The following is a 115343-nucleotide window of genomic DNA, read 5'->3' on the forward strand; positions in this document are numbered from 1 at the left end:
CTCCTCTGTGGAGTCTTCCCCCCTAGTCGCACCCAAACCCAACAAAGGATAAATGGTAGTCTTAGTCGTTTTGTGCGGCTATCATCTGGGGGCGGCGGCCCCCCCCCCCCCCCCCCACGCCCCTGGGAGGAGACGGACCGGATCAGCCGTACTGCGCACGCAGCCTCTCGTGCACCGAGGCGCCCGCCCCGGTGTGGTCCAGGCCGAGCAGCGCGGCCCCGAGCACCGGTGGCTCCGTCACCACCCGGACCACCGCCTTCGGGGCACGTACCGCGAGGAGTTCGGCGATTCTGTCGTCCAGCTGCGGGTGACGGGCCGCCAGCACCCCGCCGCCCAGCACCACCGGCGCCTCCTCGTCCAGCAGACCGAGCCTGCCCAGCGCGACCGAGGCCATCACGACGACCTCCTGCGCCAGCCGGTCCACCAGCGCGCCCGCCACCGGGTCACCGGCCGCCGAGGTCGCGAAGAGCACCGGAGCCAGCTCGTGCCGCCGTTCGAACTCGACGTGCCCCAGATGCAGCGCCTCGATCAGCGCGTACATCGAGCCGAGACCGAAGTGTCCGGGCAGCGTCCGGGCCAGCTCGGTGGGCTCACCGCGGCCGTCCTCGGCCCGCGCGGCGAACCACATCGCCTCCTCGGCCAGCCCCGCACCGCCGCCCCAGTCACCGGATATCCGGCCGATGGCCGGGAAGCGCGCGGTCCGCCCGTCCGGCACCATGCCGACACAGTTGATCCCCGCACCGCAGACCACGGCCACCCCTCGGGGCTCGTCCACCCCCGCGCGCAGGATCGCGAAGGTGTCGTTGCGCACCTCGACCGTGGCACCCCAGCCACGCGCACCCAGCGCCCGGGCCAACTGCTCCTCCTCCACCGGGAGGTCGGCGTTGGCGAGGCAGGCCGACACATGCCTGACGGCACCGGCCGGCACGCCGGACAGCTCCAGCGCCTGTCCGACGGCCGCGCCGAGAACGTCGACGGCCGCCTCGATGCCGACGGCCGGCGGCTGGAAGCCACCCCCGCGTCCCGTCGACAGAATCGTTCCGTCCGCACCGATCAGGGCCACATCGGTCTTGCTGTTCCCCGCATCGATCGCGAGGACCGCAGCGTTCACGCCCACGCCAGGTGCTCCCGGTTGTGCGCGATCAGTTTGTCCGTGAGCGCCTCGGCGTACTCGAACTGGCCGATCAGCGGGTGCGCGAGCAGTGCCTTGAACACCCGGTCGCGACCCCCGCGCAGCGCCGCCTCCAGGGCGAGGTCCTCGTACGCCGTCACGTTGGCGATCAGGCCGGCGTACAGCGGGTCCAGCTCCGGCACGGCGAGCGGCGTGGCACCCGTCCCGTCGACCCGGGCCTGCACCTCGATCACCGCGTCGTCCGGCAGGAACGGCAGCGTCCCCTTGTTGTACGTGTTGACCACCTGCACCGGGCTGCCGCCCGAGCCGAGCAGTGAGGACGCCAGGTCGACGGCCGCCTCCGAGTAGAAGGCGCCGCCGCGCTTGGCGAGCAGCGCGGGCTTCTCGTCCAGCGCCGGGTCGCCGTACATGGCGAGGAGTTCCTTCTCCATCGCGGCCACCTCGGCCGCCCGGGACGGCTTGGTGCCGAGTTCCCGTACGACCTCGTCGTGCGCGTAGAAGTAGCGCAGGTAGTACGAGGGGACGACGCCGAGCCGGTCGACGATCGCGCGCGGCATGCGCAGATCGCCCGCGATGGTGTCGCCGTGCTCGGCGAGCAGCCTCGGCAGGACGTTCTCGCCGTCCGGACCGCCGAGGCGGACACCGAGCTCCCAGGTCAGGTGGTTGAGCCCGACGTGGTCGAGATGCACCTCGGCGGGCGTGACGTCGAGGAGCCGGGCGAACTTCCGCTGGAAACCGATCGCCACGTTGCACAGGCCGACGGCCTTGTGCCCGGCCTGGAGCAGCGCCCGGGTGACGATGCCGACCGGGTTGGTGAAGTCGATGATCCAGGCGTTCGGATTGGTGCGGCGGACCCGCTCGGCGATGTCCAGGACGACCGGGACGGTGCGCAGCGCCTTGGCGAGACCGCCGGCCCCGGTGGTCTCCTGGCCGACGCAGCCGCACTCCAGCGGCCAGGTCTCGTCCTGGTTGCGGGCGGCCTGGCCGCCGACGCGCAGCTGGAGCAGGACGGCGTCGGCGTCGGCGACGCCCGCGTCGAGGTCCGAGGTGGTGACGATCCGCCCCGGGTGGTCCTGCTTGGCGAAGATCCGCCGGGCGAGGCCGCCGACGAGTTCGAGGCGGTCGGCCGCCGGATCGACGAGCACGAGTTCCTCGATCGGCAGCGTGTCCCGCAGCCGGGCGAAGCCGTCGATCAGTTCAGGTGTGTAGGTGGACCCGCCACCAACTACTGCGAGCTTCATAGGTCAGCCCTTTACTCCGGTCAGTGTGACGCCCTCGACGAAAGCCTTCTGGGCGAAGAAGAAGACGAGGATCACGGGGGCCATGACCAGTACGGTCGCGGCCATGGTCAGGTTCCAGTCGGTGTGGTGTGCGCCCTTGAAGGATTCCAGGCCGTAACTGAGCGTCCAGGCGGCCGGGTTCTCGGAGGCGTAGATCTGCGGGCCGAAGTAGTCGTTCCAGGCGTAGAAGAACTGGAAGAGGGCGACAGCGGCGATGCCCGGCCTGGCCATCGGCACGACGACCTTCATCAGCGTGCGGAACTCTCCGCATCCGTCGACCTTCGCCGCGTCGAGGTACTCGTTCGGGATGGTCAGCAGGAACTGCCGCAGCAGGAAGATGGAGAACGCGTCGCCGAAGGCCATCGGGATGATCAGCGGCCAGAGCGTGCCGGACATGTCCAGCTGCTTCGCCCAGAACAGATACATCGGGATGACGACGACCTGTGGCGGCAGCATCATCATCGAGATGACGAGCATCAGCGACAGATGCCGCCCCCGGAAGCGGAACTTGGCGAGCGCGTACGCCACGGGCAGCGACGACACGACGGTGAGTACCGTGCCGAGCCCCGCGTACAGCAAGGTGTTCTTCCACCAGGTCAGAAAGCCCGGAGTGTCGAACACCTTCTTGTAGTTGCTCCACTCGAAGGGGTGCGGCCACAGATCGCGGGTCAGCGCCTGCTGGTCGCTCATCAGCGAGGTGAGCAGCAGGAAGACGAACGGCAGCACGAAGAAGAGTGCGGCAGCGACGCCGAGCGCGTGCACGGCGATCCAGTTCAGCAGCGCCTTGCGGCGTGCCGTGCGCCGGGCCGGGGTGGCCGGGTCGGCCGCCGGGTCGGCCGCCTTCAGGGTGTCGAGAGCCTGCGCCACGTCACTCACCTGCCTGGATCAGCCCGCTGCGGCGCCGCATCAGCAGTGCGGTGAACGCCATGGCGAGTACGAAGAGAACGAGCGCGACCACGCAGGCGGAGCCGTAGTCGAAGCGCTGGAAGCCGAGGTTGTAGACGAGCTGCGGAAGCGTCAGTGTCGACTTGTCGGGATAACCCGGCTCGAACTGCTGCCCGGATCCGCCCATCACACCCGAGGCGACCTTCCCCGCCACGAGTGGCTGGGTGTAGTACTGCATCGTCTGGATGATCCCGGTGACCACGGCGAACATCACGATCGGCGAGATGTTCGGCAGGGTGACGAAGCGGAACCGCTGGAACGAGGACGCCCCGTCCAGCTCCGCCGCCTCGTACTGCTCCTTCGGTACGTCCAGCAGCGCGGCCATGAAGATCACCATCAGGTCCCCCACGCCCCACACCGCGAGCGCGGTCAGCGCCGGCTTGGACCAGGTGGCGTCGGTGAACCAGCCCGGCGTGGGCAGCCCCAGATCGCCGAGGATCGAATTGACCGGCCCCGTTCCCGGGTTGAGCAGGAAGACGAATCCGAGGGTCGCCGCGACCGGCGGGGCGAGATACGGCAGGTAGAACAGGGTGCGGAAGACCCCGGTACCCGTCTTGATCCTGGTGATCAGCAGCCCTGCGCCGAGGCCGAACACTACCCGGCAGGTCACCATGACCACGACCAGCCAGAGCGTGTTGCGCAGCGCGGGCCAGAACAGCGGATAGTCGTTGAAGACGAACGACCAGTTCTTCAGCCCGCTGAATTCAGGGGCCGCGAAACCGTCGTAGCTGGTGAAGGAGAAATAGAGCGTGGAGATCAGCGGATAGGCGAAGAAGACGCCGAACCCGATCAGCCACGGCGACATGAAGGCCGCAGTCCGCAGCGCCGACCGGCGGCGCTTGGAGCGGAGTGTGTACGTGCTCATCGCTGTTCTACTTCGCCTGTGCGATCGCCGCGTCGATTTCCTTGGCGGTCTTCTCCAGACCCGCCTTGATGTCCGTCTGCTTGCCCTTCTCGATGTCGAATCCGAGGTTCTGCAGGGACACCAGGTACGCGCCGCCGTTCACCGAGGGCGGGGTGGTGGTGCTGTTCGGGTTCGCGGCGATGTCCAGGAACGTCTTGAACCGCGGGTCGTACTTCAGCTTCGGCGACTTCAGCGCCTCCAGCGTGGACGGCACATTGTGAATGGCGTTGGCGAAGTCGACCACCGCGTCGGTGTCGGTCGTCATGAACTTCACCAGCTCCCACGCCGCGTTCTGCTTCTGCGAGGTGGCGGCGATGCCGGCGATGGTGCCGGTCAGATATCCCCTGCCGTAGGTGGCGGCCTGGTCGTCGGCGACGGGCATCGGAGCGACCCCGATCTCGAACTTCGGCTTGGTATCCTCGGCCATCCCGAGCCGCCACTCGCCGTCCAGCTGCATGGCCACCTGGCCGGTGTGGAACGGGTGCTTGGCGCCCCACTCGTCACCGAACGCCGTGCGGTAGTTCTCCAGCTTCTCGTAGCCGCCCAGGTCGTCGACCAGCTTCTTCTGGGCGGCGAGCATGGTGGCGAACGCCGGGTCCTCGGTGATGTTCGACGTGCCGTCCGCGTCGAAGTACTTCGGGTCCCAGCTGCCGAGGTAGTGCTCGGCCGTCGACTCGTAGCCGTGGTAGTTCGGCATGAAGCCGAGCTGCTCGTACGAGTCGCCCTTGGTCTTCGTCAGCTTCTTGGCGTCCCTGGCGAACTCCGACCAGGTCTTCGGCGGACCGCTGATGCCGGCGGCCTCGAACGCGTCCTTGTTGTAGTAGAGGCCGTACGCGTCACCGAGCAACGGCACGGTGCAGCGCACCCCGTCGAACTGCGTGTACTCGTTCATCGCCTTCGGGAAGGTCTTGTCCGGGTCGATCCCGTCCTTCTTCAGGAAGGGGTTCAGATCGACGAACGCCTTCGACGAGCAGAACTTGCCGACATTGTTCGTGGTGAACGACGAGACGACGTCCGGGGCGTTCGAACCGCCCGCCCGCAGTGCCTGGTTGATCTTGTCGTCGGTCATGTTTCCGACGATCTTCACATGGATATTGGGGTGCGCCTTCGTGAAGGCGTCGACCGTGGCCTTGATTCCCGCGACCTCGTTCGGGGCACTCCAGCCGTGCCAGAAATTGATGGTCGTCTCCTTGGACGCGTCATCATTGGCACCGGATTTGCTCTGACCCGTACAGGCGGAGGCGAACAGCGATAGCGCGGCGGTCGCGGCGAGCGCGGCGGCCGACTTCCGGCGGTTTCCGGACATGGCGGTGTCTCCCGATGAAGGTGGGGAAGGGGAAGGAGCAGGGCGAGAGGGAGGAATCGGTGGAAAGGGGGGTCAGTGCGACGTGTCGAAGACTTCGTCACGGGTGGTGGCGAGCGCGCTCTCCAGCGCGCCGCGCAGTACGGGGCGGTGCGTCACCTCACCGGTGATCAGCCGGGGCCGGGAGGCGGCCAGCTCGACGAGTTCCGACTCGACCCGCCCGCGCAGCTGTTCCCCGCCGGCCGCGAGCAACTCACCGGACAGCACGACGAGTTCCGGGTCCAGCACGGCGATCATGGAGGCGAGGCCGGTCGCGAGTCCGGTGGCGAACAGATCCAGCAACCGGGGGTACGGGCCGTCCTCGCCCGACTCCGCGGCCTCGGCGGCCCGGGTGACGAGCCGGGCCGCGACCTCGTGATGCGTGCCCGAGGCCCGGCTCAGCTCGTCGTCGATACCGAGCTCCCTGGCCAGCCGGGACAGTACCTGGGCGCCCGCCAGCTCCTGGAACCCGCCCGCGTTCACCTTGGTGACCTGGCGGACCAGCGGGGCTCCCGGCACCGGGAGGAAGCCGACCTCGCCGGCGCCGCCGGTGAAGCCGCGGTGCAGCCGCCCGTTGATGACGAGGGCGGCACCGAGCCCCTCCTCGTTCCACAGCAGGACGAAGTCGTCGTGCCCGCGCGCCGCGCCGCGCCGTTGTTCGGCCACCGCGACCAGGTTCACGTCGTTCTCGTACTCGACCGGCATCGGCAGGAAGGCCGCCAGCTCGTCCAGCAGCGCGGGGGAGTGCCAGCCGGGCAGGTGCGAGGCGTAGCGCAGCCGCCCGGTACCGGGGTCGAAGGCGCCCGGGGTGCCGATGACGACCCGGTGCACATCGGAGCGGGTGAGCCCGGCGTCCTTGACCGCCCCGTCCAGTGCGTCCGCCACCTGCCGCACCACGGAGTCGGCGCGCCGCCCCGGGGTGCGCAGCTCGAACTCCCCGACCGTCTCTCCGGCCACATCGGCGACGGCGGCCACGATCCGGTGGGCGCTGACGTCCAGCCCCGCGACATGGGCGGCCCGCGCGTTCACCGCGTACAGCTGGGCATTGGGCCCCGGCCGCCCCGCCACGGTCCCGGTCGCGACGACCAGGCCGGCCGCCTCCAGTCGCGCCAGCAGTTGCGACGCGGTGGGCTTGGAAAGCCCCGTCAGCTTGCCGATCCTGGTCCGGGACAGGGGCCCGTGCTCCAGCAGCAGATCGAGGGCGGCCCGGTCGTTCATGGCTCGCAGAACGCGAGGGGTACCCGGTGTGGTTCCGGCCATGAGCACTGCACCTGCCCTCTGTTAGGAAAGTTTCCTATTCGGTGAGAGGACGGTATGCGCACGTCACCGGGCCGTCAATGGGCAGCGCTCCGGTGGCTACCAAAGCGTTACCTGGGGCGCGTGCGGAATACGGGGGTCCTTGCCGATGTCTTCCCAACCAGGGTATGGGGGAACCGAATTGCGCTCACGCCGCCTCGCTCCCGGACATACGAGTGAGGGGCGCCCCGCAGACATCGCGGGGCGCCCCTCACTCGCCCGGCCGAACGCGCACGGCCCGGCCGGTCCTACTTCGAGAGGTTCGGCGGGGGGATCGGAGTCGCGGCCAGGGACTGCGGGGAGGTCGCCGAGGCGTACGCGGACGGGGCCGCCATCGCGGCCGTCGGATCGGCCGCCGAAGGCTCGTCCGCCGGGGCCGGGACGCCGCCGACCATCCGGATGCCCGCCTCGTCGAAGGCCCGCTTGATCCGCCAGCGCAACTCGCGCTCCACGCCCAGCGCCTTGCCCGGCATCGTCTTCGCGGTCAGCCGGACCGTCATCGAGTCCAGGAGCACGGAGTCCAGGCCCAGGATCTCCACCGGGCCCCACAGCCGCTCGTTCCACGGGTCCTCCTTGGCCATCGCCGCGGCGGCCTCTTCGATGACCGTACGGACCTTGCCGAGGTCCTCCGTGGGGCGCACCGTCACATCGACGCCCGCCGTCGACCAGCCCTGGCTGAGGTTGCCGATCCGCTTCACCTCGCCGTTGCGGACGTACCAGATCTCGCCGTTGTCGCCGCGCAGCTTGGTGACCCGCAGACCGACCTCGATGACCTCGCCGGCGGCGACGCCCGCGTCGATCGTGTCGCCCACGCCGTACTGGTCCTCCAGGATCATGAAGACACCGGAGAGGAAGTCGGTGACCAGATTGCGGGCACCGAAACCGAGCGCCACACCGGCCACACCGGCGGAGGCGAGCAGCGGGGCCAGATTGATCTGGAACGCGCCGAGGATCATCAGGGCGGCCGTGCCGAGGATCAGGAACGACGCGACGGAGCGGAGTACGGAACCGATCGCCTCGGAGCGCTGACGACGACGTTCCGCATTGACCAGCAGCCCGCCCAGCGCGGTGCCCTCCACCGCCTGGGCGCTGCGGTTCATCCGGTCGATGAGCTTGGTGAGGGCACGGCGGATCGCGATGCGCAACACGACCGCGACCGCGGCGATGAGCACGATGCGCAGACCTGTGCTCAGCCAGGTGGACCAGTTCTCCTCCACCCAGCCCGCGGCGTTGCCGGCCTGCTCGGCGGCCTCGTCCAACGAGGTCCCGGCCCCGGGTGACGGAGTTGCGGCCAACAGGGCGGACAGGGGCACGGTGGAACCTCCAGGTGGGCGACGGCGGACCAACCACACTAACGGGGCATCGGGAGTGCTCCGTTGCCGTGAGCAAGGGGACACACACGTCCAGGAAGGGTGAAACGGGAGCGGAGAAGAGGTATGGGGGCGGGGCCCGTACGGGTGGCGTGTGGCCGATCGCACACCGGGCCGGGGCCGCCCCGGCCAGGGCCCCGAAGCGCCTGTTCCGCCGGGCAGGGAGGGGGCCGGACCCGGCGAGCGGGAAAAAATCCTCCCGGCCCGTTACCTGCACGTGGTGGCGCTTCGACCAGGCGTGAGGAGAAACTGAGATCGGATCGTCCCGGCGCGAGCCACGCGCCGCCGGCGTACAAGGAGGCATCCACCGTGCCGCATGTCCTGGTTCTCAACGCGTCGTACGAGCCGCTCGGCGTCGTACCGCTCCGCCGCGCGCTCGTCCTCGTGCTCGAAAACAAGGCCATCTGTCTTGAGGAGTCGGGCGCCTTCATGCACAGTGCCACCCGGGCCGTTCCGGCCCCCAGCGTCGTCCGCCTGAAGCGGTTCGTACGGGTCCCCTACCGGGGGCCCGTCCCACTGACCCGCAGGGCGCTGTTCGCCCGGGACGGGGGGCGCTGCATGTACTGCGGCGCCGCCGCGACCAGTGTCGACCACGTCATTCCGCGCAGTCGCGGCGGACAGCACGCCTGGGACAACGTGGTGGCGGCCTGCCGCCGCTGCAATCACGTCAAGGCGGACCGGCACCTGCCGGAGCTCGGCTGGCGGCTGCACCAGCAGCCCGCCCCGCCGACGGGCCTCGCCTGGCGCATCATCGGGACGGGGCATCGCGACCCGCGCTGGCTGCCCTACTTGCAACCGTTCGGCGCGGACGACGCCATGGCCCGGATCGACGGCATATCAGCCTGAGGGATCCGGGCCTTCGTCGTCCCCGGGGCCGGACCACGGCCTCCGGGGACGACAACGCAGACCACGGCGTTACTCCGTCGCGGCGACGGCGTACGCCTGGACCGACCAGAGGGAGTAGCCGAACTCGGTGGCCCGGCCGTCGCCCTGGATCCTGAGGTAGCGGGTGTCCTTCGCGTCCATCCGGACCGACTCGCGTCCGCCCCGTCCGTCGCGCACGGTCGCCGCCGTGCGCCAGTTGCGGCCGTCCGCGGAGACCTGGACGCGGTAGCGGGAGGCGTACGCGTCCTGCCAGTGCAGCACCACCTGGCCGAGCCGGGCCGGCCGCGACAGTTCCGCCTGCCACCAGGCGCCGTCCTCGGCCGGTGAGGACCAGCGGGTCGCCGGATCACCGTCGGAGGCGGCCGACGCCGGGAAGTCCGGGGTCTCGTCGCCGGACGAGGAGGCGGTGGCGGTGCGCACCAGGTCGGGGCCCGCCGTGCGCGGGTACGCCCGGACGGTGAGCGTGCTGCGCTCGTCACCGAAGCTGAACGGCACCTCGTACTCACCGGCCGGGGTGTCCGCGGGGACCGTGATCTCGACGGGAACGTCGGTGCGGGAGCCACGCGGCACCCTCGTCTGCTTCGGCACGCTCACCTCGATGCCCTCGGGCGCCCGCGCGGTGAGCGCGCCGCGCACCTCGGCGGGGCGCCGGGCGGCCAGCCGCGCCTCGACCCGCTGCGGTGCGCCACCGATCTCGGCGTCCGTCTCGTCGCGTGCCAGGTCGAGCCGGGCGGCGGGCTCGTCGCCGAACCACGGCACGAGCGCGCGCACCTGCGGGGTCCGGGCCGACGCGTTCCCGGGCGTGCCGGTTCCCGTCCGGCTGCCCGGGACGAACGGCGGCCTCGGGCCCGTGACCACCGACGGCACGGACGGGCCGCCCACGGGCCAGCTGATCCGGATCGCGTCGGCCCGCAGCCCCCTGGCCGGTGTCTGGGTCCAGCCGGTCGCCGACAGGGCGCCGAGGCGGCGCCAGCCCTCGCCGGGCACATGGGCCTCCAGCGTCGCACCGGCCACCGAGCCGCCGGGCACGGTCATCGCCGTCACTGTCTCCACCGGGCGCGACCGGTTCAGCCGTACCGTATGGCTGCCCGGGGCCTCGGTCGCCGTACCGACGCCGCGGTCCGCACCCGTCCAGGCATCCGCCTCCTTGCGCACCCGGTCCAGGAACGGGCCCAGCACGCCCTCGCCGACCGTCGCACCGCTCGCCTTCGTGGCCCCGCGCACCGGCTCCAGCGCCAGCGAAGCCCGCCAGGCAGCGGCACCGTCACCGCGCGACTGGGCCTCCAGCAGATCGACGGCCAGTTCGCCCGCCCGGCCGTACCGGGACAACTGCTCCGTCCACGGCCGCACCTCGTCGTCGAGGCGGCCGTCGCCCACTGCCTTCAGGCGCTGCGGGGTCTCCCGCATCACCGTGAATGCCTCGCGCAGCGCGCGCGCCGCACCGGCCCGCGCCGTGGCGTCGGTCGTCGCACGGGACTTCCAGAACGCGGCCAGCAGCGGCCGCAGATACGCCGACTCGTCGCCGCCCAGGACGGACGTCGCGCTGTTCCCGGCCAGCGCGCGCAGCGCGTCCCCGGTGCGTGCGTCGCCGCCCGCCAGATCGTCGATCGCCGCCTGCCAGGATTCCCGCGGCCGGTAGCCCTGAGGGTTCCAGGCGAAGTCGGCGGCGGTGAACAGCGGAATGCGGGACGCGGACGACTGCTCCATCGCATTGGCCAGCAACGCCGCGGAACCCGCCGCCACCGCCGGGTCGCGCCCGGTGTACGGGCCGAGGAAGATGCGGTCCTGCGCGTAGTCGTTGACCGGGTAGTTGTCCATCGTGACCAGCGGATGCCGGAACGCGGCACGGGCACCCGCCAGTTCCTCGCCGGTGATGGTCCGCGGCACGACCCCCACACCGGTCCAGGCGATCTGGACCCGGTCGTCCAGCTCTTCGGCCAGCGCCGTGCGGTAGTCGGTCGCCCCGTCCTGGTAGAACTCCGTCGGCATCACCGACAGCGGCTCCGCCCCCGGATGACGGTCCGCGAGATGCCGCTCCACCTCGCTCGCCACCCGTGCCTGCGCGCGGGCCGCCGCCTCGGGGCCGCTGCCGAAGGCGTCGGCGTCGCCGTCGCAGTGCCACTCGCTGTAGCTGACGTCCTGGAACTGCAGCTGGAAGGCGCGCACCCCCAGTGCCCACATCGCGTCGAGCTTTCGCGTCAGCGCCTTCACGTCGGCGTCGGACGACATGCACATGGCCTGTCCGGGGGCAACGGCCCAGCCGAGCGTCACATGTTCGGCGCGGGCCCGCTCGGCCAGCGCCCGGAAGTCGGCGCGCCGGTCGGCGGGGTACGGGTCGCGCCAGCGGGCCTGCCGGTACGGGTCGTCGCCCGCCGCGTACAGATACCTGTTCTGCTTCGTACGCCCCATGAAGCCGATCTGCGCCAGCCGTTCCGCCCGGGTCCACGGCTGCCCGTAGAAGCCCTCGGTCATCCCGCGGACGGCGGTGCCGGGCCAGTCCCTGACGGTGACCCCGGCGACGCCTGCGTCCCGGATCAGCTGACGCAGCGTCTGCACACCGTGGAAGAGGCCGTCCTCGCCGACGCCCTCCACGGCGACGGTGTCCCGGCCCGCGAACCGGCCGACCGCGAGGCGGTAGCCGCCGGAGGGCAGATCCCCGCGCTCGGGAGCGCGCAGCGTGCGCAGGGCGTCCCGGGCGCCGTCGCCGTCGAGCCGGATGACGGGGCCGCGACCCGGCAAGGCCTCGTGGACGGTCCGTACGCCCGCGTCCCGCAGGACCTGCCGCAACGCGTCCACGGCGTACGGATCGGCGTGCGCGTCGGCCACGAGTGTGACCTCGCCGGCGAGCGGCACGGACGGCCCGGACGCCGTGATGGACCGGGGGCGGGGCCACACCGGGGGCACGGCGCCGTCGTCGGCGCGGTCGGGCGTGGTGACGGTGGGGGAGCCGGGCGCCGACGGGGCCGCGACGGCGGCCGGAGCGCCCGTGGAGAGCAGACCGCCGAGTACGGCGACCGCGACGGCCGTTGCCTGCTTTCCGCGCCTGAGCCGCATCGCTCTTCTCCCTCGCTTCCCTCGCACGGGCTCCGAGCCCACCACCCGCGCGCGAGGGTGTCAATGCGGGTGGCTGTTGTGTCGGAAATGCCCGATGCGGCAGGTGGGGTGAGGGACGGTCGGGAGCCGGCGGCGACGCCAAGGATGACGCCGAATGGCCGAAAAGAGCGGAGAACCGGCCGCCGGGGAACGGAATGTGACCCAGAGCACGTTGAAGTCGTTGTGGTAACGCCTACGTCTGCGGTCGAGCCCGCTGGGTAGGCGCGCTCTGACCTGTTCCGCCACGGCCAGGAGGCCGCCATGCCCGCTGCCGCGCAGCTCCTGCTCTCCGCCCTCTCCAAACAGGTGTCCGGTCCCGCCCCGCTGCCCGCCGCCTTCCCGGGCCCCGCGACCGGCCCCGGCCCGCTGACGAGCGAGCCGCCGCTCGCCGACGCGATACCCCTCACCAGCGAGCCGCCGCTCGCCGACGCCACGCCGCTGACCAGCGAACCTCCTCTCGCCGTCAACGCCCCGCTGACCAGCGAACCGGCCTCGTCCGGCAACGCGTGGGGCATGGAGTCCCCAGGAGTCTGAATGGGCCTGTCCCGGCTCGCCGCACTGCACGGCGTCGCCACTTCCTACTCCCCGTCCGCCGATGTCACGGTGGCCGTTGCCGACGACACGGTCGTCGCCGTGCTCGCCGCACTCGGGGTGGACGCCGCCACGCCCGAAGCCGTACGGGAATCACTCGCCGCCGCCGAGTCCTCGGCCGCGGCCCGGCTGCTCCCGCCGACGCTGGTGGTGTGGACCGGGGAGCCGCTGCCCCGGGCCCTGACCGCCCTGCCGCCCGGCACCACGCTTCACATCGGACTGGAGGACGCCGGATCGCCCCCGCTCCCGCGGATGAGTGTCCGGCCCGACCGGCCGGAACCGGCCGTTTCGGGACGGGCTGCCGTCGACGCGGGTGCGGGCAGGGGCACGGGCGGGAACACGGCCGCGGACGCGGGCGCCGGGCCGGGCGCGGATTCCGGCACCGGCGCGGGCGCCGGGTCAGGTGCGGGTGTGTCACCGACCCCTGCCTGGTGGGTCGAACCGCCGCTCGGGGTGCACCGGTTGAGCGTACGCGTACCGGACGGCCGGGACGCGAGCTGCACGCTCGTCGTCGCCCCGGCCCGGGTGCCGCAGCCGCCCGCCCGCACCCACGGTTTCCTCGTCCAGCTCTACTCCCTGCTCTCCGCCCGCTCCTGGGGCATGGGAGATCTCGGGGACCTCGCGGATCTCGCCGCCTGGTCCGGGCGGACCCTCGGTACCGGATTCGTCCAGGTCAACCCGCTCCACGCCGCCGTGCTCGGCGATCCCACCGACCCGTCCCCGTACCGCCCGTCGTCGAGGCGCTTCCCCGACCCCGTCCATCTGCACGTCGAGTCCGTCCCCGAGTACGGGCACGTGCCGGACCGGGGCGCGCTCGACGATCTGCGACAGGACGCGGCGGCCCTCGGCGACTCCGTCCTGAACAAGGGCGCCCTGATCGACCGGGACGCCGTCTGGGAACTCAAGCGCCAGGCCCTCGAACTCGTGAGGGACGTGCCCCTCACACCGGGCCGCCGCGCCGCGTACTGCGACTTCCTGGCCGAGCAGGGGCAGGCTCTGGAGGACCACGCCCTGTGGTGCGCCCTCGCGGAGGTGCACGGCTCCGACTGGCACAGCTGGCCGGCCGCGCTCCGCGACCCCCGCTCACAGGCGACCGCCCGCGCCCGCCGCGAGCTGATGGACCGGGTCGACTTCCACTGCCGGCTCGCCTGGCTGACCGACAGCCAGCTGGCCGCCGCCCAGCGCGCCGCCCTGGACGCCGGAATGGCCGTCGGCATCGTCCACGACCTCGCCGTCGGAGTGCACCCCGGCGGCGCCGACGCCTGGGCCCAGCAGGACGCCCTCGCCCACGGCATGTCCGTCGGCGCACCCCCGGACGCCTTCAACGCCCACGGTCAGGACTGGGGCCTGCCGCCCTGGCGCCCCGACGCCCTCGCCGCGTCCGGCTACGCCCCGTTCCGCGGGCTGCTGCGCGGACTCCTCGCCCACGCGGGCGCCCTGCGCATCGACCACGTCATGGGCCTGTTCCGGCTCTGGTGGGTGCCCGAGGGGCGTCCGCCCACCGAGGGCACCTACGTCGGTCACGACACCGAGGCGATGCTCGCCGTCCTCGTCCTGGAGGCGCACCGGGCCGGCGCGGTCGTCATGGGGGAGGACCTCGGCACCGTCGCACCGGGGGTGCGCGAGGTGCTGGCGCGGCGCGGCGTGCTCGGCACCTCCGTGCTCTGGTTCGAACGGGACTGGGCGGGCTCCGGGCGTCCCCTGCCCCCCGAGAAGTGGCGCGAGGGCTGCCTGGCCACCGTCACCACGCACGATCTGCCGTCCACCGCCGCCCGGCTGACCGGCGACCACGTGAGACTGCGCCACCGCCTCGGCCTGCTCACCGGCGGCCTCGCGGAGGAAGTGACGGCCGACGCGACCGACACCGCCGAGTGGCTGGGGTTTCTCGCCCGGCTCGGTCTGCTTCCGGAGGGGGAGGGCGACGAGGAGGGTGCCGTCCGCGCCGTGCACCGCTTCCTGCTGCGCACCCCCGCCCGCATGGTCGGGGTCTGGCTGCCCGACGCGCTCGGCGACCGCCGCCCCCAGAATCTCCCCGGAACCTGGAACCAGTACCCCAACTGGCGTCTGCCCGTGGCCGACGCGGAAGGCCACCCGGTCGCCCTGGAGGAGCTGGCCGTCGCACCCCGTCTCCACCGGCTGATGGAGGCCCTCGCGCCCCGCGAGGCACCCCCGGAGTCCCGACCGGAACCCCGCCCATGACCTCGTACAGCACCCCGGGCGCGCGCCCGTTCCCGGCGTTCGCTACGTTTGCACCGTGGACAAGAAGAACGCTATGCGCGCCGGCGCCGTCGCGGCCGGAACGACGCTGATGATGCTGCTCATGTCGTCCCCCGCGCTCGCGCTCACCCGCGACGCCGGTGACGACCCCGGTCCGGGCCTGAGCGCGATGGAGACCATCGGTCTGTACGTCGTGGCCCCGATCGCCCTGTTCGTGGTCATCGCGGGCCTGGTCATGATCTTCGACAAGTCCAAGAAGCAGGCCTGAGGGCAGTCCCTCAGGGAGAAGCCGGAGATCCCGGAGATCCCGGCCGGGCTCGCGCCACGCTGTTCGGCACGCCCCGGCACCGGGGCTCGTCCCGTGTGCGCCGCAGGTACCCCGTACCGTGCGGCGCGCAGGCGTGTCCGGGCCCGGGTGCCCGTCCCGGGGCCCGGGTAGGTTGCGGCCATGATCGAGTGGGACGTCAAGAAGCTCCGTATCCTCCGCACCCTGCGTGACCGGGGCACGGTCACCGCGACCGCGCAGGCCCTGCTGATGACCCCGTCCGCGGTCTCGCAGCAGCTGTCCAACCTGTCGGGACAGCTCGGCGTACCGCTGCTGGAGGCGCAGGGCCGGCGGGTCCGTCTCACCGACGCCGCGCATCTCGTGCTGCGCCACGCCGAAGCCGTCTTCGCCCAGCTGGAGCGCGCCGACGCCGAACTGACCGGCTACCTGCGCGGCGAGGCCGGAGAGGTGCGGATCGGGGCGTTCTCCACGGCGGTACCCGCCCTCGTCGTGCCCGCGATCCAGCGGCTGCGCGCCGAGGAACGCCCGGGACCGGACGTACGGGTGCGGGAGGCGGAGGCCGCGCAGGCGTACGAACTCCTGGTCGCCGGTGAGGTGGATCTCGCGCTGTCCCTCGCCGCGCACGCCCCGACGGCCCGCGATCCCCGGTTCGCCGTGCTGCCCCTGCTGGCGGATCCGCTGGACGTGGCGCTGCCCGCGGATCACCACCTCGCCGGGGCCCCCGCCCTCCGGCTGGCGGACCTGTCCGGCGACCCCTGGATCTACGGCGGCTCCGGGCCCTGGTCGCAGATCACGACGGCGGCCTGCGAGGCCGCCGGATTCGTACCCGAGCAGGCGCACAGCGCCTCCGGCTGGACGGCGATCCTGGCCATGGTCGAGGCGGGCATGGGGGTCGCCCTGATCCCGCGCATGGCCTCGGCGGAACGGCACAGCCGGGGCGGCGTGGTGATGCGCGCCCTCGAAGCCGATCAGCCGCGACGCCATGTGGTGGCGGCCGTACGGCAGGGGGCCGAGCAGGGGCCGGCGGTGGCCCGAGTCCTGGCGGCGCTCACCGAAACAGCCAAATCGTTCGGCTCAGCTGAATAAATGATGCAAAAACTTTCGATGGACCTAATGGGTTGTTCGCCGCGACAGTGGACCCATGACCTTCGACGAGAACGAGAACGAGAACGAGAACGAGAACGAGAACGAGAACGAGAACCAGCAGGAGAACCCCCACGCCAACGACGCGGCCCCGTACGGCGGTGGTGACCCGTACGCCGACTACCGCGCAACCGACCTCCCCTTCACCGAACTCGTCGACCTCGCCGACCGCCGGCTCGGCGCGGGCGTGATCGCCGCCAACGACGAGTTCTTCGCCGAGCGCGAGAACCTCCTCGTCCGGGAGCGCGCGGTCTTCGACCCCGAGCACTTCGGTCACAAGGGCAAGATCATGGACGGCTGGGAGACCCGTCGCCGACGCGGGGCGGACGCGGCCCACCCGTTCCCGGCCCCCGAGGAGCACGACTGGGCCCTGATCCGCCTCGGCGCCCCCGGCATCATCCGCGGCATCGTCGTCGACACCGCCCACTTCCGCGGCAACTACCCGCAGCGCGTCTCGATCCAGGCCACGGCCGTCGAAGGTTCGCCGAGCCCCGCCGAACTCCTCGCGGACGACGTGAAATGGGAGGAGATCGTCCCGCCGACCCCGGTACGCGGCCACGCCGCGAACGGCTTCGAGATCACCGGCGGGCGCCGCTACACCCACGTCCGCCTCTGCCAGCACCCCGACGGCGGCATCGCCCGCCTCCGCGTCCACGGCGAGGTCCTCCCCGACCCGTCCTGGCTCGCCGCCCTCGGCACGTTCGACCTGATCTCGGTCCTGAACGGCGGCAGTTACGAGGATGCCTCCGACCGCTTCTACTCCTCGCCGACCCAGATCATCCTGCCCGGCACCTCCCGCAAGATGGACGACGGCTGGGAGAACCGCCGCCGCCGGGTCCGCGACACGAACGACTGGGTCCGTTTCCGCCTCCCCGCCCAGGGCGCGGTCCGCGCGGTCGAGATCGACACGGCCTACCTCAAGGGCAACGCGGCCGGCTGGATCGCCCTCCAGGGCCGCAACGGCGAGACCGGCGAGTGGTTCGAGATCATCCCCCGCACCAGGCTCCAGCCCGACACCCTCCACCGCTTCCCCCTGCGCGCCCAGGCGATCGTCACCCACGTCCGCCTCGACGCCTTCCCGGACGGCGGGGTCGCCCGGATGCGCCTGCACGGAAGCCTGACGGAGACGGGCGCCGCCGAGCTGACCCGGCGCCACGAGGAGTCGGGCGCGTAACGGCCTGGTGCACGACAGCGAGCGGGCTCCCGCCCCGGCGCCCGTCTCGTCCCCGCATCCCCTTCTGCCCCCGCCCGTCGGACGGTTGCGCATCGGCGCCCGCCCGACGGGCGGTTTCCATGCGTGCCCACGCGGCGACGGACGACAAAGGGGCGGGTACGGTGCCCGGCCCCGCAGGCCGCGCACCGTACCCGCCCCGGCAGTCCGGAGCCCCCGGCCCTACGAGGCCGCTGCCGCGTCCGCCGCCTGGGCCTTCAGGGCACGCTCCACGCCCGCGCGCGACTCGGACATCAGGCGGCGCAGGGCCGCGGTCGGCCCAGCCGAGGACAGCCAGGCGTCCGTGGCGTCCAGGGTGGCCTGCGAGACCTGGAGGGCCGGGTACAGGCCCACGGCGATCTGCTGCGCCATCTCGTGGCTGCGCGACTCCCAGACGCCCTTGACCGCCGCGAAGAACTTCTCCGTGTACGGGGCCAGCAGCTCGCGCTGGTCGGTCTGGACGAAGCCGGCGATGACCGCCTCCTGGAGGGAGTTCGGCAGCTTGTCGGACTCGACGACCGAGGCCCACGCCTCCGCCTTCGCCTCCTCCGTGGGACGTGCCGCTCGGGCGGTCGCCGCGTGGCGCTCGCCCGCCGCCGTCCTGTCGCGCTCGTACTCGGCGGCGATCTCGTCCTCTTCGAGCAGACCGGCCGCGGCGAGCCGCTCCACGAACGCCCAGCGCAGCTCCGTGTCGACGGCCAGGCCCTCGACCGTCTCCTTGCCGTCGAGCAACGACTGCAGCAGGTCCGTCTGCTGCGGGGTGCGGGCCGTCGCCGCGAAGGCGCGGGCCCAGGCCAGCTGGTGGTCGCTGCCCGGCTCCGCGGCGCGCAGGTGCGCGAGCGTGGCCTCGGTCCACTGCGTCAGCCCGGCCTCGCGCCACTCCGGCGCCGCGTACAGGTCCAGCGCCAGCTTCACCTGGCGGTGCAGCGACTGGACGACGCCGATGTCCGACTCCTTGCCGATGCCGGAGAGCACCAGGGAGAGGTACTCGCGGGTCGCCAGCTCGCCGTCGCGGGTCATGTCCCAGGCGGAGGCCCAGCACAGGGCGCGCGGCAGGGACTCGGTGAAGTCGCCGAGGTGCTCGGTGACGACACGCAGCGACTCCTCGTCGAGGCGGACCTTCGCGTACGAGAGGTCGTCGTCGTTGAGCAGGATCACGGCGGGGCGGCCGGTGCCGGCCGGGAACGGCACGGTCGTGCGCGCGCCGTCGACGTCCAGCTCGATCCGGTTCGTACGGACCAGCTTGCCGTTCGCGTCGAGGTCGTAGCAGCCGATCGCGATGCGGTGGGGCCGCAGCGTCGGCTCGCCCTTCGCGCCGGCGGGGAGGGCCGGGGCCTCCTGGAGGACGGTGAAGGACGTGACGTGGCCGTTCTCGTCCGTCTCGACCTCCGGGCGCAGGATGTTGATGCCCGCCGTCTCCAGCCACGCCTTCGACCAGGTCTTCAGGTCGCGGCCGGAGGTCTCCTCCAGCGCGCCCAGCAGATCGGACAGCCGGGTGTTGCCGAACGCGTGCGCCTTGAAGTACGCCTGGACGCCCTTGAAGAACTCGTCCATGCCGACGTACGCCACCAGCTGCTTCAGGACCGAGGCGCCCTTGGCGTAGGTGATCCCGTCGAAGTTGACCAGCACGTCGTCCAGGTCACGGATGTCGGCCATGATCGGGTGCGTGGAGGGCAGCTGGTCCTGGCGGTAGGCCCAGGTCTTCTCGGTGTTGGCGAACGTCGTCCACGCGTTCGGCCACTTCGAGCCCTGTGCGTACGCCTGGCAGGCGACCGAGGTGTACGTGGCGAACGACTCGTTCAGCCACAGGTCGTTCCACCACTCCATGGTGACGAGGTCGCCGAACCACATGTGCGCCAGCTCGTGCAGGATGGTCTCCGCACGCCGCTCGTACGCCGCGTCCGTCACCTTCGAACGGAACACGTACTGGTCGCGGATGGTGACCGCGCCCGCGTTCTCCATCGCGCCGGCGTTGAACTCCGGGACGAACAGCTGGTCGTACTTGGCGAAGGGGTAGTCGTAGTCGAACTTCTCCTGGAACCAGTCGAAGCCCTGCCGCGTGACATCGAAGATCTCGTCCGCGTCGAGGTACTCGGCCAGCGACGGGCGGCAGTAGATGCCGAGCGGAACGGACTGGCCGTCCTTCTCGTAGCTGCTGTGCACCGAGTGGTACGGGCCGACGATCAGCGCCGTGATGTACGTCGAGATGCGCGGCGTCGGCTCGAAGGTCCAGACGTCGTCCTGCGGCTCGGGCGTCGGGGAGTTCGAGATGACCGTCCAGCCCCGCGGCGCCTTCACCGTGAACTGGAACGTCGCCTTCAGATCGGGCTGCTCGAAGCTCGCGAACACGCGGCGCGCGTCCGGCACCTCGAACTGGGTGTAGAGGTACGCCTGCTGGTCGACCGGATCGACGAAGCGGTGCAGGCCCTCACCCGTGTTGGTGTACGAGCAGTCGGCGACGACCTTCAGCTCGTTGGAGCCCGCCACCAGATGCGGGAGCGTGATGCGCGAGTCGCGGAAGACGGCCGCGACATCCAGCGCCCTGCCGTTCAGCTCGACCTCGTGCACGGCCGGGGCGACCAGGTCGATGAAGGTCTCCGCACCGGCTTCGGCGGAGTCGAAGCGCACGGTGGTGACGGACCGGTAGGTGCCGCCCTCCTGCGCTCCGGAGAGGTCGAGATCGATCTCGTACGCGTCCACGGTCAGCAGGCGCGCCCGCTCCTGTGCCTCTTCGCGGGTCAGATTGGTGCCAGGCACGCGGTCATCTCCTTGGTGTGTGACGTTTCCGGTCATCCTTCCATGCGACCTGTGCGCAGCGCGATGTCCGTTTTCCGCCGGAGCGTTCCTGCGCGGCGGGCCACGCTCGACACATGACCACATATGAGGCACGCCCGATCGACCCGGCCACGCTCAAGGAGCTCCGCGACACCGACGACGCGGGCCGTCCCTGCGCTCCGTACACCGCCACCGACAGCGGCCACCCGCTGCGCTGCTGCCTGCGCGGGAGCGAGGCGGGGGAGCGGATCGCCCTCGTCTCGTACGCGCCACTGCGCCGCTGGGCGTCCGAGACGTGGGCGAGGCCGGGGGCGTACGACGAGCAGGGTCCGGTCTTCATCCACGCCGAGGAGTGCGAGGGGCCCGCGGCCGACCGGACCGGATACCCGTTCTCCCGGGCGGGAGCGCTGCGTACCGTCCGGCGTTACAACGCGGAGGGCCACATCGTCGGCGGCCGGCTGCTGGAGATCCCGGCCGACGAGGAGCGGGGGTACGACGACGCCCTCGACGAGGCCTTCGCCGATCCGGAGGTGGCGCTGGTGCACGTCAGGGCCGTGGAGTACGGCTGCCTGCACTTCGAGGTGCGCCGCCCCTGAGAGGCTGTCGACCGGCCTCCGAGCGGCGCCGGGGCTCCGCGCCCCGGGCCCCGCTCCTCGATCGCCGGAGGGGCTGAACGGGTCAGCCGTTCAGCTCGGCCGCCACCAGCTCCGCGATCTGCACCGCGTTCAGCGCCGCCCCCTTGCGCAGGTTGTCGTTGGAGACGAAGAGCGCGAGGCCGTTCTCCACGGTCTCGTCGACCCGGATCCGGCCGACGAACGCGGCGTCCTTGCCGGCCGCCTGCAGCGGGGTGGGGATCTCGGAGATCTCGACGCCCGGGGCGTCCTTCAGCAGCTCATAGGCGCGCTCGACGCTGACCGGACGGGCGAAACGGGCGTTGATCTGGAGCGAGTGGCCGGAGAAGACCGGCACCCGGACGCACGTGCCGGACACCTTGAGCTCCGGGATCTCCAGGATCTTGCGGGACTCGTTGCGGAGCTTCTGCTCCTCGTCCGTCTCGAAGGAGCCGTCGTCGACGATCGAGCCGGCCAGCGGCAGCACGTTGAAGGCGATCGGACGCTTGTAGACGGCCGGCTCGGGGAAGTCGACGGCCTCGCCGTCATGGGTGAGCCTGTCGGCTTCGGCGACGACCTTGGACGCCTGGCCGTGCAGCTCGGCGACACCGGCCAGACCGGAGCCGGACACCGCCTGGTAGGTGGCGACGGTCAGGGCCTGCAGGCCGCCCTCGTCGTGCAGCGGGCGCAGCACGGGCATGGCGGCCATCGTGGTGCAGTTCGGGTTGGCGATGATGCCCTTGGGCCGGTTCGCGATCGCGTGCGCGTTGACCTCGGAGACGACCAGCGGGACCTCGGGGTCCTTGCGCCAGGCGGAGGAGTTGTCGATCACGACGGCGCCCTGCGCGGCGACCTTCTCGGCGAGCGCCTTCGAGGTCGCGCCACCGGCCGAGAACAGCACGATGTCCAGCCCGGTGTAATCGGCCGTCGAGGCGTCCTCGACGGTGATCTCCCGGCCCTGCCACTCGATCGTGGAGCCCGCGGAGCGCGCCGAGGCGAACAGTCGCAGTTCGTCGGCCGGGAACTTCCGCTCGGCCAGGATCCTGCGCATGACTGTGCCGACCTGACCGGTGGCGCCGACGATTCCGACCTTCACAGGGGACTCCTTCGAACGTACGAACTGGCACGGTTGCCGCTCCATGATGCGTATGTCCACGGCTTCCTTGTCCAATCCATTGTCCGCGCTGTGGACACCTCCCGCCCGGCCGGGCAGGCAGAGCAGTGGGGCGGGCGCTCCCCTGAGCACCCGCCCCACTGTCGTACGGATCACACGGTGACCGCGGTCACCGCGCAGATCACGGGCTCCGCTACGGAGCGACCTTCTCGATCACGACGCTGCCGGTGCCCGCCGCGGTCCCGTGGCTGTTCACCAGGTGGACCTCGCCGAAGAACTGCCGGCCCTCGGGGGCCGCACCGGCGACCGAGACCTCGGCACCGATCTGGGCGGAGGCGCCGTTGGCCAGGTTCACGGCCTTCGACTCGTCGACCTTGATCGTGCCGAGCGACGGCGCGTAGTACACGTCGCGGTAGTCGTACGTGGTGGTCCCGGCCGGAACGCTGTAGCCGTCGATCACGACGGTGTACGTACCGGCGGCCGGCTTCACCAGGCTGACCGACTCCTCGGAGCCGGCCGTGGTGGACTTGCCGACCTGGGTGTTGCCCCGGAAGACGTACAGGTCCAGGTCCGCGTTGGCGTCCGACGTACCGCCGATGGCGACGTCCAGCTTCTCGACGCCCTCACCGATGGTGACCTCGAACTCCTGCTCGTCGCCCGTCTTGATCGACGGCTTGGCGACCTTGGCCGAGCCAAGCGAGCCGCCCTTGAGGGTGCCCTCCAGGTCGCCCGCGTTGTTGGTGGCCTTCCAGGTCACCGGGGCGGGCGTGCCGATCTTCGCCTCGGCGATGGTCTGCACCGCCGGGTCGAAGGTCGCGCCGAGCAGCGAGACATCCAGCTTGTACGGGTTGTCCAGCAGCGGCGACGTACGCCGTGCCTCGACCTCGATCTCCCAGACGCCCGGCTGCGGGTCCTTGTAGGAGCGCACGTCGGGGCGGCAGGTGTTGGTCGGGTTCTCGTAGTTCGGGTAGCAGAAGATCGTGGAGCTGTTCTCCATCTGCACCCCGTACGGGTGGATCGAGATGAAGCGGGTCTGGCTGCCCGAGCGCAGCGCGCTCATCGAGACCTCAAGGGTCTTGGCGCCCTCCGGAACGGTCAGGAAGTATGACGTGGTGCTGTTGCGCTGCACCGAGTCGGACGCCTTGAACGCGTAGGCGGGCTTCACGAGCTCCTTGGAGACGACCACCGTGGTGAGGATCTGCTGGTCCACGCCGACGGTCTTGCTGTCGTCCACCAGCAGGATCGCGCTGTGCACGCCCGCGCTGCCCGGCTTCGCCTCGACCTTGACGGTGACCGGCTTGCCCAGCGGCAGGGAGACCGTGCCCGGACCTGCCAGCTTGAAGGTGCCGTCGTTGTTCTTCCACGACAGCTGGTGCTTGACGGCCTTGTCCGGTCCCGTGGTGCGGGTGATCGTGACGTCGTACGACTTCTTCTGGCCGGCCTTCAGACCGCCCTCGCGGTCGTACAGACCGGTGCCGAAGCCGGGGGTCTTGAGCGCGAAGTCGATCGCGGTGTCGACCGGGGCCTTCACCGTGTACTCGTGCGCCGGGGCGCCCTGCTTCTCGATCTGCTTCCAGGCGCCGACGATGTCGATCAGACCGGAGCCCTGGGCGTGCGCGGGCACACCCTTGATGTGGGTGGCGGTGCTGGTCAGCGCGGTACGCAGATCGGCCGGGGGCAGCTCGATGTGCTTCTGCTTCGCGGCCGACAGCAGCAGCGCGGTCGCACCCGCGGCCTGCGGCGAGGACATCGAGGTGCCCTGCAGCATGGAGTAGCCGGCTGGGAGCGAGTAGCCCGCCTCCTTGACCGGGCCGCCGGGCAGCCAGGTCTGGGTCGTGTTGATCGACGCACCCGGAGCGGTCAGGATCGGCGCGAAGCCGCCGTCCTCACGCGGACCGCGCGAGGAGAAGGGCAGCATGTCGTATTTCTTGGTGACGTTCGAGCCGTAGTTGGCGGCCCACGTCTCCTGGGAGATCGACGCGCCGACGGAGATGACGTGGTCGGCGAGGCCGGGGTCACCGATCGTGTTGACACCCGGGCCGTCGTTTCCGGCCGAGATGACCAGCTGGACGCCGTAGATGTCGATGAGCCGCTTGTAGAGCTCGGCGCGGGCGTTGTTGCCGTCGTTGAGCGGCGGCAGGCCACCGATCGACATGTTGACGACATCGACACCGCGGTTCACGACGAGGTCGATCATGCCCTCGGTGAGCGCGATGTTGGTGCAGCCGCCGGACCAGGTGCAGGCACGCGAGGAGACGATCTTCGCCCCCGGCGCGGCACCGTTCATCTCGCCGCCGAACAGGCCGTTCGCGGAGGTGATGCCCGCGACGTGCGTGCCGTGCTCGCTCTCGATGACGCCGATGTTCACGTAGTCGGACGTGGCGCCGGCCGCGTTGTAGACGACGTTCTTGCGCGTCTCCACGGTGAACGGGATGCGCTCGACGACGTCCGTCCGCGGGTCGTCCTTGCCGAAGTAGGAGACCTGGTGCTTCTCCTTGTACGGCTTCATGGCGGTTTCGTTGGTGAAGTCGCCGTCGTTGTCCAGGTCGACGCGCACGGTGCCGGTGACCGGGTCGTAGAGCACGGCCCAGACGTCGGTGGTGTCACCGTCGCGGTTCAGGTCGCCCGCCATGTCGCCGCCCTTGGTGGCGGCCTCGGCGAACAGCTTGATCTTGTACGAGCCCTCGGGCGCCTTGTAGGTGCGGCCCTGGTAGGTGAACGTCGGGCCGGACACGGCGTCGGTCATCCGCAGCCAGGTGCCGTCGCCGTCGCTGACCGGGTCGGTGGCGGTCACCCAGTCGACGATCTTGCGCTCGCCCGTGGTGGTCTTCTGCAGCGCCGGGTGGCCGAGGTCGACACCCGAGTCGAGGATGCCGATGGTCACCCCGCGCCCGTCGGCCTTCGGGTGCTGCTGGACGAAGTCGACCGCACCCGTCTCGAAGGACGGGTTGTACGGGTTCTTCGCCGGGGTCTTCTTGCCCGGCGCCGGGTAGGAGCCGGTGGACTTCGTCTTCGCCGTGGTCCCGGCCGCGCGGTCGGCCGCGGGCGTCGGGTCGTCCAGCTTGATCTCCTGCTTGAGATCGATGCCGTGGACGGACGACAGCTTGGAGGCCGCCTTGATGGTCGCCTCGGCGGACGCGGTGGGCACGGTGGCCCGTACGTAGCCGAGCTTGTCGTACGCGCGTCCCAGCACGGACCCCTCGACGGCGTCCAGTTGCTTGGTGACCTGCGCGGTCGCACCGGGAGCGGTGGCGACCATCATGGTGATGTTCTTCTCGCCCTCGGCCTTGGCCTTGGCCAGGAGATCGGCGTCGGCCGTGCCGAGCTTGTCGGCCGTGGTGTCTTTGGCGGCGGACTTGACGGGGGCGGGGGCGGGGTCGTCGGCGGCGAAGACCGGGGCGGCGCCGGTGGCGGCCAGCGCGGCCACCAGGCCGGCGGCAGCCGCGACTCGGGCCGCGCGTCTCGCCCCGGGTATGGAACTGGGGGACTCGGTGGTCATCAGCATCCCTGAAGTGAAAGAGAGAGTCCGGAATTCGGTACCGGATGACCGCTCACCCTTTCGTAAATGACAGGGGTTTGTGGAGAGTTGCAGGGGGCGAGATGTGGACATGGCGGGCTTCCGCCAGTGGGGCTGATGTGCCATCAGGAGCGAAACGGGAGATAAGTGGCCCCTGAGGCCCGGCTTCAGCGGGGCAGGATCATCACATACGCGGCCGGCTCGCGGGTGGCCGCCGCCATCAGCGCCGTACGCACCACGACCGCCTGCTCCTCCCGTGCGTCCCGGAGCTTCGCCGGCGAGAGGTGGACGACGGTGACGCCGAGCCGCTCCAGGTGCTCCCGCTCGGCGGCGTACGAAGACCACTGCGCGTCGTGCTCCTCCTGGCGCAGGTCGTCGTCGAGCCTGCTGTGCCGGGGCGCCCTGGTGTCGAGCACCACGGCGACCGCCTGCTCGGGCCAGTAGGCGTCCACCCCGCCGAGGTGCGGGCCGCCGGGCAGTCGCAGATCCACGTTCCACAGCGGCTCCGGCAGGCCGTGCGACCGCACCATGTCGTACAGCCGGCTCTCCGCCAGCGCCCGGCCCTCGGCGAGCAGTGAGTCGACGGCGTTCACCACCTGGGGGAGGCCCAGCAGTCCGGCCCGGCTCAGCTCGCGCACGACGGCGGCCGGCTCGCAATGCCCGCCGCGGACCGCCTCGGTGAGCAGACGGCGTACGCCCGTGACGTCGCCCAGCCCCGCCACCGCGTCCACGAGCGCCCGCTCCAGCGGCGCCACGGGCAGACCCTCCACCTGCTTGGGCAGGGGCGGCTCGGCGGCCCGTACGAGATGGACGTACCGCACCGAGCGCAGTCGCCGGGTGCGCGGCACCAGCACATCGATCCGGGTCGCCGGGGCGGGCGGTGGCGTGAGTGCGAACCCGTGCAGGGCGAGCGCGGCAAGCCCGGTGATCATGGCCTCGCCGTACCCGGACTCCGTGCCCGGCCCCGACTGCGCGGGCAGGTCCCGACGGCCCGACGCCGATGGCCGACCGGCGTACAGCAGGGCGGAACGCAGCCGTTCCTCGGCGGTGGGCGGCCCCGGGTGCAGGACATACACACCGGGCAGCGGCTGCTGCCACGGCCCACCGGCCCTGCACTGCGCGGCGGCCTTCGCCGCGGACACGCCGTGCGCCCTCAACTGTGCGGCGGACAGCACACGTTGACGGGCGTCACCGGCGACGGGGAGGTGACAGGGGGAGAGCGGGGAGTTCTGGGTCATGCTCCGGGGTATCCCGCACACGACCCCGCCGCTAACCCCTGTTACACGCCCGTCGACAATTCGGGACAACGTCGACCTAAAGTACGCACGTTCGACAACCGAAAAGCTTGTCCCGCCAAGGATGACCCGCCGTCCCGCCCGACGGAGCGCCGGTGCGGCAGGCCCGGCCGGGCGCCCCGCGAGGCCCCGCCCCGGACGGGAGTGACGTTCAAGCCCGTCCGGGGCGGGGAAGAGGCCGGGGAGTGCCCGGCCGGGGAACATCCGTCAGACCGCGCTCGCCGCGGCCGCCGCAGTGTCGCACTCCTGCGCCCGCAGGGCCCGAGCCAGATCGTCCCGGGCCTCCAGCACCAGCCTCCGCAGCGCCGGCGCCGCGTCCTCGTGCGCGGTCAGCCACGCGTCCGTCGCCGCGAGCGTCGACGGATCGTCCTGGAGCGCCGGGAACAGACCCTTGACCACGATCACGCCGATCTGGATCGACCGCTCGGCCCACACTCGCTCGATCGCGGCGAAGTACTTGTCCGTGTACGGCGCGAGCAGCTCCCGCTGCGACGACTGCGCGAAGCCCGTGATCGTCGCCTCCACCAGCGCGTTGGACAGCGCGTCCGACTCCACGACGTCCGCCCACGCCTGCGCCTTGACCGCCGCCGACGGCCGCGAGGCCAGGCATCGGACCTGGTGCCGCTTCCCGGACGCCGTGTCGTCGCGGGCCAGTTCGGCGTCGATCGCCGACTCGTCGGCCACGCCGTGCGCGGCCAGCGGCGACAGGAACGCCCAGCGCAGCTCCTGGTCGATGTCGAGGCCGTCGATCCGTGCCGAGCCGTCGAGCAGCCCGGACAGCAGCCGGAAGTCCGTGTCCGAGTCGGCCACCGACGCGAAGAACCGCGCCCACGCCAGCTGGTGCTCGCTGCCGGGCTCGGCGATCCGCAGCTCCCGCAACGCGGCCTCGGCCAGCGCCCGGCCACCCTCCTCGCGCCACCCCGGCGCCGCGTAGTGTGTGAGCGCGGTCCGGGTCCAGGTGTGCAGCATCTGCAGCACACCGATGTCGGACTCCCGGCCCGAGAAAGCCAGCACGAGGGAGACGAAGTCACGGGCCGGCATCAGCCCGTCCCGTGTCAGGTTCCACAGCGCGGACCAGCACAGTGCCCGCGCGAGAGGATCGGTCATGTCTCCCAGGTGCGCGCGCAGCGTGGCCAGGGACACCTCGTCGAAGCGGACCTTGCAGTACGTGAGGTCGTCGTCGTTGACCAGGATCAGCTCCGGCCGCTCGGCACCGGCCAGCTCCGTGACCACCGTGCGCGGCCCCGCCACGTCCACCTCGGCGCGCGCGTACCGCACCAGGTCGCCGTCGGCGGCGCGCCGGTACAGCCCGACCGCGACCCGGTGCGGCCGCAGCTCTGGATGGGAGTCGGCCGCCTCCTGGAGGACCGCCAGCTCCGTGATCCGGTCCGCCGAGTCGTACGTCGCCACCGGGGTCAGCGAGTTGACGCCCGCGGTCTGCAGCCACGACCGCGACCAGGCGGTCATGTCCCGCCCGGACGTCTCCGCCAGGACGGAGAGCAGATCGCCCAGCTGCGTATTGCCGTAGGCGTGCTTCTTGAAGTAGCGCCGGGCGCCCTCCAGGAACGCGTCCCGCCCCACGTACGCCACCAGCTGCTTCAGCACCGAGGCGCCCTTGGCGTAAGTGATGCCGTCGAAGTTGAGCTTGGCGTCCTCCAGGTCACGGATGTCGGCCGTGATCGGGTGCGTGGAGGGCAGCTGGTCGGCGCGGTACGCCCAGGACTTGCGGTTGTTGGCGAAGGTGATCCAGCCGTCCTCGAACCGGGTCGACCCGACCATGGCGAAGACGCCCATGAAGTCGGCGAACGACTCCTTCAGCCACAGGTCGTCCCACCACTGCATGGTGACGAGGTCGCCGAACCACATGTGCGCCATCTCGTGCAGGATGACGTTGGCGCGGCTCTCGTACGACGCCTGCGTCACCTTGCCGCGGAAGATGTACTCCTCGCGGAAGGTGACACAGCCCGGGTTCTCCATCGCGCCGAGGTTGTACTCGGGCACGAACGCCTGGTCGTACTTCCCGAACGGGTACGGGTAGTCGAAGTTGTCGTGGAAGAAGTCCAGGCCCTGCTTGGTGATGAGGAAGACGTCGTCCGCGTCGAAGTGCCGGGCGAGCCCCTTGCGGCACAGCGCGCCGAGCGGGATCTCCAGCTTCGTACCGTCGTCGAACGTACGGCTGTAGGAGTCGGTGACGTAGTGGTACGGACCGGCCACGATCGCCGTGATGTACGTCGAGATCGGCTTCGTCTCGGCGAACCGCCGCACCTCGCCGTCCCGCGACTCCTCGGCCCCGTTGCTCCAGACCGTCCAGGCCTCGGGCGCCGTCACCTCGAAGCGGAAGGGAGCCTTCAGGTCGGGCTGCTCGAAGTTCGCGAAGACCCGCCGCGAGTCGGCCGGCTCGTACTGCGTGTAGAGGTAGACCTCGCCGTCCTCCGGGTCGACGAACCGGTGCATGCCCTCGCCGGTCCGGCTGTACGCGCACTGCGCGTCGACCACGAGAACGTTCTCGCCCTCCGGCAGCTTTTCCAGTGCCACCCGTGTCCCGTCGAAGACGACGGCCGGGTCGAGCGGCTGCCCGTTCAGCGTCACCGCGTTCACGCTCGGCGCCACCAGATCCGCGAAGGTCGACGCCCCCGCCCGCGCCGTGCGGAACCGGATCGTGGTCACCGAGCGGAAGGTCCGCGGGCCCGAGGAGGTCCCGTCGCCGTCCCCGTCGGGCCCACCGACGGCGGAACGCAGATCGAGAGCGACCTCGTAGCCGTCGACGCTCAGCAGCTCGGCCCGCACACGGGCCTCGTCGCGGGACAGGTTCTCACCGGGCACGGCACACTCCTTCGTGTCACGTTCGAATGGTGTGATCCTCCCATGTCGCCACTCGGCCCGGGGTGCGGGAATGGCCGGTGCGCCCGGAGGCGTTCTCGCGCACAGGCGCGAATGCCCTCATGAGGAGAGATATGTCTGACAACAGCACGGCGGCTGGCAAGACCCCTGCCGATTTCTGGTTCGACCCGCTCTGCCCCTGGGCCTGGATGACCTCCCGCTGGATGCTGGAGGTGGAGAAGGTCCGTGACGTCGAGGTCCGCTGGCATGTGATGAGCCTCGCCGTACTCAACGAGGACAGGCTCGACGAGCTGCCCGAGGAGTACCGCGAACTCCTGGAGAAGGCGTGGGCCCCCGTCCGCGTCGTCATCGCCGCCCAGCAGAAGCACGGCGACGAGATCGTCGGCCCGCTCTACACCGCGCTGGGCACCCGCTTCCACAACCAGGGCGAGGGTCCCACCCGAGAGGCGATCGTGGGCGCGCTCGGGGACGTCGGCCTGCCGGCCGAGCTGGCGGACTTCGCGGACTCGGACGTGTACGACGCCGAGCTGCGCGCCTCCCACAAGGAGGGCATCGACAAGGTCGGCCAGGACGTCGGCACCCCGGTCATCGCCGTCCCGGGCTCGGACGGCGAGCAGATCGCCTTCTTCGGCCCGGTTGTCACCCCCGCCCCGAAGGGCGAGGAGGCGGCGAAGCTGTGGGACGGCACGCTGCTGGTGGCGTCGATCCCCGGCTTCTACGAGATCAAGCGGACCCGTACGCAGGGCCCGATCTTCGACTGATCGCCCACGGTGCCGCCCGGGGTCCGGCCGGGCAGGTTCTCGCCGGTCGCCGCCCGGTGCGCCTGCCAGGCCACCGCGAGCGTCGACTCGCACTCCGCCTCCTCCCCCTTCGCCGCCGCGGCCCTGATCTCCGGCAGCTCGGCCAGCGTGTCCGGTTCGGCGACGACCTGCTCGAAGACCTCCCGCAGCAGGGACCCCGGAGGAGGCGGGGTCGTTCCCCTCACGGCTTGCGCAATTCACCGAACCAGCGCACGATCGCCGACGTGGCCGCGACATTGGACCCCAGGTGACGGGACTTCTCGTAGTCGACAGCGCCGAGATCGACGACCGGGGCGTTCACGCCGTTCCTGAGCAGAGCCGCTCGGCAGCGCTCGGTGTTGGCGGTGTCGGCCTGCTCGTCCCCGGTCGCCATGTAGAGCCGGACCGGGGCACGGGGGGCCCAATCGGTGCACACGGCGTCGGTGGTGCGCAGCGCCGCTGCCAGCGGCCCCGTCGGATGCGCGAGCAATTCGCGGCCGTGCTCGGTCAGCAGCTCGTCCAGAGTGCCCGGGGTGCCCTGCATCAGCTGCTGCCCCGTGTGCGCGCCGTCGAAGAGCCCCTCGATGGTGTCGGCGTAGGGATCCGAGAAGACCTCGCCAGGGCTGTCGTAGATGTGGTGGAGACGGTTGAACGCCACCAAGGTGTACGCCGCGTACAGCACACCGGACTTGGTGTCCAGCCTGCCCTGAATCAGCGCGGGCAGCTCGACGCCACCGAAGTCGTACGCGCCACTGACCGGTGCCAGCGCGCCCAGCCTGAACCAGTGGTCCTCACCCGCCTGAAGAGCCCGGCCGAGCCCCAGCGCCGCCGAGGCGCCCTGCGAGAAGCCGGTGACCATGACCTCGCGCTCCAGCACATGTCCGGTGCGGGGCGCGAAGGCGCGGGCCGCCCGCAGCATGTCCAGGGATGCCGTGGTCTCGGAGCCGATGTCCATCCAGGGGTGCGGACCGGGTCCCTTGCCCATGCCCAGATAGTCGGGCGCGACCCCCGCGGCACCGGCCGACGCGTGCGCGATCACCGACGCGGACACGAACGCGCCGCGCCGCATGGACGGGGAATCGTCCTTGTGGACGCCAGTGCCGTGAGCGAAGGAAACCGCCCGCAACCGTCCCTCGCTGTTGAGTGGCAGCACGAACAGCCCGCTCGCCGTGGTGGGCAGCCCGTACGCGTCGACGGTCCGGTAGACCAGCCGGTACGCGACCACGCCGTGCCGGACGGTGTCGTCCTCGAACCCGGCCGCGGCCAGCTCGGCGGCCACCGCCTGCGGGGTCGCGAGCGTGTACAACTTCTCGGCGGAGACCAGCGTGCCCCGGCCGCGCTCCTCGTGCCGCGCCTGGGCAGGGGCGGCGGGCCAAGTGGCGGCGGTGGCGACGGCCGACCCGCTCAGCAGCAGGCCGCAGCAGAGGGCTGCCACTTTGAGACCGCTGCGGTATCGGGTCCCACCGCGCGGCGATGCAGTGGCGGGGACAGTCATGAGTTCCTCCAAGTGTGGCTCGGCGTAAGCCCGTTCAGCCTCACGCGTTGCGAACTTCGACGCACTGGTGCGGGCCCCCGGCTTCTCCTGGAGGCTGCCCCCGTGCACGGTGCCGCCCGAAAGGGCCGGCCCAGCAGGCGGAGGCCGAGGTACTGACCGCAGCTGTACGCGGTCATGCCGCACCGACCCCTTGCCGGGGGCCGGTGGCTCCGTCGGCGGGCGCCGCGGTCCGCCGCCCCGCCGCGACGAGGGCCAGGGACACGGCGAGGGAGGCCGCCGCCATCACCGTCATCGCCGTCCCCGGCGAGGTCCGCTGGGCGACGGCGCCCGCGAGCGCGGCCGCGACGCCCTGCATGGTGAGCACGCCGGACGAATGCAGTCCGAGGGCCTGACCGGTGATCTCGTCCGGGGTCAGGGCCATCAGTCGCTCCTGGAACAGCAGACTCGCCGCGAACCCGACCGAGGCGAGCGTGGTGAGAGCGAACGCCACCGGCAGCGCCGGGTGCGCGGCGAAGAGCAGATACGGGGCGGCCAGGAGCAGCTGCAGCGGGGTCGCCAGTCGCCCCCGCCGGTGCCGGGCGATGAACCGGCCCGCCACCGTGTCCCCGACGAGCATCCCCAGTGCGCCGCATGCGAAGAGGAGCCCCGCGTGCTCCGGGGAGTACGGGACGAACAGCGACTCGCAGCCCACGATCAGCCCGTTCGGCACCCAGAGCGCGAGGTAGACCCGGCGGCGCGGACCGGAGGACCACAGCACGGCGTTGGTCCGCCAGGTCTCGGCGACCGACGGCCGCCCGGCGGCGCGCGGCGGCCGGCGCATCAGCCCGAACCGGGCGACGGCCGCACCGGTCAGATACAGGGCGGCGGCGACCAGCAGTGTGCCGCGCGCGGACAGCGTCGTCACCAGAAGTCCGCCGAGCGCGAACCCACCGATCTGCATCAGGCCGGAGCACATGTTCAGCACCGAACGTCCGAGCAGATAGCCGTCCTTGGGCAGCACCTCGTTGAGCAGGCCGTACCGCACCCCGCCGCCCACGGCGGCGATCACCCCCTCGGCCAGGATGATCGCGAAGACCACCGGCAACGGGAGCCCGGGGACGGCGAGCACAGCGGTGGCCAGCCCGAAGACGAGCGCCATGCCGGTCATCGCGGCCCGCGGCGGCAGCCGGTCCGCCGCCGACATCAGCACGGTCGCCCCGATCACCTGGGCGAGCGAGGAGCCGAACATGGACAGCGCGGCGAGCAGCGGCGAGTCGGTCGCGGCATAGACGAGGGTGCCGAGGGCCAGCCCGCTCATCGTCGACGCGGCGACCTGTACGGCACTGGTCGCGAAGAGCGGCCTGAACTGCGGCGCTCGGAAGAGTTCCCGGTAGGTACGCATGCGGGGAGTCTCGGAGGCCGTCCCCGCACGCCGTTATTGTTTCGCGGGGAGGCGAAACGTCATGGGCCTGTGGCAGATCAGCACGGACACGCTCGCGGGGAGTCGGTTCGTCGTCTCGCCGCTCGCCGAGACCATCTCCGCCCTGAACGCGTTGGAAGGGGGACGGGCCGAGCACCCCGGCGAACGGGCCTGGCTCGACGCCCATCTGTCCGCCTACCGGGCGCGGCAGGCCGCCGACCCGGTTGCCGCCCTCCTGGTACCGGCGGCACTCGGCGGCAGCTGGAACGCGGACTTCATCACCCCCACGCCGACGGGCCAGGGCACGCCGTCCCTGGAGGAGGAGCTGGTTCCGGTCCGGGCCACCACGCCCGAGCGCGCCCGCGCCGACCTGGCCGTGTCGCTCGGCGGCCGTCCGCTCCCGGAACTCCTGGACCGCGACGACCTGGCGCAGCGCGCCGCCGACGTACTGCACTGGGTCTGGCGGCACACCGTCCTGCCCAACTGGCCGCGCCGCCGCCGGATCATCGAGGCGGATGTCGTCGCGCGCACCGGACAGCTGAGCCAGGGCGGCTGGGCCGCCGCCCTCAGTGGCCTGCGTCCGGGAATGCGGTGGCTCGGCGGGAGCCGGCTCCAGATCAATGCGCACGACTACCCGCCGAAGCAACTGGCTGGTGCGCGGCTGTTGTTCGTCCCGGTCACCCAGCGCAGCGGTTGGGTCTCCTGGGACGACGACGCCCTGCGGTACGCGGTCGTCTACCCGTGCTCGGGCACCCTGGCCGAGGCGGGCCGGGAACGGGTGCCGGACGGTCTGAGCCGCCTGCTCGGCCCCGCGCGGGCGGCGGTCCTGGTCCTCCTCGCCTCCCCGAAGAGCACCACCCAGCTGGTGGCCCTGACCGGCCAGGGGCTGGGCTCGGTGGGCCGCCACCTCAGGGTCCTCCTGGACGCGGGCCTGGCAGACCGCCGCCGGGCCGGCCGCTCGGTGCTGTACTTCCGCACGCAGGCGGGCGATGTGCTGGTGGGGGTTCAGCAAGAGGTTTAGGGGTGTGACTGCTCCACGCGGTCCATCGGCGTCAATCTGCTCCATGAGCTTGTGGCCGTGACCGGGAGGCGGAGCGGCCGTCGTTCCTCGCTCAGCGGCGGATCTTCTTGCCGTTGTGGGTGGAGAGGCACTAGCGGTGGGCTGATCCTGAATCCTCGGCCGGGCGGGGCGGTGAGCCGGCCAGCGGTGAGGCGTCTTCGTAGCGCACCTCGTAGACGCGCTCCGTGAACTTCCAGCCGTCGGCGGTGCGCTGGTAACGGTCGTGATAGATGGCGTAGTTCAGCCCTCCGCGGCCGTCGAGGCCACGCCCCACCTCTGAGATGTACGCGCGGCCGGACGCCGTGTCGCCGTCGAGCCGGATCACGCCCGGGTGCGTGTTCTGCACAAGGAATTCCACAACATCCGGCACCCGCCTGCCCCAGCCGCGGATCGCCTCCCGCCCTTCGAGTTCGACGGGAATGTTGGGCATCCGCAAGGCGCCGTCCGGTGTGAACAGCGAAGCGATGCGGTCGTAGTCGCGCATCATCACCCCGTCGGTGAACTCTCCGCGCAGCGCCTCGATCTCCACGCGGTCCGCGATGGCCTGAAAGTAGTCACTCATCGGTCTCCTCCTCGTCGCATTGGACTCGGTGCACGAACGACACCCGCTGGATGGCGCGTCCGTCCCAGCAGTACGACGGAGCGGCGCTGCGGAATGTGACACGGTTTCGCCCGGAGCGCACCGTGATGACGATCCGTCGGCACGAACGAGGGTGAGGAGGACAGAGCGCGCGACGACTGGGCGGGTGCGGGCGTTCCGCCCGGTCACGGACGGGGACTAGGCTGCGGTACGGCGTCGGCGAAGGCCGTCGAAGGGCAGTTGGCGGACGGCCGAACTCGCCCCGGAAGCAGCGGGATACGACGGAGGACCGGGATGGGGGCCATGGCAGATTCGGGCAACGGGAGCGACGAGCGGCGACGAAAGGCCGATCCGGCCGAGCTGGGGGGTGTCCTCGCGCGCTACCGGGAACGCCCGACGATGGGCAAACTCGGCCTGACCGTCATCCCGGTCGCAGCCTTTCTGATGTTCGGCGGCATACCCGACTCCATGCCGGGCACAGGCCACCTCATATTCGACGTGATCTGCCTCCTGCTGTTCGTCTTGGGCGTGTACGAGCTGACCCACTCCCTCGCCTCCTGGCTGATCCTGCACGAGGACGGGATCGTCTACCGGGGCCGGCGCAAGGTGCGGTGGGCGCACCACTGGGAAGAATTCAAGGACGTCGTCCTCTCTCACGAGGTCACCTACCTCGGCCCGTCCTCCCGGCCGATCTCGGACAAGATCGTCGCGCGGCTGTGGACGGCGACCGGCCAGGGCGCCCGTGAACTGTCCGGCAATTACTTCCTGACCGACGTCGGCGCCGGCCTCCTGCGCACCTTTCTGCGCTCCCCGGGGAACCTGACGCCGATGTTCGGAGGCATCATCGACCGTGTCGTGGAGGAGCGTGTCCGGCACGACCTGCGTGAACTGGCCACCGAGGGTGGCAAGGTCCAGTACGACTCCATCGAGATCGGCAGTACGTACCTGTACGTCAAGGGCGCAGCCGACGAGATCCCGTGGGACGAGGTCACCCGGGTGACCGTGGACGACCACCAGGTCGGCATCACCGTTCCCCACCTGCGACGCCGCATGGAGGGCCTCAAACTCAAGGCGGACGGCCGCCGGGAGAACTACCGGGTCGGCGGGGACAACACCCTGTACATCGAGACCAAGGGTCTGAGCAACTGCCGCAAGGCGATCATCTGGTCCGTCATGTCCAACATTGCGGAGTCCATCGACGCGCGACCGCGGTGACCGTGACCACGGGCAGGACCCGTACGGGGCGAGCGGACCAGGCGACGACGCGTCCGCCCGCGCGAGCGGTGTAGGCGTACCGCTCGCCGGCCCTGAGCCGTATGACGGTCTCCCACTGACCGTTGTCGAGCCAGCGGAAGGTGCGGTCGCGGTCCTCCGCATCGAACGCCGAGAGCAGGGTCCGTACGGAGACCCGCATCCAGATCAGTGCCTGCGGGGGAGTGGCGGCGTGCTCGGCCCGTACGAGCAGCCCGTCGACGGTGAACTCGCACCGCCAGGCGGTCCGGAGGGGCCGCCTCATGTCAACCCCGCTTGACCGATGGTCAGATGGACCCAGACGGTCTTGCCGGGGTCGCGGGGCCGTACGCCCCACTTCGCCGCGATCGCGTCCACGATGACCAGGCCTCGGCCGGACAGGTCGTCGAGCGTGGGGGTGCGGAGCTCGGGCATCCGCCACTGGTACGAGTCGGAGACCTCCAGCACGAGCGTGCCGTTGCGACGGCGTAAGCCCAGCTCGAAGTAGTCGCCGGTCCCTTTGGCGTGGTTGACCACGTTAGTGCTCAACTCGCTTGCGAGGAGAGCGGTGTCGTCGATGAGCCCGCCGAGCTTCCACTCGATCAGGACGCTCTCGACGTGGCGTCGGGCGGCGGGGACGGAGTCCCTCCGGGCCCGGAATCTCTTGATGTGCGTGCGCCCGGACATGGGTCCCCCAAGGTCGGTGAGCAGGTGGATTCGCGGTCACGGAGTGCGTCCATTCAGCAGCGCGGTGTGACGCAATCCACGCTAGAGGTAGGTTCCGACGAAAGGCAAGCGAGTCGTGAGTGCAAACTTGCATTCACTCGTGAGGGGCAAGTCGCTAGCGCCTGCGAACAGTTAGTGGGCACACTGGCTTTGAGAGTGAGGGGGGCGTATGCCCGCAGGTGGGAAGCCCACGGTGCGCAGCCGTCGGTTGGGGGCGGCGCTGAAGCGCCTGCGCTTGAACGCGTTCCTGGACCAGGAGCATGCCGCCGAGGCGGTGGCGTGCTCGACGGCCAAGATCAGCCGGATCGAGTCCGGGACGGTCAGCGCGCGAGTGGGTGATGTGCGTGTGCTGCTCGACCTGTACGAGGTCGAGGACGAGTCGGAGCGCAAGAGGCTGGAGAAGCTGGCCCGTGACAGCAACAAGCGCGGCTGGTGGCTGAACTTTCCGTTTCAGTCACCCGCACTCGACCGGTTGGGCGACTTTCTTTCGCTGGAGACGGACGCCACGTACATCCGCGCCTGGCAACCGGTCTTCATTCCCGGCCTGCTCCAGACGCCGGACTACACCCGGGCATTGACCGAGGCCAACCCTGAAGTCCTCAGCAGCGAAGCGGCCGATGAGATCGTGAAGGTGCGGCAGGAGAGACGGCGGGTGTTCGAGGAGTCAGGCGCGCGGTTTGCCGCCGTCATCTGGGAGCCGGCCATATCAGGCCCGATGCCCTCGGCGAACGTGCATCGCGATCAACTTGCCCATCTCATCCGGATGGCCAAGCAGCCGAATGTGACGCTCCAGGTGCTGCCCCACGCCGAGTGGGCAGCAGCGCGCGTCGCGCCCGCTTTCGTCGCGCTCTCCTACGCGCACGAAGCCTCGCCGGAGGCCATTGTGCAGGACACGCTGGTCAACAGCGTCATTCTGGAAGATCATGAAGACATGGCGGGTTACGTCCACGCCTTCGACACCCTCCGGTCCGCAGCTCTCACACCGGATCGGAGTCTCACCTTCATCCGGAAGACCATGAACGGCATCGTCGCGGAGAACGAGGAATCGTGAGCAGCCAGGAAGTTGTCAGCCCATTTGTGAAGTCGTCGTTCTCCGGCGGCGGGTCGGCCAACGAGTGCGTCGAGGTCGCCCACACCGCCGACGGTGGCCGTGCCGTCCGGGACAGCAAGCGCCGGGACGGCGGGCTCCAGTTCTACGCCCCCGTCGGGTGGGCCGCGTTCATCGACGGGGTGAAGGCCGGGGCCTTCACGCGCTGAGCCACTCCTCGACCTCGACCACGTCCCCGACGGTCACCACGCCCTCGCGGACCACCGCGTTCTTCGCGCCGAAGCTCACCTTGTTCTTGTACTCCGGCTCGCGCCGGTACGTCGCAAGGGTCCGGACCGGTTCCGGGCCCGCGCGGCGGCCCGTGCGCTGGTCGACGAGCGGGACATTGCACCGCATCGCCCGTACGGAATAGGCGAGTTCCACGGAACCGAGAGTCATCCGGCGTACCCGGTCCTCGAAGTGCGGTTCGTCGTTGCCGGACAGGACGATGTTGGGGCGGAAACGGTCCATCGGCACCGGTTCGGCGTCGCCCCGGGCGGTGATGCGGGCGTTGAGGTCGTCCAGGGAGGCCGTCGAGGCGACCAGCACCGCGTGGGCGTCGGCGAAGTTGACCTTGCCGGGGGTGTCGCCCCAGCCGTCCCGGTCGAAGCCGGGGGCCACCCGTACCAGGCGGGACTTGGCTCCGAGCGCCTCGGAGAACCATTCCGCGACCTCGTCCCCCTGGTCGGCTGCCGCGCCGAGCGGGCGGTCGAACATGCTGACCTCGCGGCGCGGGCCGTCCCGGTCGACCTTCAGGCGGAGCGGTTCGACGCCCTCGGCGGACAGGCCCAACGCCGCTCCGGCTTCCAGGACGTCGACCCTGATCGCGGCCATCGAGGCATGCGTGCGCTGACTGCGGAACGCTCCGTCCGCAGCGTCGACCACCATGAACGTCCGGTCGTGTTCGAGGCCGGTCCCGAGGACCTGCGCGGATTCGACCACGGTGCCGGCGCAGCCCTTGACCGGGTAGTAGGTCAGTTCGCGAACGGTGATCGTCATGATGTCCCCTCCGGGGCAGCCGCTTCGAGGTCGTCGACGCTGCCGGACATGATGGTGCGGATGTGCTGGGTGAGGTGGTCGACGGGCCAGTCCCACCAGGCGACGGCCAGGAGCCGGGCTATGGTCTCGTCGTCGTACCGGGTGCGGATCAGCTTGGCGGGATTGCCGCCGACGATGCCGTAGTCGGGTACGTCACCGGTGACGACCGAGCCGGCGCCGATGATCGCGCCGTGCCCTATCCGTACGCCCGGCATCACCATGGAGTTGTAGCCGAACCAGACGTCGTTGCCGACGACCGTGTCGCCCCGGCCCGGCAGCCCGGCGAGCAGGTCGAAGTGCTCGGTCCAGGAGCCGCCCATGGTGGGGAAGGGGAATGTGGACGGGCCGTCCATCCGGTGGTTGGCGCCGTTCATGATGAACCGCACCCCCGTTCCCAGCGCGCAGAACTTCCCGATGACGAGCTTCTCCGGACCGTAGTGGTAGAGCACGTTGCGGGTCTCGAACGCGGTCGCGTCGTCGGGGTCGTCGTAGTACGAGTAGTCCCCGACCTCGATCAGCTCGGACTTGACCAAGGGCTTCAGTTGCACGACCCGGGGCTGGCCCGGCATCGGGTGAAGGACGGTGGGGTCGGCAGGGGGAGCGCTCATGGCGCCCATCATCGCAGCAAGGGGTACGACGGCTTGATGATGGCCCTCGTCACCGACGGCCGGTAGGGCCCGGCGTGCGGGGCACCGGCCGGGGACGAGGGATGCCCCCGGCCCGCGCGAGGTGACCCATGGGCCCTCGTCCGCCGCGTCCGGGCAAGGAGCCTCCGAGGAGCCCCCTCACCCCGCCTGCCCGGTGTCCTCCTCCGGACCTGGCAGCCGCCATGTGTAGGGGAAGAGGTCCCCGCCCCATCGGGACGGATCGCCCAGCTCGTCGGCGGCCTCGGGAGCTCTCAGGAGGCAGCGGTGGCGCAGGAGTTCGCGGCGTTCGGCCGGAGTCAGCAGCTGTTCCTCTTCGCAGAGGTGCGCCGGGTCGTCGATATCCGTGCGCCCGCCCACATTGAGACGCGTGGACGTCGGTGTCCGGTAGTCCAGGCGGAGATCGGTCCCCCACTGCGAATTGCTTCCCCAGCCGCAGGACAGGTCGACGGTCGGGCGGTACCGGCGCAAGTACGTCCAGTACAGCGGGGAGCAGTCGGCGACGCCGCGCCGGGCGTGGTGCGCCCCGGCACGGACCCGGACCCCGGCCCGGCTGAAGAGCAGCTGTCCGAGCATCAGCCCGGGCCACACCACTTCCGTGATCCGGATCGGCTCGTCCGGATCGTCGCTCTGCTCCACCTCGGTGATCTCGTGCCGGAACGGATCGAAGCCGGTGCCGTCGAACGGGCTCATGCCCAGGGCGGTGAACAACTCCAGGTATTCGGCTGGGGAAACCACCGGCCATCCGTCGTACGTACTGAGGGCGGCGGCCCACGCTTGTGTGCCGACCGGGTCCGGTGCGGGCTGGAAGTGGTGGAGCAGGGCGTCGCTGACGCGGCTGAGGGCGTAGAGCTCGTGGCGGAGATACAGATCCGGCCGCTCGGGCACCCCCTCGCCGGTGCGCCAGGCACCGTCGGCGCAGGCGTGCGCGATCGCGTCGCGGTAGCTCCGTCCGGCCCTCGCCAGCCACGGTACGACCACCCGGCCGAAGGCGTCCGGTCCTTCGTGGTCGACCAGGGTCCTGAAGAGTTCACGGGCATGGGGCTCGTCCTCGTACATGCGCAGAGCGTAGGAGTCAACGGCGCACCGGTCGACGGGATTTGGCCCTCGACATCCCGGCCGGAGACGTGCGCAGCCGCCTCGCGCGGGAACCAGGCGTCGGCGGTCCCGCGCCGTCCGGTGTGGTGGAAAGCCTCCAAGAGCGGCTGAGCATTACTGTGCCTGACGAGGCGACCGTCCGTGTTCGTGGGGTCGCAGACTTGCAGGGTGTGGTGCGGGCCTCCGCGCCGCCACCTCCATTCGTGACGACCCGAAGGGCCCGAGCCCATGAGCGAACGCGTCATCGCCCCCAAGAATCGCGGCTTCCTCTTCCTCGACTCCCACCCGGCCGGCTGCGAGCGCCTGGTGAAGAACATGTGGCAGGCAGTCCCCGCGCCCTCCCGGGTGCCGGACCGGGCACCCGTGGCGCTGGTCATCGGCTCCTCCGCCGGGTACGGGCTGGCCGCGACGATCGCCGGTCTCGCCCGTGCCGGCATCCGTGGGATCGGGGTCTGCTTCGAAAAGGCCCCCGGACGCCGCACCGGTACGGCCGGTTGGTACCGCACGGCCGCGACCGCCGAGCTCGCCCGGCGGCACGGTCACGACATGGTGTTCCTCAACGGAGACGCGTTCTGCGACGAGATGAAGGACCAGGTCGCCCAGGTGCTGGAGGAGCGTTTCGGCGGCCGTCTGGACCATCTGATCTACTCGGTGGCCGCCCCGCGCCGCACCGACCCCGACACCGGGACCACCTACGCGTCCGTCCTCAAGCCCGTCGGCGAGGCGTACAGCACCAAGACGCTCGTCTTCGACGACCGGGGCGCCGGCGAGGTGCGGGAGGTCGAGACGCAGCCCGCCGACGGCGACGACATCGAGCAGACCGTCGCCGTCATGGGCGGAACGGACTGGGAACGGTGGATCGACCATCTCGCCGACCGCGGGCTGCTCGCCGATGGATTCAGCACCGCCGCCCTCTCTTACATCGGCTCCCCCCTGACCGCCGCGATCTACCGGCAGGGCACCATCGGCGCCGCCAAGTCCCACCTCGAACAGACCGCCCGCACCCTCGACGAGCGGCTCGCGAAGCTGGTCGACGGGCGCGCGGTCACCTCGGTCAACGCGGCCGCCGTCACCCAGTCCTCGACCGCGATCCCCGGCATCGCCCTTTACGTCGGGCTGCTCCGCGGCGTCCTCGGCGACGCCATGGTCCCGCCGATCGGGCAGCTCACCGACCTGTGGGACCAGCTCACCGGTGTCCGCCCGCTCGACCTCGACGACGAAGGGCGCGTGCGCCTGGACACCTGGGAACTCGATCCTGCTGTCCAGGCGGCCGTCACCGAGCGGTGGAACGCCGCCGCCACCGAGAACATCACCGAACTCGCCGACCTCGACTGGTTCCACGCCGAGGTGCAGCGCCTGTACGGGTTCGCCGTGCCCGGCATCGACTATGCCGCGCCGGTCGAGACCGACATCCCCTGGCCGGACACCACCGCCCTCTGAAGCGGTCCGGTCCGGGTTCGGCGCAGGTCCTTCGGCGGAAATCCCTTCGACGCGGTCGGCGGATCCGGTCATGATCAGGCACATGACTTTGCACGTGATCGACCCGGTTCGTATCGGTACCGAACAGCTGCCGGGAGGGCGGCGGCTGGGCTGGGCCGAGTGGGGACCGGTGGACGGCGTGCCGGTGCTGCTGTCGCCGGGGGCGGCCACCAGCAGGCATCTGGGGTTCGGTTACGACGTGGCGGCCGACCTCGGCGTGCGGCTGATCTCGCTCGACCGTCCGGGGCTGGGCGCCTCCTCGCCGCTGCCCGGCCGCACCTTCGGGGACTTCGCCGACGACATCCGCGCGTTCGCCGCCCTGCGCGGCCTGGGCCGGCCCCTGATGGTCGGCAACTCGCAGGGAGCGCCCTTCGCCCTCGCGTGCGCCGCTGCCGGGGCGGTCGGCGCGCTCGCCGTGGTCTCCGGCGCGGACGAGATCGCCGCACCGCGGTTCGCCGACGCGCTTCCGGACGACCTGCGGGGCCTGGTCGACCTGGCGGTGTCCGACCCGGAAGCCGCCGAGAAGGTCTTCGCCGGGTTCACCGCGCAGGCGATGTGGGACATGGTCATGTCCGGCAGTCCGGAGTGCGACCTCGCCGTCTATCAGCAGCCCGCGTTCGCGGCCGCCTACCGGCGCGCGCTCGACGAGGCGTTCGCGCAGGGGGCCGCCGCGGGCTATGCCCGGGACACGGTTCTGGCCATGGGCCGCTGGGACATCGAATGGTCGGACATCGCCGTACCGGTCGACCTCTGGTACGGGGAGGAGGACACCAGTCACTCGCCCGACCGGGGCGCCGGTCTGGCCGCGCGCATCCCGGGTGCGGTCCGGCACATGGTGCCGGACGCGGGCGGGGCGGTGCTCTGGACGCATGCCGAGCAGGTGCTGAGCACGCTGCTGAGGCACGCCCCCGTCTCCTGACTCCCTCCCCCGCCGCGCAACACGACAGAAGGACCCCCGCCTGTCACGTCCAGGCGGGGGTCCCCCCTTCATCCGCCTGCCCGGTGAAGGTTGAGAAGACGATCACGAGGCAGGACGTTCCCGCGCCTCCCGGTCAGGGGGCGAGCAGCAGCACGTCGGCGCGCTCCTTGGCGGCCGCGTAACGCTGCGCCACGTCCTGCCAGTTGACGACGGCCCACATGGCGTCGATGAAGTCGACCTTCTGGTTCTTGTACTGGAGGTAGAAGGCGTGCTCCCAGGCGTCGAAGACCAGGACCGGGACGGAGCCCTGGCCGACGTTGCCCTGGTGGTCGTAGACCTGCTCGACGATCAGCTTGCCGCTCACCGGCTCGTAGGCGAGGACGCCCCAGCCGGAGCCCTGCGTGGTGGCCGCGGCCTTCGTCAGCTGGGACTTGAAACCGGCGAACGAGCCGAACGACTCCGTGATCGCGTCCGCGAGGTCGCCGACACCGTCCGCCGCGAGCGGCTCGCCGCCGCCGTCGCCGGTCATGTTGTGCCAGTAGATCGAGTGCAGGATGTGGCCGGAGAGGTGGAACGCGAGGTTCTTCTGGAGCCCGTTGATCGCTCCCCAGGCCTCCTTGTCGCGCGCCTCCGCCAGCTGCTCCAGGGTGTCGTTCGCGCCCTTCACATAGGCGGCGTGGTGCTTGTCGTGGTGGAGCTCGATGATCTGCGGATTGATGACCGGTTCGAGCGCCGCGTAGTCGTACGGGAGTTCCGGGAGCGTGTACGTGGCCATGTGGTCGAACCCTCCAGCTGCTTTCCTGTTGTTACTGCAACCTATATGCAAGAGCAGGCTAGCAGCAGGAGGGGTCGAAAGTGATCAGCCCTTCGCCCTAGGACTTGTCCTTTCGACCGGTCGGTGAGGACCGACGTGGCGCCCCTGCCACGGCGCAGTCGCGTCGGGGGCGGCGGCGAGTTCGGGGACCGTGGGGTACCCCGGCGCGGGTTCCGTTCCGGGCACGAGGGGCGGGGGCCGCTCGTGTGGTGATGCGGTTCATGACAGAACCTCTCGCGCGGGTGGGGAGTCGGCGACGGCGGCGCCGGTCACTCCGTCCAGCTGGTGAAGCCGGGCGTAGGCCCCGCCGCGCAGGAGCAGTTCTTCGTGCGTTCCGTGCTCGACGACCCGGCCGCGGTCCAGGACCACGGTGGAGGTGGCGTCGCGGACGGTGAGCAGGTTGTGGGAGATGACGACGGTGGTCCGCCCGGCCATGAGCCGGCGCAGCGGTTCCATGATCCGGTGGCACGACCGGGCGTCCAGGCCGGTGGTCGGTTCGTCCAGGAGCAGGACGGGTGCGTCCCTGATCATCGCGCGGGCGATCGCGAGGCGCTGGGCCTGCCCGCCGGACAGGGTTCGGCCACGCTGGCCCACCAGGGTGTCGTAGCCCTCGGGCAGCAGCTGGATGAAGTCGTGGGCGTCGGCGGCGCGCGCCGCCGCGACGATGTCCGCCTCTGTCGCGTCCGGGCGGCCGTAGGCGATGTTCTCCCGTACGGTGCCGTGGAAGACCAATGTCTCCTGGAGGACCACCGCCACGTTCTCGCGCAGCTCGGACAGCCGGAGGTCCCTCAGGTCGGTGCCGTCGAGCAGGATCGCCCCCCGGTCCGGGTCGTAGAAGCGCAGTTGCAGCTTCCCGATCGTGGACTTACCGGCACCGCTCGCGCCGACCAGTGCCAGCGTGGTGCCGGGCGTCACGTGGAACGACACGTCCAAGAGCGCCCACCGGGGTGTACCCGGATAGCGGAAGCAGACGCCGCGGAACTCGATGTCGCCCCGGGCGCGCCCCGTCCGCCGGGCGTCGGCGGCTTCGACGACCTGGGGGCTCTGGTCGAGCAATTCGATGATCCGCTCGGCGGAGGCGGACGCCGCGTAGAACGTGTTGGTGAGGTGGGACAGGTCCCGGATCGGACCGTAGAGGTTGCCCAGCAGCGCGAGGAAGACCAGCAGCCCGCCCAGCGTGAGCTGACCCTCGGCCAGCTTCCACGTGCCCAGGCCCATGACGACCAGCCCGCCGGCCAGCTCGATGATCTCGACGATCGGGCTGTAGACGGCGCGGATGCGCGCCGAGGCCATCGCCGCGCGGAACTTGCCCGCACTCTCGCGTTCGAACCGGCGCGCCTCCGACTCCTGCCGGTTGTACGCCTGCACCAGCGCGATGTTGCCGAGCGACTCCTCGGCGATCGCGCTGAGCGAACCGCTGCGCCGCCGCCGCTCCCGCGACGTGACCTTGATCAGCCGGGAGAAGTGCCGGGCCGCCCACCAGAAGAGCGGCACGATGACGAGGGCGAGGAGGGTCAGATCCCAGCGCAGGTAGAACAGCAGACCGAGGAAGACGCCCAGCCGGACCACGTAGTAGAGGCCGTCCGACACCCCCGAGAGGAGGAACGTTTCCACCGCGTCGACATCGCCGGTGATACGTGACAGCACGTCCCCCAGCCGCCGCCGTTCGAAGAATCCGAGCGAGAGACCCTGCACGTGCCGGAACACCTCCGACCGAAGGGCCAGCAGAAAACGCTCGCCGACCCAGGTGGACGTCACATCGTCGGCGAATCCCAGAATGCCGGAGCAGATGATGAGCCCTGCGTAGGCCAGGGCGATCCAGAGGAAGGGACGCAGATCGCGCGGCACGAGGACGTCGTCCACCACGATCTTGAAGAGCCAGATCTCGGCCCCGTCGACGACGGGGCCGACCATGCTGAGGACGAGTACCGGAACGAGCCAGCGCCGGCCACCGCGGGTATAGGGCCAGAACCGCCGGAACGCCTCACGCGGTGCTACGGGCGGCGCGGCGGCGACGACCGCGTCGGGGTCTTCGGCCACCGACAGCAGCCGCCGCAGCACATGAAGCGAGACACGCCTCATAGGACGCGTTCCTCAAGGATTGCCGACCGAGCGGGCCAAGAGCCCGGGCCCGCTCAGCCGTTCTGTGCGATCACCGGCGGTGATCGCGGTGGCCACGGTCACCATGGTCACCGTGGTCGTGGTCGTGGTCGTCACGACCGTGGCCACGATGGTCCCTTCCGTGGTCGTCGAAGCGCCGCGACCTGTCCCCCCTGTCGTGACGGCGTTCTGCGGGGATGAGATGACTGAAGATCGCCATGAGCTTTCCTCCTGAAGAGGCTTCCAGACGCAATACGCTCCGGAGCGCTCACGGGATTGCCCTTTCGGGAAATTTTTCTCACCCGGGTCCGCCTGCCCTCCTCGCCGCGCAGGTGTGCCGGGGCTCCGGGCCAGTCCTTCCACCGCACCGGGGCCGCCCGGGGCAGGCAATCCGTGCGGGCCCGTGTTACGTAAGGAGTATGCGCAGGATTGGCATCCCCTTGGAGCGGGTGCCCGACGAAGCGCTGCTGGCCGGGCTCATGACCGGCGACCCCGAGATCGCCGTGGCCTTCGTCCGGCGGTTCCAGCGTCGTGTTTTCGGCGTGGCCGTCGCCGTGGTCGGCGACGTCCAGCTCGCCGAGGACATCGCACAGCAGACCTTCGAGCGGGCCTGCCGACACGCTCAGGTCTACGACCCGCGCCGGGGATCGGTGCCCACCTGGCTGGCGGCCATCGCGCACAACCTCGCGATCGACGCCGTCCGCTCGCGCAAGGCCACTCCGGTCGACCCCGCGGACATGGAGAACATGATGGAGACCATCACCGACACACCGGAGCGGCACGCGCTCTCCGCCGAAACCGCGGAGGAACTGCGCCGCGCGGTCGGCTCACTGCCACGGGAACAGGCACGAGCCCTGGTGATGGCCGGTATCTACGGGATGACGGCTCAACAGATCGCCGACTTCGAGGAGATACCGCTCGGTACCGCCAAGAGCCGGATAAGGGCGGCCATGGGCAAGGTCCGGGCATCCCTCGCGACCAGGCAGGTGGACCATGACTGACAACGGCGGGTTCACCTGTGAGCGGCTCCGGGAGATCGGCGCGGAACTGGCGCTCGGCGTGCTGCCCGCCGAGGAGAGGGCCGGGGCGATGGAACACCTGGAGCACTGTCCTGCCTGCCGCGAACACCTCCGCGAGCTCGCGGCCACGTCGGACGCACTGCTGGACCTCGTTCCGGGCAGCGAACCACCGGTCGGCTTCGAGGACAGGGTGATCGACCGGCTCGGACTCGCCTCCGGACGGCCCCCGCGCCGACGCGTGCAGTGGCGGCGGTTCGCCCTCGGCGCGGCGGCGGCGGCAGCGGGTCTGGCCCTCGGCGGAGGCGGCTGGGTGCTCGGTGCGTCCGTCGGCCGTCCGGCCCCGGTCGCGCCCATCGTCTCCCCGGTACAACCTCGGCTGCTCACCGCCGAACTCGCCAACGCGGGCACATCGTTCGGGCAGGTCTACCTCTACACCGGGACCTCGCCCTGGTTGTACATGGCGGTGGACGCCGACGGGCACTCCGGCACTGTCCGCTGCCAGTTGCAACGGGCCGACGGCTCCACCGTCCGGGTCGGTTCCTTCACCCTCAATCACAAGGGCTACGGCTCCTGGGCAGGGCCCTACCCGGCCGGCACATCGCCGGTCACCGGCGTCCGCCTGCTCAACTCGGACGGCTCCGTGCTCGCGAGCGCCGCCTTCGGTCAGCTCCACAGCTGACGTCCGCGCCCGTGGACACCGGGAACACGTCGTCACGCGCGGGCCCGCGCACGGGCCTCGGCGAGCCGGGTCAGATGGTCGTCGTACGCCTTCGCGTAGAACGACGCCCGCGCCGGGTCCGGTTCGACCACCGTCGTCGGGGCCGTCCAGGCGGACGTGTCCAGCTCCGCCCCGAAGCGGCGCGCCGCCGCGAGCACCGCGCCCCGCGCACCGACCTCGCCCTCCACGATCCGGACCGGCCGGCCCAGTACGTCCGCGAACAGGCGCATCCAGGCGGGGGAGCGGGTGCCGCCGCCGCACAGGGCGAGGGAGCCGGTGAGGCCAGCGGCCTCCAGGCAGTGGCGGGCGGCGAAGCCGATGCCCTCGCAGACCGCGCGGATCAGATCCGCCGGGGTGGTTTCCAGGGACACACCGGTGAGTTCGGCGCGCAGGCGTGGCTCGACGAACGGGGCGCGCTCGCCGGACGGGGCGAAGTAGGGGAGTACGCGGACACCGTTCGCGCCGGGCGGGGTGGCGGCGAGCACGGAGTCGACCTCCGTGTGCCGCACGCCGGTGGTGCTCAGGACCCAGTCGAGGGCCGCGGTGCCGACCATCGCGGGCATGGCGCGCAGCCAGTGGCCGGGTCGGTCGGTGGAGATGTGGAGACCGGCGGGCTCGCCGTCCAGATCGAGCCGCCCGGTGGCCACCAGGGCGGCCAGGCAGGTGCCGACGATCAGCAGACCGTCACCGGGACGGGTCACGCCCGCGCCGAGGGCGCAGGCCGGCAGATCGTACGGGCCGTTGGAGATCCGTACCCCGGAGGGGAGTTCGGCGGTGGCGACCGGGTCGCTGACCGGGGCGAGGAGCGAGGCCCGGTGGTCGAGCCCGAGCGCCGCCACGACGTCGGACGAGTACGTACGGGTCATCGGGTCCAGAAACGGCATCGAGGCGTCGGAGACGTCCGTGGCCCGCACCCCGGTCAGCCGCTGGAACACCATGTCCTTGCAGTACAGCGCGGTCGTCGCCGCGTCGAGCGAGGCCGGGTCGTGACGGTCGAGCCAGGCCAGCACCGGGCCCGGACAGCCCGGGAACATCGCGCTGCCGGTGCGCCGGTAGACCGCCCCGAAGACACCGGACGCCTGCCAGGCGTCGACCACTTCATGGGCGCGGCCGTCCATCCAGGAGATCGCCGTACGGACCGGCCGGCCCGCCGCGTCGACCAGCCAGACCCCGTCGCCCTGTCCGGTGAGACCGGCGAACGCGACCCCGTCGGAGCCCAGCGCGGCCAGGACCTCGCAGACCGCCCCGTACACCTCGTCCATGTCCTGTTCCACGAAACCGCCGTGGATCGTGAGTCCCACCGGGCGGGACTCGACGGCCAGGGTGCGGCCGCGCGGGTCGAAGGCCGCGGCCTTCACCACGGATGTGCCGACATCGATGCCGATGTATCTCGTCATGGGTCCGGCCCTCCTCACAGCGCGTGGGCGAGCGGTTCGCCCCGCACGTAGCGCGCCACCTCGGCCGCGGCGATCCGGGCCGCCTTGTGCGCGACGGCCCGGCTGGCGCCCGCCACGTGCGGGGTCATCAGCAGATGCGGGGTGCGAAAGAGCCGCGATCCGGCCGGGGGCGGTTCCTGCTCGTACGTGTCCAGTGCCGCGGCCCGCAACCGCCCCGAGTCCAGGGCGTCGCACAGCGCCTCCGTGTCCAGCAGCCCGCCCCGGGCCGCGTTGACCAGAACCGCGCCGTGCGGCAGCAGGGCCAGCTCGCGGGCGCCGATGAGATGCCGGGTCTCCGGGGTGAGCCTGGCGTGCAGGGTGAGGACACGGGAGCGGTCCAGGAGCGCCTCCAGCGAAGGCGCGCGCATGCCATGGACGTCGCCGCGCACATGCGGGTCGTACACCTCGACCTCGGCGCCGAACGCGGAGAGCACCCGGGCGACCCGGCTGCCCACCGCCCCGTAGCCGATCAGGCCGACGGGGGTGTCCTCCAGCTCCAGCCCGCAGTTCTCGTACGTGTAGTGGGAGGCGTCCCAGCGGCCGTCGACGGCGAGGGAGCGGTGGGCCTCGGGGAGGCGGCGCAGGGCGCAGAGGATCAGACCCACGGTGAACTCCGCGGTCGCCGCCGCGTTGCGGCCGGGCGCGAAGCAGACCCGCACCCCCCGGGCCCGTGCCGCGGCCGCGTTGACGTTGACCGGGCCGCCCCGGCAGACCACGACCAGCCGCAGATCCGGTGCGGCGGCCAGGACCCGCTCGGTGAACGGGCCCATCTGCGTCACGCACACCTCCACCCCGTCCAGCGCGGCGATCAGCGCGTCCTCGGCGTCGCTGGCCTCGTCGACCTCGGCGACCTTGCCGAAGGGCTCCAGGGGCCAGGGAAGGGTGAGTTCGGTGAGGTGGGGCTCCGTGCCGAGAGGGCCGAGGGCGTGCTGCAGGGCCTCGGCGATCAGGGAGTTGCGGACGAAATGGTCACCGGCGACCAGAATTCTCGTCGTGGGGCGGACTGTCGCGGGGCGGTTCATCGCAGAGCGTCTCCTGTCCGGGCGTCGAAGACATGGATGTGCCGGGGATCGGCGGTGATGCGTACGGTGTCGTCCCGGTCGAGCCGTACCTCCGGACCGGTCACGGCGACCAGGGGCTCCGCCACCCCGTCGAGCGAGAGCGTGGCGATGCCGGATTCCAGCAGGGGTTCATGGGCGGCGACCCGGGCCCGTGCACCAGTGTCGTCCAGGCGCAGGTCCTCCGGGCGGATGCCGAGCACCACCGCGCGTCCCGCCGCCGGGCGGTGCGGTACGGGGATGAGCACGGAGTCCGAGAGCCGCACCCCGCCCGCCCCGTCGGCCGTCCCCGGCAGCAGATTGATCGCCGGCTCCCCGACGAAGTCGGCGACGAACAGATTCACCGGCGCGTCGTAGATCTCCTCGGGGGTGCCGAGCTGCTGGATCTCGCCGTCCCGCATCACCGCGATCCGGTCGGCGAGCGACAGCGCCTCCTCCTGATCGTGCGTGACGAGGATGGTGGTGTGGCCGCTGTCCCGCTGGATGCGCTTCAACTCCCGTCGGGTGGTGTCGCGCTGGGCGGCGTCCAGATGGGACAGCGGCTCGTCGAGCAGCAGCACGTCCGGGGTACGGATCAGGGCGCGGGCGAGGGCGACCCGCTGCTTCTGGCCGCTGGAGAGCCCGGCGGGGCGGGCGTCCAGCAGTTCCGTGATCCCGATGCGTGCGGCCATGTCGGAGACCCGGCGGCGGATCTCGGCCCGTCCGTACCGGCGCCGGGCGGCCAGTCCGAACCCGAGGTTCTCCGCGACCGTCAGCGGCGGGTACAGGGCGTAGTTCTCGAACGCCACCCCGATGTTGCGCCGCTGGGCGGGGAGCCCCACCACCGACGAGCCGCCGATGAGGATGTCGCCGCCGGTGACCGGCTCCAGTCCGGCGATCATCCGCAGGGTGGTGGACTTGCCGCAGCCGGACGGGCCGAGCAGCCCCAGCAGTTCGCCGGAGCGCAGTTCGATGTCGAGGGAGCGGACCGCTTCGACGGCGGCCCGGCCACGTCCGGTGTAGGTCTTGCGCAGTGCGCGCAGGACCAGTTCAGTCATCCGTCATCGCCGCCTCCCGTTCCGGACTCGCGGCCGGTGCCGCAGACCTCGTAGGGCACCTTGTGCTCGTCGAGTTCGCGCAGGTCCCGCTCGGACGCCCCGTCGTCGACCAGCAGCAGATCGAACCGGGAGAGCGGGGCGAGCCGGTGCAGGGCGACCCGGCCCAGCTTGGAGTGGTCGAGCAGCAGCACATTGCGGCTCGCCGAGTCGAGCATCGCCCGCTTCACGGAGACGATGTGCTGCTCCTGGTGGTAGGCGTAACCGCCGGACGCCGCGGAGGTGGAGGTGAAGCAGATGTCGACCTGGAGCGACTGCACCGCCTCCACGCACGAGACGCCGAGGAAGGAGGAGTGCAGCGGGTCGAAGTCGCCGCCGAGACCCATCAGATGGATGCCGCGCTCCTGCGACAGCAGGTTGATCGCCTCCAGGAAGTTGGTGACGACGGTCAGCGGGGTGATGGAGCGCAGTCTGCGCGCTATTTCCAGGGTGGACGTCGAATCGTCGAGCATCACCGCCATGCCCGGTTCTATGAGCCGCAGGGCCCGTTCGGCGACGGCGGCCTTCTCGGCGCGCATCGTCTTCAGCCGGTAGGAGACGTTCGACTCGAAGACTCCGGACGGCTGGGCGGTGACACCGCCGCGGAACTTGCGGACGATGCCCTGCCGTTCCAGCTCGTCCAGATCCCGGTGGATGGTCATCAGGCTGACGTCGAAGCGTTCCGCCAGCTCGGCGGCGCTCACCTCGCCCTGTGCGAGGACGTACTCGGCTATGGATGCCTGGCGCGGGGCGGGGCCCCGCTGCGGAACGTTGCTCACGTGCTGATCCTTCGTCCTGGACGTGCCGGCCGGTCGGCCTCGAACAGCAGCAGACTCTCAGGCGGTACGGAGAGCCGGACCGGACGGTCGGGGCTCAGGCCCGCCGCGTCGGCGCGCGGGACGACGAGGGACAGCCGCCGGCCGCCGATCCGGACGGTGACCTCGGTGGCGCGGCCCAGCAGCTCGGTCACGTGGACGACTCCGGCCAGCTCCAGGCCCTCGCACGTGCCGGGGCCGGTGCCGGCCGGTACCGCACCCGGGCCCTCACCGGGCCCCAGGAGCCGGATGTCCCGCGGCCGTACGCCCAGTTGGACCGCGGTCCCGGGCGGTGCGGGAACCCTCAGCGGCAGCTCGTACGCCCCGTCCGGCGACCGGAAGCACCCCTCGGCCGTCACCGTGCCCGGCAGCAGATTGATCCGGGGTCTGCCGAAGGACCGGGCGACGAAGGTGTCGTACGGGCGGTGCCACAGCTCTTCGCGGGTGCCGGTCTGCACCATGCGGCCGTCGCTGATCACCCCGATCCGGTCCCCGAGCGCCAGCGCCTCCACCGAGTCGTGGGTGACGTACAGCGTGGTCGTGCTCCGGACCGAGCCGATCGCCTTCAGCTCCGCGCGCATCGCCTGTCGCAGCTTCGCGTCGAGATGCGACAGCGGCTCGTCGAGCAGGAACGCGCGGGCCGGCCGGACCAGTACCCGGCCGAGCGCCACCCGCTGCCGCTGACCGTTGGAGAGCCTGCCCACCGGACGGTCCAACAGGGCGCCGATCCCGAGGAGTTCGGCGATCTCCCCGATCCGCTCGCGCGCCTCGTGCGCGGGGAGGCGGTGGCGCGGCGAGCGGAGCGGGGAGGCGAGATTGTCGTACGCGGTGCGGTGCGGGTACAGGGCGTACGACTCGAAACACATGGCCACGCCCCGGTCGTACGGCTCCACGCCCGCCATGTCCGTCCCGCCCAGCTCGACCGTCCCGGCCTGTGGCTCCTCCAGGCCGGCGATCGTCTTGAGCGTGGTCGTCTTCCCGGCGCCGGACGGGCCGAGCAGGCAGAAGAACTCGCCCTCGGCCACCTCCAGGTCCAGACCGTCGAGCGCGGTGTTCCTCCCGTACCGCTTGCTGACCCCGCGCAGCGTGATCGCCGCCGGGCCGGTCATGACTTCACCGCCCCGAACGACAGCCCGCGCACCAGATACCGCTGGATGGTGAGCGCCAGCAGCAATGGCGGGACCACCGAGACCAGGGCCGCCGCGGCCGTCAGGTTGTACTTGGGCCGGTCGCCGCCGAGGAAGGACAACGCGCCCACCGTCACCGTCTGCGCGTCCGACGACGTCAGGATCAGCGGGAAGACGAAGTTGTTCCACGCGAAGATGAACGCCAGCAGCGAGACGGCCGCGATGCCCGGCTTCACCAGCGGCAGCGCGACCTTGAAGAACGCCTGCTTGCGGGTGTAGCCGTCCAGCAGCGCCGCCTGCTCCAGCTCGGGGGAGAGATCCGAGAAGTACGACCGCATGATCCAGACGATCAGCGGGAGGGTCACCAGTTGCAGCACCCACACCATGCCGACATACGTGTCGAAGAGCCCGAGCTTCTGGTAGAGCACGAACAGCGGGATGATGACGGTGAGTTCGGGCGCGAAGCGGAACGAGAGCAGGGTGAACATCAGGTTCTCCGAGCCGCGGAACCGCCACCGCGCGGCGGCGTACGCGGCGGGCAGCCCGATCAGCAGCGACAGCGCGACCGCGCCCAGCGACACGACCAGGCTGTTCACGAAGAACCGCACGAACGGCACGCCCTGGTCGTCCCCGGCGCCGAGCACGGTGCGGTAGGAGTCGAAGGTCGGGGTGAACGAGAAGTACGTACTGAACAGCTCGTTCGTCGGCTTCAGCGACAGGATCACCATCCAGGCGACCGGGAACAGCGCGAAGACGAAGTAGAGGATCAGCGCCAGGTCGGCGGCGACGGAGAGCGCCCTGCGCCTCGTCCCGGCACCTCCGCGTCCGTCCCCCGTACGTCCGCGCCTCATCCCGGCACCTCCGCCGCCCGGTTCTGGATCCGGCCCAGATAGCGCACCAGCACCATCGTGACGAGGTACACCACGGCCCAGAGGACGATCATGTAGCTGATCCCGAACGAGTAGCGCTGGAAGCGGATCGCCTCCAGATAGGCCCGGATCTGGAGGACCATCGTGGAGTCGCCGGGGCCGCCCTCGGTCAGCGCGTAGATGATGTCGAAGACCTTCAGCGAGTCCATGAACCGGAAGATCACGGCGACCAGGACGTACGGCCACAGCATCGGCAGGGTGAGGCGCCGGAAGGTGAACCACCAGCCCGCCCCGTCGACCGCCGCCGCCTCGAACGGCGAGGCGGGCAGCGAGCGCAGTCCGGCCAGCGCGAGGATCGCGACGAACGGGGTGTAGACCCACACGTCCACGGCGATCGACGACAGCAGCGCGCCCGTCGGCGTGTCCGTCCACTGCACACCGCCGAGGCCGAACGGCTTGAGCAGATGGTTGACGACGCCGACCGACGGCTGGAGCATCAGCTTCCACATGATCGCGGCGATCACCGGCGCGATCATCAGGGGCAGGATCAGGATCTTCTCCAGCACCCGTCCGACGAGGCTCGACCGGTGCAGCAGCAGGGCCACGGCCACCCCGAGCACGGTCTCGACGGCCGCCGCGCCGACCGCGTACAGCGTCGTCACCCGCGCCGAGTCCCAGAACGAGGGCTGGGTGAGGATCCGCCGGTAGTTCTCGACGCCGACCAGGTCCGGTCGCGGTTTGCTCGCCGCGAAGTCGAACACCGTGTAGTAGAGGCCGAGTCCGAACGGGTAGAGGATGCCGCCGGTAAGCAGCAGTGCGGGCACGATCAGCAGATACGGCCGCAGCGAGCGGCGCCACGCCGGTACCGCCCGCTGTGCCCGCTTCCCGGCCCCCGTGCCGAAGGCCGCCCCGTGGTCGGTCTCCGGCACGGGCGCCACGCGTCCGGACATCGGTCAGCCGGCCTTCGACGCCAGATCGCCGGCCAGTGAGTTCAGCACGGACGAGGCGTTCTTCCCGCCGTAGATCTCCTGGAGGGCGGCGGCCCAGCTGGTCGTCGCGTCGAAGAACTGCTCCTGCGGGGTGAACTGGATCTTCGTCTGGTCGACGACCGTCTCGAACGTCTCGATGAAGCCGGGGATGGCCCGCATCTTCTCCTTGTACGCGGGGTCCTGGCTGACCGACCTGCGTACCGGGTCGATGTGGTTGTGCTCGATCGCGCCCTTGCGCAGATGCTCCTTGCCGGTCGCCCACTGGAGGAACAGCCAGGCCGCCGTTTTGTTGCGGCTCCTGGCGTTCATGCCGAGCGACCAGATCCACATGTTCGTGGCGAGCGAGCCGTCGGGGCCCTTGGGGCCGGGGTGGAAGGCGATCTTCCCGGAGGCGGGGGAGGCCCCCTTCACCGCCTGGAAGTAGGCGGCGGTGTCCGCGTCGAAGAGCATCCCCGCCTTCTTGGCACCGAGGTCGCTGGAGCACTGGTACCAGGTGTACGAGGTCCAGGACGGCGGCCCGCCCTTCCTGACCATCTCCGCCCAGTCCCGGGTGAACGCGATCGCCTCCGGGGAGTTCATCGCGGGCTTCACCCCGTCGCCCTCGACGGTGAAGTCCTTCAGCCCGTTGCGGGCGTACATCGTCATGAAGCCCGGGTGGATCGTCGCCCAGCTGCGCGAGCCGCGCACCGCGACCCCGTACATCCCGTCGAAGCCCGCCCCGGGGGCCCTGCGGGTGATGGCCCCGGCCACCTCGCGCAGTTCGTCGAAGGTCTCGGCCGGCTTCAGGCCCAGCTTCTCGAACACCTCGGTGTTGTACGCGACGACATTGGTCTCCCATCCCCATGGCAGCGCGTACTGCCCGCCCTGCCCGAGCGGAGCGCCCGCCTTCAGCGACCACTGGTCCGCCCGGAGCAGGTTGGGGAAGAAGTCCGCCTGGTCCCATTCGGCCCCGGTCGCCGAGGAGTTGCGCATCCAGGGGCCGAGATCCTCCAGCCAGCCCGGCGGGCCGTACTGCCACACCATGTACGCGCCGAGCATGAAGACGTCGTAGGAGGCGCGCCCGCTGGAGAGGTCGACGGTGAGCTTGTCGAAATAGTTGTCCTCGGGGAAGACGTCGTACTCGACCTTGATGCCGGTCTTCTCGGTGAACGCCTTCAGATCGGCGATCAGGGCATCGGTGTACGGATGCTTGTTGAGCAGCGCCTTGACCGTCCTGCCCTTGGCCCGCTTCCAGTCGAAGGAGCCGGTGACGTCGTCGGCCGCGGAGCCGCCGCCGTTGCTGGTGTCACCGCCGAAGCCCGCGCCGCAGGCGGTGAGCAGCGGGGTGGCGGACGCGGCCGCCGCCGCCGCACCGATGGCGAGGAACCGCCGTCGGTCGTGCGCGTGCATGTCCATCCGTGACCTCCACGGTCCGGCCGGAGATGGGGGAGGGGAGCGATGCCGTTCACACGTTGAGTCGACTGGTTAACAGAGCTTGGAACAACAGAAGTTGGCCGTCAATCCCTCGCGCAACGGAAATTCTCGGTGCAGAGTGAGAACTTCACAAGGAGGGCCGATATGTGGATGGGCATCGATCTCGGCACGCAGAGCGTCCGCGCGGTGGTGGCGACAGACCGTGGTGAGATCCTCGGCAGTGGCTCCGCCCCGCTCACCGGCAGACGCGACGGGGTGCGGCACGAGCAGAGCCCCCTCGACTGGTGGACGGCCGTCTGCGCGGCCAGCCGCCAGGCGCTGCGCGACTGCCCCGCGCCGCGAGCGCTCGCCGTCTGCGCCACCTCCGGCACCGTTCTGCTCGGCGACCGGACCGGCCGGCCCCTGACCCCTGGGGTGATGTACGACGACGGGCGCGCCGTGACGGAGGCGGCCACGGCCCGGACCCCGCCGAGCTGGGCGCTGCCCAAGGTGATGTGGCTGCTGAAGGAGTACGGGGCAGGGGCGGGCGACGGCGTACGGGTCATGCACCAGGCCGACCTGGTGCTGGCGCGGCTCGCCGGTACTCCTGTGCCCACCGACTCCAGCCATGCCCTGAAGACCGGCTACGACCTGGAACGCGACGCCTGGCCGCACCGGAGGTTCGGGAAGCTGGGCCTGCCCGAGGGGCTGTTCCCGGAGGTGGTGCGGCCGGGAACGCGGATCGGTGAGGTGGGGCGGGCGGCGGCCGAGGAGACCGGGATTCCGGCGGGCACGCTCCTGGTGGCCGGGATGACGGATGGCTGCGCGGCGCAGATCGCCTCCGGTTCGCTCACCGTCGGCTCCTGGAACTCGGTGCTGGGCACGACGCTGGTGCTGAAAGGAGTCACCTCGTCGCCGGTGCGGGACCGGGCCGCAGTGGTCTACAACCACCGTGCGCCGGACGGGAGCTGGCTGCCGGGTGGGGCCTCGGGTGTCGGCGGCGGAGCGCTGACCGCCGCCTTCCCGGCCGTGGACCCGGCGCGGATGGACGCGCTGGCTCGCGAGCACGAGCCCGCGCGCGTGGTGGCGTACCCCCTCGCCGCGCCGGGCGAGCGGTTCCCCTTCGTCGCGCCGGAGGCCACCGGCTTCCTGCTCGGCGAGCCGGCCTCCGACGCCGAGCACTGGCTGGCCCTGCTGACCGGGGTGGGCCTGGTCGAACGGCTCTGCCTCGACTACCTCGACCTGCTCGGCGCCCAGGTGCACAGCAGACTCACCCTCACCGGCGGTGCGGTCCGCAGCGGCTACTGGAGCCGGCTGCGCGCCGACATCCTGGGGCGGCCCGTATACATCCCGCAGTACAGCGAACCCGCCCTCGGCATGGCCGTCCTGGCCGCGTACGGGGCAGGGGCCAGGACCACACTGATCAGGGCGGCGGGAGGGATGGTGCGGCTGCGCCACGTGCTGCATCCGCATCCGGTGCGTACGGCGTGGTACACCGAGCCGTACCTCACGCTGGTGGACGAACTGGAGCGACGGGGCTGGCTCCCGGGCCCGGTCGCCGCCCATGCCCGTACGCGGGCCCAGGCGTCGTGATCCGACCGGACCCGATCGGAGAAGTCGTGATCCGCCCCTGGTCCTTCGGCGACACCCCGGCCCGCCCGTACCCGAACGGAGGAGCCATGACCACTCGTACCCGAACGGAGAAGCCATGACCGGGAGACCGGCCGCCCTGCTGCTCGTCCGCCACGGGCAGACCGTCTGGCACGCGGAGAACCGCTACGCCGGGGTCAGCGACATCGCCCTCACCGACGAAGGGCGTCGCCAGGCCGAGCGGCTGGGCGAGTGGGCGGTCCGGCACCCGGTCGACGCGATCTGGACCTCGCCGCTCACGCGCGCCATCGAGACGGCGGAGCCCGCCCGCCGGGCGCTCGGTCTCGTCCCCCGGCGCGAATACGACCTGCGCGAATGCGATTTCGGTGAGGTGGAGGGGCGCACTCTGACGGAGTTCGCGGCCGGGGACCCGGAGCGGGCCCGGCAGTATCGCGCGGACCCGGTGGCCCACCCCTTCCCCGGGGCCGAGGACCCCCGGGCGGCGGCGGCCCGGGGGGCGATGGCGCTGCGCCGGATCGCGGACGGGCACCCGGGGCAGCGGGTCCTCGTCGTCGCGCACAACACCCTGCTCCGGCTCGTGCTGTGCGAACTGCTGTCGATTCCGCTGGGCGCCTACCGCAGGGTCTTCCCGCAATTGCGCAACGGTGCGGTCAGCGAGATCCGGATCGGGGAGCAGGGCGGTGCGCTGCTCTCCCTCAACGTGCCGTGCGTGCCCGGCGTCACCTCTTGACGGCCGCGGACCGCCGCTGCCGTACGAGACCGATCGCCGCCAGTACGACGGTCAGGGCACCGGACGCCAACAGCTGGTCACGCGTGCCGGGCTGGCGCAGCATCAGGACGAAGATGCCGAGCATGGCCAGGAGCGCCACGACCGTCAGGACCGGGAAGAGCCACATCCGTACGACCAGCTTCTCCGGTGCCTCGCGTTCCAGCCGGTCGCGCAGGATCAGCTGGGAGAGGGCGATGAAGATCCAGACGACCAGGATCACCGCGCCGATCATGTTGAGCAGCCACGGGAAGACGTCATCGGGCCGCCAGTAGCTGAGCAGCACGCACAGGAAGCCGAACACGGACGAGACCAGGACGGCCGCGCGCGGGACGCCCGAGGAGATCCTGCCGAGCCGCTTGGGACCCTGGCCGCGGGCGACCAGCGAACAGGCCATGCGCGAGGCACCGTAGATGTTGGCGTTCATCGCGGAGAGCAGGGCGACCAGGATGACCACGTTCATGATCTCCGCGGCGCCGCTGATGCCGAGGTGGTTCAGAGCCGCGTAGAACGGGCCCACCTCCACGACCTTCGGGTCGTCCCACGGGACCAGGGTGACGACGACGGCCATCGAGCCGACATAGAAGAGCGCGATCCGCCACATCGCCGTCCGCACGGCCTTCGCGACACCTCGCACCGGGTTCTCGGACTCGGCCGCGGCGATGGTGACGGTCTCCAGACCGCCGTACGCGAAGACGGAGGCGAGCAGCCCGATCACCAGGCCCTCGGCGCCGTTCGGCATGAAGCCGCCCTCGCCCCTGAGGTTGGTGGCGCCGGGGGCGTCCGTGCCCGGCAGCACACCCAGGATCGCCAGCACGCCCAGTACCAGGAAGAGGGTGATCGCCACGACCTTGAGGGTGGCGAACCAGAACTCGAACTCGCCGAACTTCTTCACCGAGGCCAGGTTCGTGCCCAGGAAGACCACCATGAACAGCGCGACCCAGGCCCATTCCGGTGTGCCGGGCAGCCAGCCGGTGACGATCTTCGCGGCACCGATGCCCTCCAGACCGACGGCGACACAGAGCAGCACCCAGAACGCCCAGCCCACGGTGAACCCCGCCCACGGCCCGATCGCCCGCTCCGCGTGGACGGAGAAGGAACCGGAGGCCGGGTTCGCGGCGGACATCTCGCCGAGCATCCGCATCACAAGCATGACCAGCAGCCCGGAGACGGCGTACGCGACGACGATCGACGGGCCCGCGGCGGCGATACCCGCACCCGAGCCGACGAAGAGCCCGGCGCCGATGACACCACCGAGGGCGATCATCGAGAGGTGGCGCTGCTTGAGCCCGTGGGTGAGCGCAGAATCGTCCCCGGTGCCGGAGACGGCGACCGGGGAGCGGGTGGGGGGAGACGCGGTGTTCCGAGACATGGACGAGCTCTGTTCGGTAGGGGAGGCACGGTGCAAGCGGGGGCCGTGCGGGGACGTGGAGGGACGAGCAGGTGTGGGGGGTGGGGGACCTGCGCGGACAGTCTGAGCACGCACTCCGCCCACAGGGAACCACTGTCCGCATTACGGGCACGATGCTCACACAAGGTGCACACCCGGGCACGCGCCGACGCCGGAGCGGGATCCCGGGCGGCTCGGGCGCGTGCCCCCGGCGGGCCGGGAACGGCTCCGGGCGATGCGGGAACGGTCCCCGTCGGGCGGGGATGCGGCCCGTGGGCGGCCCGCGTTTTGGCGGGAACCTACAGTCCCTCCCGGCCGCCCCTCCCGGCAGAATATGAGCCGATCCGTCCTCACCTCAGTGACGAGCATCACGCCGCCGCGTGATTGCGTGCGCTCCTTTGTGTGAACCCCACCAACGCCTCGACCGTCGCTTTGTGGGCCACTGATGGTGATCGGGCGTTAACCCTTGGGCTAACGTCGGCCTCAGTCTGTCCCCACCTGCCCTCACCCCGCGGAGTCCCGATGAGCACTGCTGCCGCCGCCCCTGCCCGTACCGGAGCGGTCCTCGCCGACCTGCTGCCCGCCGCCAGGCACCGTTACGCCGTCGATGCGGCCCTGGTCGTCGGTGGCGCCGCGCTCACCGGCATAGCCGCCCAGATCGCCGTCCCGGTGCCCGGCTCCCCGGTCCCGGTCACCGGCCAGACCTTCGCCGCGCTCCTCGTCGGCACCGCGCTCGGCGCGCGCCGCGGCTTCCTCTCCCTCGCCGTGTACGCGCTCGTCGGCATGGCGGGCATGCCCTGGTTCTCCGAGGGCACCTCCGGCGCGGGCTTCCCCTCGTTCGGCTACGTCCTCGGCATGCTGCTCGCCGCCACCGTGGTCGGCGGCCTCGCCCGCCGCGGCGGCGACCGCTCCGTGCTGCGCACGGCGGGCACGATGGTGCTGGGCTCCGCGATCATCTACGCGGTCGGCGTCCCGTACCTGGCACTGGCCACCGGCATGTCGGCGAGCGCCGCGATCGCGGCCGGCCTGGTGCCGTTCCTGCTCGGCGACGCGCTGAAGGCGGCGCTGGCGATGGGCGCGCTGCCCGCGGCCTGGAAGCTCATCGGCCGTCGCGGCTGATGCCGTAGCTCCCGAAGAGGCTCGCCGGGTCGTGTCGCGACACCAGACCGGCGAGCCTCTGCCGTGTCCGCGCGTCGTGGAATCCCTCGGTGCGGTCCCCGCCGCCGAAGGAGAAGTTCAGCGAACGGCCCAGGGCGAGCGGGGCGAGCACCCCGGCCACCTCCGCGTACAGGGCCCGTAACGACGCCACCTCCGTACCGTCGAGCGGCGACAGCAGCCGCAGCAGGAATCCGGCCTCGCGGTACGGCACCGCGTTGTCGACGGCCGGCCGGGACACGGGCGGGGGCGGATGTCATGAGGAGGCCCTCCGGTCGTTCGCCCGGTGGCGTTACGACGGAGAGCCTCCCCGGTTTACCTGACATCTGCCGTCAGGTATCTATACGGCCGAGGCGCGCGCCTTCCGCTGCCGGACCTCACGCACCAGCGAGATCGCCACCACCAGTGCCGCGACGAGCAGGGAGAGCAGCACCTGCTCGCGTCCGCTGTCGTCGGTCAGCATGTAGACGAGGACGAACGAGATCATCGCGATGGTGGCCCAGGTCAGATACGGGAAGAGCCACATCCGCACGACCAGCTTCTCCGGCGATTCGCGCAGGATCATGCCGCGCATCCGCAGCTGCGTGAAGCAGATGACCAGCCAGACGAACAGGGCGACCGCACCGGAGGAGTTCAGCAGGAACTGGAAGACGGTGTCGGGCCACTGGTAGTTGAAGAACACGGCGACGAAGCCGAAGACGACGGACGAGAGGATCGCCGCCTGCGGCACACCCCGCTTGTTCACCCGCGCGAAGGCCTTGGGCGCGTCCCCGCGGCCACCGAGCGAGAAGGCCATCCGCGAGGCGGTGTAGAGGCCGGAGTTGAGGCAGGACAGCACGGCGGTGAGGACGATGACGTTCATCACCTGGCCGGCGTGCGGAATGCCGATGGAGTCGAGGGCGGCGACGTAGCTGCCGTCCTTCACGATCGACTTGTCGTTCCACGGCAGCAGGGTGAGCACGATGAAGATCGAGCCCAGGTAGAAGACGGCGATCCGCCAGATCACGCTGTTGGTGGCCTTCTGGACGGCGCGCTGCGGGTTCTCGGACTCGCCGGCCGCCAGCGTGACGATCTCACTGCCCATGAAGGAGAAGACGACCATCAGCACACCGGTGAGGATGGCGCCGGGGCCCTTGGGGAAGAACCCGCCGGTGTCGGTGAGGTGCGCGAGCCCCGCGCCGGGGTTGTCCGAGCCGGGCAGCACCCCGAAGACAGCGAGCAGTCCGACGACCACGAACGCGCCGATCGCCACGACCTTGATCCCGGCGAACCAGAACTCGAACTCGCCGTACGAGCCGACCGAGACCAGGTTCGTCGCGGTCAGTACGACCATCACGATCAGCGCCCACGCCCACTGCGGGACGCCCGGCACCCAGCCCTCCAGGATCTTGGCACCCGCCGTAGCCTCGACGGCGAGCACCACGACCCAGAAGAACCAGTACAGCCAGCCGATCGAGAAGCCGGCCCAGCGGCCCAGCGCCTGGTCGGCGTAGGCGGAGAAGGAGCCCGAGCTGGGGCGGGCCGCGGCCATCTCGCCGAGCATCCGCATCACGAAGACGACCATCAGGCCGACCAGGGCGTAGGACAGCAGGATGGCCGGTCCCGCGGCGGCGATACCGGCGCCGGAGCCCACGAAGAGACCCGCGCCGATCACCCCGCCGATGGCGATCATCGAGAGATGGCGGTTCTTGAGGCCTGCCTGGAGTCCGTCGGATGAGCCCGTTGTGTCCGGCCCGTTCGACCGGTCCGGCTTGTCGGGCTGGTGGCCCGGACCGGCCAGAGTCGTCTGCGACGTCATGGATCGAATCCTTACGTTCTCGGTTCACGCGATGCGTGACTCACCGCCGGAGTGGGGTGCCGCGGTGGGTGATGCATTGAAGCGCGCCGGACCGCAAAAGCGGAACCCTTTCTTCCGAATCTGCCCGAGTGGCGTCGACCACACAGCACCCGCGCAGGAAGCCCGCACGCGGCTCCCGCCGCCCGTCGGGCGGACCGGCCGGAGGGTCCCGACCCCGATGACGGCTACCCGGCGACGCTCGTGCCACACTCGGAACATGCGCGTGTACCTCGGCTCGGACCATGCCGGTTATGAACTCAAGAACCACCTCGTCGAGTGGCTCACGGCCCAGGGCCACGAGGCCGTCGACTGTGGCCCCCACATCTACGACGCCCAGGACGACTACCCGCCGTTCTGCCTGCGTGCCGCCGAGAGGACGGCCGCGGACCCGGACAGCCTCGGCATCGTGATCGGCGGCTCCGGCAACGGCGAGCAGATCGCCGCCAACAAGGTCAAGGGAGTGCGTGCGGCACTCGCCTGGAGCGAGCAGACCGCCGCGCTGGGACGCGAGCACAACAACGCCAATGTGGTCGCCATCGGTGGCCGGATGCACTCGGTGGAGCAGGCCACCAAGTTCGTCGAGATCTTCCTCGCCACCCCGTACTCGGGTGAGGAGCGTCACACCCGCCGGATCGAGATGCTCACGGCGTACGAGACGACCGGCGAGCTCCCCCCGATCCCGGCCCACCACCCGCAGCAGGGCTGACCGGCTTCCGTCCCTGTGCCGCCGGTACCCCCGGCGGCACAGCCATTTGCGCACGTCACCACGTCCGCACGCCACGAGGAGAGCAGCCGTCGTGCCCGAGGGACACACGATCCACCGCCTCGCGGCGGACCACCGGGACAGGTTCGCCGGGCGGCCGGTGCGGGTGAGCAGCCCGCAGGGCAAGTTCTCCGACAGTGCCGCGCTGCTCGACGGCCGGACGTTCACCGGCGTCGACGCCCATGGCAAGCACCTCTTCCTCGGGTTCGAAAACACCGGCTGGGTCCACATCCACCTGGGCCTCTTCGGCAAGCTCGGCTTCGGTACGGCCCCGGCCCCGCCGCCCACCGACACGGTCCGGCTGCGCCTGGTGAACGACGACCACCACGCGGATCTGCGCGGCCCCACCACGTGTGCGCTGATCACCGACCCCGAGAAGCGCGCGATACACGACCGGCTCGGCCCGGACCCGCTGCGGACCGACGAGGACGGTGAGCGGGCATGGCGGCGCATCTCCCGCAGCCGGATCACCGTCGCGGCCCTGCTGATGGACCAGAAGGTCATCGCGGGGGTCGGCAATGTGTACCGGGCCGAGGTGCTGTTCCGGCACGGGATCGACCCGTACCGTCCGGGCAAGGACCTCGGGCGTGGGGAGTGGGACGCGATCTGGGCCGACCTGGCGATGCTGATGCGCGAGGGCGTGCGGAACAACCGGATCGACACGGTCCGCCCCGAGCACACGCCGGAGGCCATGGGACGTCCGCCACGGGTCGACGACCACGGCGGCGAGGTGTACGTGTACCGCAGGGCCCGGCAGGCCTGCCACATCTGTGGCGGCGAGATCCGCACCGCCGATCTCGCCGCCCGCAACCTCTTCTGGTGCCCGGGATGCCAGGGCGCCTAGGACACCGCCCGGGGCTGCCACCCCGGGGCAGCCACGGTCACAGCACTGGCTAGAACCCCCGCGGCAGCCACGGGGCCGCGTCCGAGGAGAAGGCCAGCGACGCCTCCGCCAGCGCGCCCGCACGCAACTCCCGTACCCGCCCGGCCAGGGCCAGCGAGCTCAGGGATTCGCCGCCCAGATACACCGAGCCCAACTCCCTTACCGAGAGCGCCAGGTCGGCCTCCTCGTCGGTCCGCCGGCAGGTCGCCGTCCCCTGCGCGTCGGACGTGAGCCGCCAACGTCCCTCGTTCCAGGGGCAGAACGCGTCCTCGACCTCGAACACCACGTCCACCGGCGCCCGGTACGCGCGCGCCTCCAGCGCCGCCCCCAGCTCCACCAGCCGCACGTGCAGACAGTCCCGGATCAGGATGTTGCACCGTCGCACGTCCGACACCAGGTGCAGCACGGCGTCGTCGACCGGCCGGTTGCGCGCGTCGATCGTCGAGGTCAGATCGATCTCGAAGAGGAACCGCCACAGCGCCGCGTACGCCGCCGGGTCGAGCGCGGCCAGGTCGTTCACCTTCACCTGGCCCTTGGGACCGGACGGCTCCCAGTCGGGCTTGATGTGGTACGTCACATAGCCGACGATCTGCCCGTTCAGCTCCGCCAGCACGCACTGCTGCGCCGAACCGCCCTGCCGTGCACTCACCGGGTCCACCATCGGCTTGCGTTCCCAGCCGGGGCCGTGGGCCGGTGTGCCGGGCCGGCCGGCCACCAGCCGGTCGTACACGGCCTCGCACGCGGCCATCGCCTCGTCCGGCTTCGCGTGACGCAGCCGGACCTCGTCCGTGCCCTCCGGAACCGTCAGCCGCACCCGGTCCGTGTCGATCGTCAACGACATCTGACGCGAGGCCGCGCCGTACCCGAACCGGCCGTAGATCACCGGTTCCGAAGCCGTCAGGACGGCGATCGGCTCACCCAGCGCCCGGAAGTCGTCGAGCTGCCGACGCATCATCGAGGTCAGCAGCCCGCGCCTGCGATGGGTGGACGCGACACTCACCATCGTGACACCTGCGGCGGGCACCAGCGTCCCGCCGGGCACGGCGAGCCGGAAGCTGAACGCCCCCGCCGTGGCGACGACGTCGGAACCGTCCCAGATCCCGATCGACCGCTCGTGCTCGGTCAGCTGTTCCTCCAGCTCGCGCTGCTCGGGAGGCTCTGCGACACCGCCGAATGCGAGCTCCAGACACTCGAACCATTCGTTCCATTCGGACGGCTGCAGTACGCGAAGCTCAGTAGTCATGGGCCATCCCTATCAGGGGCGCAGCGGCCGGTCGACCCGATTTCGAACGCATTGTCACGGGGTCCCCCTGCACCGGAGGCGGTCGGGTGGATAAAGTCCCCGCAATGGCCCGTCGCACAGGAGCAGACTCGTACCCGGCCCGATTTCGGAAATCGGCGCACCGGGCACGCATCGCGCTGCGCAAGTCCGGTGTCGACTACTTCCGCGGCGACGGTTCGGACTGGATCGCGCTGGCCGGCCTGCTGCTCACCGTTCCGGCCATCACCTGCGCCACTCTGTTCGACCCGGTGTGGTGCTCACCGGCCGCGCTCGTCCTGCCGATCGTTGCGGGCGGTCTGCTGCTGCGGCCCGCGAGTCTGCTGGGTCTGTACGCGACCGCGGCCACGGCCCTGATCGTGGAGTCGTTCGCGCTCGGTCCGTACGAGGACGGGCCGGCCCGGGTGACCCCGGGCATCGTCCTGGTGGTCGCGGCCTGCGGCTTCTTCGGACTGGTCCTCGCCCAGTTCCGGGCCAGGGTCGGTGTGCCGTGGCGGCGCGGCGGCACCATGCTCTTCGACCTGCGCGAACGCATCAGGGTGCAGAGCGCGCTGCCCCGGCTGCCGCAGGGCTGGCACCGCGAGATGGCGCTGCGCCCGGCGGGCGGACAGTCCTTCTCCGGTGACTTCGTCGTCGCCGCCCGTACCAACGGCGGACGGACGCTGGAGGCCGTCCTCACCGACGTCTCCGGCAAGGGAATGGACGCGGGCTCCCGTGCCCTGCTGCTGTCCGGTGCCTTCGGTGGGCTCCTCGGCTCGCTGCCCCCGCACGGCTTCCTCCCGGCGGCCAACGGCTATCTGCTGCGCCAGGACTGGGACGAGGGTTTCGCCACCTCGATCCATCTGGTCCTGGACCTCGAATCGGGTGACTACGAACTCCTCTCGGCAGGACACCCGCCGGCCCTGCAACTGCACTCGGGCAGCGGCCAGTGGGAGGAGAAGGTCGCCGAGGGCCCGCTGCTCGGGGTGTACGACGGGGCGCAGTTCGACGCCGTGAAGGGCTCGCTGGCCCCCGGCGACGTGCTGATGCTGTTCACGGACGGCCTGGTGGAGGCGTCCGACCGCGACATCGCGGAGGGCATCGACCGGCTGACCGGTGAGGCCGACCGCTACGTCGCCACCGGTTTCGAGGGTGCGGCCTGGCATCTGATCGAGGCATGCGCCAAGGACGTCAACGACGACCGGGCGCTGCTGCTGCTGTCACGCCGGTCCTGAACCCCGCGCAAGCGGCCCGGACCGGGCGTACGCCGGTGGACGTCGGCCATGCACCGCCCACCGGATCCCGGCCCCGGCCGGTCCGGGTACCCGGCGTGGTACCGGTACCCGGACCTGCCGGCCGTCGTCTCAGGCCGGGACCGAGATCTGTCCGGCGCCGGTGTCGCTGTCACTGCCCTCACCCCGGCCCCGCCCGCCCGGCAGGACGCGGGCCAGCCAGTGCGACCGTCCGGCGGCCAGCGGTGCGAGGACCGCGAGGAGGAGTACGTATCCGGCGATGAACGGGGAGAGCCGCTCGTCCAGCCCCGCAGCCGCCGCCATCGTGGCGAGGATCAGGGCGAACTCGCCGCGGGCCACCAGTGTGGTGGAGATGTTCGCGGTGGCCTGCGGGCCGAACGCGTACACCTTGGCGGCGGCGATCCCGGCGAGGACGTTCATGGCGAGAGTCACCGCGACGGCGGCCAGCACCGGCCACAGGACGGTCGGCAGGTCACCCGGGTCGATGGAGAGACCGAAGGCGAAGAAGAAGATCGCGCCGAAGGCGTCCCGCAGCGGGTGGACCAGCTTGAGGATACGGGCGCCGGAGGACGTGCTGCCGAGCATCAGGCCGACCATGAAGGCGCCGATCGCGTCCGCGACCCCGAACCACTCCGAGACTCCCGCCACGAGCACCGCGGCACCGAGGAAGGAGATGACGAGGAGTTCGTCGTCACGGGTGTTGATCAGCTTGCCGATGACCCGGGTGCCGTACCGGGCGATCAGGGCGAGCAGCAGCAGGAAGCCGAAGGCCTTGCCGCCGTCGACCGCCGCCGCGGAGAGGCTTTCGGCGCCCGACAGGATCGGCTGGAGAGCGGCCAGGTAAAGGGCGAGGAACACGTCCTCGACGACGATGATGCCGAGGATCGGCTTGGTCTCCGGATTGCCGATACGGCCCAGGTCGACCAGGACTTTGGTGACGATGGCCGACGACGAGATGCCGAGCACACCGGCCAGGACCAGCGCTTCGGAGGTGCCCCAGCCCAGCGCGAAGCCGAAGCCGAGCCCGGCGCCGACGTTCAGGGCGAGATAGGTGCCGCCGGCGACGGCCATCTTGCGGCCGCCCGCCTTGAGGTCGTCGAGATGGAATTCGAGGCCGAGATAGAAGAGCAGCAGCACCAGGCCGAGCGCGGAGAGCATCTCCAGGTCGTGCGGATCGGCGACGAGCACGATGCCGGGTGTGTGCGGGCCGAGCAGGATTCCGGCCAGGATGAACAGGGGGATGGTCGGCAGTCCGATGCGGCTGCCGACGCGGGCGAGGACGGCGGCGGCGAGGAAGGCGCCGCCCATGGCGATGAGCGTGTCTGCGTGTCCGATGAGCCTGTTCCTTCGGTGGGTCAAGAGAGCGTCAAGAAATCGTCAGTAATTAGTTTACCGAACGATTGAGGTTGCAACTATGGTCACCCCGGCAGCCACCCTGGGGTTTCCCCCACCTCCGATCCGCCAGCAGCCGCCATGGTCCCGACCCGACCCTGATCCGTACGTTCGGGGCACCGGCCGGAAGACCGGCCGGGAGCAATCGAAAGGCAGGACACCATGGGGCTGCGACGCACCAGGCAGGGCGCGCAGGACAGGCAGTCGACGACGGGCAACCCTCATGGGCCCGGCCCCTCGGACCTCGCCGTCGAACTGCGCGGCGTCCGTCGGCAGTACGGCCGCGGCAGCTCCGCCGTCCACGCACTGAGGGGCATCGACCTCGCCCTCCCGCGCTCCAGTTTCACGGCGGTCATGGGTCCGTCCGGCTCCGGGAAGTCGACCTTCCTGCAGTGCGCGGCGGGACTCGACCGCCCCACCGAAGGCTCCGTACGTCTCGGCGGCACCGAGATCACCGGCATGAGCGAGAACCGGCTCACCGAGCTGCGCCGCACCCGCCTCGGCTTCGTCTTCCAGGCCTTCAACCTGCTCCCGTCCCTCACGGTCGAGCAGAACGTCGTCCTGCCCATGCGCCTGGCCGGACAGCGCACCGGCTCCGCCCGCAGCCGCCGCGAAGCCGCCGAGATGCTCGGCCGGGTCGGTCTCGGCGACAAGGGCGACCGTCGCCCCGGCCAGCTCTCCGGCGGCCAGCAGCAGCGCGTCGCCGTGGCCCGCGCCCTGGTCACCCGGCCCGATGTGATCTTCGCCGACGAACCGACCGGCGCCCTCGACACCACCACCGCCGCCGAGATCCTCACCCTGCTCCGGCACGCGGTGGACAGCCTCGGCGCCACGGTCGTCATGGTCACCCACGACCCGGCCGCCGCCGCCTACGCGGACCAGGTGCTCTTCCTCGCCGACGGCGCGATCGCGGACAGCCTGCCGCGCGCCGGGGCCGCACAGATCGCGGCCCGGATGACCGCCCTGACCGCACACGCCTCCGCCTACGCAGGAGCAGCAGCCTGATGTTCACCCCGCACCTCCCGAACGGCCTCGCCCGCGCGGCCGTTCGCTTCAAGCCCTCGTCGTTCGTCGGAACCTTCGTCGCGCTGCTGCTGGCCGCGGCGATCGTCTCCGCGTGCGGCATCCTGTTGGAGACCGGCCTGCGCGCCTCCGTACCCGCGGAGCGCTACGCCAAGGCGCCCGTGGTCGTCGCCGCCGACCAGCAGGTTCATATGACGGTCGGGAGCGGCGACGGGGAGTACGACGCCGCCACACCCGTACCGGATGCCGCGAGGCTCCCCGAATCCCTGGTGGGCAAGGTCGCCTCCGTCCCCGGCGCCGCAGCCGCGATCGGGGACGTCAGCTACCCCGTACGGCAGGACGACACCCTCCTCACCGCACACGGCTGGGGCTCCACCGCCCTCACCGGCACGCGGCTGCTCACCGGCGACGCGCCCGGGACCGGCGAGGTCGTCGTCCCCACCGGTGCCGGGGCCCGGGTCGGCGAGAAGATCACCCTCGACACCCCCGCGGGCGTACGGGAGTTCCGCGTCGCGGGCACCACCGCCACCGGTGCCACCGTCTGGTTCACCGACCGGCAGGCCGTACAGCTCTCCGGCCACCCCGGCCGGGTCGACGTCATCGCCGTGCTCGCCGCCCCCTCCACCCCCCCCGCCGGCCTCGCCGACCAGGTACGCGAGGCCGTCGGCCACACCGCCGGGGCCCAGGTCCACACCGGTGACGGCCGGGGCGCCGTCGAGGACGTGGAACTCGCGGGCGCCAAGGAACTCCTCGTCGGCCTCGGCGGCTCCTTCGGCGGCGTCGCCACCATGGTCGCCGTCTTCACCGCCGCCGGTACGGTCGCCCTCTCCGTCGGTCAGCGCAGCCGCGAGTTCGCTCTGCTGCGCGCCATCGGCGCCACCCCGCGCCAGCTGCGCCGCACCGTCGCCACCGAGTCCCTGCTCGTCGCACCGCTCGCCGGTGCGCTCGGCTGCCTGCCCGGAATCGCCCTGGCCCACTGGTGGTTCGGGCAGCTCCAGGACAGGGGCGCCATCCCCGAAGCCGTCGCGCTGCGGGTGTCCTGGCTGCCACTGACCGTCACCGCGGCCACCACGATGCTCACCGCGCTGGGCGCCGGATACTTCGCAGCCCGCCGGCCGTCGAAGACCAGGCCGGGCCTGGCTCTCGCGCAGTCCGCGGTGGAACGCGCGCCGTTCGGCTGGATCCGCACCCCGCTCGGCATCTCCGCCCTCGGCGGCGGCGTGGCTTTCGCGGGCGTCGCCGCGTCCACGAGCGGTGAGGACGCGGCGAACGCCGCCCTCGGCGTCGTCATGTTCTTCATGCTCGCGGTCGGCCTGCTCGGCCCGCTGATCGCCCGGATCTGCGCCGCCGTCATCGGCTTCCCGCTGCGCGCCGCCGGCGCGTCGGGCTCGCTGGCCGCCGCCAACTCCCGGACGAACTCGCGCCGCCTGGCCTCCGCGATCACCCCGATCGTGCTCGCCATGGCCTTCTCCTGCACGCTCGTCTTCATGCACACCAGCGAGGAACGGGCGATCGCACACCAGCAGCGCGACGCCATCACCGCCGACCACATCGTCTCCGCGCCGGCCGGACTCGCTTCCGACGCGACCGAGCGGGCCGCCGCCACACCCGGTGTCACGACCGCCGTCGGGCTGCTGCGCGGCTCCGTCCTGGTGCCCACCGGATCGGGCGGGGACCGGCGGCTCCAGACCACCTCCGCCCAGGGGATCATCGGCACCGGCCAGGACCTCACCAAGGTCCAGGACCTCGACGTCCGGTCCGGATCGCTGACCGGCCTGCGCCCCGGCACCGTCGCCATCGACACCACCCTCGCCGGATCCACGAAGGTCGGCACCGGCGACCGGCTGGCCCTGCGCCTCCCGGACGGCACCGAGGCGGCTCCGAAGATCGTCGCCGTCTACGGCCGCGGCCTGGGCACCGGTCTGGTCACACTGCCCGCCGCCGACCTCAGCGCCCATGTCACCTCGCCGTACGCCACCGACCTGCTGGTACGGGCCACACCCGCCGCCGCACAGAAGCTCACCGCGCTCGGTACGGTCACCGACCGGACCGGTTACGCCGCCGCACAGGACCAGAATCGTGAACTCAACGCCTGGGCCAACACCGTCATGGCCGCGGTTCTCGGCGGATTCGCCGCCGTCGCCGCGGTCAACACCCTGGTGATGACCGTCCTCGACCGGCGCCGCGAACTGACCATGCTGCGGCTCGTCGGCTCCACTCGCCGCCAGGTCATGGGGATGATCCACTGGGAGGCGCTGCTCGTCACGGTCGCCGGCGCCGCACTCGGCACCGCCATCGCACTGGCCACACTGGTCCCGATGGTGAAGGGAATCACAGGCGAATCGCCTTACATCCCACCGGCGTTGTACATGTCCTTCCTCGCCGCGACCATCGGACTCGGCCTGGCCGCCGTGACGGTCCCGGCCCGGGCCGCCCTGCGTGCGACGGCCGCGCGTCCGTAGAGTCGGGCCATGCCCACACCACGCGCACGGCTGACCCTGGCCGAAATCGAGGCGATCGCCCGCGAGGCCCACGCCGATCAGCGGGACAAAGCGGGACGCCCGTACACCGAGCATCTCGCCGCGGTCGCCGAGGGCGTGCGGATCAGGGGCGGCAGCGACGAACAGATCGCCGCGGCCTGGCTGCACGACGCCGTCGAGGACGACGCGCTGTCGCAGGAGTGGCTGGCCGGTGCCGCGCTGCCGCAGCGGGTCAAGGACATGGTCCTCGCCGTCACCAAACGTGACGGCGAGGACCTCGGTTCCTACACCCGGCGCATCCTCGACACCCCGGGCGCGTTGCTGATCAAGGAGTCCGACCTGGCGCACAACGCCGACCCGGACCGTCTCGCCGTGCTGGAACCGGCGACCCGTACCCGGCTGACCGAGAAGTATGCGCAGGTACGGCGGCTGCTCGGGCTCACCCCGGGTGGATCGCCCGCCGAGCAATCGGTTCAAGCCAACACGGGGCAGGACTGAGCCACCGGATCAGCGCCGGGCCGCGTCCCTTCGGAACGCCCAGTCCATCTCCGGCTCGGTCACCGGACGCAGCACCCGCCGTACAGGCGGCGTACACATCAGCGTCACCGCCCCGGCCGCGACCAGGGAGACCAGGGCCAGTCCGCCGGGCGCCGAGAGCCAGTCGTAGGTGTCGAACAGCCCGGCGTATTCGGCGCCCTTGATCAGGAACCCGTGCAGCAGATAGCCGCAGATCGTCCCGGCGCCGAGCACGGTGAACCACATGGGGCGCCGAGGCACCCAGGACAGGAACCCGATGGTGAGCAGCAGGGCGCAGCCGAACATGGCCAGCGTCATCACGGCACCGGACCACCACGGGGCGCCCATCTCCTGCGCGCTGTTGCTGCGGTAGAACCAGCCCAGCTGCATCCGCGACGCCGCCCAGTACGCGAACACCAGGGCCCCGGCGAACAGCGGGAGCGCGAGCATCCGTACCTCACGCCGGCGGACCATCTCGAAGTGCTCGGGCCTCAGCCGGAGCCCCAGTACGAAGAACGGCAGGAACTGCAGAACGCGCTGGAGATCGAGATCGTCGCCGATCGTCGGGGAGAAGGAGGCGAACACGGCGATGACGAGCGCCACCGGCAGTGGATGGCGCAGCGACTGCCAGAGCGGCGTGGTGATGCGCCAGATGAAGAGCGCGACCAGGAACCAGGTGAGATACCAGGGGTCGATCAGGCTGATCGGATGATCGGGCGAGTCGTCCGCGTACCGCTTGAACAGTGAATACGCCGTCTCGAACACCACGTAGGGCACGGCGACGCCGGTGACCAGGCGTTTTACCTTGGCGGCGGACATGTCGAACGAGCGGGAGAAATAACCGGAGATGATGATGAAGGCCGGCATGTGAAAGGTGTAGGCCACCATGTACAGCGCACGGGCGGTCCGGCTGCCGTCCATCACCGGTTCCCATGAGTGCGCCACCGCGACGAGCACGATGGCCAGATATTTGACGTTGTCGAAGTAGGCGTCCCGCCTCTTCGCCGACGAGGTCGCCGGAGGCTTGTTCGCCACCGTTGCGGGGGGCGCCGCGGTGGTGGTCATCGTCCCTTGGTGTCTGGGCTCCGACTCCCGGGGCGCTGATGGGAGCGGGGCCCTCTGAAATACGTTCGGAGCGGGGAACATCTAAAGCACCATAGACGCCCCGATTGCAATTCGTAAAACCGCTCAGGGATATCTGGTGTTCGCATCCAATCAAAAGCGAAACCGCCGAAAACCGCCCGCTATGCCCGGGTTCATCCCTATTAAATAGGGCATATCGTCGGGTTATTGAGGGGTGATAATTGCGCCGCGTGCTCGACCTGGAATTGCATGTGAATGAAGTGTGTGGATATGGGAACCGTCACAGTCGCACGGCGTTGTGATTGTTTGATTCACAGCTCGCTCACAGAGTGTGCGGAGCCTTGCCCGGGGCTTGTGGCGCCCCCCTTGTGCGGTTGTGCGCCCCCCGGCGCACGTGGGGCGCAAGGATGGCGCGATCCCGTCACTTCGATCCGTCACCTGGCAGCGACCACAGGGGAGTTGGTGGCACGATGGACGGAGCGGAGGAGTGCTCGGCCGGACACCTCCGGGCCGGCAAGGCGGACCGACCAAGGGTGTGATCAGTTGTGGCCATTTCACTGTCTGTGGTGCTGATGTTGGCGATCATCCTGGTGGTCCTGATCCGAGGCGGCTCGATCAAGGCCGGTCCCGCGATCGTCGCGGTGCTCTTCGGCTTCTTCCTGGCGTCGACGGGCATGGCGCCGTCGATCAACAGGTTCATGAACTCCATAGCGGAGACCATCAATCAGATCAGCTTCTGATCCGGCCGAACCGGCTGCCCCGCGCCCCGGCGCGGGAAGTCGCACGGCGGAGCGCGGCCGACGGAACCCGGGACGCAACGGGCAGAACGCAAAGGGCCCGGTTTGACGAGCAATTCGTCGGACCGGGCCCAAGCATGGAGCGGGCGACGGGAATCGAACCCGCGTAGCTAGTTTGGAAGACTAGGGCTCTACCATTGAGCTACGCCCGCAAGCATCGCACCGCAGGTCCGGGGACCGCGGTACGAGAAGCATCGTAGCGGGTCGCGGGCGCTGCCCGCACACCCGATTGCGGCCACCCGGTGTCGCGTTCGGTGCCGCGCGAGCAAAGCGGCCGATGCGCCGCCTTTCTGCATGTACCCTACGTGTCGCACCGACGGGGTGTGGCGCAGCTTGGTAGCGCGTCCGCTTTGGGAGCGGAAGGTCGTCGGTTCGAATCCGGCCACCCCGACCACCGGCACGATCACGGACCACGCGCGGGACCGCGGACCACCGGCACGATCGCATTGTGGGAGTCCGTCTCCTTGCCGTTACTATGCAAAATGCGTGCCCGTGTGTCTGATGTACCGGGCTCGGTCCGCGAAGCCGCCTCCCGTGCGGCGGAGCAGAACCCCAAGAAGTCAGCCACAAGGAGACCGAACCGTGAAGAGCGCCGTGGAGACCCTGAACCCGACCCGGGTTCGGCTCACTGTCGAGGTGCCCTTCGAGGAGCTCAAGGACAGCCTCGACGCGGCGTACAAGAAGATCAACCAGCAGGTCACGGTGAAGGGCTTCCGCAAGGGCAAGATCCCCGCCCGGGTCATCGACCAGCGCTTCGGCCGCGGTGCGGTGCTGGAGGAGGCCGTCAACGACGCCCTCCCGAAGTTCTACACCGAGGCCGTCAACGAGGGTGAGCTCAACGTCCTCGGACAGCCCGAGGTCGACATCACCGAGCTGAAGGACGGCGAACTGCTGGCCTTCACCGCCGAGGTTGACGTACGCCCCGAGATCGAGATCCCGGACTACTCCGGCATCGAGGTCACCGTCGACGCCCTCGAGGTCAGCGACGAGGACGTCGAGAAGGCCGTGGAGCAGCTCCGTGAGCGCTTCGCCTCCACCAACCCGGTCGAGCGCGCCGCCGCCGAGGGCGACGTCGTGACGATCGACCTGCAGGCCAAGGTCGACGGCGAGGTCCTGGAGGACGGCGTGGCCGAGGGTGTCTCGTACACCATCGGTTCCGGCGAGCTCCTCGACGGCATCGACGCCGCCGTCACCGGCCTGGAGGCGGGTGGCGAGGCCACCTTCACCTCCGAGCTGAAGGGCGGCTCCGCCGAGGGCAAGGAGGCCGAGGTCACCGTCAAGGTCACCGCGGTCGCCGCCCGCGAGCTCCCCGAGCTGGACGACGAGTTCGCCCAGATGGCGAGCGAGTTCGACACCCTCGACGAGCTGAAGGCGGACAGCCGCAAGCGCCTGGAGAGCACCAAGCAGTACGACCAGGCCACCCAGGCCCAGGAGCGTGTCCTGGACGAGCTGCTCAAGCTCGCCGAGGTCCCGATCCCGGAGAAGCTGCTCGCGGACGAGGTCCAGACCCGCAAGCACAACCTGGAGCACCACCAGCTCGGTCAGATGGGTCTGACCCTCGACAAGTACCTGGAGATCCAGGGCAAGACGGTCGAGGAGTTCGAGGCCGAGACCTCCGAGCAGGCGATCAAGGGCATCAAGACCCAGTTCATCCTGGACGAGCTCGTCAACAAGGAGAAGCTGAACGTCAACCAGGAGGAGCTCACCGAGCACCTCATGCGGCGTGCGGCTTCCTCCGGCATGAGCCCCGACCAGTTCGCCCAGGCCGTCGTCGAGGGCGGCCAGGTGCCGATGCTCGTCGGCGAGGTCGCCCGCGGCAAGGCGCTGGCCGTGGTCGTCGAGGCCGCCAAGGTCGTCGACACCAACGGTGAGGTCGTCGATCTGGAAGACGATGAAGAGGCAGCGGAGGAGGCCGTCGAGGGCACCACCGAGGCAGCGGCCGACGCCGCCGAGGAGAAGAACGAGGCCTGAGTCTCGCGCTGAACCCGTACGACGGGCTCCGGACGCTGTGCGTTCGGAGCCCGTCGTCGTAGGGCGTACGGTGCCCCACAACCCTTGTGCGGACTGCGGAGCTTGCGCTCCCAGCGAACAGTTGCGGAAGCGGGATGGCGTTGTCCTACCTGCGCGTTAGGGTCCATGAATAGGAAGGGCAGGGGAGTCCCCGCCCACCCGGTACGAAGACGCTGAGACGGCCGGAGCCGTCAGAGACGAGCAGGTGGATACGTGACGAATCTGATGCCCTACGCCGCCGGAGAGCCGTCCCTCGGTGGAGGCCTCGGTGACCAGGTCTACAGCCGACTGCTCGGCGAGCGCATCATCTTCCTCGGTCAGCAGGTCGACGATGAGATCGCCAACAAGATCACGGCGCAGATGCTTCTCCTTGCCGCCGATCCGGACAAGGACATCTACCTCTACATCAACAGCCCCGGCGGCTCGGTGACGGCCGGCATGGCGGTCTACGACACCATGCAGTACATCCCGAACGACGTGGTCACCATCGGCATGGGCATGGCGGCCTCGATGGGTCAGTTCCTGCTCACCGGCGGCGCCGCCGGCAAGCGCTTCGCGCTCCCGAACACCGACATCCTCATGCACCAGGGTTCGGCCGGCATCGGCGGTACGGCCTCGGACATCAAGATCCAGGCCCAGTACCTGCTGCGCACCAAGCAGCGGATGGCGGAGATCACCGCCCGTCACTCCGGGCAGACCGTCGAGACGATCATCCGCGACGGCGACCGCGACCGCTGGTACACCGCGGAGGAGGCCAAGGAGTACGGCCTCATCGACGAGATCATCACGATCGCTTCGGGCGTTCCGGGCGGCGGCGGCACCGGCGCCTGATCCGGTACCCACCGGTTCGGGCTCCACAGCCCCGCGCACCTCTCGTACGCCGAGACACCCAGCCACAGAACGCCACCAGGATGGTGAACACCCACATGAACAACTTCCCCGGCGCCTCCGCGAGCGGCCTCTACACCGGCCCGCAGGTGGACAACCGTTACATCGTGCCGCGCTTCGTGGAGCGCACCTCGCAGGGCGTGCGTGAGTACGACCCCTACGCGAAGCTCTTCGAGGAGCGCGTGATCTTCCTCGGCGTGCAGATCGACGACGCCTCGGCCAACGACGTCATGGCGCAGCTGCTGTGCCTGGAGTCGATGGACCCGGACCGGGACATCTCGATCTACATCAACAGCCCCGGCGGCTCGTTCACCGCGCTCACCGCGATCTACGACACGATGCAGTTCGTGAAGCCGGACATCCAGACGGTCTGCATGGGCCAGGCGGCCTCCGCCGCGGCCGTGCTGCTCGCCGCGGGTACGCCCGGCAAGCGGATGGCGCTGCCCAACGCCCGTGTACTGATCCACCAGCCGTCCTCGCAGACCGGCCGTGAGCAGCTCTCCGACCTGGAGATCGCGGCCAACGAGATCCTGCGGATGCGTACTCAGCTGGAGGAGATGCTGGCCAAGCACTCCACCACACCGCTGGAGAAGATCCGCGACGACATCGAGCGCGACAAGATCCTGACCGCCGAGGACGCCCTCGCCTACGGTCTCGTCGACCAGATCGTGTCGACCCGCAAGCAGGCGGCCACGGCCGTCTGACGTCGGCCTTCACCCCTTGGCACGGCGGGTTCGCACCGCATCGGCGGTGTGAACCGTGCCAAGGGGGGCCCGAACGGGGGGCAAGGCAAGGTACCGTCGGATAGAGGCACCAGGAGCCGCTGAACCAGGCTGCTCCCAGGCGAAGGGGAAGCACCTCGTGGCACGCATCGGTGATGGCGGCGATCTGCTCAAGTGCTCGTTCTGCGGAAAGAGCCAGAAGCAGGTGAAGAAGCTCATCGCGGGACCCGGTGTGTACATCTGCGACGAGTGCATCGATCTCTGCAACGAGATCATCGAGGAGGAGCTCGCGGAGACCTCCGAAGTGCGGTGGGAGGAACTCCCCAAGCCGCGCGAGATCTACGAGTTCCTCGAGGGCTACGTGGTCGGGCAGGAGCCCGCCAAGAAGGCCCTCTCAGTCGCTGTGTACAACCACTACAAGCGGGTCCAGGCCGGCGAGAACGGCGGCGCGCAGGGCCGGGACGACGCCATCGAGCTGGCGAAGTCCAACATCCTGCTGCTGGGCCCCACGGGCTCCGGCAAGACGCTTCTCGCGCAGACCCTGGCCCGCATGCTCAACGTCCCGTTCGCCATCGCCGACGCGACCGCGCTGACGGAGGCCGGCTATGTCGGCGAGGACGTCGAGAACATCCTGCTGAAGCTGATCCAGGCCGCGGACTACGACGTCAAGAAGGCCGAGACCGGGATCATCTACATCGACGAGATCGACAAGGTCGCCCGCAAGAGCGAGAACCCGTCGATCACCCGCGATGTCTCCGGCGAGGGCGTCCAGCAGGCCCTGTTGAAGATCCTGGAGGGCACCACCGCCTCCGTACCGCCGCAGGGCGGCCGGAAGCACCCGCACCAGGAGTTCATCCAGATCGACACGACGAACGTGCTGTTCATCGTGGGCGGTGCCTTCTCCGGTCTGGAGAAGATCATCGAGTCGCGGGCGGGCGCCAAGGGCATCGGCTTCGGCGCGACGATCCGCTCCAAGCGCGAGATCGAGGCGAGCGACCAGTTCCAGGAGGTCATGCCGGAGGACCTGGTGAAGTTCGGGATGATCCCGGAGTTCATCGGCCGGCTGCCCGTCCTCACCTCGGTCCACAACCTGGACCGTGAGGCGCTGCTGCAGATCCTCGTCGAGCCGCGCAACGCACTGGTGAAGCAGTACCAACGACTGTTCGAACTCGACGGTGTCGAGCTGGACTTCGACCGCCCGGCCCTGGAGGCCATCGCCGACCAGGCGATCCTGCGCGGCACCGGCGCGCGTGGCCTGCGGGCCATCATGGAAGAGGTCCTCCAGTCCGTGATGTACGAGGTGCCGTCCCGCAAGGACGTCGCCCGCGTCGTCATCACGGCGGACGTCGTCCGCGACAACGTGAACCCGACGCTGGTCCCGCGCGAGCCGCGGACGATCGGGAACAGCGACGGCGGGCGGCACGAGAAGTCGGCGTAGCGGCAGCGGTATGTGAACCCGAACGGAAGGGGCGCTCGGCCGGTTGAACTGGCGGGGCGCCCCTTCCGTCGTTCCGTGTGCGCTACTTGACCTCGACGCGGACGTCGTTGCGGAGCTTGGCCGCGGTGTTGGCTGCGTCGTCCAAGGACACACTCTTACCGGTCATGAGCGCGGCCATATCCATGTCGATGACCACGGCAACGGTGCTGTGGTCGCCCCAGATGCAGAACGGCACGCTGGTGGCCTTGCCGGTGGTGGCATCGGCGGGGGACTTGGATTCCTGGCACTTGAGGACGCCGTTCTTGAATCCAGCCGGGCTGAATGATTTCGGACTGCCGACGAGCTGCCCGTCCTTCTTGTCGCCCTTGGCGGACCCTTCCTTCATCTTGCCGAACATGGCGTCGACGACGGCCTCGGGATCGTCGATCGTGCCGTAGACCCCGCTGAACGACAGAATCTTCTGGGAGGCTGCTTCACCGGAGTTGTAGCTGGCCGCGACCTGCTTGGCGTTCGCCACCCCCCACTTCTCGAACTCCTTTACATCATCCGACGTCATCTTGGTGTCGCTGCTCGCGCTCGGGTTCTTCTTGTACGTGCCGTCCAGCACCGTCTCGGGCGTCGTCAGCTTGTACGTCTTGCCGTCGTCGGCGACCGAACTGCCCCCGCCCGACGTCAGGAAGTACACCCCGCCCGCGATGACCGCCAGTGCCACGACCGCGCCGCCGATGATCAGGCCTGTCTTCTTCTTCGGCTGGGCCGGGGGGAACGGGGGCTGGCCGCCGTACGCTTGCTGGCCGCCGTACGGGGGAGTGGGCGGCTGCTGGCCGTAGGGGCCAGGCTGCTGGGCCTGCGGGTAGCCGTAGCCCGGCTGGGGCTGCTGCGGCGGGACACCCTGGGGCTGCTGCGGGTACCCGTAACCGGGCTGCCCCTGCGGCGGCTGCTGGCCGTACGGGCCCGGCTGCTGGCCGTACGGGCCGGGCTGGCCCTGCGGCGGCTGGCCACCGTACGGTCCGGGCTGGCCCTGCGGAGGCTGGCCGCCGTACGGGCCCGGCTGGTTGTAGCTCATCTGCGGTGTCCCCTGTTCGGAAGTGCTCATCGGAATGCTTATACGTTCCGAACATCCTGACGGAAGGTCCACCTGCGTGGGCCACCGGGAGTCACACCGTTACTCAACAATCCCGTTTCAGTGCACGACTGTGACGGCCCTAAACTGTCCCCCGTGACCGAGAACACTCAGCAGACGCCAGCCAGCAACCCCGAACTGCCGACCCAGTACGCACCGGCCGAGGTAGAGGGGAAGCTGTATGAGCGCTGGGTAGAGCGCGGTTACTTCACCGCTGACGCGAGCAGCGAGAAGGACCCGTACACGATCGTCATCCCTCCGCCGAACGTCACGGGCGCCCTCCACCTGGGCCACGCCTTCCAGGTCACCCTCATGGACGCCCTCACCCGTCGCAAGCGCATGCAGGGCTACGAGACGCTGTGGCTGCCCGGCATGGACCACGCGGGCATCGCGACCCAGAACAAGGTCGAGCAGCAGCTCGCCGAGGAGGGCAAGTCCCGCCACGACCTGGGGCGCGACACGTTCACCGAGCGCGTGTGGCAGTGGAAGGACGAATACGGCGGCCGGATCCTCGACCAGCTGCGCCGCCTCGGCGCCGGACTCGACTGGTCGCGCGAGCGGTTCACCATGGATGAGGGCCTGTCCAAGGCCGTCCAGACGATCTTCAAGAACCTGTACGACGACGAGCTGATCTACCGCGCCGAGCGCATCATCAACTGGTGCCCGCGCTGTCTGACGGCCATCTCGGACATCGAGGTGGAGTACCAGGAGGACGCCGGCGAGCTGGTCTCGATCACGTACGGCGAGGGTGACGACACCCTTGTCGTTGCCACCACCCGCGCCGAGACGATGCTGGGTGACACCGCCGTCGCCGTCCACCCGGACGACGAGCGCTACAAGCACCTGGTCGGCAAGCAGATCAAGCTGCCGCTGACCGACCGTACGATCCCGGTCATCGCGGACACGCATGTCGACCCGGAGTTCGGCACGGGCGCCGTCAAGGTGACCCCGGCCCACGACCCGAACGACTTCGCCATCGGCCAGCGCCACGACCTGCCGTCGCTGACCGTCATGGACGAGCACGGTGTCATCACCGTCCACGGCCCGTTCCTCGGCCTGGACCGCTTCGAGGCGCGCTCGACGATCGTCGGCGCCCTCAAGGAGCAGGGCCGGATCGTCGCCGAGAAGCGTCCGTACATGCACTCCGTCGGCCACTGCTCGCGCTGCAAGACGACCGTCGAGCCGCGTCTGTCCATGCAGTGGTGGGTCAAGGTTGGCCCGCTGGCGGAGGCCGCCGGTGACGCGGTCCGCGACGGCCAGGTCAAGATCCACCCCGAGGACATGTCCAAGCGGTACTTCGACTGGGTCGACAACATGCACGACTGGTGCATCTCGCGCCAGCTGTGGTGGGGCCACCGCATCCCGATCTGGTACGGCCCCGCGGGCGAGGTCGTCTGTGTTGGACCCGATGACGAGATCCCGACCGGCGAGGGCTGGCACCAGGACCCAGACGTCCTCGACACCTGGTTCTCATCCGGTCTGTGGCCGTTCTCCACCCTCGGCTGGCCGGAAGAGACCCCGGATCTGGAGAAGTTCTACTCCACCGACGTCCTGCTCACAGGCCACGACATCATCTTCTTCTGGGTCGCCCGGATGATGATGTTCGGCCTGTACGCGATGGACGGCGAGGTCCCCTTCAAGACGGTCGCCCTGACCGGTCTGGTCCGGGACGAGTTCGGCAAGAAGATGTCGAAGTCCAACCCCAACGCAGTCGACCCGATCGACTGGATGGACGCGTACGGCTCGGACGCCGTCCGCTTCACCCTGGCTAAGGGGGCCAACCCGGGCGCGGACGTGCCGATCGGCGAGGACTGGGTCCAAGCGTCCCGGAACTTCGCCAACAAGATCTGGAACGCGACCCGCTTCGCGCTGATGAACGGCGCCACGGTCGAGGGTGAACTGCCGCCCGTCGAGCACCTGTCGGCGGTCGACCGCTGGATCCTGTCCCGGCTCAACAAGACCGTGGCCGAGGTCGACGCGTACTACGAGGACTACCAGTTCGCGAAGTTGAGCGAGTCGCTCTACCACTTCGCCTGGGACGAGGTCTTCGACTGGTACGTCGAGCTGTCGAAGACGACCTTCTTCGCGGGCGGCGAGCAGGCCAAGGTCTCCGGCCGGGTCCTCGGTGAGGTCCTGGATGTGATGCTACGGGTCCTGCATCCGATCGTCCCGTTCGTCACGGACACCCTGTGGACGACCCTCACCGGCCGCGAGTCCCTCGTCATCGCCGACTGGCCGAAGGACTCCGGCTTCCGCGACGACGCCGCGGAGCGGGAGATCGCGCTCGTCCAGCAGGTCGTCACCGAGGTCCGGAGATTCCGTTCCGACCAGGGACTGCAGCCCGGCCAGAAGGTCCCGGCCGAGCTCACCCTGACGGGCACCGCGCTCGCCCCGCACGAGGCGGCCATCCGTCAGGTGCTGCGCCTGCAGCCCGCCGAGGAGGGCTTCCACGCCACCGCGTCGCTTCCGGTCGCCGGGGCCACCGTCGCCCTCGACCTGTCCGGCACGATCGACGTCGAGGCCGAGCGCAAGCGCCTGACGAAGGACCTGGGCGCCGCCGAGAAGGAGAAGGCGCAGGCCAGCGGCAAGCTCTCCAACGAGGCGTTCCTCGGCAAGGCCCCGGACAACGTGGTCGACAAGATCCGTGGCCGACTCGCCAAGGCCGAGGCGGACATCGAGCGGATCACCAGCCAGCTGGCGAACCTGCCGAAGGCCTGATCACCCGCTGACGGCGAAGCCCCCGTACCCCGCTGCCGGGCGTACGGGGGCTTCGCCGTTCCGCGCACGATCGAGGTTGTGGCTCCCGCACCGCCGGGCGCCGCGCACGATGTCCGTGCCCATCCGTAGACTGGCCCCGTGAGTGAGCCCCGCCCTTCCGACCGGCACGACGACTCCGATCCCGACGAGACCTTCGCGGAGATCGTCGACGAAGAGACCCAGCGCGACCCCGACCTGGCGGTGATCGAGGCCGGGAGCCGTACGCTGCGCACCCGTTCGGGGCCGCCGCAGGGCCAGGAGGTCCCGGCCCGCCCCGCCGACCCCGAGGTGGACAAGGCGCTCCGCGCGGTGGAGCAGGAGCTCGCCGGCCGCTGGGGTGAGACCAAGCTGGAGCCGTCCGTCGCGCGTATCGCCGCGCTGATGGACGTGCTCGGCGAGCCGCAGCGCGCCTATCCCTCGATCCACATCACCGGGACCAACGGCAAGACGAGCACGGCCCGCATGATCGAGGCGCTGCTCGGCGCCTTCGATCTGCGTACCGGTCGTTACACCTCGCCGCACGTCCAGTCGATCACCGAGCGGATCAGCCTGGACGGTTCGCCGATCGATCCCGAGCGGTTCATCGAGGCGTACCAGGACATCAAGCCGTACGTGGAGATGGTCGACGCCCAGCAGCCGTACCGGCTCTCCTTCTTCGAGGTGCTGACGGGCATGGCGTACGCGGCCTTCGCCGACGCGCCGGTCGATGTCGCCGTCGTCGAGGTCGGCATGGGCGGCAGCTGGGACGCGACGAACGTGATCGACTCCTCGGTCGCCGTCGTCACCCCCATCTCGCTGGACCACACCGACCGGCTCGGCGCCACGCCCGCCGAGATCGCCGGTGAGAAGTCCGGGATCATCAAGCAGGGGGCCACGGTCGTCCTCGCGCAGCAGCCGGTCGACGCCGCGCAGGTCATGCTGAAGAAGGCCGTCGAGGTCGACGCCACGGTCGCCCGCGAGGGCATGGAGTTCGGTGTCCTCTCCCGCGAGATCGCCGTCGGAGGGCAACTGCTGACGCTGCGCGGTCTCGGCGGTGAGTACGAGGAGGTCTTCCTCCCGCTGTACGGCGCCCACCAGGCGCACAACGCGGCGGTGGCGCTCTGTGCCGTGGAGGCGTTCTTCGGGATCGGCGCCGAGCAGCCCGGCGCACTCGACATCGACACGGTCCGCCGGGCCTTCGCCTCGGTGATCTCGCCCGGGCGCCTCGAAGTGGTCCGCTCCAGCCCGACCGTAGTCCTGGACGCGGCCCACAACCCGGCCGGCGCCCGCGCCACCGCCGACGGGATCTCCGAGGCATTCGGTTTCTCACGGCTGATCGGTGTGGTCGGCGCCAGTGGCGACAAGGACGTCAAGGGGCTCCTCGAAGCCTTCGAGCCGATCTTCGCCGAGGTCGTCATCACCCAGAACTCCAGCGGCCGCGCGATGGACGCCGACGAGCTGGCCGCCGTCGCGGTCGAGGTCTTCGGACACGACCGCGTCCAGGTCGAACCGCGTCTTGACGACGCGCTGGAGGCGGCGATCACCCTCGCCGAGGAAGAGGACGAATACGCGGGAGCCGGAGTCCTGGTGACCGGTTCCGTGATCACGGTCGGCGAGGCCCGGCTGCTCCTGGGGAGGCACTGACCGACGTGCGTACGCTCTGTGCATCGACGCTGATCGGCGAGTTCTTCGTGATCGGCTTCGCCGGTCTTGTCGCGATGAAGTCCGACGACCTGACGAACACCACGGTCTGGACGGTCTGCGGCATCGGCATGCTGCTCTCCGTGCTGCTCTGCGGGATGATCACCCGCCCCGGCGGAGTACAGCTCGGCTGGGCGCTGCAGATCGCCCTGGTGCTGAGCGGCTTCGTCGTCCCGATGATGTTCATCCTCGGTCTGGTCTTCGGCGGCCTGTGGTGGGCCTCGGTCCACTACGGCCGCAAGGTCGACGAGGCGAAGGCCCGCTGGGCGGCCGCACAGGAGGCGGCCGAGGCCGCGGCCGGTGGCTGATCTTGTACCCCGTGGCCTTGGACCAACCGGCAATTGAGGGGCCCCCATTGCCGGTCGATCCAACCCGGCCGCGGGCCCGTTCCCGTACCCCTGTAGCCTCGCCTCACCGCACCCGCATGCCTGCAAGGAGCCGCACACCATGACCCAGCGCACCCTCGTTCTGCTCAAGCCCGACGCCGTCCGGCGCGGACTGGTCGGCGAGATCGTCGGGCGGATCGAGCGCAAGGCCGGCTGGCGGATCACCGCGCTGGAGCTCCGTACCCTCGACCGCGCCACGCTGGAGCAGCACTACGCCGAACACGTCGGCCGCCCCTTCTACGAGCCGCTCGTGGAGTTCATGCAGTCCGGCCCGATCGTGGCACTGGTCGCCGAGGGCGAGCGGGTCATCGAGGGCATCCGTACGCTCGCCGGACCCACCGACCCGATCGCCGCCGCGCCCGGCTCCATCCGTGGTGACTTCGGCACGATCACCCGGGAGAACCTCATCCACGCCTCGGACTCCGAGGAGTCCGCGGAGCGAGAACTGAAGCTTTTCTTCCCGGGCCTTTCCTGACTTCGGATCAGCCGAACAGCGCTCATGACCTGGGGCGACCGAATTAATTCGGTCGCCCTTCGGCATAGGGCCCCGGATCGCGGGAACGCATCACCCCGACGTAACGTCACCATGAGTGGAACGGCCACCCGTTCCGCCCACAATGGCGAAGGACCCTCGCGCCGTGTCCGTGCATACGGCACTACGATGGAATCTTCCACGCCCGCAGCGCCCACCTCGCCGACCAGAACAAGCCATCATCGCTTGTCCGGAAGGCCCGACGCATCCTCATGGGGAACAAGGGGAACTCAATGTCGTTCATCGGCCGTGACATGGCTATCGACCTCGGGACTGCCAACACGCTGGTGTACGTCAGGGGGCGCGGCATCGTTCTCAACGAGCCGTCCGTCGTGGCCATCAACACCAACACCGGCGGCATCCTCGCGGTCGGCTCCGAGGCCAAGAAGATGATCGGTCGTACACCGGGCAACATCGTTGCCGTGCGGCCGCTGAAGGACGGCGTGATCGCCGACTTCGAGATCACCGAGCGGATGCTCCGCTACTTCATCCTGAAGATCCACAAGCGCCGCTACCTGGCCCGCCCGCGGGTCGTCGTCTGTGTGCCCTCCGGTATCACCGGGGTCGAGCGACGCGCCGTCATCGAGGCGTCGACGCAGGCCGGCGCGCGCCAGGTGCACATCATCGAGGAGCCCATGGCGGCGGCCATCGGTTCCGGGCTGCCGGTCCACGAGGCCACCGGCAACATGGTCGTCGACATCGGTGGCGGCACCACCGAGGTCGCGGTCATCTCGCTCGGCGGAATCGTCACTGCCCAGTCGATCCGGGTCGCCGGGGACGAGCTGGACAACGCGATCATCCAGCACATCAAGAAGGAGTACTCGCTCCTCCTCGGTGAGCGCACCGCCGAACAGATCAAGATCACGATCGGTTCGGCGTACGACATGGACAAGGACGAGCACACCGAGATCCGCGGCCGGGACCTGGTCTCCGGGTTGCCCAAGACCGTGGTCATCTCGGCCGCCGAGGTCCGCAAGGCCATCGAGGAACCGGTCAACGCGATCGTCGACGCGGTGAAGACCACGCTCGACAAGTGCCCGCCGGAGCTCTCCGGCGACGTCATGGACCGCGGCATCGTCCTCACCGGCGGCGGCGCGCTGCTGCGCGGACTGGACGAGCGGCTGCGCCGTGAGACCGGCATGCCGATCCATATCGCCGAGGACCCGCTGGACTCGGTGGCGCTCGGGTCGGGCAAGTGCGTCGAGGAGTTCGAGGCACTCCAGCAGGTCCTGGACGCCCAGCCCCGCCGGTAGCCGGCACGGGCCGGACCACAGGTACACAACACATCAGTCTGCTGTACGGACCACTGCGGCTCCGTACGCCGGATCGTTGATATACAGGCACGAACATTCCGACGAGGAAGGCACGGCCGCCGCACGTGAGGGACACACGAGAGAGCCGGCTGCTCCTGGTGCTGCTGATCGCCATCGCATTCGCACTGATCACGGTGGACATCCGCGGCGGCGAGGAGTCACCGGTGGACGGCGCCCGGCGGGCCGCCGCCACGGTCTTCGGGCCGGTCGAGAACGGCGTCGCGGCGGCCGTCGACCCGGTGGGCAACGCCATAGGAGCGGTACGCGACTCCGGCACCCGGCACAACCGGATCGCTGAACTGGAGCAGCAGAACACCGCGCTCAAGACGAGGCTCGGCAGCGACGACCGGAACCGCAACCGGGTGCGCGAACTGGACCGGATGCTGAAGAAGTCGGCCGCCGGACAGTACGGCATCAAGGGCGCCGAGGTCATCGCCATAGGAGCGGCCCAGGGCTTCTCCTGGACGGTCACCATCGACGCGGGCTCCAACGACGGCATCAAGCGCGACATGACCGTCATCAACGGCGACGGGCTCGTCGGCCGGGTCACCACTGTCGGCCCGGACACCGCCACGGTGCTCCTCGCCAACGACCCCGACTTCACCGTCGGCACCCGTATGGAGAAGACCGACGAACTGGGCTTCGCCACCGGCCAGGGCTCCCGGCCGCTGTCCGTCCAGTTCCTCAACGGCAAGGCCAAGGTGAAGAAGGGCGACCGTCTGGTCACCTTCGGCTCCAGCAAGGACAAGCCGTTCGTGCCCGGCGTCCCGGTCGGCGAGGTCGTCCGCGTCGACCCGTCGGGCGGCGGCCTGACCCGTACCGTCTACGTCCGCCCGTACGTCGGGTTCACCAAGCTCGACATCGTCGGCGTCGTCGTCCAGGCCCCGCGCGAGGACCCCCGTGACATGGTCCTGCCGAAGGAACCGGCCAAACCCGCCAAACCGAAGCCCACTCCGACCGTCACCGTGACCATCTCGCCCAACGGAGACATCGTCGACACCAACGGCAACGTCGTCGGGAACATCCACGAGAGTCCGGACCCCAGTGGAAGCCCGGACCCGAGCGGCAGTCCGGGCGCCACACCGAGCACCGGCACCGCGGTCAACGAGCAGAGGTAGAGCTGATTTCCATGCGTCTGAACCGGATTCTGCTCTCCGTCCTGCTGGTCGTGGTCGCCCTGGTCGTCCAGGTCTCGGTCCTCGCCCGACTCCAGCTCCCCGGCGCCGTGCCCGACCTGCTGCTCCTCGTCGTTCTCGCCCTCGCGTTCGTGTACGGGCACGTCAGCGGCGCACTCATCGGCTTCGGCGCGGGACTCCTCGCCGACCTGGTGCCGCCGGCCGATCACGCCGCCGGGCGCTACGCCCTGGTGCTCTGTGTCATCGGCTACCTCGCCGGACTGGTCAAGCCGGAGACCGGGCAGCTCAAGTCGGCGTTCGTCCCGATGGCCGCGGTCGTGGCCGCGGCGATCGGATCGACCCTGCTGTACGCGCTCGTCGGCGCGCTCGTCGGGGACACGGCGGCCCGTCATGTCGGGCTCGGCAGCCTGCTGTTCACCGCCGCCGTCTACGACCTGCTCCTCGCGCCGTTCGTCGTGCCCCTGGTCATGGCGGTCGCCAGACGCACGGTGAACGACCCGCTCGCCGAATCGTCCGGCGGCGGCGACGTCGCCGCGGGCTGGCTGTCCTCCGGCACCGGACTGCGGATCGGCGGCCGGCGCGGCGGACTGCGCGTCAAGGTCGCCCGCAACCGGGCCGCACGCGCCGGACGGATCAAGGGAGTCAAGCGACTGTGAGGCCGCACCACCGGGAGGACATCCCCCGTACCTCCGGCCCGACCACCACCGGGGGCGCCCCGTGAGCAACATCCCCGAGACCGGCCGGACCCAACGGGTCCAGATCCGTCTCGTCGTCATCCAGGTCCTCGTCTTCTCCCTGCTGCTCACGCTCGGCGGGCGCCTGTGGTACCTCCAGATCCGCAACGGTCAGGAGTACAGCGACGAGGCGAAGAACAACCACGTCCAGCAGGTCGTCCAGCCCGCCGTCCGCGGCTCCATCCTCGACGCGCGCGGCGTGCCCCTCGCCGACAACGAGACGCGCCTGGTCGTCTCCGCCAGCCGCACCGAGCTGCTGAAGATGAAGGACGACGGCAAGGGCGTCCTGACCCGGCTCGCCGACGTCCTCGGCATGGAGCCCAAGGAGGTCCTCGACAAGGTCCGGCTCTGCGACGCGAAGACGCCGCAGCCCTGCTGGAACGGTTCGCCGTACCAGCCGATCCCGGTCACCGACGAGGCCACCACCCAGCAGGCCCTCCAGATCCGCGAACGTGCCGAGGACTTTCCCGGCATCACCGCCGAGCCCACCGCCGTACGCCGCTACGCCGCGCCCGGCAAGGCCAACACCGCCCAGGTCCTCGGCTACCTCTCGCCCGTCACCGACGAAGAGATCACCAAGGCCCAGGACACCGACTCGCCGTACCTGCGCTCCGACCAGGTCGGCCGTTCCGGGCTGGAGCGCACCTACGACAAGGAACTGCGCGGCAAGGCCGGTGTCACCCGCTACGAGGTCGACAACCTCGGCCGGGTCATCGGCGAGGCGAAGAACGACGAGGCGGAGCCCGGATCCAGCGTCGTCACCTCCATCGACGCGAGGGTCCAGGCCGTCGCCGAGTACGAGCTCAACGAGGCGATGAAGACGGCCCGCCAGTCGTTCGACAAGAACACCGGTGAGAACTACAAGGCCGACTCCGGCGCCGTCGTCGTCATGGAGGCAAAGACGGGCCGGGTCGTCGCGATGGCGTCCCTGCCGAACTACGACCCCAATGCCTGGGTCGGCGGCATCTCCGCCAAGGACTACGCCAAGCTCACCGGCAAGAAGTCCAACTTCCCGCTGCTGAACCGGGCCATCCAGGGCCAGGCCGCCCCCGGCTCCATCTTCAAGGTCATCTCCTCGACCGCGGCGGTCAACGCCGGCTACCCCTTCGACGGCCACTACCCCTGCCCCAGCTCCTACAACGTCGGCGGGCAGACCTTCAAGAACTTCGAGTCCCAGGGCTACGGGGACATCACGATCGGCCGGGCTCTCGAAGTCTCCTGCGACACCGTCTACTACGGCATCGCGCACAAGGAGTGGCTGAAGGACGGCGGCATGAACCCGAAGAAGCACGCCAAGGACTGGTTCTACAAGACCGCCCACCAGTTCGGCCTCGGCAAGGAGACCGGCATCGACCTCCCCAACGAGGTCAGCGGCCGCGTCCCCGACCGCAAGTGGAAGCAGAACTTCTACAAGGCGAACAAGGACGCCTGGTGCAAGCAGGGCAAGAAGGACGGCTCGTACGTCGAGAAGATCGCGTACGAGAACTGCCTCGAAGGCGACAAGATGCGCGCCGGTGACTCCGTCAACTACTCCATCGGCCAGGGCGACACCCTCGTCACCCCGATCCAGATGGCCACCATCTACGCCGCGATCTCCAACGGCGGCACCCTCTACAACCCCACCGTCGGCAAGGCGGTCGTCAGCGGTGACGGCAAGAGCGTCAAGGAGATCGCGCCCAAGTCGCACGGCAAGCTGCCGTTCTCCCGCAAGACCCGCAACGAGATCGACGGCGCCCTCGCGGGAGTCGCGACCCGCGGTTCGGCGGCCTGGCGGTTCGGCGGCTGGCCGCAGGACAAGATCCCGATGCACGCCAAGACGGGTACGGCGGAGGTCTACGGCAAGCAGACGACCTCCTGGTTCGCCACGTACACCAAGGACTACTCGATCGTCATGACGATCTCTCAGGGCGGTACGGGTTCCGGCGCGTCCGGGCCCGCCGTGCGCAACATCTACGACGCCCTCTACGGTCTCGACGACTCCGGCAAGCAGGATCTGAAGAAGGCGCTGCTGCCCACCCCGCAGAAGTCCCTGCCGAAGATCCAGCGGGACGGCTCGATCGACGCCCCGGAGATCAAGCCGTACGACCCGAACTCGCAGAAGACCCCGGAGGAGCAGACCCTCGCGGCGGCCCTGGGGAGGCGCGACTGATGGCCGGCTTCTCCGTCTCGCGGTACGCCCCCGAGCGCTCCGCCTGGGGCAAACTCACCGCCCGCGACTCCGTCGTGCGCAGACTCGACTGGCCGCTGCTCGGGTCCGCGATCGCACTCTCCTTCATCGGCTCGCTGCTGGTCTACTCCGCGACCCGGGGCCGTGACTCGCTCACCCACGGCGACCCGTACTACTTCCTCTTCCGGCACGTACTCAACTCCGGCATCGGCTTCGCCCTGATGATCGGCACGATCTGGCTCGGCCACCGCACCCTGCGCGGCGCCGTCCCGATCCTCTACGGCCTCTCGGTGATCCTCGTACTGGCGGTCCTCACCCCGCTCGGCGCCACCGTCAACGGCGCGCACGCCTGGATCATCATCGGTGGCGGCTTCTCGCTCCAGCCGTCCGAGTTCACCAAGATCACCATCATCCTGATCATGGCGATGCTGCTCGCCGAGCGCGTCGACGCGGGTGACCAGCTCCACCCCGACCACCGGACCGTCGCCAAGGCGCTGGGCCTGGCGGCCGTGCCGATGGCCGTCGTCATGGGGATGCCGGACCTCGGCTCCGTGATGGTCATGGTCGTCATCGTGCTCGGTGTGCTCCTCGCCTCCGGCGCTTCGAACCGATGGATCCTCGGCCTGCTCGGTGCGGGAGTGGCGGGCGGCGTGGCCGTCTGGCAGCTCGGTCTGCTCGACGAATACCAGATCGCCCGCTTCGCCGCCTTCGCCAACCCCGCGCTCGACCCGGCGGGCGTCGGCTACAACACCAACCAGGCCCGCATCGCGATCGGCTCCGGCGGCCTCACCGGAACGGGCCTCTTCCAGGGCACCCAGACCACCGGCCAGTTCGTCCCCGAGCAGCAGACCGACTTCGTCTTCACCGTCGCGGGCGAAGAGCTCGGCTTCCTCGGTGCCGGGCTGATCCTCGTCCTGCTCGGCGTCGTCCTGTGGCGCGCCTGCCGGATCGCCCGCGAGACGACCGAGCTGTACGGCACGATCGTCGCCGCCGGAATCATCGCCTGGTTCGCCTTCCAGTCCTTCGAGAACATCGGGATGACGCTCGGCATCATGCCGGTCGCCGGGCTTCCGCTGCCGTTCGTGTCGTACGGAGGGTCCTCGATGTTCGCCGTCTGGGTGGCCGTCGGACTGCTCCAGTCGATCAGGGTGCAACGGCCGATAAGCGCCTGAGGCGGTGCGGGAGCACTGCCCATCTCCGGACAACACGTCTAGATTCGGTTCATGGCGGACTCGAAGCGTGAGATCGAGCGGAAGTACGAAGCCACCGCTCAGACCCGGCTCCCGGATCTGAGCCGGGTGGCCGGGGTCTCGGCCGTCGTCCACCGGGGCGTCAGCGAGCTGGACGCCGTCTACCACGACACCGAGGACCTGCGGCTGGCCGCCGGCTCCCTCACCCTGCGCCGCCGCACCGGGGGGAGCGACGCGGGCTGGCACCTCAAGTTCCCCGTCGCCTCCGGTATCCGGGACGAGCTCCAGGAACCGCTCTCCGACACCCTGCCGCGCTCCTTCGCCGGTCTGCTCCGGTCCCGGCTCCGGGGGAGCGAACTCGTCCCCGTCGTCCGGCTGCGCACCGCCCGCGACGTCCACCACCTGGTCGACGCCGAAGGCGCGCCGCTCGCCGAGGTCGCCGTCGACACCGTGCGGGCCGAACGGCTGACGGGCGGCGACGGCACGGCCGCCTGGACCGAGATCGAGGTGGAGCTCGCCGAGAACGGCGACCCCGCCCTCCTGGACGCCGTCGAACGACGGCTGCGCAAAGCCGGTGTCCGCCCGTCCGCACTGCCGTCCAAGCTGGCCAGGGCGCTCGCCGAGACCGCGCCGGAGCGGAACCGGAAGGAAGGGACCGGCGGGACCACCTCACGGGTCACCGCGGGCGACCACGTCCTCGCGTACATCCGCCGGCAGGCCGAGGCGATCGTCACCCTCGACCCCGCCGTACGCCGTGACCTCCCCGACTCCGTGCATCAGATGCGGGTCGCCACCCGCCGGCTCCGCAGCGCGCTGCGGACGTACCGCAGGATCCTCGACCGGAGCGTCACCGACCGGGTCGGCGACGAGCTGAAGTGGCTGGCCGCCGAGCTCGGCATCGACCGCGACCAGGAGGTGCTCGACGCCCGTCTGCGCGCCTGCCTCGCCGCTCTGCCCCGCACCCTGGTCCTCGGGCCCGTCCACAGCCGACTCCGGATCTGGTCGGTGACCCGCCGGGGCGGCTCCCGGCAGCGGACCGTCGCCGTGCTCGACGGGAAGCGGTACCTGGCCCTCCTGGAGCGCCTCGACACCCTGCTCACCACCCCGCCGCTGCTGCTGCCCGACGCGTCCCGCGCCCCCGAGCGGGAGCTGCCCCGCGCCGTACTGAAGGAGTACGCGCGACTGGCGGCCCGCGTCGGCCGCGCCCTGGAGCTCCCGCCCGGTCACGACCGCGATCTCGCCCTGCACGACGCCCGCAAGGCCGCCAAGCGCGCCCGTTACGCGGCGGAGGCGGCCCGGCCCGCGCTCGGGAAGCCCGCCAAGCGGTTCGCCAAACGGATGAAGGCCGTGCAGACCCTCCTCGGCGACCACCAGGACAGCGTGGTGGCCCGCGACGCCCTGCGCACCCTGGCCGCCCAGGCACACGCGGCGGGGGAGTCCGCGTTCACCTGGGGACTGCTGTACGGGCGCGAGGAGGCGGCGGCCGCCGCCGGTGAGCGGGAGCTGCCCGGGGTCTGGGAGCGGGCGGCCCGGCCGCGGGTGCGGTCGGCGCTGGGAGGCTGAGCGCCGGGGTACGCTGGATGGTCACCCTTGCCGGCTCTCGAAAGTTCGCGATGTCTGTCGATTCGGTCTTCCCACAGCTCGAAGCTCTGCTCCCGCATGTGCAGAAGCCCATCCAGTACGTCGGCGGTGAGCTGAACTCCACCGTCAAGCCGTGGGACGAATGCGATGTCCGTTGGGCGCTGATGTACCCCGACGCGTACGAGGTCGGACTCCCCAACCAGGGCGTCATGATCCTCTACGAGGTGCTCAACGAGCGCCAGGGCGTCCTCGCCGAGCGCACCTACAGCGTGTGGCCGGACCTCGAAGAGCTGATGCGCGAGCACAGGGTCCCGCAGTTCACTGTGGACAGCCACCGCCCGGTCAGGGCGTTCGACGTCTTCGGGCTGAGCTTCTCCACCGAACTCGGCTACACCAACATGCTCACCGCTCTGGATCTCGCGGGCATTCCGCTGGACGCCAGGGACCGCACCGTCGACGACCCGATCGTGCTGGCCGGCGGCCACGCGGCGTTCAACCCCGAGCCCATCGCGGAGTTCATCGACTGCGCGGTCATCGGCGACGGCGAGCAGGCCGTCCTGGAGATCACCGAGATCATCCGCGCCTGGAAGGCCGAGGGCCGGCCCGGCGGCCGTGAGGAGTTGCTCCTCCGCCTCGCGAAGACCGGCGGCGTCTACGTCCCGGGCTTCTACGACGTCGAGTACCTCCCGGACGGGCGCATCGGCCGTGTCGTGCCCAACAAGTCGGGCGTGCCGTGGCGGGTGTCCAAGCACACGGTGATGGACCTCGACGAGTGGCCGTACCCGAAGCAGCCCCTCGTGCCCCTCGCCGAGACCGTCCATGAGCGGATGTCCGTCGAGATCTTCCGCGGCTGCACCCGCGGCTGCCGTTTCTGCCAGGCCGGCATGATCACGCGCCCCGTGCGGGAGCGAAGCATCACCGGCATCGGCGAGATGGTCGAGAAGGGTCTCAAGGCGACCGGCTTCGAGGAGGTCGGCCTGCTCTCGCTCTCCTCCGCGGACCACACCGAGATCGGCGAGATCGCCAAGGGCCTCGCCGACCGGTACACCGAGGACAAGATCGGCCTCTCGCTGCCCTCCACCCGCGTCGACGCGTTCAACGTGGACCTGGCCAACGAGCTGACCCGCAACGGCCGTCGCTCCGGTCTCACCTTCGCCCCCGAGGGCGGCTCCGAGCGCATGCGCAAGGTCATCAACAAGATGGTCTCGGAAGAGGACCTCATCCGTACCGTCGCGACCGCGTACGGCAACGGATGGCGCCAGGTGAAGCTGTACTTCATGTGCGGTCTGCCCACCGAGACCGACGAGGACGTCCTCCAGATCGGCGACATGGCGGTCAACGTGATCGCCAAGGGCCGTGAGGTCTCCGGCCAGAACGACATCCGCTGCACCGTCTCCATCGGCGGCTTCGTGCCCAAGCCGCACACGCCGTTCCAGTGGGCCCCGCAGCTCGGCGCCGAGGAGACCGACGCGCGGCTGGCCAAGCTCCGCGACAAGATCCGCGGCGACAAGAAGTACGGCCGTTCCATCGGCTTCCGCTACCACGACGGCAAGCCCGGCATCGTCGAGGGCCTGCTCTCGCGCGGCGACCGCCGTGTCGGCTCCGTCATCCGAGCGGTCTACGAGTCCGGCGGCCGCTTCGACGGCTGGCGCGAGCACTTCAGCTACGACCGCTGGATGACCGCCGCCGAGAAGACGCTGCCCGAGTACGGCGTGGACGTCGACTGGTACACCACCCGCGAGCGGACCTACGAGGAGGTTCTGCCCTGGGACCACCTGGACTCCGGTCTCGACAAGGACTGGCTCTGGGAGGACTGGCAGGACTCGCTCGACGAGACCGAGGTCGAGGACTGCCGCTGGACCCCGTGCTTCGACTGCGGCGTCTGCCCGCAGATGGACACCAGCATCCAGATCGGCCCGACCGGCAAGAAGCTGCTGCCGTTGTCGGTCGTGAAGTAGCCCCCTCGGGTGAGTCCGTCCCGGTGACAGCTCGGTGACGAAGGCCCGGAACGGGAAACCCCGGTCCGGGCCTTCGTGTCGTGTACGGCATGGAGCACGGCAAGCATCACGCCCCCGCGCGGTACGACGCCGGAGAGGGCTGTCCGACCACCCTGATCAGAATCCCGGTACGGATCGTGGTGCTGGTGATCGTCTCGCGGGCCGTCGGCAGAGCCGTCGCCCGGCCGGCGTGGCATCTCGGCGGGGCGCCGGTGACCTGGGTCTGGCGCACGGTGTGCACGCCGGTGGGACATTCGCACGTGACGCCGTCCGGGCTCCCGCCAGGCGGGCCGCGGTCGGGACGGGACGCGCGGTCCGGGCGGCGCTGCGCTCGGCGCGCGAGACGGTGGCCCAGGCGCGCCGTGAGGCCTGGCGGGCACTGGTCGGCGGGCCGTGGGCGCCCGAGCCCCGGGAACCGGGAAGCCCCCTTGCGCGTACTCTGGGTGTTACGCAACAAGCAACGACTGTGCCCTGCGCGGCGCCCGAACCAGAGATCTCCTCGCTCGGAGAGAAGAACGCCGAGCGGGGGTGAGCCGGACCGGACACCCCGGGCCACCCGCATTTCGAGGGCGGCGTGCCACCGCGTCCGCCCCGCACCGAGGAGAAGAACCACTGGGCAAGCGACAGCCCGAAGGCCCGCCGCCCGCACCGGCGGTGCAGCGCATCCGACTGCGCTACACCAAGCGCGGCCGCCTCCGGTTCACCAGCCACCGTGACTTCCAGCGTGCCTTCGAGCGGGCACTGCGCCGCTCCGAGGTGCCGATGGCCTACTCGGCCGGCTTCACCCCGCACCCGAAGGTGTCGTACGCCAATGCCGCCCCCACCGGCACGGGCAGTGAGGCCGAGTTCCTGGAGATCGCCCTCACCGAGGCCCGGGATCCGGGCGTCCTGCGCGAGCTGCTCAACGACTCGCTGCCGGACGGTCTCGACATCACCGACGCCGTCGAGGCCCGCACCTCGGGCCTTGCCGAGCGCCTGACCGCCTCCGTCTGGGAACTGCGTCTCGACGGAGTCACCGCCGAGGAGGCCGTCAAGGCCGTGGCCGCCTTCAACGGCGCCGAGACCGTCGAGGTCCAGCGCCGTGCGAAGAACGGCATGCGGACCTTCGACGCCCGTGCCGCCGTGGTCGACCTGCAGGCCCTTGATCCACAGGCTGATAGGCCCGAGGACAAGCCCTGTGCGATACTGCGGCTGGTTGTTCGGCACGTGACACCTGCCGTGCGACCTGACGACGTCCTGTCCGGTCTCCGCGTTGTGGCCGACCTGGCGCCGCCGGTCCCCGCAGCGGCGACCAGGCTGGCGCAGGGGCTCTTCGACGAGGAGTCCGGCACGGTGACCGACCCGCTCGCGCCCGACCGCGAGGCAGCCCCGGCGGCTCCACACACGGCCGTCGGGACCGCCGTCGCGACGGCGCCGGAAGGTGCAGGTTCCGCGTAAGGCGGTCGTTGCAGCGCAGCCCTCGACTCGGGAGCCACCTGGGCCGGGCCGCGCGATGACCCATAAGACTTTCGCCAGGCCGTACGCACGGAGCGTACGGAACCGGCGAGCCAGACATTGAGTTCCCGTGCGGCGCCCGCGCCCCGGACGGCGGTCCCGCGTACATCACGCGGACCGTGCCGGACCGGAATCAGACGCGGCGCCCGGGAGCCTGACGGGAGAACCGCCCGCATGCCCCAGTCCAACGAACCCGGCACGACCGGGAACGGTGAAGAGAACAACGCACCCGGCGACAAGCTGCCACCGCGCCGCAGGCGTCGCGCCGCGTCCCGCCCTGCCGGTCCGCCGGTGGCGGATGCCCAGGGTGCCGCCGCGCCGGCCATACCGGCCGTTGACGCCGCAGTGTCCGACAGCACCGTTGCCGAAGTCGGCAGTGCCCCGGAGGCGGAGGCCGCGCCGCCCGCGCGCACCCGTCGCCGTGCGGTCCGCAAGGCGACCGCTCCGGCGGGCGCGCCGAAGGCCACCGAGGCCACCGAGGTCATGGAGATCGTGGAGCCCGCCGCCGAGCCCGTAGCCGCCGCAGAGGCGGAGGCCGAGGTCGTGGAGGCGCCGCCCGCGCGTACGCGTCGTCGTGCGGTGCGCAAGGCGACCGCTCCGGCGGGTGCGCCGAAGGCCGCCGAGCCCGTCGAGATCGTGGAGCCCGCCGCCGAGGCCGAGGCCGTCGAAGCGCCGCCCGCGCGTACGCGTCGTCGTGCGGTGCGCAAGGCGACCGCTCCGGCCGGTGCGCCGAAGGCCGCCGAGCCCGTCGAGATCGTCGAGGAAGCCACGGCCGTGGTCGAGCCCGAGCCGGCCGTGGTCGAGCCCGAGCCCGAGCCCGCCGCGCCGCGCGGTCGCGCCCGGCGCAGGGCATCCGCTCCGGCCGGCGCGCCGCAGCCCGCCGAGGCGGCTGTCGAGCCGGAGGCCGCCGCAGAGGCGGAGGCCGAGGTCGTGGAGGCGCCGCCCGCGCGTACGCGTCGTCGTGCGGTCCGCAAGGCGACCGCTCCGGCGGGCGCGCCGAAGGCCGCCGAGACGGTTGTCGAGGCCGAGGAATTGGTCGCCGAAACCGCCGAGGCCGTCGAGTCGGCCGAGGCCGTCGAGCCCACCGAGGCCGAGGACACCGCGCCGCGTGGTCGCCAGCGCCGCCGGGCCACCGCAGCCGCCGGCCGGCCCGAGTTCACCGGCAAGGTCGAGGAGCCCGTACGCAAGAGCCGTCGCGCGACGCGCCCCGCCGTGGCCGTGTTCCAGGCGCCGGTCTTCGCCGAGCCGATGTTCCAGACCCCGGAGACCGCGGCCGCCGCCGCTGCCGCCTCGCGTCGCGAGGAGATCGAGGAAGAGCCCGAGACGGTCGAGGAGCCGACCGCCACGACCGAGGCCCCGGCCGCCGAGGCCGCGCCGCAGACGGGTTCGCGTCGCCGTCGCCGTCGTCGCGGTGAGGCCGCCGAGCCCGAGCAGGCCGCCGCCCCCGAGGTGGAGGAGCACGTCGAGGACGAGCACGAGCCCGAGAGCGAGGCCGAGCACGAGGGCGAGGGCGAGGAGACGGACGAGTACGGGGACCGGCCCTCGCGCCGTCGCCGTCGGGGTGGCCGTCGCCGCCGTCGTGGCGAGACCAGCGAGGGCGACGAGGGCGCCGAGCAGCACGGTGACGAGGCCGCCGCCGACCTTTCCGAGGATGACCAGGAGCGCGCTCAGGAGCCCGAGGAGGAGGAGGACGAGGAGCACGAGGCGTCCGCCGCGGGATCCAGCAGCAGCCGACGTCGTCGTCGGCGTCGCCGTCGCAGCGGTGAGGTCGCGGCCGACGCCGAGAGCGGTGCGGACGACCCGGAGCGTACGGTCGTCAAGGTCCGCGAGCCCCGCCGGAAGGAGGAGCGGGAGGTCGGCACCGGCTTCGACGAGGTCCAGTCGATCAAGGGCTCGACCCGCATGGAGGCGAAGAAGCAGCGCCGCCGCGAGGGTCGTGAGCAGGGTCGCCGCCGAGTCCCGATCATCACCGAGGCCGAATTCCTTGCCCGCCGCGAGGCCGTGGAGCGGGTCATGGTCGTCCGCCAGAACGGCGAGCGCACCCAGATCGGTGTCCTCGAGGACAACGTGCTCGTCGAGCACTACGTCAACAAGGAGCAGGCCACCAGCTACGTCGGCAACGTCTACCTGGGCAAGGTGCAGAACGTACTGCCGTCCATGGAGGCCGCCTTCGTCGACATCGGCAAGGGCCGCAACGCGGTCCTGTACGCCGGCGAGGTGAACTTCGAGGCGCTCGGCATGGCCCACGGGCCGCGTCGTATCGAGACCGCGCTCAAGTCCGGCCAGTCCGTCCTCGTCCAGGTGACCAAGGACCCGATCGGCCACAAGGGCGCCCGCCTGACCAGCCAGGTCTCGCTGCCCGGCCGCTACCTGGTCTATGTGCCCGAGGGCTCGATGACCGGTATCAGCCGTAAGCTCCCCGACACCGAGCGGGCCCGGCTGAAGACCATCCTCAAGAAGATCGTCCCCGAGGACGCGGGCGTCATCGTCCGCACCGCGGCCGAGGGCGCGAGCGAGGACGAGCTGCGCCGCGACGTCGAGCGGCTGCAGCAGCAGTGGGAGGACATCCAGAAGAAGTCCAAGAGCACCGGCAGCTCCAACGCGCCGACGCTGCTCTACGGCGAGCCGGACATGACCGTCCGGGTCGTCCGCGACATCTTCAACGAGGACTTCTCCAAGGTCATCGTCAGCGGCGACGGCGCGTGGGAGACCATCCACGGCTACGTCTCGCACGTGGCGCCCGACCTGACGGACCGTCTGTCGCGATGGACCTCCGAGGTCGACATCTTCGCGACGTACCGGATCGACGAACAGCTGATGAAGGCGCTGGACCGGAAGGTCTATCTGCCGAGCGGCGGTTCGCTGGTGATCGACAAGACCGAGGCGATGGTCGTCGTCGACGTCAACACCGGCAAGTTCACCGGTCAGGGCGGCAACCTCGAAGAGACCGTCACCAAGAACAACCTGGAGGCGGCCGAGGAGATCGTGCGCCAGCTGCGGCTGCGCGACCTCGGCGGGATCGTCGTCGTCGACTTCATCGACATGGTGCTGGAGTCCAACCGGGACCTGGTGCTGCGCCGTCTGCTGGAGTGCCTGGGACGCGACCGTACGAAGCACCAGGTCGCCGAGGTCACCTCGCTGGGCCTGGTCCAGATGACCCGCAAGCGGGTGGGCCAGGGTCTGCTGGAGTCCTTCTCCGAGACCTGTGTCCACTGCAACGGGCGCGGCGTGATCGTGCACATGGAGCAGCCGACCTCGGTCGGTGGCGGCGGCAACGGCAAGCGTTCCAAGAAGCGCGGCCGGGGCGGCGCGGGCCACGAGCTCGACCACGAGCAGATCGTCGAGCTGGACCACGCGCACATCGCGGAGAGCGAGACCGAGGCCGAGGTGGCCGCGGAGGTGGCTGCCCCGGTGGCGCTGCCCGAGCCGGAGTTCGTCCCGGACGAGGAGCTGTACAGCAGCCCGGCCGAGGCCGAGGCAGCCGCTTCGCGTGGCCGTGGCAGGCGCCGTGCGACCCGTAAGGCATCGGCTCCGGCCGGCGCCCCGAAGGCCGCAGCCCCCGCCCCGGTCGTCGAGCCGGTGGTGGAGGCCGTGGAGCCGGAACCGGTGGTGGAGCCTGAGGCGGCTGCCGAGGCCCCTCAGGGCCGTACGCGCCGTCGTGCGACCCGTAAGGCCACGGCCCCGGCGGGCTCGCCGGCCCCGGTCGAGCAGGCCGAGGAGCAGCCGGTGCCGGCTGCGGCCCCGGTCGTCGAGGCCGCGCAGCCCGAGGCGGCACCCGAGGAGGTGGTCGTCGAGGCCGCCCCGCCGCGTGCCCGCCGCCGGGTGACCCGCAAGGTCACTGCCCCCGCGGGTTCGCCCGCCGGCGCGGACGCGGCGGAGGTCGTCGTGGTGACCGGCTCCACCGAGCCGAAGCCCGAGGCCGAGCCGGCCGAAGCCCCGGAAGCCCCGGAAGCCCCGGAAGCCCCGGAAGCTTCGAAGGCGGAGGCCCCGGCCAAGAAGGCGGCACGCAAGACAGCCAAGAAGGCCACCGCCAAGAAGGCAGCCACCAAGAAGACGGTTGCCAAGAAGACAGCTGCCAAGAAGACCGTCGCGAAGAAGACGACGGCCAAGAAGGCGGCGGCGAAGAAGACGGTCGCCGCGGAGAAGGCGGCGCAGGCCTCCGTCTCGGCCGGTACCGAGGCGTAGGCGGCAGCGAGGTACGGCCGCGGAGGGACCGTCTCCGCAGCCGTACGGCATGACACGACGGCCGGTGGGCCGCACCTCGACAAGGGGGCGGCTCACCGGCCGTCGTGCGTTCCCCCGGTGACCGCTCAGGACCGTCCGTCGGCCCGACCCGGTCCGATCGGCCCACCGGCCCGGCGTACGGCCCTTCGGGAGCCTGAGGAGCTACCGGCGTCCCACCCCCCTGTGACGCCGTCAGGAGGCCGTCAGCGGCGTCGGTGGGCCATTCGTGGCCGGGTAAGGGGTGAGCCGATGGGCCCGGGGAGGAGTGAGCCGGGGAAAGCGGGGTAGGACACGGGGCCCGGTTTGACCCTCCGGTCGGCGGCCCGTAACCTTGCCCATCGGCGTGTTTCCGTATGCGCCTGTCCCTGAGCAACCCCCTCCCGTCATCGGTGAGAGGCCGCTCGTCCATTCGGATCACCTCGGGCCCCGGCCCGTGTGAGCGGCTGGCATCAGGGGCTCCGTTCCGAGCGAGAGAGAGATCCGCGTGTACGCCATCGTGCGCAGCGGTGGCCGCCAGCACAAGGTTGCTGTCGGTGACATCGTTGAGGTTGACAAGATTTCCACTGCCCAGGTTGGCGACACGGTCGAGCTCTCGACCCTGCTCGTGGTCGACGGCGACGCCGTGACCAGCGACCCGTGGGTGCTGGCCGGGATCAAGGTCCAGGCCGAGGTCGTGGACCACCACAAGGGCGCGAAGATCGACATCCTTCGCTACAAGAACAAGACCGGCTACCGCCGTCGCCAGGGTCACCGTCAGCAGTACACGGCGATCAAGGTCACCGGTATCCCCGCGGCTGCGAAGTAAGGGACTGAGGAGACATGGCACACAAGAAGGGCGCATCGTCCACCCGGAACGGGCGCGATTCCAATGCTCAGCGGCTCGGCGTGAAGCGCTTCGGCGGTCAGGCCGTCAACGCCGGTGAGATCCTGGTCCGCCAGCGCGGCACCCACTTCCACCCGGGCACGGGCGTCGGCCGTGGCGGCGACGACACGCTGTTCGCGCTCGCCGCCGGTGCGGTCGAGTTCGGCACGCACCGTGGCCGCAAGGTCGTGAACATCGTTCCGATCGCCGGCTGATTTTCGGCGCTCGTCGAGCGGTTTCTGCGGAGGCGGACCTCACTTCCCGTACGGGAAGCGGGTCCGCCTTTCGCGTGTTTCTCCCATGAGAGACGGCTTTCTCCTATGCGGGACAGCGCGAGTGAGACATTTCTGCATGTATGTAACTGGAGGTTCCCACCATGACCACCTTCGTGGACCGCGTCGAGCTGCATGTCGCCGCGGGTAACGGAGGCCACGGCTGCGCCTCCGTACACCGTGAGAAGTTCAAACCGCTCGGCGGTCCGGACGGCGGCAACGGCGGCCGTGGCGGCGATGTGACCCTGGTCGTCGACCAGGACATCACCACGCTCCTCGACTACCACCACAGCCCGCACCGCAAGGCGACCAACGGCCAGCCCGGCGCGGGCGACCACCGCTCCGGCAAGGACGGCCAGGACCTCGTCCTGCCGGTGCCCGACGGCACGGTCGTGCTCGACCGGAACGGCAACGTGCTGGCCGACCTGGTCGGCCAGGGCACCACGTTCGTCGCCGGCCAGGGCGGCCGCGGCGGCCTCGGCAACGCCGCGCTGGCCTCCGCCCGGCGCAAGGCCCCCGGCTTCGCGCTGCTCGGCGAGCCCGGCGAGGCCCGGGACATCGTCCTGGAGCTCAAGACCGTCGCCGATGTCGCGCTGGTGGGTTACCCGAGCGCCGGGAAGTCCTCGCTGATCTCCGTCCTGTCCGCGGCCAGGCCGAAGATCGCCGACTACCCCTTCACGACGCTCGTCCCGAATCTCGGCGTCGTCACCGCGGGCAGCACCGTCTACACCATCGCCGACGTCCCGGGCCTGATCCCCGGCGCCAGCCAGGGCCGCGGTCTCGGCCTGGAATTCCTGCGGCACGTGGAGCGCTGCTCGGTGCTCGTGCACGTGCTGGACACCGCGACGCTGGAGTCCGACCGCGACCCCGTCTCCGATCTCGACATGATCGAGGAGGAGCTGAAGCAGTACGGCGGACTGGAGGACCGGCCCCGCATCGTCGTCCTCAACAAGATCGACATCCCGGACGGCCAGGACCTCGCCGACATGATCCGCCCGGACCTGGAGGCGCGCGGCTACCAGGTCTTCGAGGTGTCCGCGGTCGCCCGTACCGGACTGAAGGAGCTCTCCTTCGCGCTCGCGGGGGTCATCGCCGAGGCGCGTGCGGCCAAGCCCGTGGAAGTGGCGACCCGTATCGTGATCCGTCCCAAGGCCGTCGACGACGCCGGCTTCACCGTCACCAAGGAGGAGGACGGCCTCTACCGGGTGCGCGGCGAGAAGCCCGAACGCTGGGTCCGGCAGACCGACTTCAACAACGACGAGGCCGTCGGCTACCTGGCGGACCGGCTCAACCGTCTCGGTGTCGAGGACGAGTTGATGAAGACCGGTGCCCGTGCGGGCGACGGTGTGGCCATCGGTGCCGAGGACAATGCGGTCGTCTTCGACTGGGAGCCCACCTTGGCAGCGGGCGCGGAGATGCTCGGCCGACGCGGCGAGGACCACCGTCTCGAAGCGCCGCGCCCGGCGGCGCAGCGCCGCCGCGACCGTGAGGCCGAACGCGACGAGGCGCAGCGCGAGTTCGACGACTTCGACCCGTTCTAAGGGCTGTCCCGGCGCGGCACCGGACCGTTCCGGCGCGGCAGTTGCTCTCCGCGCTGTCCGCCGTGGTCGACCCCGCGGGACGGGCCTGCGCCACCGGCCCGTCCGGCGGTCCGGCATGCCCTTCGCGTCGCGCAAACGGGGGATCCGAAACCCGCTCAAGGGTGATTCATGCCGCTCAACCGTGTGGTGTCGGTCACCCGGTCGGGACGGATCAATTCGGGTATTCGCCCTGATCGCAAGGCACCGCAAGGTTTCGACAGGGCATGCGGCGGCCGACGTCCACCTTGCGAGACGGTAACGGAGAGTGCAACCATCGCTGTATCTCCCAGCCCTCGCAAGGTAGGTCGTCTGTGTCTGCTCAGCACATAGCCAAAGCCCGAACCACAGCAGTCGTGCTCGCCGGCGGTACCGGCCAGCGCGTGGGACTGTCCATCCCCAAGCAGCTGCTGAAGATCGCAGGCAAGGCTGTCATCGAGCACACGCTGTCGATCTTCCAGCAGGCCGACTCCATCGACGACGTCATCGTGCTGATGGCCCCGGGCTATGTGCCCGACGTGGAGAAGATCGTCGCGAAGGCCGGACTCACCAAGGTCACCAAGGTGATCGAGGGCGGCTCCACTCGTAACGAGACCACCGAGCGCGCCATCGCGGCCCTCGGTGAGGGCCTGGCCGAGGGGGAGGACCGCAACGTCCTGTTCCACGACGCCGTGCGCCCTCTGCTCTCGCAGCGGGTCATCAAGGACTGCGTCGACGCACTGGATCGCTACCAGGCGGTCGACGTCGCCATCCCCTCCGCGGACACGATCATCGTGACCCGCACCCACGGCGGCGACGGCGAGTTCATCACCGACGTGCCCGACCGTTCCCGGCTGCGCCGGGGCCAGACGCCGCAGGCCTTCAAGCTCTCCACGATCCGCCGGGCCTACGAGGTCGCCGCGGGCGACCCGAACTTCCAGGCCACCGACGACTGCTCGGTCGTCCTGAAGTACCTCCCCGACGTGCCGATCTACGTCGTCGCGGGCGACGAGTACAACATGAAGGTCACTCAGCCGGTCGACGTCTTCATCGCGGACAAGCTCTTCCAGCTGGCGTCCACGGCCGTCCCGCAGCCGACGGACGACGCCGCCTACCGCGAGCTGCTGACGGGCAAGACCCTCGTCGTCTTCGGCGGCTCGTACGGCATCGGCGCGGACATCGCGGCGCTCGCCGAGTCCTACGGCGCCACCGTCTACGCCCTGGGCCGCTCCACCACCGGTACCCACGTGGAGAACCCGGAGCACGTCGACGACGCGCTCTCCAAGGCGTACGCGGACACCGGCCGCATCGACTACGTGATCAACACCGCGGGCGTGCTCCGCATCGGCAAGCTGGCCGAGACGGACAACACGACCATCCAGGAGGCGCTGAACGTCAACTACCTGGCACCCGTGCAGATCGCCCGTGCTTCCTACAAGTACCTCGCCGAGACCAAGGGCCAGCTGCTCCTCTACACCTCCAGCAGCTACACCCGGGGCCGCGCGGAGTACAGCCTCTACTCGTCCACCAAGGCCGCCATGGTGAACCTCACCCAGGCGCTCTCGGACGAGTGGGCGGGCGACGGAGTGCGGGTGAACTGCGTGAACCCGGAGCGCACCGCCACCCCGATGCGCACCAAGGCGTTCGGCGACGAGCCCGCGGGCACGCTGCTCTCCTCCGAGGCGGTCGCCAGGACCTCCCTCGACGTCCTGCTCTCCGAGATGACCGGCCATGTCATCGACGTACGGCAGCAGGACCCGACCCGCGGCGCCTCCGAGGCATCGGGCTTCGAGCAGGCGCTGGCCGCTGTCCTGGACCGACAGGCTGATGTGTAATACTTCTCGGTAATCGACTATTCGGACCCCTGCAGTTCGCCGTGTGCGAACTGCAGGGGTCCGAATTCGTGAAGCTCTGGCTTCACATTTCCCTCGCAAGGTAATCAGTCGGCACCCTCGGAAGCGGTACTTCGTGATTTCGAAAGCCATGCGCTTGGCTCGGGTGGGCAGTGGTTCGGAACTGGCCGCCGCTCTCCTGGTGGCTGTGGGGTTCCCGTGCGTCATGCTCGCGGCGATAATCCCCAATCTCTGGTTCTTCGCCGCGGCGACCGCGGTCACCTATCTCGCGGACCGATATCTGCACCACTGCGGCAGCTATCTGATCAACCGGCTCGCCGCAGTCCGTGCCGGACTGTCGATCCGCTTCCTCGTCCGTCAGCTGCTGCTCATCCTGCTGCTCTCCCGCATGGGATACGGCGAGCAGACGCTGTTCTACGTGACGGTCGCCTGCCTGCTGGCCTTCTACGGACTCCAGGCGCCGCAGAGCGCGATGGTCACCCTCATCCGCCTGCGTCGCAAGCTTCCGGTCGTCACCCGCAACATCGACCTCAGGTCGGTGCGGATAGGGGACGCGCCGCCGCAGATCCTGATGAGCAGGCCCGCGGAGAAGATGCTGCACCTGGACGTCTTCTCGATGGTGGGGGTGCTGCTCGCGGTCGAGACCGGCACGTACGTCATCGCCTATGCAGGCCTGGGCCTCACGCTCGTCCTCGCGGTCGGCTATCTGGCGGCGCTCCTGCCGTACGTCCGGCCGAGCCGGCTCGTACCGCCGGAGACCAAGGTCCTCAACGCGGTGGGCGACTGGCTCGCCGAGTACCGGCCGACCGTGATGCTGTACTTCTCCGGCTCCAAGGACTCGGCCTACCAGGTCAACATGTGGCTGGAGACGATGGCCCGGCTCGGCGGACGGCCGCTGATCTGTCTGCGTGAGCGCAACATCGTCCCGCAGCTCGCCAGCACATCGGTGCCCGTGCTCTGCGTGCCCGGTGGTGTGCACCTCATGAATCTGGACCTCTCGTCGGTACGGGTCGCGCTCTACGCGGCCAACGTCGGCAAGAACATCCATCTGCTCCGGGTGCCGACGATGAAGCACGTCTTCATCGGCCACGGCGACAGCGACAAGCTCGCCAGCGTCAACCCGTACAGCAAGGCCTACGACGAGGTCTGGACCGCGGGCCGGGCCGGCCGCGACCGTTACGCGCTGGCCGACGTCGGCGTGCGCGACGAGGACATCGTCGAGGTGGGCCGTCCGCAGCTGGCCGCCATCCAGCCGTGGTCCGGTACTCCGAGGAACCCGATTCCGACCGTGCTGTACGCCCCCACCTGGGAGGGCTGGGACGACAACCCGGGCAACACCTCGCTGCTGCTGGCCGGCGAGAACATCGTCAGGCGGCTGCTGGACTCCGAGCAGCCGATCCGCCTGCTCTACAAGCCGCACCCCTTCACCGGCACCCGCAGCGCCAAGGCCAAGGCTGTGCACCTGCGCATCACCGAGATGATCGAGCGGGCCGCCGCCGAGCGCGCCACCGACCCCCGCTGGGCGGCGGAATCGTCCGCTCTGCGGGGCGAGCAGGCCGAGGCGCGGGCCGAGACGGCCCGTATCGAGGCGCGGCTGGCCGAGCTCTCCAGTGGCGGTCGCCTCGCCCGGGACGAGGCGGAGCTGTCCCGGGACTCGCTGGCCGACCCGGCGCGCGAGGCCGAGATCGCACGGCTCAAGGACGAGTGGAACGCCGCGTCCTGGCGTGCCCAGGGCTGGTGGGAGCACCGGGTCATCACCGGTGCCCAGATGCGGCTGTACGACTGCTTCAACGAGTCGGACGCCATGGTCTCGGACATCTCCAGCGTGGTGTCGGACTTCATCGCGAGCGGCAAGCCGTACGCGGTCACGGACTCGGCGGAGCTGGGCGAGGACGAGTTCCGCCGGCAGAACACCGCGGTGCGCGCCGCGGTGATCCTGTCCAACTCGGCGGTCGAGCTGGACGCCCTGCTCGCCGCGGTGAAGGACCCCGGTGCGGACACCCTCGCCGAGGACCGGCGCGAGCTCAAGCGGTACCTCCTCGGTCCGGACGAGCCCACGTCGCTCGTGCAGTTCGACGCTGCCGTGAAGGCGCTCGCGGCCAAGTCGGAGGCGCGGAACGCCGGTGTGGCGAAGAGCCTGGGCGAGCCCGTCGGCGGCTGAGCGTCCGTCATCCGCATTACGTGATCGAATAAGGCCCGGCACACCTCGCAAAAGGTTGTGCCGGGCCTTTGTGATGAGCGTCACTATTTGAATGCAGGGCAGTAGACAACCAACGCAGCGGTCAACCTGTCTTCTGTTTGTGTGAACGAGACGCAAATTCCTGACGTAACCGTGGTCGTCGGTGCGTATGAGGCGATGCCCTACCTCATTCGCTGTCTCGAATCCGTGGAGGCGCAGACCATAGGCGCAGACCGGATCGAAATTGTCGCAGTCGACGACGGTTCCACCGACGGCACGGGTGAGTATCTGGAGGAGTTCGCAGCCCGGTCCAGGGTCCCGACCAGAGTGATCAGACAGAAGAACTCCGGCGGCCCCAGCGGGCCGCGCAATGTGGGCCTCGGCATGGCGCGCGGACGTTATGTGTTCTTCCTCGACGCGGACGACTACTTCGGCGACGAGGCCCTGGAGCGCATGGTGGCCATGGCCGACCGCGCGGGCACCGACGTGGTGCTGGGCAAGGTGGTCGGTGTGAACAGGGGCGCGCCGCAGTCGATGTGGGGAGCCACCAGGGCGCGCGTCGACGTCTACAACTCCAAGGTCATATACACGCTGAGCGCACAGAAGCTCTTTCGGCGGGATTTGCTGGAGCGTCTCTCCCTGAGATTCGACGAGAGTCTCAGGACCGGTGAGGACGCCCTCTTCACCATGGAGGCGTATCTGCGCGGTGCGGGAGTCTCCGTGATATCCAACTACGTCTGCTATTACCTGGTGGGTCGCGACGACGGGAAGCACGTCACGAAGAGCGGCACCTATGAATGGCGTTTCGAGTCGATGCGCGCCATGATGGCGCTCATTCACCGGATCGAGCCGGCGGGGCCGAAGCGTGACTTCCTCATGGTCCGGCCTTTCACGGTCGGTATGCTGCAACAGTTCGGGCCGGGCGTGCTGAAGGATTCCGAGAAAGTCCGGCGGCACAAGATGGAACTCGCGGCTCCGCTGATGGACGCCTACTGGGACGACGGAGTGGCCCGGTTGATCAAGGTGGGCGAGCGGCTGCGGCTCGCCTGCGTGGCACGGGGCCGCATGGACCTGCTGGTCGACGTACTGCGGTACCTGCGGGCGAAGAAGGTCCCGGATGTGGTCGCCTCGCGCTCCGGCGACAAGCTCTACCTCGCGTACCCGCACTTCCGTGACAGGTCGGCCGGTCTGGCCGACTCCACCTACGAGGTCACCGTGCCCGACTGGCACGACGGCAAGCGCATCGAGCGGCCGGAGGTCGCGGCCCGCCGGGCCTCCCTGTCCAGGCGTGTGGCGCGCAGGATGCGCCGGGACGTACGCCGCTGGAAGGCGCGGCTGAGCATGGGATAGCCGACACTCCCGCACCGTGCGGGTACCCACGCCGGGCCCGCACGAGTGATTCAGCGAAGAACAAACCGAGAAACTCAGTAAAATTCGTCCGGACGTCGCGCTCCCGCGACAGGACCGACATCTCACCTTGGGGACTGGTCACGTGAAGGCTCTCGTACTATCCGGAGGGGCCGGCACCCGCCTGCGTCCCATCACCCACACCTCGGCCAAGCAACTGGTGCCGGTGGCGAACAAGCCCGTGCTGTTCTACGGCCTGGAAGCCATCGCCGAAGCGGGCATCACGGAGGTCGGCATCATCGTGGGCGACACCGCCCCGGAGATCCGCGAGGCGGTCGGCGACGGTTCCCGGCTCGGTATCGAGGTCACGTACATCCCGCAGGACGAGCCGCTCGGCCTTGCCCACGCGGTGCTGATCGCCCGTGACTTCCTGGGGGACGACGACTTCGTCATGTACCTCGGTGACAACTTCATCGTCGGCGGGATCACGGGGCTGGTGGAGGAGTTCCGCACGGACAGGCCCGATGCGCAGATCCTGCTGACCCAGGTGCCGAACCCGACCTCCTTCGGGGTCGCGGAGCTCGACGCCGACGGCCGGGTCGCGGCCCTGGAGGAGAAGCCGAAGGAGCCCAAGAGCGATCTGGCGCTCGTCGGCGTCTACCTCTTCACCCCCGCGGTCCACGAGGCCGTCCGCTCGATCGAGCCCTCCTGGCGCGGCGAGCTGGAGATCACGCACGCCATCCAGTGGCTCATCGACCAGAAGCGCGACGTCCGCTCCACCACGATCCGCGGTTACTGGAAGGACACCGGCAACGTCACCGACATGCTGGAGGTCAACCGGACCGTCCTGGAGACCATCGAGCCGTCCCACGAGGAGGCCGAGGTCGACGAGGAGAGCGAGATCATCGGCCGGGTACGCATCGAGGCCGGGGCCAAGGTCAGCGGCAGCCGCATCGTCGGGCCGGCGATCATCGGCGCCCGGTCGGTGATCAGCGGCGCGTACGTCGGTCCGTTCACCTCGGTCTCCGAGGACTGCCGGATCGAGGACAGCGAGATCGAATACTCCATCGTCCTGCGGGGTGCCTCCATCGCCGGTGTCCGCCGCGTGGAGGCCTCGCTCATCGGCCGTGACGTCGAAGTGACCCCCGCGCCCCGTTCCCCGTCCGCCCACCGACTCGTGCTCGGCGACCACAGCAAGGTGCAGATCTCTTCATGACCACCAACATCCTGGTGACCGGCGGCGCCGGCTTCATCGGCTCGCACTACGTCCGTACGGTGCTCGGCCCCGAGGGCCCCGGCGACATCGCCGTCACCGTCCTCGACAAGCTCACCTACGCGGGCAACCCGGCCAACCTCGACGAGGTGCGCGACCACCCCGGCTTCAGGTTCGTGCAGGGAGACATCTGCGACCCCGAACTGGTCTCCAAGCTGATGGCCGAGCACGACCAGGTGGTGCACTTCGCCGCCGAGTCCCACGTGGACCGCTCCATCGACGGCGGCGCCGAGTTCGTCCGTACGAACGTCGTGGGCACCCACACCCTGATCCACGCCGCGCACCTGGCCGGCATCAGGACCTTCGTGCACATCTCCACCGACGAGGTCTACGGCTCCATCGACGAGGGCTCCTGGCCCGAGACCGATCCGCTCGCGCCCAACTCGCCCTACTCCGCGGCCAAGGCGTCCAGCGACCTGATCGCGCTGTCGTACCACCGCACCCATGGGCTCGACGTGCGGGTGACCCGCTGCTCCAACAACTACGGGCACCACCACTTCCCCGAGAAGGTCATCCCGCTCTTCGTCACCAACCTGCTGGACGGCAAGACGGTCCCGCTGTACGGCGACGGCGCCAACGTCCGTGACTGGCTGCACATCGACGACCACGTCCAAGGCATCGAGCTGGTCCGCACGAAGGGCCGAGCGGGCGAGGTGTACAACATCGGCGGCGGCACCGAGCTGTCCAACAAGGAGCTCACCGGCCTGCTGCTGGACGCCTGCGGCGCCGACTGGGACACCAGCGTCACCTACGTCGAGGACCGCAAGGGTCACGACCGCCGCTACTCGGTCGACTGCACCAAGATCCGCGATGAGCTCGGCTACGAGCCCCGCAAGGACTTCCGCACCGGCCTCGCCGAGACCGTGCAGTGGTACCGCGACAACCGCTCCTGGTGGGAGCCGCTGAAGGACCGGGCCGCGCTGTGAGCGCCGTCTGGCTCGTCACCGGAGCCGCCGGGATGCTGGGCCAGGACGTCCTGGCGCGGCTCGCCGGTGAGGACGTCACCACGGTCGCCGCGGACCGGGCAGCCATGGACATCGCGGACCCCGGTTCGGTGCGCGCCGGTTTCGAGAAGCACCGCCCCGCCGTCGTGGTGAACTGCGCCGCCTGGACCGCTGTCGACGACGCGGAGTCCCAGGAGGACGCCGCGCTGCGGGTCAACGGCACGGGCCCCGAGGTCCTCGCCGCGGCCTGCCGCGAACACGGGGCCGTCCTCCTCCAGGTCTCCACCGACTACGTCTTCGCCGGGGACGGCGAGAAGCCGTACGCCGAGGACGACTCCACCGGACCGCGCAGCGCCTACGGCCGCACCAAACTGGCCGGGGAACGGGCCGTGCTCGACACCCTTCCGGACACCGGTTACGTGGTCCGTACCGCCTGGCTGTACGGCGCGGGCGGAGGCAACTTCGTCCGTACGATGATCAAGCTGGAGGGTGTCAAGGACACCCTCGACGTGGTGGACGACCAGCGCGGACAGCCCACCTGGACCGTCGATCTGGCCGACCGGCTGGTCCGGCTCGGACAGGCCGCCCTCGCGGGCAGTGCCCCCGCGGGCGTCTACCACGGCACCAGCGGCGGCGAGACGACCTGGTTCGGTTTCACCCGGGAGATCTTCCGGCTGCTCGGCGCCGACCCGGAGCGCGTCCGCCCCACGAACAGCGAGGCCTTCGTGCGGCCGGCTCCCCGGCCCGCGTTCAGCGTGCTGGGACACGACCGCTGGGCGACGGCCGGGATCGAACCGATCCGGGACTGGCGGGCGGCGCTGGAAGAGGCATTTCCGGCACTCAGGGCTGCACAGCGATCATGATCGTCGAATGATCGTATTGAGGGTCGAATCCAATCGAATTCCAAAGAAGTGAACAGCGGAGGTTTATATACGGGGGGAACGCTTACATCACAGTGCGGTCATGGGGTAACTTCGCCGGGGACCAGACCAGTTGGTTTTCTCCGAAGGGCTGCTCCACGTGAACCGCCATGACTTTCTGCGTCATTTGCACCGTGTCTACCGTCCTCGCAACTATTTGGAGATCGGGGTCAACGACGGCAGGAGCCTGGCCCTCTCGCGAGTGCCCTCCGTCGCCGTCGACCCCGCCTTCAAAGTGGTGACGGACATCAGTTGCGACGTTCACCTGGTCAAGGCGACGAGCGACGACTTCTTCGCCCGCAAGGACCCGCTGCTGCACCTGCGCAACGGCCGCAACCCGTTCCGCGCCCTGGCCCGCCGCGATCCGCTCAATGTGCTCGGCGGCGACCCGAAGCTGGAGCTCGCCTTCATCGACGGCATGCACCTCTTCGAGTACGCCCTGCGCGACTTCATGAACGTCGAGAAGCACTCCCGCTGGTCGAGCGTGATCGTGCTGGACGACATGCTGCCGCGCGATGTCGACGAGGCGGCCCGCGACCGGCACACCAAGTACTGGACCGGTGACGTGTACAAGGTGGTGCAGGTGCTGCGCCGCTTCCGCCCCGATCTGGTCGTCGTCGAGGTGGACACGGCACCGACCGGAGTCGTCGCCGTGTTCGGCGCCAACCCGGAGAGCGACGTCCTGAAGAACGCGTACGACAAGATCATCGAGGAATACGTCGTTCCCGATCCGCAGGACGTTCCCGACGAGGTGCTGGTGCGCAAGAACGCCGTCCAGCCCGAGACGCTGCTCGGCGCCGACTTCTGGCCGGCCCTGGCACGCGCACGCAATCTGCGCCGTCCCCGTTCGGCGTTCGCACCGCTGCGTGGACGCATCGAGGCCGTGACGGGCTGACGGGCTGACGGGCCAAGGCAGCACGAAGCCCCGTGATCCGTACGGAACCACGGGGGCTTCGAGCTGCCCGGGGGCTCAGCCGCGGGCGCGCAGCTCTGCGTAGTAGGCCTGGCAGTCCTCGTAGGACGGCAGCAGGCCCTGCGCCTCGGCCTCGGCCAGCGAGGGGGCCGCGGCGTCCTTCTCGGACAGCAGCGGAGTGATCCCCTGCGGCCACTCGATGCCGAGTTCGGGGTCGAGCGGATCGATGCCGTGCTCGCGACCGGGGGCGTAGCCCTCGGAGCAGAGATAGACGACCGTCGCGTCGTCCGTCAGGGCCATGAAGGCGTGGCCGAGCCCTTCGGAGAGATAGACGGCGTGATGGTCCGCGTCGTCGAGGCGGACCGCCTCCCACTGCTTGTACGTGGGGGAGCCGACCCGGATGTCCACGATGACGTCGAGCACCGCGCCGCGTACGCACTTGACGTACTTCGCCTGGCTCGGCGGCACATCGGCGAAGTGGACACCGCGCAGTGTTCCCCGGCTGGAGACGGAGCAGTTGGCCTGCGCGAGCCGCAGCGTGTGTCCGGCCGCCTCGTCGAGCTCCGACGCCTTGAACCACTCGTGGAAGCTGCCGCGGCTGTCCGGGAAGACCTTGGGCTCGTGCACCCAGGCCCCTGCGATGGAGAGCTGCCGCATGCGATCACGTCCTTGTTCTGTTGCTCGTGGCCGAGGTTCTCGGCCGATGTCTGCTGATGGGTACCGGCGCGTGCCGGTGTCCGCCGAGGGGAAGCGTACGGCGGTACGCGGACGGTTCAGCCGGTGAACCGGGCAGCGAGGCGACGCGCCCGCTTGCGGCCCTTGGCCGGCAGCCTGCGCACGATCGGACCGCCGAC

Annotated in this window: 94 protein-coding genes, 2 tRNA genes and 1 pseudogene (1 of these 97 cut by a window edge); 54 read left to right on the top strand and 43 right to left on the bottom strand. The window is 70.2% G+C overall.

Annotated features, from left to right (window positions below; translation table 11 throughout):
• Nucleotides 1–142: 142 nt before the first annotated feature.
• The 7 genes from ACF1B9_RS11120 to ACF1B9_RS11150 form a co-directional block, all read right to left on the bottom strand.
• On the bottom strand, nt 143–1117 hold the full coding sequence (locus tag ACF1B9_RS11120) for an N-acetylglucosamine kinase (protein WP_391740904.1): 975 nt from the start codon (nt 1115–1117) through the stop codon (nt 143–145).
• Nucleotides 1108–2373 carry a 6-phospho-beta-glucosidase gene (locus tag ACF1B9_RS11125; protein WP_391740903.1) on the bottom strand — a complete coding sequence of 422 codons (1266 nt, stop codon included), beginning with the start codon at nt 2371–2373 and terminating at the stop codon, nt 1108–1110. Before ACF1B9_RS11125 ends, ACF1B9_RS11120 begins: the two co-directional genes overlap by 10 nt.
• A 3-nt stretch (nt 2374–2376) precedes the next feature.
• Complete coding sequence (locus ACF1B9_RS11130; protein WP_391740902.1) at nt 2377–3279, bottom strand: carbohydrate ABC transporter permease; 903 nt, start codon at nt 3277–3279, stop codon at nt 2377–2379.
• Nucleotide 3280: 1 nt separating this feature from the next.
• Nucleotides 3281–4222 carry a carbohydrate ABC transporter permease gene (locus ACF1B9_RS11135; RefSeq protein ID WP_391740901.1) on the bottom strand — a complete coding sequence of 314 codons (942 nt, stop codon included), beginning with the start codon at nt 4220–4222 and terminating at the stop codon, nt 3281–3283.
• A gap of 7 nt (nt 4223–4229) precedes the next feature.
• Nucleotides 4230–5567 carry an ABC transporter substrate-binding protein gene (locus ACF1B9_RS11140; RefSeq protein WP_391740900.1) on the bottom strand — a complete coding sequence of 446 codons (1338 nt, stop codon included), beginning with the start codon at nt 5565–5567 and terminating at the stop codon, nt 4230–4232.
• 72 nt (nt 5568–5639) lie between these two features.
• Nucleotides 5640–6863, bottom strand: coding sequence for an ROK family protein (locus ACF1B9_RS11145; RefSeq protein ID WP_391740899.1), 1224 nt, complete (start codon nt 6861–6863; stop codon nt 5640–5642).
• 284 nt (nt 6864–7147) lie between these two features.
• Nucleotides 7148–8212: a mechanosensitive ion channel family protein gene (locus ACF1B9_RS11150; protein ID WP_391740898.1), complete on the bottom strand. Its 1065-nt coding sequence runs from the start codon at nt 8210–8212 to the stop codon at nt 7148–7150.
• A 366-nt stretch (nt 8213–8578) separates the two neighbouring features.
• Between ACF1B9_RS11150 and ACF1B9_RS11155 the strand changes: the two genes are divergently transcribed.
• Nucleotides 8579–9115: an HNH endonuclease gene (locus ACF1B9_RS11155; protein WP_018552807.1), complete on the top strand. Its 537-nt coding sequence runs from the start codon at nt 8579–8581 to the stop codon at nt 9113–9115.
• A gap of 69 nt (nt 9116–9184) precedes the next feature.
• Here the strand turns inward: ACF1B9_RS11155 and ACF1B9_RS11160 are convergent, their stop codons facing one another.
• Nucleotides 9185–12208 carry a beta-N-acetylglucosaminidase domain-containing protein gene (locus ACF1B9_RS11160; RefSeq protein WP_391740897.1) on the bottom strand — a complete coding sequence of 1008 codons (3024 nt, stop codon included), beginning with the start codon at nt 12206–12208 and terminating at the stop codon, nt 9185–9187.
• Between the two features lie 300 nt (nt 12209–12508).
• Here ACF1B9_RS11160 and ACF1B9_RS11165 point away from each other — a divergent pair, with 300 nt between their 5' ends.
• From ACF1B9_RS11165 to alc, 5 genes are all read left to right on the top strand, one after another.
• On the top strand, nt 12509–12781 hold the full coding sequence (locus tag ACF1B9_RS11165) for a hypothetical protein (RefSeq protein ID WP_376277335.1): 273 nt from the start codon (nt 12509–12511) through the stop codon (nt 12779–12781).
• Nucleotides 12782–15037, top strand: a complete 2256-nt coding sequence (malQ, locus tag ACF1B9_RS11170) for a 4-alpha-glucanotransferase (protein WP_391740896.1) — start codon at nt 12782–12784, stop codon at nt 15035–15037. It abuts the gene before it with no gap.
• 55 nt (nt 15038–15092) lie between these two features.
• Entirely contained in the window at nt 15093–15323 is a 231-nt protein-coding gene (locus tag ACF1B9_RS11175; RefSeq protein WP_351078307.1) for a hypothetical protein, read from the top strand.
• Nucleotides 15324–15503: 180 nt separating this feature from the next.
• Nucleotides 15504–16427 carry a LysR family transcriptional regulator gene (locus ACF1B9_RS11180; protein WP_391740895.1) on the top strand — a complete coding sequence of 308 codons (924 nt, stop codon included), beginning with the start codon at nt 15504–15506 and terminating at the stop codon, nt 16425–16427.
• A gap of 55 nt (nt 16428–16482) precedes the next feature.
• Entirely contained in the window at nt 16483–17658 is a 1176-nt protein-coding gene (alc, locus tag ACF1B9_RS11185) for an allantoicase (protein WP_391740894.1), read from the top strand.
• Between the two features lie 219 nt (nt 17659–17877).
• Here the strand turns inward: alc and pepN (ACF1B9_RS11190) are convergent, their stop codons facing one another.
• Nucleotides 17878–20451, bottom strand: coding sequence for an aminopeptidase N (pepN, locus tag ACF1B9_RS11190; RefSeq protein ID WP_391740893.1), 2574 nt, complete (start codon nt 20449–20451; stop codon nt 17878–17880).
• Nucleotides 20452–20564: 113 nt separating this feature from the next.
• Between pepN (ACF1B9_RS11190) and ACF1B9_RS11195 the strand changes: the two genes are divergently transcribed.
• Nucleotides 20565–21065 carry a DUF1203 domain-containing protein gene (locus ACF1B9_RS11195; protein ID WP_391740892.1) on the top strand — a complete coding sequence of 167 codons (501 nt, stop codon included), beginning with the start codon at nt 20565–20567 and terminating at the stop codon, nt 21063–21065.
• Between the two features lie 82 nt (nt 21066–21147).
• Here ACF1B9_RS11195 and ACF1B9_RS11200 read toward each other — a convergent pair whose 3' ends face one another.
• The 4 genes from ACF1B9_RS11200 to pepN (ACF1B9_RS11215) all read right to left on the bottom strand — a co-directional run bounded on the left by ACF1B9_RS11200 (nt 21148) and on the right by pepN (ACF1B9_RS11215) (nt 29829).
• Entirely contained in the window at nt 21148–22176 is a 1029-nt protein-coding gene (locus tag ACF1B9_RS11200) for an aspartate-semialdehyde dehydrogenase (RefSeq protein WP_391740891.1), read from the bottom strand.
• 211 nt (nt 22177–22387) lie between these two features.
• Nucleotides 22388–25699, bottom strand: coding sequence for a S8 family serine peptidase (locus ACF1B9_RS11205; protein ID WP_391740890.1), 3312 nt, complete (start codon nt 25697–25699; stop codon nt 22388–22390).
• Nucleotides 25700–25878: 179 nt separating this feature from the next.
• Nucleotides 25879–26949: a hypothetical protein gene (locus ACF1B9_RS11210; RefSeq protein WP_391740889.1), complete on the bottom strand. Its 1071-nt coding sequence runs from the start codon at nt 26947–26949 to the stop codon at nt 25879–25881.
• A gap of 264 nt (nt 26950–27213) precedes the next feature.
• A complete protein-coding gene (gene pepN, locus ACF1B9_RS11215; protein ID WP_391740888.1) occupies nt 27214–29829 on the bottom strand; it encodes an aminopeptidase N in 2616 nt (871 codons plus the stop codon).
• Between the two features lie 131 nt (nt 29830–29960).
• Between pepN (ACF1B9_RS11215) and ACF1B9_RS11220 the strand changes: the two genes are divergently transcribed.
• Nucleotides 29961–30608 (top strand): DsbA family protein, encoded by a 648-nt coding sequence (locus ACF1B9_RS11220; RefSeq protein ID WP_391740887.1) that lies wholly within the window; start codon nt 29961–29963, stop codon nt 30606–30608.
• Here ACF1B9_RS11220 and ACF1B9_RS11225 read toward each other — a convergent pair.
• The 3 genes from ACF1B9_RS11225 to ACF1B9_RS11235 all read right to left on the bottom strand — a co-directional run bounded on the left by ACF1B9_RS11225 (nt 30563) and on the right by ACF1B9_RS11235 (nt 33502).
• Nucleotides 30563–30832 carry a DUF4240 domain-containing protein gene (locus tag ACF1B9_RS11225; RefSeq protein ID WP_391740886.1) on the bottom strand — a complete coding sequence of 90 codons (270 nt, stop codon included), beginning with the start codon at nt 30830–30832 and terminating at the stop codon, nt 30563–30565. The two genes, ACF1B9_RS11220 and ACF1B9_RS11225, sit on opposite strands and share 46 nt — an antisense overlap.
• A complete protein-coding gene (locus ACF1B9_RS11230) occupies nt 30829–32121 on the bottom strand; it encodes an alpha/beta hydrolase family protein (protein ID WP_391740885.1) in 1293 nt (430 codons plus the stop codon). The genes ACF1B9_RS11225 and ACF1B9_RS11230 overlap by 4 nt, the downstream gene beginning before the upstream one ends.
• A gap of 172 nt (nt 32122–32293) precedes the next feature.
• Nucleotides 32294–33502, bottom strand: a complete 1209-nt coding sequence (locus ACF1B9_RS11235) for an MFS transporter (RefSeq protein ID WP_391740884.1) — start codon at nt 33500–33502, stop codon at nt 32294–32296.
• Between the two features lie 61 nt (nt 33503–33563).
• Between ACF1B9_RS11235 and ACF1B9_RS11240 the strand changes: the two genes are divergently transcribed.
• Complete coding sequence (locus ACF1B9_RS11240) at nt 33564–34541, top strand: ArsR/SmtB family transcription factor (RefSeq protein WP_391740883.1); 978 nt, start codon at nt 33564–33566, stop codon at nt 34539–34541.
• 130 nt (nt 34542–34671) lie between these two features.
• On the opposite strand, the gene ACF1B9_RS11245 is transcribed toward ACF1B9_RS11240, so the two are convergent.
• Entirely contained in the window at nt 34672–35142 is a 471-nt protein-coding gene (locus ACF1B9_RS11245) for a nuclear transport factor 2 family protein (RefSeq protein WP_391740882.1), read from the bottom strand.
• 321 nt (nt 35143–35463) lie between these two features.
• Between ACF1B9_RS11245 and ACF1B9_RS11250 the strand changes: the two genes are divergently transcribed.
• Nucleotides 35464–36375, top strand: coding sequence for a hypothetical protein (locus ACF1B9_RS11250; protein ID WP_391740881.1), 912 nt, complete (start codon nt 35464–35466; stop codon nt 36373–36375).
• A 297-nt stretch (nt 36376–36672) separates the two neighbouring features.
• Here ACF1B9_RS11250 and ACF1B9_RS11255 read toward each other — a convergent pair whose 3' ends face one another.
• Entirely contained in the window at nt 36673–37077 is a 405-nt protein-coding gene (locus tag ACF1B9_RS11255) for an ATP-binding protein (protein WP_391740880.1), read from the bottom strand.
• Nucleotides 37078–37309: 232 nt separating this feature from the next.
• On the opposite strand from ACF1B9_RS11255, the gene ACF1B9_RS11260 reads away from it, so the two are divergent.
• Together ACF1B9_RS11260 and ACF1B9_RS11265 are read left to right on the top strand one after the other, a co-directional pair.
• Complete coding sequence (locus tag ACF1B9_RS11260; protein WP_391740879.1) at nt 37310–38167, top strand: helix-turn-helix domain-containing protein; 858 nt, start codon at nt 37310–37312, stop codon at nt 38165–38167.
• A complete protein-coding gene (locus tag ACF1B9_RS11265; protein ID WP_391740878.1) occupies nt 38164–38373 on the top strand; it encodes a DUF397 domain-containing protein in 210 nt (69 codons plus the stop codon). Before ACF1B9_RS11260 ends, ACF1B9_RS11265 begins: the two co-directional genes overlap by 4 nt.
• Here the strand turns inward: ACF1B9_RS11265 and ACF1B9_RS11270 are convergent.
• The 3 genes from ACF1B9_RS11270 to ACF1B9_RS11280 all read right to left on the bottom strand — a co-directional run bounded on the left by ACF1B9_RS11270 (nt 38363) and on the right by ACF1B9_RS11280 (nt 40944).
• Nucleotides 38363–39202 carry an MOSC domain-containing protein gene (locus tag ACF1B9_RS11270; protein WP_391740877.1) on the bottom strand — a complete coding sequence of 280 codons (840 nt, stop codon included), beginning with the start codon at nt 39200–39202 and terminating at the stop codon, nt 38363–38365. The genes ACF1B9_RS11265 and ACF1B9_RS11270 overlap by 11 nt on opposite strands.
• Entirely contained in the window at nt 39199–39849 is a 651-nt protein-coding gene (locus ACF1B9_RS11275; RefSeq protein ID WP_391740876.1) for a CatB-related O-acetyltransferase, read from the bottom strand. Before ACF1B9_RS11275 ends, ACF1B9_RS11270 begins: the two co-directional genes overlap by 4 nt.
• A 177-nt stretch (nt 39850–40026) precedes the next feature.
• The gene (locus tag ACF1B9_RS11280; RefSeq protein WP_391740875.1) at nt 40027–40944 is read right to left on the bottom strand and encodes a hypothetical protein; all 918 of its coding nucleotides are present in this window, start codon (nt 40942–40944) and stop codon (nt 40027–40029) included.
• Nucleotides 40945–41211: 267 nt separating this feature from the next.
• Between ACF1B9_RS11280 and fabV the strand changes: the two genes are divergently transcribed.
• Nucleotides 41212–42423, top strand: a complete 1212-nt coding sequence (fabV, locus tag ACF1B9_RS11285) for an enoyl-[acyl-carrier-protein] reductase FabV (RefSeq protein WP_391740874.1) — start codon at nt 41212–41214, stop codon at nt 42421–42423.
• Between the two features lie 82 nt (nt 42424–42505).
• The gene (locus tag ACF1B9_RS11290) at nt 42506–43381 is read left to right on the top strand and encodes an alpha/beta fold hydrolase (protein WP_391740873.1); all 876 of its coding nucleotides are present in this window, start codon (nt 42506–42508) and stop codon (nt 43379–43381) included.
• Between the two features lie 133 nt (nt 43382–43514).
• Here ACF1B9_RS11290 and ACF1B9_RS11295 read toward each other — a convergent pair whose 3' ends face one another.
• The 3 genes from ACF1B9_RS11295 to ACF1B9_RS11305 all read right to left on the bottom strand — a co-directional run bounded on the left by ACF1B9_RS11295 (nt 43515) and on the right by ACF1B9_RS11305 (nt 46424).
• Nucleotides 43515–44156, bottom strand: coding sequence for a superoxide dismutase (locus ACF1B9_RS11295; RefSeq protein WP_391740872.1), 642 nt, complete (start codon nt 44154–44156; stop codon nt 43515–43517).
• Between the two features lie 258 nt (nt 44157–44414).
• Nucleotides 44415–46277 carry an ABC transporter ATP-binding protein gene (locus ACF1B9_RS11300; RefSeq protein WP_391740871.1) on the bottom strand — a complete coding sequence of 621 codons (1863 nt, stop codon included), beginning with the start codon at nt 46275–46277 and terminating at the stop codon, nt 44415–44417.
• A 12-nt stretch (nt 46278–46289) separates the two neighbouring features.
• Nucleotides 46290–46424 (bottom strand): hypothetical protein, encoded by a 135-nt coding sequence (locus ACF1B9_RS11305; RefSeq protein WP_391740870.1) that lies wholly within the window; start codon nt 46422–46424, stop codon nt 46290–46292.
• A 290-nt stretch (nt 46425–46714) separates the two neighbouring features.
• Here ACF1B9_RS11305 and ACF1B9_RS11310 point away from each other — a divergent pair, with 290 nt between their 5' ends.
• Both ACF1B9_RS11310 and ACF1B9_RS11315 read left to right on the top strand, forming a co-directional pair.
• Nucleotides 46715–47296 carry an RNA polymerase sigma factor gene (locus ACF1B9_RS11310; protein ID WP_391740869.1) on the top strand — a complete coding sequence of 194 codons (582 nt, stop codon included), beginning with the start codon at nt 46715–46717 and terminating at the stop codon, nt 47294–47296.
• The gene (locus ACF1B9_RS11315) at nt 47289–47993 is read left to right on the top strand and encodes an anti-sigma factor family protein (protein ID WP_391740868.1); all 705 of its coding nucleotides are present in this window, start codon (nt 47289–47291) and stop codon (nt 47991–47993) included. The genes ACF1B9_RS11310 and ACF1B9_RS11315 overlap by 8 nt, the downstream gene beginning before the upstream one ends.
• A gap of 32 nt (nt 47994–48025) precedes the next feature.
• Here the strand turns inward: ACF1B9_RS11315 and ACF1B9_RS11320 are convergent, their stop codons facing one another.
• From ACF1B9_RS11320 to ACF1B9_RS11355, 8 genes are read right to left on the bottom strand one after another with little or no spacing between them, the layout of a single operon-like run.
• On the bottom strand, nt 48026–49429 hold the full coding sequence (locus ACF1B9_RS11320) for an FGGY family carbohydrate kinase (RefSeq protein ID WP_391740867.1): 1404 nt from the start codon (nt 49427–49429) through the stop codon (nt 48026–48028).
• 14 nt (nt 49430–49443) lie between these two features.
• Nucleotides 49444–50490: an NAD(P)-dependent oxidoreductase gene (locus tag ACF1B9_RS11325; protein ID WP_391740866.1), complete on the bottom strand. Its 1047-nt coding sequence runs from the start codon at nt 50488–50490 to the stop codon at nt 49444–49446.
• Nucleotides 50487–51563, bottom strand: a complete 1077-nt coding sequence (locus ACF1B9_RS11330; RefSeq protein WP_391740865.1) for an ABC transporter ATP-binding protein — start codon at nt 51561–51563, stop codon at nt 50487–50489. The genes ACF1B9_RS11325 and ACF1B9_RS11330 overlap by 4 nt, the downstream gene beginning before the upstream one ends.
• The gene (locus tag ACF1B9_RS11335) at nt 51560–52378 is read right to left on the bottom strand and encodes a DeoR/GlpR family DNA-binding transcription regulator (RefSeq protein ID WP_391740864.1); all 819 of its coding nucleotides are present in this window, start codon (nt 52376–52378) and stop codon (nt 51560–51562) included. The genes ACF1B9_RS11330 and ACF1B9_RS11335 overlap by 4 nt, the downstream gene beginning before the upstream one ends.
• A complete protein-coding gene (locus tag ACF1B9_RS11340) occupies nt 52375–53523 on the bottom strand; it encodes an ABC transporter ATP-binding protein (RefSeq protein ID WP_391740863.1) in 1149 nt (382 codons plus the stop codon). The genes ACF1B9_RS11335 and ACF1B9_RS11340 overlap by 4 nt, the downstream gene beginning before the upstream one ends.
• Nucleotides 53520–54392: a carbohydrate ABC transporter permease gene (locus ACF1B9_RS11345; protein ID WP_391740862.1), complete on the bottom strand. Its 873-nt coding sequence runs from the start codon at nt 54390–54392 to the stop codon at nt 53520–53522. Before ACF1B9_RS11345 ends, ACF1B9_RS11340 begins: the two co-directional genes overlap by 4 nt.
• Entirely contained in the window at nt 54389–55360 is a 972-nt protein-coding gene (locus tag ACF1B9_RS11350) for a carbohydrate ABC transporter permease (protein WP_391740861.1), read from the bottom strand. The genes ACF1B9_RS11345 and ACF1B9_RS11350 overlap by 4 nt, the downstream gene beginning before the upstream one ends.
• Nucleotides 55361–55363: 3 nt before the next feature.
• A complete protein-coding gene (locus ACF1B9_RS11355) occupies nt 55364–56794 on the bottom strand; it encodes an ABC transporter substrate-binding protein (RefSeq protein ID WP_391740860.1) in 1431 nt (476 codons plus the stop codon).
• Nucleotides 56795–56956: 162 nt separating this feature from the next.
• Here ACF1B9_RS11355 and ACF1B9_RS11360 point away from each other — a divergent pair, with 162 nt between their 5' ends.
• Both ACF1B9_RS11360 and ACF1B9_RS11365 read left to right on the top strand, forming a co-directional pair.
• Nucleotides 56957–58384: an FGGY-family carbohydrate kinase gene (locus tag ACF1B9_RS11360; RefSeq protein ID WP_391740859.1), complete on the top strand. Its 1428-nt coding sequence runs from the start codon at nt 56957–56959 to the stop codon at nt 58382–58384.
• A gap of 115 nt (nt 58385–58499) precedes the next feature.
• Nucleotides 58500–59132, top strand: a complete 633-nt coding sequence (locus ACF1B9_RS11365) for a histidine phosphatase family protein (RefSeq protein ID WP_391740858.1) — start codon at nt 58500–58502, stop codon at nt 59130–59132.
• Here ACF1B9_RS11365 and ACF1B9_RS11370 read toward each other — a convergent pair.
• Complete coding sequence (locus ACF1B9_RS11370) at nt 59122–60540, bottom strand: amino acid permease (RefSeq protein ID WP_391740857.1); 1419 nt, start codon at nt 60538–60540, stop codon at nt 59122–59124. The two genes, ACF1B9_RS11365 and ACF1B9_RS11370, sit on opposite strands and share 11 nt — an antisense overlap.
• Before the next feature lie 540 nt (nt 60541–61080).
• On the opposite strand from ACF1B9_RS11370, the gene ACF1B9_RS11375 reads away from it, so the two are divergent.
• On the top strand, nt 61081–61677 hold the full coding sequence (locus ACF1B9_RS11375; RefSeq protein WP_391740856.1) for a biotin transporter BioY: 597 nt from the start codon (nt 61081–61083) through the stop codon (nt 61675–61677).
• Here the strand turns inward: ACF1B9_RS11375 and ACF1B9_RS11380 are convergent.
• Both ACF1B9_RS11380 and ACF1B9_RS11385 read right to left on the bottom strand, forming a co-directional pair.
• Nucleotides 61658–61948: pseudogene (locus tag ACF1B9_RS11380) on the bottom strand (FAD-binding protein); the annotation flags it as partial. The gene ACF1B9_RS11375 and the pseudogene ACF1B9_RS11380 sit on opposite strands and share 20 nt — an antisense overlap.
• A 105-nt stretch (nt 61949–62053) precedes the next feature.
• Entirely contained in the window at nt 62054–63511 is a 1458-nt protein-coding gene (locus ACF1B9_RS11385; RefSeq protein ID WP_391740855.1) for an amino acid permease, read from the bottom strand.
• A gap of 256 nt (nt 63512–63767) precedes the next feature.
• On the opposite strand from ACF1B9_RS11385, the gene ACF1B9_RS11390 reads away from it, so the two are divergent.
• A complete protein-coding gene (locus ACF1B9_RS11390; RefSeq protein ID WP_391740854.1) occupies nt 63768–64256 on the top strand; it encodes a ribose-5-phosphate isomerase in 489 nt (162 codons plus the stop codon).
• Nucleotides 64257–64347: 91 nt separating this feature from the next.
• Complete coding sequence (locus ACF1B9_RS11395) at nt 64348–65157, top strand: Fpg/Nei family DNA glycosylase (protein ID WP_391740853.1); 810 nt, start codon at nt 64348–64350, stop codon at nt 65155–65157.
• A gap of 49 nt (nt 65158–65206) precedes the next feature.
• Here ACF1B9_RS11395 and ACF1B9_RS11400 read toward each other — a convergent pair whose 3' ends face one another.
• On the bottom strand, nt 65207–66439 hold the full coding sequence (locus ACF1B9_RS11400; RefSeq protein ID WP_391740852.1) for a GNAT family N-acetyltransferase: 1233 nt from the start codon (nt 66437–66439) through the stop codon (nt 65207–65209).
• Between the two features lie 104 nt (nt 66440–66543).
• On the opposite strand from ACF1B9_RS11400, the gene ACF1B9_RS11405 reads away from it, so the two are divergent.
• Nucleotides 66544–67689, top strand: a complete 1146-nt coding sequence (locus ACF1B9_RS11405) for a PP2C family protein-serine/threonine phosphatase (RefSeq protein ID WP_391740851.1) — start codon at nt 66544–66546, stop codon at nt 67687–67689.
• Between the two features lie 129 nt (nt 67690–67818).
• Here ACF1B9_RS11405 and ACF1B9_RS11410 read toward each other — a convergent pair whose 3' ends face one another.
• Nucleotides 67819–69015 carry a cation:proton antiporter gene (locus ACF1B9_RS11410; protein WP_391740850.1) on the bottom strand — a complete coding sequence of 399 codons (1197 nt, stop codon included), beginning with the start codon at nt 69013–69015 and terminating at the stop codon, nt 67819–67821.
• Nucleotides 69016–69261: 246 nt separating this feature from the next.
• On the opposite strand from ACF1B9_RS11410, the gene ACF1B9_RS11415 reads away from it, so the two are divergent.
• Genes ACF1B9_RS11415 through ACF1B9_RS11425 form a run of 3 tightly spaced genes read left to right on the top strand, consistent with a single transcriptional unit; the run spans nt 69262 to nt 73100 of the window.
• Nucleotides 69262–70104 carry an ABC transporter ATP-binding protein gene (locus tag ACF1B9_RS11415; protein ID WP_391740849.1) on the top strand — a complete coding sequence of 281 codons (843 nt, stop codon included), beginning with the start codon at nt 69262–69264 and terminating at the stop codon, nt 70102–70104.
• Nucleotides 70104–72584, top strand: coding sequence for an ABC transporter permease (locus ACF1B9_RS11420; RefSeq protein ID WP_391740848.1), 2481 nt, complete (start codon nt 70104–70106; stop codon nt 72582–72584). The genes ACF1B9_RS11415 and ACF1B9_RS11420 overlap by 1 nt, the downstream gene beginning before the upstream one ends.
• Nucleotides 72585–72593: 9 nt before the next feature.
• The gene (locus tag ACF1B9_RS11425; RefSeq protein WP_391740847.1) at nt 72594–73100 is read left to right on the top strand and encodes an HD domain-containing protein; all 507 of its coding nucleotides are present in this window, start codon (nt 72594–72596) and stop codon (nt 73098–73100) included.
• Nucleotides 73101–73109: 9 nt separating this feature from the next.
• On the opposite strand, the gene ACF1B9_RS11430 is transcribed toward ACF1B9_RS11425, so the two are convergent.
• A complete protein-coding gene (locus tag ACF1B9_RS11430; protein ID WP_391740846.1) occupies nt 73110–74264 on the bottom strand; it encodes an acyltransferase family protein in 1155 nt (384 codons plus the stop codon).
• Between the two features lie 482 nt (nt 74265–74746).
• On the opposite strand from ACF1B9_RS11430, the gene ACF1B9_RS11435 reads away from it, so the two are divergent.
• Nucleotides 74747–74941 carry a hypothetical protein gene (locus ACF1B9_RS11435; RefSeq protein WP_266419258.1) on the top strand — a complete coding sequence of 65 codons (195 nt, stop codon included), beginning with the start codon at nt 74747–74749 and terminating at the stop codon, nt 74939–74941.
• A 135-nt stretch (nt 74942–75076) separates the two neighbouring features.
• Here ACF1B9_RS11435 and ACF1B9_RS11440 read toward each other — a convergent pair.
• Nucleotides 75077–75150: transfer RNA gene (locus ACF1B9_RS11440), tRNA-Gly, on the bottom strand.
• 165 nt (nt 75151–75315) lie between these two features.
• Between ACF1B9_RS11440 and ACF1B9_RS11445 the strand changes: the two genes are divergently transcribed.
• The 5 genes from ACF1B9_RS11445 to clpX all read left to right on the top strand — a co-directional run bounded on the left by ACF1B9_RS11445 (nt 75316) and on the right by clpX (nt 80056).
• Nucleotides 75316–75392 (top strand) — tRNA-Pro (locus ACF1B9_RS11445).
• 188 nt (nt 75393–75580) lie between these two features.
• Nucleotides 75581–76969, top strand: coding sequence for a trigger factor (gene tig, locus ACF1B9_RS11450; RefSeq protein WP_391740845.1), 1389 nt, complete (start codon nt 75581–75583; stop codon nt 76967–76969).
• Nucleotides 76970–77233: 264 nt separating this feature from the next.
• A complete protein-coding gene (locus tag ACF1B9_RS11455; RefSeq protein ID WP_391741097.1) occupies nt 77234–77839 on the top strand; it encodes an ATP-dependent Clp protease proteolytic subunit in 606 nt (201 codons plus the stop codon).
• Between the two features lie 80 nt (nt 77840–77919).
• Nucleotides 77920–78600: an ATP-dependent Clp protease proteolytic subunit gene (locus ACF1B9_RS11460; RefSeq protein ID WP_351078414.1), complete on the top strand. Its 681-nt coding sequence runs from the start codon at nt 77920–77922 to the stop codon at nt 78598–78600.
• Between the two features lie 157 nt (nt 78601–78757).
• Nucleotides 78758–80056: an ATP-dependent Clp protease ATP-binding subunit ClpX gene (gene clpX, locus ACF1B9_RS11465; RefSeq protein ID WP_391740844.1), complete on the top strand. Its 1299-nt coding sequence runs from the start codon at nt 78758–78760 to the stop codon at nt 80054–80056.
• Between the two features lie 82 nt (nt 80057–80138).
• On the opposite strand, the gene ACF1B9_RS11470 is transcribed toward clpX, so the two are convergent.
• Nucleotides 80139–81122, bottom strand: coding sequence for a hypothetical protein (locus ACF1B9_RS11470; RefSeq protein ID WP_391741095.1), 984 nt, complete (start codon nt 81120–81122; stop codon nt 80139–80141).
• A 153-nt stretch (nt 81123–81275) separates the two neighbouring features.
• Here ACF1B9_RS11470 and ACF1B9_RS11475 point away from each other — a divergent pair, with 153 nt between their 5' ends.
• The 11 genes from ACF1B9_RS11475 (at nt 81276) to ACF1B9_RS11525 (ending at nt 96613) form a co-directional block, all read left to right on the top strand.
• Nucleotides 81276–83897, top strand: coding sequence for a valine--tRNA ligase (locus ACF1B9_RS11475; protein WP_391740843.1), 2622 nt, complete (start codon nt 81276–81278; stop codon nt 83895–83897).
• Nucleotides 83898–84035: 138 nt separating this feature from the next.
• On the top strand, nt 84036–85559 hold the full coding sequence (locus ACF1B9_RS11480; protein ID WP_391740842.1) for a bifunctional folylpolyglutamate synthase/dihydrofolate synthase: 1524 nt from the start codon (nt 84036–84038) through the stop codon (nt 85557–85559).
• Nucleotides 85560–85564: 5 nt separating this feature from the next.
• Nucleotides 85565–85924, top strand: a complete 360-nt coding sequence (locus tag ACF1B9_RS11485; RefSeq protein WP_391740841.1) for a DUF4233 domain-containing protein — start codon at nt 85565–85567, stop codon at nt 85922–85924.
• A gap of 139 nt (nt 85925–86063) precedes the next feature.
• Nucleotides 86064–86477, top strand: a complete 414-nt coding sequence (gene ndk / locus ACF1B9_RS11490) for a nucleoside-diphosphate kinase (RefSeq protein WP_093898216.1) — start codon at nt 86064–86066, stop codon at nt 86475–86477.
• A gap of 290 nt (nt 86478–86767) precedes the next feature.
• Complete coding sequence (locus ACF1B9_RS11495; protein WP_124268240.1) at nt 86768–87787, top strand: rod shape-determining protein; 1020 nt, start codon at nt 86768–86770, stop codon at nt 87785–87787.
• A 125-nt stretch (nt 87788–87912) separates the two neighbouring features.
• Nucleotides 87913–88965 (top strand): rod shape-determining protein MreC, encoded by a 1053-nt coding sequence (gene mreC / locus ACF1B9_RS11500; protein WP_391740840.1) that lies wholly within the window; start codon nt 87913–87915, stop codon nt 88963–88965.
• An 11-nt stretch (nt 88966–88976) separates the two neighbouring features.
• Nucleotides 88977–89639, top strand: coding sequence for a rod shape-determining protein MreD (gene mreD, locus ACF1B9_RS11505; RefSeq protein WP_391740839.1), 663 nt, complete (start codon nt 88977–88979; stop codon nt 89637–89639).
• Between the two features lie 61 nt (nt 89640–89700).
• Nucleotides 89701–91866 (top strand): penicillin-binding protein 2, encoded by a 2166-nt coding sequence (gene mrdA, locus ACF1B9_RS11510; RefSeq protein WP_391740838.1) that lies wholly within the window; start codon nt 89701–89703, stop codon nt 91864–91866.
• Nucleotides 91866–93056 carry a rod shape-determining protein RodA gene (gene rodA, locus ACF1B9_RS11515; protein WP_391740837.1) on the top strand — a complete coding sequence of 397 codons (1191 nt, stop codon included), beginning with the start codon at nt 91866–91868 and terminating at the stop codon, nt 93054–93056. The genes mrdA and rodA overlap by 1 nt, the downstream gene beginning before the upstream one ends.
• Before the next feature lie 51 nt (nt 93057–93107).
• Complete coding sequence (locus tag ACF1B9_RS11520) at nt 93108–94637, top strand: CHAD domain-containing protein (RefSeq protein WP_391740836.1); 1530 nt, start codon at nt 93108–93110, stop codon at nt 94635–94637.
• Between the two features lie 50 nt (nt 94638–94687).
• Nucleotides 94688–96613 (top strand): TIGR03960 family B12-binding radical SAM protein, encoded by a 1926-nt coding sequence (locus ACF1B9_RS11525; protein ID WP_391740835.1) that lies wholly within the window; start codon nt 94688–94690, stop codon nt 96611–96613.
• Between the two features lie 106 nt (nt 96614–96719).
• On the opposite strand, the gene ACF1B9_RS11530 is transcribed toward ACF1B9_RS11525, so the two are convergent.
• Nucleotides 96720–96884, bottom strand: coding sequence for a hypothetical protein (locus ACF1B9_RS11530; RefSeq protein ID WP_391740834.1), 165 nt, complete (start codon nt 96882–96884; stop codon nt 96720–96722).
• A gap of 422 nt (nt 96885–97306) precedes the next feature.
• On the opposite strand from ACF1B9_RS11530, the gene ACF1B9_RS11535 reads away from it, so the two are divergent.
• The 12 genes from ACF1B9_RS11535 (at nt 97307) to ACF1B9_RS11590 (ending at nt 114471) form a co-directional block, all read left to right on the top strand.
• On the top strand, nt 97307–98089 hold the full coding sequence (locus tag ACF1B9_RS11535; protein WP_391740833.1) for a TIGR03936 family radical SAM-associated protein: 783 nt from the start codon (nt 97307–97309) through the stop codon (nt 98087–98089).
• Between the two features lie 231 nt (nt 98090–98320).
• Nucleotides 98321–102331 (top strand): Rne/Rng family ribonuclease, encoded by a 4011-nt coding sequence (locus tag ACF1B9_RS11540; protein ID WP_391740832.1) that lies wholly within the window; start codon nt 98321–98323, stop codon nt 102329–102331.
• 523 nt (nt 102332–102854) lie between these two features.
• Entirely contained in the window at nt 102855–103175 is a 321-nt protein-coding gene (gene rplU / locus ACF1B9_RS11545; RefSeq protein WP_030921216.1) for a 50S ribosomal protein L21, read from the top strand.
• A gap of 14 nt (nt 103176–103189) precedes the next feature.
• On the top strand, nt 103190–103447 hold the full coding sequence (gene rpmA, locus ACF1B9_RS11550) for a 50S ribosomal protein L27 (protein ID WP_018103204.1): 258 nt from the start codon (nt 103190–103192) through the stop codon (nt 103445–103447).
• Nucleotides 103448–103608: 161 nt separating this feature from the next.
• Nucleotides 103609–105045: a GTPase ObgE gene (obgE, locus tag ACF1B9_RS11555; protein ID WP_391740831.1), complete on the top strand. Its 1437-nt coding sequence runs from the start codon at nt 103609–103611 to the stop codon at nt 105043–105045.
• 350 nt (nt 105046–105395) lie between these two features.
• Nucleotides 105396–106895, top strand: coding sequence for a bifunctional cytidylyltransferase/SDR family oxidoreductase (locus ACF1B9_RS11560; RefSeq protein ID WP_351086810.1), 1500 nt, complete (start codon nt 105396–105398; stop codon nt 106893–106895).
• A 148-nt stretch (nt 106896–107043) separates the two neighbouring features.
• Nucleotides 107044–109074 carry a hypothetical protein gene (locus ACF1B9_RS11565; protein WP_391740830.1) on the top strand — a complete coding sequence of 677 codons (2031 nt, stop codon included), beginning with the start codon at nt 107044–107046 and terminating at the stop codon, nt 109072–109074.
• Nucleotides 109075–109215: 141 nt separating this feature from the next.
• Nucleotides 109216–110442 (top strand): glycosyltransferase family 2 protein, encoded by a 1227-nt coding sequence (locus ACF1B9_RS11570; RefSeq protein ID WP_391740829.1) that lies wholly within the window; start codon nt 109216–109218, stop codon nt 110440–110442.
• Between the two features lie 142 nt (nt 110443–110584).
• Complete coding sequence (locus tag ACF1B9_RS11575) at nt 110585–111655, top strand: glucose-1-phosphate thymidylyltransferase (protein ID WP_391740828.1); 1071 nt, start codon at nt 110585–110587, stop codon at nt 111653–111655.
• On the top strand, nt 111652–112638 hold the full coding sequence (gene rfbB / locus ACF1B9_RS11580; RefSeq protein WP_391740827.1) for a dTDP-glucose 4,6-dehydratase: 987 nt from the start codon (nt 111652–111654) through the stop codon (nt 112636–112638). The genes ACF1B9_RS11575 and rfbB overlap by 4 nt, the downstream gene beginning before the upstream one ends.
• On the top strand, nt 112635–113519 hold the full coding sequence (rfbD, locus tag ACF1B9_RS11585; protein WP_391740826.1) for a dTDP-4-dehydrorhamnose reductase: 885 nt from the start codon (nt 112635–112637) through the stop codon (nt 113517–113519). Before rfbB ends, rfbD begins: the two co-directional genes overlap by 4 nt.
• Nucleotides 113520–113676: 157 nt before the next feature.
• Nucleotides 113677–114471: a class I SAM-dependent methyltransferase gene (locus tag ACF1B9_RS11590; RefSeq protein WP_365689510.1), complete on the top strand. Its 795-nt coding sequence runs from the start codon at nt 113677–113679 to the stop codon at nt 114469–114471.
• Between the two features lie 75 nt (nt 114472–114546).
• On the opposite strand, the gene rfbC is transcribed toward ACF1B9_RS11590, so the two are convergent.
• Nucleotides 114547–115146: a dTDP-4-dehydrorhamnose 3,5-epimerase gene (gene rfbC, locus ACF1B9_RS11595; protein ID WP_391740825.1), complete on the bottom strand. Its 600-nt coding sequence runs from the start codon at nt 115144–115146 to the stop codon at nt 114547–114549.
• A gap of 116 nt (nt 115147–115262) precedes the next feature.
• A protein-coding gene (locus ACF1B9_RS11600) for a glycosyltransferase family 2 protein (RefSeq protein ID WP_391740824.1) crosses the window boundary here: on the bottom strand, nt 115263–115343 show its end. 1959 nt of this gene lie beyond the right edge of the window; only the last 81 of its 2040 coding nucleotides appear in the window; its start codon lies beyond the right edge, outside the window; it ends in the stop codon at nt 115263–115265.

Origin of the sequence: Streptomyces sp. NPDC014727 (assembly GCF_043083485.1) — a bacterium.
In the GTDB taxonomy this organism is placed as follows: domain Bacteria; phylum Actinomycetota; class Actinomycetes; order Streptomycetales; family Streptomycetaceae; genus Streptomyces.

Bases quoted from the DNA above. Each gene is read 5' to 3' on its own strand.
- ACF1B9_RS11400 (WP_391740852.1), bottom strand. From the start codon at position 66,439: ATGACTACTGAGCTTCGCGTACTGCAGCCGTCCGAATGGAACGAATGG.
- ACF1B9_RS11320 (WP_391740867.1), bottom strand. From the start codon at position 49,429: ATGACGAGATACATCGGCATCGATGTCGGCACATCCGTGGTGAAGGCC.
- ACF1B9_RS11460 (WP_351078414.1), top strand. From the start codon at position 77,920: ATGGTGAACACCCACATGAACAACTTCCCCGGCGCCTCCGCGAGCGGC.
- rfbC (WP_391740825.1), bottom strand. From the start codon at position 115,146: ATGCGGCAGCTCTCCATCGCAGGGGCCTGGGTGCACGAGCCCAAGGTC.
- ACF1B9_RS11430 (WP_391740846.1), bottom strand. From the start codon at position 74,264: ATGTTCCCCGCTCCGAACGTATTTCAGAGGGCCCCGCTCCCATCAGCG.
- ACF1B9_RS11125 (WP_391740903.1), bottom strand. From the start codon at position 2,373: ATGAAGCTCGCAGTAGTTGGTGGCGGGTCCACCTACACACCTGAACTG.
- ACF1B9_RS11310 (WP_391740869.1), top strand. From the start codon at position 46,715: ATGCGCAGGATTGGCATCCCCTTGGAGCGGGTGCCCGACGAAGCGCTG.
- ACF1B9_RS11420 (WP_391740848.1), top strand. From the start codon at position 70,104: ATGTTCACCCCGCACCTCCCGAACGGCCTCGCCCGCGCGGCCGTTCGC.
- ACF1B9_RS11495 (WP_124268240.1), top strand. From the start codon at position 86,768: ATGTCGTTCATCGGCCGTGACATGGCTATCGACCTCGGGACTGCCAAC.
- ACF1B9_RS11315 (WP_391740868.1), top strand. From the start codon at position 47,289: ATGACTGACAACGGCGGGTTCACCTGTGAGCGGCTCCGGGAGATCGGC.
- ACF1B9_RS11525 (WP_391740835.1), top strand. From the start codon at position 94,688: ATGTCTGTCGATTCGGTCTTCCCACAGCTCGAAGCTCTGCTCCCGCAT.
- ACF1B9_RS11205 (WP_391740890.1), bottom strand. From the start codon at position 25,699: ATGCTGATGACCACCGAGTCCCCCAGTTCCATACCCGGGGCGAGACGC.
- ACF1B9_RS11425 (WP_391740847.1), top strand. From the start codon at position 72,594: ATGCCCACACCACGCGCACGGCTGACCCTGGCCGAAATCGAGGCGATC.
- ACF1B9_RS11340 (WP_391740863.1), bottom strand. From the start codon at position 53,523: ATGACCGGCCCGGCGGCGATCACGCTGCGCGGGGTCAGCAAGCGGTAC.
- ndk (WP_093898216.1), top strand. From the start codon at position 86,064: ATGACCCAGCGCACCCTCGTTCTGCTCAAGCCCGACGCCGTCCGGCGC.
- mreD (WP_391740839.1), top strand. From the start codon at position 88,977: ATGCGTCTGAACCGGATTCTGCTCTCCGTCCTGCTGGTCGTGGTCGCC.
- ACF1B9_RS11325 (WP_391740866.1), bottom strand. From the start codon at position 50,490: ATGAACCGCCCCGCGACAGTCCGCCCCACGACGAGAATTCTGGTCGCC.
- ACF1B9_RS11245 (WP_391740882.1), bottom strand. From the start codon at position 35,142: ATGAGTGACTACTTTCAGGCCATCGCGGACCGCGTGGAGATCGAGGCG.
- ACF1B9_RS11135 (WP_391740901.1), bottom strand. From the start codon at position 4,222: ATGAGCACGTACACACTCCGCTCCAAGCGCCGCCGGTCGGCGCTGCGG.
- ACF1B9_RS11220 (WP_391740887.1), top strand. From the start codon at position 29,961: ATGTCTGACAACAGCACGGCGGCTGGCAAGACCCCTGCCGATTTCTGG.
- ACF1B9_RS11520 (WP_391740836.1), top strand. From the start codon at position 93,108: ATGGCGGACTCGAAGCGTGAGATCGAGCGGAAGTACGAAGCCACCGCT.
- ACF1B9_RS11160 (WP_391740897.1), bottom strand. From the start codon at position 12,208: ATGCGGCTCAGGCGCGGAAAGCAGGCAACGGCCGTCGCGGTCGCCGTA.
- ACF1B9_RS11140 (WP_391740900.1), bottom strand. From the start codon at position 5,567: ATGTCCGGAAACCGCCGGAAGTCGGCCGCCGCGCTCGCCGCGACCGCC.
- ACF1B9_RS11235 (WP_391740884.1), bottom strand. From the start codon at position 33,502: ATGCGTACCTACCGGGAACTCTTCCGAGCGCCGCAGTTCAGGCCGCTC.
- ACF1B9_RS11270 (WP_391740877.1), bottom strand. From the start codon at position 39,202: ATGACGATCACCGTTCGCGAACTGACCTACTACCCGGTCAAGGGCTGC.
- fabV (WP_391740874.1), top strand. From the start codon at position 41,212: ATGAGCGAACGCGTCATCGCCCCCAAGAATCGCGGCTTCCTCTTCCTC.
- ACF1B9_RS11365 (WP_391740858.1), top strand. From the start codon at position 58,500: ATGACCGGGAGACCGGCCGCCCTGCTGCTCGTCCGCCACGGGCAGACC.
- ACF1B9_RS11210 (WP_391740889.1), bottom strand. From the start codon at position 26,949: ATGACCCAGAACTCCCCGCTCTCCCCCTGTCACCTCCCCGTCGCCGGT.
- rfbB (WP_391740827.1), top strand. From the start codon at position 111,652: ATGACCACCAACATCCTGGTGACCGGCGGCGCCGGCTTCATCGGCTCG.
- ACF1B9_RS11165 (WP_376277335.1), top strand. From the start codon at position 12,509: ATGCCCGCTGCCGCGCAGCTCCTGCTCTCCGCCCTCTCCAAACAGGTG.
- ACF1B9_RS11330 (WP_391740865.1), bottom strand. From the start codon at position 51,563: ATGACTGAACTGGTCCTGCGCGCACTGCGCAAGACCTACACCGGACGT.
- rpmA (WP_018103204.1), top strand. From the start codon at position 103,190: ATGGCACACAAGAAGGGCGCATCGTCCACCCGGAACGGGCGCGATTCC.
- ACF1B9_RS11295 (WP_391740872.1), bottom strand. From the start codon at position 44,156: ATGGCCACGTACACGCTCCCGGAACTCCCGTACGACTACGCGGCGCTC.
- ACF1B9_RS11415 (WP_391740849.1), top strand. From the start codon at position 69,262: ATGGGGCTGCGACGCACCAGGCAGGGCGCGCAGGACAGGCAGTCGACG.
- ACF1B9_RS11355 (WP_391740860.1), bottom strand. From the start codon at position 56,794: ATGGACATGCACGCGCACGACCGACGGCGGTTCCTCGCCATCGGTGCG.
- ACF1B9_RS11280 (WP_391740875.1), bottom strand. From the start codon at position 40,944: ATGTACGAGGACGAGCCCCATGCCCGTGAACTCTTCAGGACCCTGGTC.
- ACF1B9_RS11385 (WP_391740855.1), bottom strand. From the start codon at position 63,511: ATGACGTCGCAGACGACTCTGGCCGGTCCGGGCCACCAGCCCGACAAG.
- ACF1B9_RS11275 (WP_391740876.1), bottom strand. From the start codon at position 39,849: ATGAGCGCTCCCCCTGCCGACCCCACCGTCCTTCACCCGATGCCGGGC.
- ACF1B9_RS11375 (WP_391740856.1), top strand. From the start codon at position 61,081: ATGAGCACTGCTGCCGCCGCCCCTGCCCGTACCGGAGCGGTCCTCGCC.
- ACF1B9_RS11470 (WP_391741095.1), bottom strand. From the start codon at position 81,122: ATGAGCTACAACCAGCCGGGCCCGTACGGCGGCCAGCCTCCGCAGGGC.
- ACF1B9_RS11455 (WP_391741097.1), top strand. From the start codon at position 77,234: ATGCCCTACGCCGCCGGAGAGCCGTCCCTCGGTGGAGGCCTCGGTGAC.
- rodA (WP_391740837.1), top strand. From the start codon at position 91,866: ATGGCCGGCTTCTCCGTCTCGCGGTACGCCCCCGAGCGCTCCGCCTGG.
- ACF1B9_RS11195 (WP_391740892.1), top strand. From the start codon at position 20,565: ATGACCACATATGAGGCACGCCCGATCGACCCGGCCACGCTCAAGGAG.
- ACF1B9_RS11565 (WP_391740830.1), top strand. From the start codon at position 107,044: ATGCGCTTGGCTCGGGTGGGCAGTGGTTCGGAACTGGCCGCCGCTCTC.
- ACF1B9_RS11300 (WP_391740871.1), bottom strand. From the start codon at position 46,277: ATGAGGCGTGTCTCGCTTCATGTGCTGCGGCGGCTGCTGTCGGTGGCC.
- ACF1B9_RS11405 (WP_391740851.1), top strand. From the start codon at position 66,544: ATGGCCCGTCGCACAGGAGCAGACTCGTACCCGGCCCGATTTCGGAAA.
- ACF1B9_RS11250 (WP_391740881.1), top strand. From the start codon at position 35,464: ATGGCAGATTCGGGCAACGGGAGCGACGAGCGGCGACGAAAGGCCGAT.
- ACF1B9_RS11255 (WP_391740880.1), bottom strand. From the start codon at position 37,077: ATGTCCGGGCGCACGCACATCAAGAGATTCCGGGCCCGGAGGGACTCC.
- ACF1B9_RS11390 (WP_391740854.1), top strand. From the start codon at position 63,768: ATGCGCGTGTACCTCGGCTCGGACCATGCCGGTTATGAACTCAAGAAC.
- ACF1B9_RS11360 (WP_391740859.1), top strand. From the start codon at position 56,957: ATGTGGATGGGCATCGATCTCGGCACGCAGAGCGTCCGCGCGGTGGTG.
- alc (WP_391740894.1), top strand. From the start codon at position 16,483: ATGACCTTCGACGAGAACGAGAACGAGAACGAGAACGAGAACGAGAAC.
- ACF1B9_RS11345 (WP_391740862.1), bottom strand. From the start codon at position 54,392: ATGAGGCGCGGACGTACGGGGGACGGACGCGGAGGTGCCGGGACGAGG.
- ACF1B9_RS11290 (WP_391740873.1), top strand. From the start codon at position 42,506: ATGACTTTGCACGTGATCGACCCGGTTCGTATCGGTACCGAACAGCTG.
- ACF1B9_RS11540 (WP_391740832.1), top strand. From the start codon at position 98,321: ATGCCCCAGTCCAACGAACCCGGCACGACCGGGAACGGTGAAGAGAAC.
- ACF1B9_RS11350 (WP_391740861.1), bottom strand. From the start codon at position 55,360: ATGTCCGGACGCGTGGCGCCCGTGCCGGAGACCGACCACGGGGCGGCC.
- ACF1B9_RS11180 (WP_391740895.1), top strand. From the start codon at position 15,504: ATGATCGAGTGGGACGTCAAGAAGCTCCGTATCCTCCGCACCCTGCGT.
- ACF1B9_RS11230 (WP_391740885.1), bottom strand. From the start codon at position 32,121: ATGACTGTCCCCGCCACTGCATCGCCGCGCGGTGGGACCCGATACCGC.
- ACF1B9_RS11370 (WP_391740857.1), bottom strand. From the start codon at position 60,540: ATGTCTCGGAACACCGCGTCTCCCCCCACCCGCTCCCCGGTCGCCGTC.
- ACF1B9_RS11240 (WP_391740883.1), top strand. From the start codon at position 33,564: ATGGGCCTGTGGCAGATCAGCACGGACACGCTCGCGGGGAGTCGGTTC.
- ACF1B9_RS11410 (WP_391740850.1), bottom strand. From the start codon at position 69,015: ATGGGCGGCGCCTTCCTCGCCGCCGCCGTCCTCGCCCGCGTCGGCAGC.
- ACF1B9_RS11145 (WP_391740899.1), bottom strand. From the start codon at position 6,863: ATGGCCGGAACCACACCGGGTACCCCTCGCGTTCTGCGAGCCATGAAC.
- obgE (WP_391740831.1), top strand. From the start codon at position 103,609: ATGACCACCTTCGTGGACCGCGTCGAGCTGCATGTCGCCGCGGGTAAC.
- malQ (WP_391740896.1), top strand. From the start codon at position 12,782: ATGGGCCTGTCCCGGCTCGCCGCACTGCACGGCGTCGCCACTTCCTAC.